This window comes from Hoeflea sp. AS16 (genome assembly GCF_038900095.1).
GTDB lineage: Bacteria > Pseudomonadota > Alphaproteobacteria > Rhizobiales > Rhizobiaceae > Hoeflea.
In genome coordinates, this window is record NZ_JBBMQQ010000001.1 from 1 (window position 1) to 115343 (window position 115343).

A 115343-nucleotide genomic window follows, 5' to 3' on the forward strand; every position below is an offset into this window, starting at 1 on the left:
CTTGCTCCGAACACGGAAATCGTCGTGTCGAGAGCGGAAGGCGGCAATCCTTCGGTTGTCATCTCCGAGCTCGACAATATCGACGATATCGACATCAACGGCATGGGCGGCACCGACAACATCATCATCTCGGGTGATTTTGCCGGAACCGATCTGGACCCGTCGACCATCACCATCGATGGTGGTGCGGCTGCGGATGTGGTTGATGCAACCGAACTGAGCAGCGACCACAAGGTCGTCTTCAATGGCGGCGCCGGCACCGACACGTTCATTGGTGCCAGGTCGGATGGCGCCGAGCTCATCCATGTCGAGACGGCGGCTGCCTACCAGGCACGTCTTGGCAGCTCGGCCGAAGCGCTCAACGCAGATACGGAATATGTTGTCTCCCGCTCGACGGATGGCGGAGCCACCTATTCGGTTGTCAGTGAACTGGACAATGTTGAAATCCTTGATATCGACGGCTCCGGTGGAGACGACGTCATCACGGTATCGAAGGCAACGGGCGGTCAGGACACCTATAGGGGCGGCAATGGTGCCGACACCCTGCGGATCGCGCTGACGCTTGATCAGGCGGCCAACGATGCATTGATCACAGCGATTGATGATTTGATTGCAGGCAGCACAACGACCGTGAACGCCGGTGGCTTCAACTTCACGGCCGAAGACTTCGAGACCATCGAGAAGGGTATTGCCGTCGGCGAGGTGTTCCTGCCGTTCGATACGGTCCTTGCTGCAAGTGCTGCAGCAAGCAACCACATCGATCTTGATGTCGAGTCTCATGCCGGCGGCGTGCCGACGGGCGACAATTACCTGGTGTTTGGCAAAGCCGGGCACAACACCCTTACCGGATCCGATGGAAATGACATTTTCGTCGGCAAGGGAGCCACGGATGACATGTTTGGCGGGGAAGGTGATGACACCTTCCTGGTTGGAACCGGAGGTGGCGTTGATATCTTCAATGGCGGCAACGGCACTGACCAGGTTCTGGCGGTAGAAGACAACGTCAATATCGGGATCGCAGGAACCTTCAACGGGGCCAATACGGTCGAGGAGATCAATGCCAACGGGTTCTCCGGCGTTGAAATTCATGGCAGCACTGGTGACGACGATCTTGATTTCACCAATACGACCCTGACCGGCATCGAGCGGATCTTTGGTGGTCACGGTGCTGATACCATCGTCGGGTCTGCCGGCGCCGACAATATCGACGGCAGCACCGGCAACGACATCCTTTCCGGTGGCCTTGGTGACGACATCATCACCGGTGGTTCCGGCGATGACACCATCATTTGGAATGCAGGCGATGGCCGTGACGTGGTGACCGGTGGTCTGGCATCAAACACCGACACGTTCGTCGCGAACGGTTCGGCTGCGGATGAAACCTTCTATGTCGAGACTGTGGCGGACTATAATGCCCGTCTCGGTGGAGCGGCTGAATCCCTTGCTCCGAACACGGAAATCGTCGTGTCGAGAGCGGAAGGCGGCAATCCTTCGGTTGTCATCTCCGAACTCGACAACATCGACGATATCGACATCAACGGGCTTGGCGGTACCGACAACTTCGTCATCTCCGGTGACTTTGCCGGAACCGACCTCGATCCGTCGACCATCACCATCAATGGCGGTGCGGATGCGGATGTGGTGGATGCGTCGGGCATCAGCAGCGGCCACCGTGTCGTGTTCAACGGCGGCGATGGCGATGATGTGTTCTATGCTGGATCCGGCAACGACACCTTCAACGGTGGCACGGGTAACGACCGGGTCGAACTCTCCGGCGACACCAATGACTATACGGTGACATACAATCCGGATGGGACCGTTACCTTCACGCACAAGACCACCGGAGCCGAAACGACGGTCACGGCAAGCGTGGAGAATGCCGGCTTCGAAACAGGCAGCGATGTCGCCATCGATCCGGTCCAGTTGATCAGTGGAGGTGTTGTTGTTGACAGCTATGCCACCATCGAGGCCGCGATTGCCGCTTCGGCAAGTGGCGACACGGTACGGATTGCGGCCGGCGAGTACACGCTTGCAGGACAGCTGAACATTGCACACTCGCTGACGATCATCGGTGCGGGTGAAGGCGATGTGACGATCAAGACTGCAAGCGCGAACTACGGCATTCACGTCACGGGTGACGATGTTCACATCAGCGACCTGACGCTGGACGCCTCGGCGACCACGTATTACGGCGTCAAGGTCGATCCGGGTTCGGGCGTTGAGGCGGACAATCTCACCGGCTTCCAGCTGGAAAATGTAACGGTTCAGGGTGCGGGGCGTTCGGAGATCGATCTGAACGGTGTCGACGATTCAAGCCTGACCAATGTGACGGCTGACGGCGTGGGTACCGCGGGCGTCGGTATCGCGCTGACGGACTCGACCGGCATCGAATTGACCGACATCACCACGACCGGAAACAACTGGGGTTCAATCGGCCTCTATTCGGCAGGCCGCGACTACGAGCCTGGCACCGGCGATGTGGCCTTCAAGGGCAGCTACACCCATGGTGAGGAAATCGGCGTCTATGCTGATGAAGAAGGTGTCACCTCGGTCGAGAACATCGACTTCAGCGCGATCTTCCCTGGCGGTGTCTATGCCGTCCAGAATGAAGCGCACCGGGATGGCAGCGATGGCCGTGGCGAGGACTTCACCTTCTTCTTCGGAAGCGAGGCGGATGCTGTTGCCTTCGCAATCACCCTTCAGGGTGGCGGTGCGAACACCGACTCGGTGATCACCGGTCCGCACGATCCGGTATCCGTTGATGCTGATCTGGGCACACCGCTCGCCAGCGGTTCAACCTTCATCGTGGCCGATGGCATGTCGATCCAGGAAGCGATCGAAAACGCATCGGACGGCGACACCATTCTTGTGAAGGCCGGCACCTACAATGAAAACCTGGTCATCGACAAGGCGGTGACGCTGATGTCAGCTGATGGTCCTGGTGCTGCCGTGATCGAGGGAACGCTTCTCGATGATCTGCACGTTCCGGCCGGAACGGGGCTCGACGAGTTCCTCGAGGCCAACCATCCTACAGGCTATTCGGCTGGCAACGGCATCGCAATCAACGCAAGCAATGTGACGCTGGACGGCTTCACGGTCACCGGCTACTCGGTCGGCGTTGCCCTTGGGTCTTCCACTGGCGTTTCGATCATCAACAACGTGTTCACCGACAATGTCGGCGGTATCCGCAAGGGAACGGGGTCGGATGTGACCAATGTCACCATCAACGGCAACACCTTCACCAACGGCCTTTACGGCATGAACATCTATGCCGCGTCGAACGAGAGCGGTGCGTTTGAGCGCGTGACGATGAACAACAATTCCTTCTCCGATCTTTCGGAAAAGGGAATGTACTTCGAGCAACTGTCGCATGCTGTCCTGACAGGCAATTCGTTCGACGGTGTCGGAAACTTTGGCCGGGTCTCGGATCCGTCGGCCAATAACCATGGCGAGTTCGGTCAGGCGATCGATATCAACCTGAAGTACGAAACCTACGAGGCTGTCAGCTTCGTCGATACGGTCATCACAAACTCGGGCCATTCCAACGGTGCGGGGGTGACCGGCGACTTCGGAGCAGCAATCGGCGTGAAAATCCGCGATGATGGTTCCTACAGTGGCAACCCGGGCTCGTTCAACGGCGCGATCGAGTTCCGCGGTGGCAGCATCGACGGCACCAGCACGGGCTTCCGTATCGGAGAACCCGGCAAGGACAACGACGGTCCGAATGTGCTGATCGACGGCGTGCTGATCGAGAATGCATCGGTAACCGATGTCGAGAATGCGACCGACCCGACAACCGGGGGCGTGACCACCATCAACATGGATCCGTTGCAAGGCACCTTCGACGGTTCAGCGTCCCAGGCGGAACTCGTCATCAATGGTTCGGACAATGATGACTTCATGTTCGGTGGCTCCGGCGACGACAGCCTGTTTGGCGGGCTCGGTGACGACATCCTCAATGGTGGCGCCGGTCACGATACCCTGACTGGCGGAGAGGGGGCGGATACCTTCGTCTTCGATGCAGACGCACTGAGCGGCGGCATTCAGGATCTGATCGCCGACTACGATATCGCCGAAGGCGATGTGGTGGATCTCTCGGCCCTGCTTGGCGACGAGACCGTCCCGAGCGACGGCGCCGGATATGTCCAGCTGAATGGGACCAGGACGATCCTGGGAGTGGACGCCGATGGCGGTGGAGCTTTTGTGGCAATTGCCGAATTCTCGACACCGCTGGGCACCGATGCGCTCAAGATCCTGGTTGATGATGACACGAACACGATCGTGACCATCTGATCCGGCATAAGCCGGCCCTGATCCGGAGCGGATCTGGGCCGGGCTTACGCAGCGGATTTCAAAATGCTACAGCGTCACGTCATGATTGATGTGGCGCTGTAGTGCTGTGGTACAGGTTGTTTCGGGGAAACGAGTGTTCGGGGTGTTGCTGTGACTAACGATGTGTCTGACAGGGCGGAAAATGCCGGACGGGGCTGGCTGAAGGGGGCGGTTCGCGCGCTGGCCCTGATGGCCTGTGCCGGTCTTGCCGGATGCCAGGCTTCAAGCCTGGGCGACGGCTTGCAGGCTTCGAAATCGAATGTTCCGGCGTTGAGCAGTTCGACCTATGGCAACGGGCAGGTGCTGGTCACCATGCTGCTGCCGACGGATGCGGCGCTGCGGAAGAAGGCCGCCGATATTGCCGACGGCGCCAAGCTGGCGCTGGACGACCTTGGCGCCGGGCAGCTCAGGATCGATTTCCAGGCGGGGAGCTCGACCTCCGGGCAGGCGGTGAGCAAGGTGAAGGCGGCAGCCGCTGCCGGAGCCAAGCTGATCATCGGGCCGGCGACGAACAAGGAAGTCACCCAGATCATTTCCGGCACCAGCCTTCCGCGGCCACCGATTCTGGCGCTGGTGCCGAACAACTCCGCCGGGGGCACGCATATCTGGCCGCTCTATGGCGATGCCATCGACAGCGCGCTCGAGGGCGTCGGCGTCGCGGTTGCGGCCAAGCAGAAGAACATCGTGGTGGTGCACGAGGCAGGCTTTCCCGCGGAAAACCTGTTGCGTCTGCGCGAAGGCATAAAGCTCAAGGGCGGCAACACCGTCGGCTTCGTGCCCTATCCGGCAAGCGGCATCAATCTGCGCGCCGCGTTTGCCAAGGGACAGGTGGTTTTCTCCAAGGCCAACACGATCGTGCTGCTGGGCGGCGGCAGGGCGATTGGCGAAGTGATCGACATCCTGGCGGCGGGCGAGTTCGGGCAGTCCATTGCCACGGCGATCGCTACCTCGCTGATACCCGAAGACATCTACAAGCGGCCATCGGCGCAGGGGCTGATGGTGGCGATTCCTTCAACCTCCGACGTTGACGTGATTGCCGAAAGGTTCAAGGCCAAATATGGCCGCAGCCCGAGCTACGATGCCGCGATCGGCTATGATTCGATTGCCATCGCCGCGGGGCTGGTGCGCTCGGGCGGGCCGGATGCGATCACGGTCGAAAACCTGACTTCGAGCCAGGGCTTCCGCGCCGCCACCGGACTGTTCCGGTTCCGGCCGGATGGCAGGATCGAGCGGCGGATGATCGTGCACCGCATCGAGAACGGCAGCCTGAAGGTGATCCAGGAAGAGGGCGAAGGGTTTTAAACCCCGCACCGGATCCTGCCGTTGCCGGCTTTCGGGCGGTCGGGGGCTTAGCGTCCGGGAGCTTGCCCTAAGGTTGCATCAGTCCGGCGATTGACCTTACTGCGTGATTGCGTCGAGTATCGCCGCAAACAGAATCAGGGCGGGACACAGAATGAGCATGGATCTGACCGACGGTGACGAAACGCGCGGACGCCGTGCGCTGACCTGGCTCTATCCGGTTCTGGTCGCCTTCGCGCTTGTGCTGGTCATCCTGCAGACGCTGCCGCTGGTGCTGCCGATCGGGCCGATGTACTGGGATGTTCTGGTTTATTACGATGCGATCGGCCGGATTGCACAAGGCCAATGGCCGGCGGTCGATTTCTTTGCGCCGGTCGGCCCGCTTGAGTATTTCCTGGCGGCTTTCTCCAACTTCTTGTTTCCGCAGGCGCAGCCGGTCTTGCTGACGCAGTGGATCTGGCTGCCGGTGACGGTGCCTGTGATGGCGCTGATCCTGTGGGATGTTGCCTCGCGCAGTGGCGGGCGTGCCGCTTTCTGGCTGCTGGTGCCGTGGATGCTGTTTACAGCGCTGCCCTACAATGTGGTGGATTTCTATCCCTATCCGGGGACCGATGCGTTCGGGATCTACAACAGGCACGGGGCGCAGCTGATGTATCTCGTCGCCGCAACCGTGCTGTTCGTGCGCGGGCCGGTGATACAGACGGTGCTGCTGAGTGTGCTGGTTCTGGCGCTGGCCTTCTGCAAGATCACTGCGTTCCTGGCCGCCGGCCCGGTCCTGCTGTTCGGTCTGGTGCTCGGGCGCATCCGGCTCGGGACCGCGATCACCACGGCACTGGTCTGTGTCGGTGTCACCGGTATCGCGGAGCTGACGACGGGGATGGTGGTGCCTTACGTGCAGGACATCATCGTGCTGGCGTCGCAGAACACCGGGGCACTGCTGCCGCGGTTCCTGACCGCGGCGTCGCTGCATTTCAACGTGTTCGGGGCCGGTGGCCTGCTGGCAATCGTTTTGCTTATTGCAACCCTTAGCGGCAACGCCGGTGCGAGGGCCCGGACCAGCGGAAGCGCAATCGCCCGGCTGATCGATGCAGACTGGTTCTGGGTCGGGCTGTTGCTGGTTTGCGGGCTGTTCTACGAGACGCAGAACACAGGTAGCCAAGCCTTCCTGCTTGTCTGGCCGGCGCTGCTGGCGATCTTGCTCAAACTGAAGACGGAGTATGGGCGCTACAAAACGGTGATCGTGGTGCTGATCGGCTTTACCGTGCTGCCCAATGTCAGCACGGTGCTGCACAAGGCGGCGCGGGCTATCGCCGTGGCGCCGGGATACATTCAGCTTGATGCGCCTGACCTGGGTCCGCTCGGGCGGGTGTCGGCCAAGGATGTTTTCGTCACGCGGGCAGAGCGCATCCGCCAGATCTACATCGATCGCCGCGAGACCTTCGAGGACATTGCCGCGCAAGGCATCCTGCCGTCTTTCCTGCTGTTCTCGGACCCGGACTACCAGTATCTGCTGCTGCAAGAGATGCAGGAGGCAGCGGAGGCGGTCAAGTCGCTGGAACTGAGAAGCAAGCGCCGGTTCGAGAGTGTCTTCAGTCTCGATTTCGCCAATCCGTTTCCGTATATTCTGAGAAGGAAGGGGGCCGAATTTGTATCCATCGGCGCCGATCCGAACAGGGCTGTTCCCGAGCTCGATCCGAAAACGCGCGATGCGGTGGCCCGGACCGATCTGGTGCTGGTGCCGACCTGTCCGGTGCACCATGCCAGGAACGTTCTGCTGGAGCATTATGCATCGGCTCTGACAGGGCATGAGCGGATCACGCTCACTCCCTGCTACGATGCCTTCATCCTTCCCCGCACCCAGTGAGCGGTGCGGGCTGCGGTTAAACCTGTGAAGAGGCAATTGCCATCTTGACGGTTACACACTGGCGCAGGACAGTGGGGGCCTGAAACCAATCCAAACGTCCGGAGTATGTGATGGTCATCGATCCGCCCTATCTGATTTTTCTTGGTGATGTGCCTGACGCGCTTGCGGCGAAGACCGGCCTGGGAATCGTCGACTGGCGTCCCGAGTGGTGCATCGGCCAGCTGCGCCTCGAAGGTTGCCAGGCGGATGCGAATATTCCCGATCTTTCGATCGAGGAGGCGGCAGCGCAGGGCGTGAAAACCATGGTGGTCGGCGCGGTCAATGCCGGCGGCGTGCTTCCCCAGCACTGGATCGCTTCGATTGTCGCAGCGCTTGATGCCGGTCTGAATGTGGCGACCGGGCTGCACACGCGGCTGGCCTCCATCCCCGAGATTGCACAAGCGGCAGCACGCAGCGGCGCAAAGCTGCATGACGTGCGGTTTTCGGACCAGCGGTTTGATACCGGCAAGGGGACGAAACGCCCCGGCCTGCGGTGCCTTACGGTCGGCACCGACTGTTCGGTGGGCAAGAAGTACACGGCGCTTGCCCTGGAACGCGAAATGCGGGAACGCGGAATGAAGGCGGATTTCCGCGCCACCGGGCAGACCGGTGTTTTCATTTCCGGCCGCGGTGCGGCGATTGATGCCGTGGCTGCGGATTTCATTTCCGGAGCGGTGGAATGGATCGCGCCGGCGGCAGAGCCTGATCATTGGGACCTGGTTGAAGGGCAGGGGTCTCTGTTTCATCCGAGCTTCGCCGGGGTGTCGCTCGGGCTGCTGCACGGGGCGCAAGCCGATGCCTTCGTGGTCTGCCACGAGCCGACCCGCACGACAATGCGCGGTGTCAAGCACGCCCTGCCGAGCATCCGCGAAGTGATCGACATGAACATTGCCTGCGGCCGGCTGACCAATCCGGACATCACATGCACGGGAATTGCGGTCAACACGCAGAAACTCGGAGAAGCCGAGGCCAAGTCGCTGCTTGCGGGGCTGGAGGCGGAATACGGCGTGCCTGCCACCGATCCTATCCGTTTCGGCGTGACCAGCCTGGTCGACCGGTTGGAAACGATCAGGGCAAAAGCATGAATACAGGCGAAAGTAGTACTTGCAACGGCGGCAAAGGCGAATAAGGTAAACGAGCGTTCATTTAATTGATGAGCGCTTCGGGATCAGGCGGCCAGAGGAGGGCGGCCGGTCCCCAAGCAAATACCACCGGCCTTGTCCGGTGCGAATGTGGCCACTGGGAACGGCCAATTGCATGGGGTGAGAGCCATGCGCCCGGACAAGGCGGCAAGCCGTCCGGACAGGGAGGAGAGTGGAGGAATGGAAGCCACAGGCGTGACCGCCGGCGGCAAGCCGGTTACGTTTCCGCAGTATTTGCTGCTGAACGCAAAGCGTTTTTCAGCGCGACCTGCGATGCGCATCAAGGACTACGGTATATGGCAGACTTGGACCTGGTCCGAGCAGCGTGACGAGATTCGCGATTTCGCACTTGGCCTGAAGGCCATGGGGCTGGTCGAGGGCGACCGCATCGCGATTGTCGGTTCCAACCGGCCGCGGCTTTACTGGGCGTTCTGCGCGGCGCAGTCGCTCAAGGCCATCCCGGTGCCTGTCTACGCGGACTCCGTTGCCGAAGAAATGGCCTATGTGCTGCATCACGCGGGTGTCCGGTTCGCCGTCGTCCAGGATCAGGAGCAGGTCGACAAGATCCAGTCGGTCAGTTCCGACATTCCGCAGTTGACCGACATCATCTTCGACGAGCCGCGGGGCCTGCGCGACTACGAGCGGGACCACCTGCATGACTTTGCCGATGTGCAGGAGAAGGGCCGCGAACTGGCAGCCGCCAATCCTTCGGCGATTTCCGACTGGGAGGCCGGGATCTGGGCATCCGATGGCAGCGAGATTTCGGCGATCCTGTACACGTCCGGCACCACCGGCCGTTCGAAGGGCGTGATGCTGACCGCCGCGGCGTCGGTGAAGGCTGCGGAAGACACCGCCAAGTTCGATAACATGACAGAGCAGGACGAGGTGCTTGCCTACCTGCCGCTGGCCTGGGTCGGCGATCATTATCTCAATTACGCACAAGGCTATGCGGTCGGGTTGTGCATGAGCTGTCCGGAAAGCCCGGACACGGTTGCGCAGAACCTGCGCGAGATCGGGCCAACCTTCTACTTTGCTCCGCCACGGGTGTTCGAGGGATTGCTGACCAGCGTGATGATCCGGATGGAAGACGCCAGCTCGTGGAAGAAATGGCTGTTCGATCACTATCTCAGTGTCGCCAAGGCCTATGGCGAGAAAATCCTGGAAGGCCGGCCGGTGCCGCTTTCGGGCCGGATTTCCTACTGGATCGGCGACAAGCTGATCTACGGGCCGCTGCGCAACGTGCTCGGCTTCACCCGGATCCGCACGGCCTATACCGCCGGTGAGGCGATCGGGCCGGACCTGTTCTCGTTCTTCCGTTCGCTGGGGATCAATCTCAAGCAACTCTACGGCCAGACCGAAGCTTTCCTCTATGTTACCGCCCAGAAGGATGGCGAAGTGCGCCCCGACACGGTGGGACCCGCGGCTCCGGACGTTGAGATCCGCATCGCTGAAAACGGCGAGGTCCAGTTCAAGTCTCCGGGCATGTTCGCCGGCTATTACGGCGACGAGGAGAAGACCAGGGAAGCGATGACACCGGATGGCTGGGTGATGACCGGTGACGCCGGCATCTTCGATGCCCAGGGGCACCTCAAGATCATCGACCGGGCCAAGGATGTCGGCAAGCTGACAACCGGTGCGCTCTATGCACCGAAATACATCGAGAACAAGCTCAAGTTTTTCCCCAACATCAAGGAGGCTGTGGCCTTCGGTGACGGACGGGATTTTGTCGCGGTGTTTCTCAACATCGACCTGACGGCGGTCGGCAACTGGGCCGAACGCAACAACATCTCCTACGGGTCCTACCAGGAACTGGCGGGGCTGCCTCAGGTCTACGAGATGATGACCAATCACATCAACCAGGTGAACCGCGATCTTGCTGCCGAGCCGATGATGGCAGGCGCGCAGATCAAGCGTTTCCTGGTGCTGCACAAGGAGCTCGATGCCGACGACGGAGAGCTGACCCGGACCCAGAAGGTGCGGCGCAGCTTCCTGGCGGAACGCTACGGCCCGCTGATCGAAGCGCTCTATAACGGGGCGGCAGAGCAGTACATTGAAACCGAAATGACATTCGAGGATGGCCGCAAGGGTGTGATCCGCGCCACGGTGAAGGTGGCGGACGCGGAAGTGCACCCGGTGTCGAACGCAATGCCGGAGGCAGCCGAATGAACGCACGGGTCCAACATGTCGAGCTTCACGCCGAGGATGACGGTCTCGATCCCGGCGACGTGATGCTGAAGGTGGAAAACGTGTCGCTGTCGTTTGGCGGCGTGAAGGCGATTTCCGACATTTCCTTCGATATCCGCAAGGGCGAAATCCGCGCCATCATCGGCCCGAACGGCGCCGGCAAGACTTCGATGCTGAATGTCATCAACGGCTTTTATCATCCGCAGGAAGGCGTGATCACGTTTCGCGGCCAGGCCCGGTCGCGGATGCAGCCCTATGAAGCTGCCGCCTCGGGCATTGCCCGGACGTTCCAGAACGTGGCGCTGTTCAAGGGCATGTCGACGCTCGACAACATCATGTCGGGGCGGACGCTGAAGATGCACAAGAACTTCTTCTGGCAGGTGCTCAATGTCGGGCCGGCGCGCAACGAGGAAATCGAGCACCGGCTCAAGGTCGAGGAGATCATCGATTTCCTCGAGATCCAGCATATCCGCAAGACCCCGGTGGGCAAGCTGCCCTACGGTCTGCAGAAGCGGGTCGAACTGGGCCGGGCGCTGGCCATGGAGCCGGACCTGTTGCTGCTCGATGAGCCGATGGCGGGCATGAACCTTGAGGAAAAAGAGGACATGAGCCGGTTCATTCTGGATGTGAACAACCAGATGGGCACGACCATCGCGCTGATCGAGCATGACATGGGCGTGGTGATGGATATTTCCGACCGGGTGGTGGTGCTTGATTACGGGCGCAAGATCGGCGACGGACCGCCGGAGGAAGTGAAGAACAACCAGGACGTCATCGACGCCTATCTGGGAGTGTCGCACTGATGGACTTTCTCTATTCAATTCTTGTCGACCCGTTCGTGCAGATGGTGGAGCTGCCCGACTTCTTCCTGCAGGTGCTGTGGGAAGGCTTTGTCGCGGGTGTTCTCTACGCCCTGATCGCACTTGGCTTCGTGCTGATCTTCAAGGCTTCGGGCGTGTTCAACTTCGCGCAGGGGATCATGGTGGTGTTTGCCGGGCTGACGCTGGTCGGCCTGCACGAGAAGGGTGTTCCGGCCTACCTGGCGCTGATCCTGACCATCGGCGTGATGGGAATCCTTGCACTGGCGGTGGAGCGGTTCGTGATGCGGCCGCTGGTCAACCAGCCGGATATCATCCTGCTGATGTCGACCATCGGCCTGACCTATTTCCTGGTCGGCTTCGGCGAGTTTGTCTTTGGCGGCGAACCCAAGCAGATGATTACCGAGGAACTGGGCCTTCCAACCGGATCGACAGCGTTCGAGATCGGCGATGGCGGGCTGCTGATCCTGCAGCATATCGATATCGCGGCGGCGGTGATTGCGCTGATCATGGTGGGCGCGCTGGCGCTGTTCTTCAACAAGACCCGGATCGGCCGGGCGCTGCGCGCGGTGGCCGACGACCACCAGGCGGCCTTGTCGGTGGGCATTTCGCTCAACCAGATCTGGGCCATCGTCTGGTTTGCCGCCGGTATCGTGGCGCTGACCACGGGGATCATGTGGGGCGCGCGCTCCGACGTGTCCTTCGCGCTCGAGATCATCGCCTTCAAGGCCCTGCCGGTGCTGATCCTTGGCGGCTTCACGTCGATCCCGGGCGCCATCGTTGGCGGGCTGATCATCGGTATCGGTGAAAAGGTAGGTGAAATCTACTGGGGCCCGCTGGTGGGCGGCGGTATCGAAAGCTGGCTTGCCTACATGATCGCGCTGATCTTCCTGCTGTTCAGGCCACAGGGCCTGTTTGGCGAACGAATTATCGAAAGGGTGTAAGCGATGCACAAGAGCAGACTTTCAGCCATCGTCGTCGACTGTCACACCGATCATATCGAGCAGGCGGCCGGGTTCTGGTCGCAACTGCTGGGACAGCCCTCGCATGTCGATGATGACGGCCACCGGGCCACCATCCTGGCCGCGGACAAGGGGGTGTCGCTGGTGATCGAGGCGGTTCACGATGAGGCGCGCATCCATTTCGACATCGAGACCGACGATCTTACCGCCGAAATACACCGCATCGAACAACTCGGTGGCCGCAAGGTCAGCGTGGTTGATCATTCGGTGATCATGGAAGCGCCGACCGGGCATCGGTTTCGTCTGACCGGCCCACACTCTCACGTGCTGCCGTCGAGCGGGAATGTCTGGGGAGACGAGTAATGCTGTACCGCGAATCTGGCCAGTACAAGACCAGTTACATTGCCGACCAGGCGATCTTTCCGATCAGGGAAGACCGGATCGGAATGGCCATCATCGGCTTGATCGCGCTGGTGATTCCGTTTGTGGCGAGCGACTTCTTTCTCAACGCCATCATGACGCCATTCCTGATCCTGGCGCTGGCCGCGATCGGTCTGAACATCCTGACCGGTTATGCCGGGCAGTTGTCGCTGGGTACAGGCGCCTTCATGGGTGTGGGCGCCTATAGCTGCTACAAGCTGACGTCGATCTTTCCAGAGACCAACATCATTATTCTGGTGCTGCTTTCGGGGCTGTTCTCCGCAGGCATCGGCGTGCTCTTCGGTCTGCCTTCGCTCAGGATCAAGGGGTTGTACCTCGCTGTGACGACGCTTGCGGCGCAGTTCTTTCTCGAATGGTGCTTCATCCGTATTCCGTGGCTCTACAACTACAACGCATCGGGCGCGATCGAAGTGCCGGAGCGGCGCGGCTTCGGAGATATCATCCTGACCGGCCCGTCGGCTTCACCGATGACCCAGTATTTCATCGTTCTGGGCATCGTCGTGGTGGTGACGCTTGCGGTGAAGAACATCGTGCGCGGCCGCATCGGCCGGCAGTGGATGATGATCCGCGACATGGACATCGCGGCCGAACTGATGGGCGTGCGGCCGTTGACGGCCAAGCTCTCGGCCTTTGCCGTGTCGTCCTATCTGTGCGGCGTCGCAGGGGCGATGTTCATCTTCTTCTATCTCGGTGCTGCCGAGCCGTCGGCGTTTTCCATCACCCTGTCATTCCAGATCCTGTTCATGGTCATTCTGGGCGGGCTTGGAAGTCTTGTCGGCTCGTTCTTCGGGGCTGCCTTCATCTGGGGCTTGCCGATCGTGTTGCGCGCCGGATTGCCCGCAATCGGCATCGGCATCGGCGCCGAGACCGTGTTTCACATCGCGACCATGATCGTGGGCGCTTTGATCATCTTTTTTCTCATTGTCGAACCGCACGGGCTGGCAAGGCTCTGGTCGCTCGGCAAGGAGAAACTGCGCGTCTGGCCGTTCCCTTACGGCTGACCAACTGGTGCTTCCCGGCGTGTCTGAGGAGACAGTCCGGGGAGGTTCCATAAACGACATTGTCCGGGCATGGGACCCGTCCGGACCAGACATGTCGGGAGGAATGGGGTCCCCGGACTGGCGCGGAAATCGCGCCTAATGGGAGGAATACAATGCGACTGAAATGTCTGATTGCCGGAACCGTTTTGGCCGGCACCATGGCGGGCGCAGCGCTGCCGGCCTTTGCCGCCGACGAGCTGCATGTGCCGCTGTTCAGCTACCGCACCGGCCCCTATGCCGGCTCGGGCATCCCGATTGCCAATGGCATGCACGACTACCTGACCATGCTCAACGAGCGTGACGGTGGCATCAACGGTGTCAAGATCCGGATTACCGAATGCGAAACAGGCTATGACACCCAGAAGGGTGTGGAATGCTACGAGCAGGTCAAGGGTGACGGCGCCCTGGTCATCAGCCCCTATTCGACCGGCATTACGCTGCAGGTGATCCCGAAGGCTTCGGTCGACAAGATCCCGGTTCTGTCAATGGCCTATGGTCTTTCGGCTGCGGCCGAAGGCAACACCTTCCCGTGGGTGTTCAACCCGCCGGACACATACTGGGACGGCGCATCTGCGATCGTCACCGATATCGCCCGTCGTGAAGGCGGTGCGGAAAACCTCAAGGGCAAGAAGATCGGTTACATCTTCCTTGATGCCGGTTATGGCCGCGAAGCCATTCCGTTGCTTGAGCAGATGTCCAGCGACATGGGCTTCGAGCTGTTGCAGTACCCGGTTGCCGGCAAGGAAATGCAGAACCAGTCGTCGCAGTGGCTCAATATCCGCCGCGACCGGCCCGACTACATGATCATGTGGGGCTGGGGCGCAATGAGCCCGACAGCCGTGAAGGAAGCCACCAAGATCCGCTATCCGATGGACAAGTTCTACGGTGTGTGGTGGTCCGGCGGCAATGACGATGCGGCTGCTGGCGGCGAAGCTGCCAAGGGTTACCGCACCCTCAACTTCCACGGTGTCGGATCCGACTATGGCGCGATCCAGGATATCAAGAAGTATGTTGTCGATGCGGGCAAGAGCGAAGTCGATCCGGCGAAATTTGCCGACAACCTCTACAACCGCGGTGTCTACAACTCGATGCTGATTGTCGAAGGTATCCGCAAGGCGCAGGAAATGACGGGCAAGACCGTGATTGATGCGGTCGACATGCGCGCCGGTCTTGAAAACCTCGACATCACCGAGGAACGCCTCAAGGAAATGGGCATGGAAGGCTTCGCACTGCCGATGAAGCTGTCTTGCGAAGACCATTCCGGTCACCACAAGGTCTATGTGGTCGAATGGGACGGCAAGGACTGGAAGAAGTCCGGCGAGTGGTTCTCCCCGGACGTCGAGATGGTCAAGCCACTGCTGAAGAAGGCCGCAGAAGAATATGCCGCGAGCAACGCGCCATGGCCTGAGCGGACTGAAGCTTGCGCTCAGTAATGCTCTGACGAACAACCGCCGCGCGGGACATGGTTGTCGCGCGCGGCGGGCAACCGCCTCTGCCACTAATTCCTGACCGGAGAGGGTCCATGACGATGTCCACTTCCGTATCAACCGATGCGACCGCACAGCCCAATATCCTGGCCGTGAACAATATCGAAGTGATCTATGATCACGTGATCCTTGTGCTCAAGGGTGTGTCGCTGGTGGTGCCGGAAGGCGGAATCGTGGCCCTGCTTGGTGCCAACGGCGCCGGCAAATCCACGACACTTAAGGCGATTTCCAACCTGCTGCGCTCCGAGCGCGGCGAGGTGACGAAGGGATCGATCGAGTTTGAAGGCCAGCGGGTCGAGGCGCAAACGGCCAATGAGCTTGTGCGCCGCGGCTGTATCCAGGTGATGGAAGGCCGGCATTGCTTCGGGCACCTGACGGTCGAGGAAAACCTGCTCACCGGTGCATTCACGCGGCGTGACGGAAACGCGGCGATCAAGCGCGACATCGAGATGGTCTATGACTATTTCCCGCGACTGAGGGAACGCCGGACCAGCCAGGCTGGCTACACATCCGGCGGCGAGCAGCAGATGACGGCGATCGGCCGGGCGCTGATGAGCCGTCCGAAGATGATCCTGCTCGACGAGCCGTCGATGGGGCTGGCGCCGCAGCTGCAGGAAGAAATCTTCGAGATCATCAAGAAGCTCAACGACCAGCAGGGCGTGTCCTTTCTGCTGGCCGAGCAGAACACCAATATCGCGCTGCGCTACGCGACCTATGGCTACATTCTCGAATCCGGACGCATCGTCATGGACGGGGTCGCCAAGGACCTGCGCGAGAACGAGGACGTCAAGGAATTCTATCTTGGCGTCGGCGGCGAGGGCCGCCGCTCGTTCAAGAACGTCAAGCACTACAAGCGGCGCAAGCGCTGGCTGGCCTGAGCGCGGACGACCACCCCTGGCCGCGGCGGCGGGGTGGCCGCTTTCGCAGAGGATGTCATCGGGGGCTTGCGGAAACATCCGGAAGACGATAAAATAAACGAACGTTCATTTAATTGTGTGAGCCATGGCGCGACGGGCGGGATCAAACGGGGCGGAAACAGCAGAGAAGCTGCGCAATGCGGCGCTCGAGCTGTTTGCGCGTTCCGGCTACGCCGCGGTTTCGATGCGGGCGATCGCGGCGGAAACCGGGGTGCAGGCCGGGGCCATCTACAATCATTTCCCGACCAAGCAGGATTTGCTCAACGACCTGCTCCATGTTCACATGGAAACGCTTCTGAAGTCGTGGGAAGAGGCGGAGCAGCCCGGGCTTGCCCCGCCTGAGGCGCTTGAGCTTTTTGTCCGGTTTCACATCCGCTACCACTTGGCCAAGTCGCGTGAGGTGTTCATCTCCTACATGGAGCTGCGCAGTCTCGAGGGCGAGAATTTCAGCGCCATCGAAGCGCTGCGGCGCAAATATGAAAGCTTCCCGCGCGCCATTCTGGAGCGTGGGGCAGGCGACGGTTCATTCGATATCATCGACCCGCAGGTCACCACCATGGCGATCATCGCCATGCTCAACGGCATGACCACCTGGTACCGCGACAACGGGCGCTTGTCGCTCGATGAAATCGAGGCGATCTATGTTCGTCTGGTGGCGCGGCTGGTGGGACAGAAGAAGGAAGACTGAAATGTTCACGGCAAGCATGAATTTCGGACTGGGCGAAGATATCGACGCGCTCAGGGACATGGTCTCCCGCTTTGCCAGCGAGCGTATCGCGCCGGTAGCCGACCAGACGGACAAAGAGAACCAGTTTCCCATGCATCTTTGGCAGGAGATGGGGGCGCTCGGCCTGCTCGGCATGACCGCCAATCCCGATTTTGGCGGCACCGGCATGAGCTATCTCGCCCATGTGGTGGCGATGGAAGAGATCAGCCGCGCCTCGGCCTCGATTGGCCTGTCCTACGGCGCGCATTCCAACCTTTGCGTCAACCAGATCAACCGCTGGGGCACGGACGCGCAAAAGCAGAAATACCTGCCCAAGCTGTGCTCGGGCGAGAATGTCGGCGCACTGGCGATGAGCGAACCGGGCTCCGGGTCTGACGTGGTGTCGATGAAGCTGCGGGCCGAAAAACGCAACGACCGCTATGTGCTCAACGGCAACAAGATGTGGATCACCAACGGGCCGGACGCCAACACGCTGGTGGTCTATGCCAAGACCGATCCGGAAGCCAAATCACGCGGCATCACCGCCTTCCTGATCGAAAAGGGCATGGCCGGTTTCTCGACCGCGCAGAAACTCGACAAGCTGGGCATGCGTGGCTCCAACACCTGCGAACTGGTGTTCGAGGATTGCGAAGTGCCGTTCGAAAATGTGCTCGGCGAGGAAGGCCAGGGCGTCAGGATCCTGATGTCGGGGCTGGACTACGAGCGGCTGGTGCTGGCCGGTGGTCCGCTCGGCATCATGGCGGCGGCGATGGATGTGGTGGTGCCCTATTGCCACGAGCGCAAGCAGTTCGGCGAGCCGATCGGCAATTTCCAGCTGATGCAGGGCAAGCTGGCGGACATGTACACGACGATGAACGCCTGCCGGGCCTATGTCTACGCGGTGGCGCAGGCTGCCGACCGCGGCGAAACCACCCGCAAGGACGCGGCCGGCTGCATTCTCTATGCGGCGGAGAAGGCGACGCAACTGGCGCTGGAATCCATCCAGACGCTGGGCGGCAATGGTTATATCAACGACTATCCGACAGGCCGGCTCTTACGCGACGCCAAGCTCTACGAGATCGGCGCAGGCACCTCCGAAGTGCGCCGCATGCTGATCGGGCGCGAAATGATGGCGGAGACGGCGTGAGTATCATCCAGTCCAAGATTTCCACCGGCTCGCAAGCCTTCAAGGACAACGCCGCGCGGATGCAGGCGCAGATCGCCGAGACGGCGGCGGTTGCGGAGCTGCACGGGCAGGGTGGACCGGAAGCCTCGCGCGAGCGCCATGTCGGTCGCGGCAAGCTGCTGCCGCGCGAGCGGGTGGCGACGTTGCTTGATGCGGATTCGCCGTTTCTCGAGGTCGGCCGGTTTGCCGCGCATGATCTTTACGGCGGCGACATCGCCAGCGCCGGGTTGATCGCGGGCGTTGGCCGGGTCAAGGGCCGCGACGTGATGGTGGTGTGCAACGACGCCACGGTGAAGGGCGGCACCTATTATCCGCTGACGGTGAAGAAGCATCTCAGAGCCCAGGAAATTGCGCTCGAGAACAATCTTCCTTGTGTCTATCTGGTGGATTCGGGCGGCGCCAACCTGCCCAACCAGGACGAGGTGTTTCCCGACCGGGATCATTTCGGCCGGATCTTCTTCAACCAGGCAAACATGAGCGCCAGGGGGATCTCGCAAATCGCCGTGGTGATGGGATCCTGCACGGCCGGCGGCGCCTATGTGCCGGCGATGAGCGACGAGACCATCATCGTGCGAGATCAGGGCACGATCTTTCTGGCTGGCCCCCCGCTGGTCAAGGCGGCGACCGGCGAGGTGGTCAGCGCCGAGGATCTTGGCGGTGGCGATGTGCACACGCGGCTTTCGGGCGTGGCTGATCACCTGGCCGACAACGACGCCCATGCGCTGGAACTGGCGCGGCAGGCGGTGGCCAACCTCAATGATCGCGGCGGGGCAGGGCTTGCCGGCATGGATGTTCTGACACCGGAAGATCCGCTTTACGATCCGGCGGAGATCGCCGGCATCATTCCGGCCGACACGCGCCAGCCCTATGACATCCGTGAAGTGATTGCGCGTGTTGTCGACGGCTCGCGGTTTGACGAGTTCAAGGCGCGCTACGGCACCACGATCGTCTGCGGTTTTGCCCATGTGATGGGAATGCCGGTCGGCATCGTCGCCAACAATGGCGTGCTGTTTTCCGAGAGTGCGGTGAAGGCCGCGCATTTCATCGAGCTGTGCTCGCAGCGCAAGATCCCGCTGGTGTTCTTGCAGAACATCACCGGCTTCATGGTCGGGCAGAAATACGAGGCCGGCGGTATCGCCAAGGACGGCGCCAAGATGGTCACCGCAGTGGCGACGACGCAGGTGCCGAAGATCACCATGATCGTCGGCGGCTCGTTCGGGGCGGGCAATTACGGCATGTGCGGCCGGGCCTATTCGCCACGGTTCCTGTGGACATGGCCGAACAGCCGGATCTCGGTGATGGGCGGCGAACAGGCCGCCGGTGTGCTGGCGACCGTCAAGCGCGATGCCATCGAGCGCAAGGGCGGTGCCTGGTCGGCGGAAGACGAGGCCGAGTTCAAGCGTCCGACCATCGAGATGTTCGAGCGCCAGTCACACCCGCTCTACGCCTCGGCGCGGCTGTGGGACGACGGCATCATCAATCCGCTCAAATCACGCGAGATTTTGGCGCTCAGCCTGTCGACGGCGCTCAATGCGCCGGTGGAGGACACGAAATTCGGCGTGTTCAGGATGTGATGGAAAAGACCATGATCACCAAAATCCTCATCGCCAACCGGGGCGAGATTGCCTGCCGGATCATCCGCACGGCGCGGAAAATGGGCATTGCCACGGTGGCTGTCTATTCCGAAGCTGACGCACATGCGCTGCATGTCGAGATGGCTGACGAGGCGGTTCTGATCGGCCCGGCGCAGGCGAGCGAGAGCTATCTCAAGGTCGATGCCATCCTCGAAGCGGCCAAGCGCACCGGCGCGGACGCGATCCATCCCGGCTACGGTTTCCTGTCGGAAAACCCGGAATTCGTCGAGCGCGTCGAGAAGGCGGGGCTGATCTTCATCGGGCCGTCGGCCAAGGCGATCCGGGCGATGGGGCTCAAGGACGCAGCGAAAGCGCTGATGGAAAAGGCCAATGTGCCGGTGGTGCCGGGTTATCACGGCGAGGCGCAGGAACTGGTGGTGCTGGCAGGCAAGGCCAACGAGATCGGTTTTCCGGTGCTGATCAAGGCGCGCGCCGGCGGCGGCGGCAAGGGCATGCGCAAGGTTGACCGGCAGGAGGATTTTCCCGCGGCGCTGTCTTCAGCACGGCGCGAGGCCAAGGCTTCGTTCGGCGATGACCGGGTGCTGGTGGAGAAATATGTCGCCACGCCACGGCATATCGAGATCCAGGTGTTCGGCGACAAGCACGGCAATGTGGTGCATCTGTTCGAGCGCGACTGCTCGGCGCAGCGACGGCACCAGAAGGTGATCGAGGAAGCGCCGGCACCGGATATGCCCGAAGACATGCGCGCGGCGATGGGCGAGGCTGCGGTGCAGGCCGCCAAGGCGATCGATTATGCCGGCGCGGGTACGGTGGAATTCATCGTCGATGCCAGCGAAGGGCTCAAGGCGGACCGGTTCTGGTTCATGGAAATGAACACGCGGCTGCAGGTCGAACATCCGGTCACCGAGCTGATCACCGGGCTTGACCTGGTCGAATGGCAGATCCGCGTGGCGGACGGCGAGGTCTTGCCGCTCAGGCAGGATCAACTGTCGATCAACGGCCATGCGGTGGAAGCGCGAGTATACGCCGAGGACGCGGAAAAGGGCTTCCTGCCTGCGGTCGGACGGTTGATGCATCTGGCGTTTCCCGGCGGCGACATCCGGATCGATGCCGGTGTTCGCGCGGGCGACGAAATCACGCCGTTCTATGATCCGATGATTGCCAAGGTGATCGCGCACGGCAAGACCCGGGCGGAGGCACTGGGCAAGCTGGCAGGTGCGCTGGGCCGTACCGAGATTGCCGGCACGGTGACCAACACGGCTTTCCTGGCGCGGTTGTGCCGGGATGCGGATTTTGCCGCCGCGCGGCTCGACACCGGGCTGATTGACCGCAACATTGACAGCCTGACCGAGCGGGCTGCAGCGCCCGATGCAATCCTGGCGTTGGCGGTGCTCGCCGGATCCGGCATGGTGCCGTCACGCAATGGACCTGCCGTGTCGGTGACGGAGATCGGGCCGTTTGAAATCTGGGGTGCTCCGAAACGCTCGGTACGGCTTGAGATCCACGGAACGGAAAAAACCTTCCAGGTGGAACGACAAGGCGCTGCCAGCTGGCGGATTTCCGGTGAAAGGCTGGCGCCCGGCGGTTTGCAGCTGGATGCGGTTGGCCGGACGGGGAATGACTGGAGCTTCAGCGCCGGTGGCGTGATGCAACGCTGCCGCCTGGTCAGCAGCAGCTCCGAAGTCGCGATATTCTTTGAAGGGCTGACCTATCGCTTCGGCAAACCGCAGGGCAAGCGGACCGATGATCTTGCCGCCGGTGGAGATCAGGTGATCTCGGCCATGCCCGGCATCATCAAGCAGGTGCTTGTGGCCAAGGGGCAGGACGTCAAGTCCGGTGAACCGCTGGTGATCATGGAAGCCATGAAAATGGAAATGACGCTGTCGGCGCCGCGGGACGGCGTGGTGGCCGAAGTGCTGGTGACCGTGGGCGCGCAGGTGACGGACGGCGTCAGCCTGGTGATGCTTGAGAGCGAAGCGGACGCTGCCTGAAAACTGCGATTTGTGGCCGTGGCAGCAGGCACCGGGGTGGAAATCAGTGGCGACCTGGTTGAAGCTGCGTCAGAAAACACCAGATTCAACCGACGGAAACACAGCCAGAAGCAGGACATCCTGATGACCGAAACACCTGAAAGCGTACTCGATTTCTGGTTTGGCGAACTGACCCCAAAGGACTGGTTCGTCAAGAACGAGGATCTCGACCGGCGCATCACCGAGCGGTTTTCCGGGCTGCATCTGGCGCTGTCGCGGGAGATTGGCGACGAATGGCGGGCAACGCCGGAAGCGCGGCTGGCGCTGGTCATCGTGTTCGATCAGTTCCCGCGCAACATCTACCGGGGCTCGCCGCTGGCTTTTGCCACCGATGGCCTGGCGCTGAAGGAAGCCAAGGCCGCCCTTGCTGTGGGTGCAGACAACTATGTCGACGAGAGCCGCAGGGCGTTTTTCTACATGCCGTTCGAGCATGCCGAGGACATTTCCGAACAGGAGCGCTGCGTGGCGCTGTTCGAGGCGCTCGGCAACGAGAACTATCTCGATTACGCCAACCAGCACCATGAAATCATCAAGCGCTATGGCCGGTTTCCGCACCGCAATCCCATTCTCGGCCGGTCGTCGACGCCGGACGAGAAGGCCTATCTTGCCCAACCCGGTGCCGGATTCTGAGATCTGACACCACAGACCATCCGTTTCCTGCAAGCATCTGGCAAAAGCAGTGCTGACGCCGATAGCGTTTGCGAAGCACCGGCAGCCTGCTAAGGATGATAAGGTGATGGCGGAAATGGGCAGGTTTTCATGCGATTTGACTGGTTGATTGCGGCATTCGTAGCGTGCCTCATGCTGGCTTTGCCGGCAGGGTTTGCCAATGCGCAAACCGCAGCACCTGCGGAAGTAACGCAGTCGGAAGCGCCGGCGACCGGCAATCAGGCCGCGCCCTCACAGACATCCGCAGCGCCTGTGGCAACGCCGAGCCAGGCGGCACCGGCGGAACCGGTTGTGTCTCCCGCGATTGTCGCGGCTGAAGAGGAACTGACAGCTGCCGAAGCCAGTATCAAGCGATTGACCTCGCAGGTTGAGGAAAACACCGGCAATGACAGCTCGCTGGTGGATCTCAAGCTGGAAGTGGAGGCGCTGGCGCGCAGCATGCTCGACATCGGTGTGTCGTTGCGGCCCAGGCTGACGGAAATCAGGGCGCGGATCGACCAGCTCGGTGCGCCGCCGGCGGAGGGGGAACCTGCCGAACCCGATACGGTGGTCGCCGAACGCGCCCGTCTGGCCGCAGAACGGGCGCAGATCAACGCCCTGACCGGGCGCGCCGAGGCCGTGTCGGTGAAGGCAAGCCAGCTCAGTGACCGGATTGCAGAAGCGCGGCGCGAACTTTTTTCCACGACCCTGTTCAAGAGGACCGAGATCGGTCCGGAGATGTTTGCGCAGGCCGTAAGTGAAATGGATGATGAATCGGATGATGCGGTTCGCACCTACGGGTCGTGGGTGAAATTCGTCTGGGCCTTCAAGTCGCAGGCACTGCTGGGCTGGGTGTTCTTCTCGCTGCTGGCGGCGCTGGTGTTCGTGCCGGGTGCCTACCGGCTGTTCGGCGGGCTGATCGACCGCGATCCGGAGGTCGAGGATCCGCCCTATACGAGCCGGTTGTCGGTGGCGTTCTGGTCAACCGTTATCCCGACCGTGGCGATGACCGCGCTGGCGGGAATTGTCTATGTGCTGGGGCAGAGTTTCTCGATCCTTCGTGCCGATGTCGCTCCGGTTATCGCCAGCGTGCTGATGACGCTTGTGGCGATCTTCTTTGTCGGCAAGCTGGCGCGCGGCGTGCTCTCGCCGAGCATGTCTGCCTGGCGCCTGGTCAACGTCTCCAACGGCGGTGCACGTATCCTCTATCTTCTCGTGGTGGCGATGGTGATCGTCAACGGTCTGGACTTTGTCGGGGACCAGATCAGCCAGTCGCTGGGATCTCCCGTGGTTCTGGCCGTTTTCAAGGGCATGATATCGGTGTTCCTGATCGCGCTTATCCTGATCGCGATGGCGCTTGGCAAACCCATGGTCGCGGTTTCCGGTGACCCCGCAGATCCGGGGCAGCCATGGCCACGCTTTATTTCGATTACGCTTTCGATGGCCGGTATCGGCCTCATGGCCGCCACTGCTCTCGGCTATGTCGGGTTTGCCCGTTTCGCCGCGACCCAGATCGTGGTCACCGGTGCGATCCTGACGACGATGTATATCGGCTATCTCTCAGGCAGGGCGATTTCCGAACCCGGCGCCTTTGCGCAAACCGCAATCGGGAGACGTGTCGAGGACCGTTTCAAGCTCGGGCATGTGGCTCTCGATCAAACCGGGCTGGGTGCCGGACTGCTGATCAGCCTGGCTGTGCTGCTCGTTGGAGTGCCGCTGATCCTGCTGCTGTGGGGCTTTCAGGTCCAGGATATCGAGCTGTGGTTCTACCAGTTCATGACCGAGATCCGCATTGGCGGCATCACCATTTCCATCGTCGGAATCCTGTTCGGTATCCTGCTGTTTCTTTTGGGGCTTTTGGTAACACGCTGGTTCCAGGGCTGGCTTGACGGCAGCGTGATGGCGCGTGGCCGGATGGATACGGGCGTCCGCAACTCGATCAAGACCGGGGTTGGCTACCTTGGGGTGGCAATCGCGGGCCTGATCGGTATTTCCGCCGCCGGCATAGACCTTTCGAGCCTGGCGCTGGTCGCAGGCGCGCTGTCGCTCGGTATCGGATTTGGTCTCCAGAACATCGTCAGCAATTTCGTCTCTGGCCTCATTCTTCTGGTCGAGCGACCGTTCAAGGTTGGCGACTGGGTTTCGACGAGCTCGACCGAGGGATTCGTGAAGAAGATCTCCGTGCGCGCCACCGAGATTGAAACCTTCAACCGCCAGTCGATCATTGTTCCCAATTCCGAACTGATCAATGCGCCGGTCGGCAACTGGACCCACCGCAACAAGCTTGGCCGCATGGATCTGCCCATAGGGGTGAGTTACGATGCCGATCCGCGCAGGCTTATCGAGATCCTGATCGAGGTGGCCCAGGGCCATGACATGGTGCTGGGCAATCCCGAACCGGTGGTTCACTTCTCTGGATTCGGCGATTCCTCGCTGGATTTCGTGCTGAAATGTCACGTTGCCGATGTGCTGACAGGGGTTGGCGTGCGGACGGAACTGAGCTTGCGCATTTTCGAACGGCTGAAAGCCGAGGGCATCGAAATTCCGTTCCCGCAGCGTGATCTCAACATCAAGCTTGGCGATGACGCAGAGGCCGTGACAGTGCTTGCGGAGAAACTTGCGAGCGGCAGCAGCGGATCATCGGGAACGCCAGTGACCGGCGAGGTCAGCGCAGGCAGCCCGCCCGCGCCCAAGCGCTCGCGGAAAAAGACCACTCCCAAGGAAAGGCCGGATTCGATGGAAGAAGGCTCCGATGCGGATGGGGGTGACCGCTGAAAATGAACCATTCAGGCTGCATTCATTCTCGCAATGCAATAAAGCGGTCACAACGGGCCAAACCGGCTCTACAGAGTTCCAACAGGGAGCGGCGGAAATTCCGCCGGACACCGATGAAAACAACCATTCTTGGTCTCGCCATGAGCCTGGCAATGATTGGCGGCGCGGCCGCTGCAAGCATCACCAACAAGGATGCGCAGCCGCAAGTACTGATCGTGACTGAATCCGGTGACAAGATCGAAATGGTGGTCGAAGCCGGCGCCACGGTCAATTTCTGTCCGGCTGGATGTTTCGTGACCATGCCTTCTGGCGACCGCGAAACCCTTGCCGGCAGCGAAACCATCGAGATCGTCAACGGCGCCGCTGTCATCAAGTAAGTCGAAACACCTCCTGAAACCGGGCGCGGACAGAGAACCGGTCCGCGAACAGCAAGCATGCCGGAGAGCTTTTACTGGTCCATGTTTGCGATGTTGCGCAGTCTGGACTGGCTCTTGGGCAGAACGCTCGCGTATTTGCTGATGGGCGTTTCCGCCGTCAATGCCTTGCCCAGAGCCGCAATCTTCTCGGCCTTTGCCTTGATCACTTCGCGTTGGGCGGGCTTCAGTTCTCCGAAGGATTTCGGCTGGTAGTTCACTGCAAGATCGGGGTAGGCGAGGCTGCCCGGTTGCGGCGTTGTGTCCGAGTAGGAATTTGCGAACTGCTCCAGCATTTCCTCGATCGCCTGGACTTCAACCAGATATCGTCTCCAGCGATGTTCATCGAGATCGAACTTGTCATTGATTTCCTGGCCGGCATCCTGGCCAAAGTCCGAAAGCAACTTGATTGTTGAGCTCTCCATCTGGAGATTCAGGCCGCCTTCGGATTCTTTCAGATTCACGGTCACAATGCGCTCGCGATAGCCCGGCAAGATGGACTGAAGCGAATCCTGCCAGTCCTTGGCGCTATCGAACATGGCCATGACAAAGCCCAGCAGGCCCTTGAAATCGTGGGTTGGCAGCAAGCGTCCTTTCGCCGCTTCGATTGGCAGGGTGATCCGTCCGGCTTTCGGTTTGTTGGCATCCTCTTTCCTGATGCGCATGGGGTGATATTCGGAGAGTGACACACCGAATGTCGGCGTCTGCGGCAGGAACTCATCAAAGAAGTGAACCGGAAAATTGCTCGACAGGCCGCCGTCGGAGAACAGGCAGCGCTTGATCGCCGGATAGACCGCCTCGTTCACCAGCGTGTAGTCAATCCGGTGCAGTGGCACAGCCGAAATCAGTCCGGGAAAACTAAGGCTCATGCGCGCCAGAACAACGACAGGCAATTGATCCGATTGAAAATAGCGCAGATCGCCGGCATCCTTTCCCCAGTTCGCGCTCACCTTCGAGGAGCACGAAACCATGTGGTCGACCACCTTCCGGGGAAACAGTTTGCGGAATTCGGCTTCCGAGAAAGCATGGTTGTTGTTTGCAATCGGCAGGATGTAGGGCCGGTGGGTGGTGATGTCCGTGGTGACGGTCTTTACGTTGATCCCCTTTTCCTTGAGGTGCGCAATGGTCAAGGGACCTTCGCTGTCGTCGAGACCTGCCACGGAGTCGATGGTCTCGCTTAGCCAATCGGTGAGGGCCGCTCCTTTGCTGCCGGCTTGGGTGAGGCCCGGGCAGATACCGTAATCATGTTTGGGCAAGGTCACCGTGACCTGCCGCAGCAAGGCTGCGCCGGCGCCTGCAAATGCACCCAGGACGGCAAGCAACAGGCCCAGCAGCGTGAAGCCGAGCGAATGGGAGACAATTCCCAGAGCAATTGCGATCACGATTCCGGGGAGGGCCCATATCAGGGCTCTCCTGCGATAATTTTCCAGAAGAGCTGCAACGATCTTGCCCACGCTTTTCGACATGGCCGCGAGCATGAGATTGAACAGCGGCCGCAATTCGGGAACCGGTTGAAACTTGCCGATCAGATCCGCCGAAAGTTCATTTGGCAGTTCGGCGATCTTCTCGAAACCACCCTTGTCACGGCCATATTCGGCAGCGGCCGTCACCACTGCCGCAATCGCGCCCGCCGAGGTGCCGCCGATGTTCTGGAACCGGTACTCCTTGGCGAGTTCGACCACGGCCATGGGGTAGACCACTCCGCTGGTGATCCCGCCTTTCATCACCAGGTCACATTTCCGTTGTGGCGATGTCATGGCATTCCTCCAGTTCAAATGGTTGCGGTCGAGGTTGCGAGTTCTTGTTTGAATGCGGTGATCCATTGTTGCGCCAGCGCGCTGTAGGGCTGCTCGGGCTCTGCCATCGCGGCCATTTCGGCGATGATCAGTTCGACAAGGTCGTCGAGCGCCTTGCATGCCCCGGTCGCACGTTCGTCCTCAAGCTCAGCCAGCCGGCTCGATGTTTGATCAATCTTGAGAACCAGTTGCCGCAAAAACTCCAGGCGCTGCAGTATCCGTGTGCGCTCCTGCACAAGACCCCAGCGGTTGAGGCCGTAAACCTGGATGGAAACCGCGCCTCGAACGGCATTCTTTCTGGCCCGGGCATTGCTGATGATCTGGTCCGTGTTGCCGGTGTCCGGCACGCTCCCCGACCCGCCTTTGCGGGTCTTGGGCAGCACAAGGCCGATGGGTCTTGCGTGATTGATGTAGAACTCGAGAAAGTCAGCGGGATCTTCGCGGCATGGATCGATGAGATAGGCATCCTCGCCGCCAATATTGTCGGTTTCCCCGATGGCCCTGGTACCGGCGACCGGAAAGGCATCCTTCTTGCCGGTGTTCATGGTCTCGGTGGCGGCTTCGTTCAATTCGGACAAGCTGATCTTGGGGGAGGGCGTTTTCTGCCGGCGGCGCCGGTTGCAGTCGATGCAACTGGGCAGAAGGTTGTCCCATGCCATCGCCAGCCACCAGTAACCGGGGTGGTCGTCCTCTCCCTCGACTGCGCCCTTGGGCCGGAAATGTTCAACATCAACGGGCGCCTGGGCCTGGTAGTAGCTTTCACAATAGGCGCACTTGCCGTGAAACAGGCCATGCAGCGCTGCCTTCACTCCATCGGCCTTGTAGGCCTTGAACGGGTAAGCCTTCTTGCTTTTTTCCGGATCGGCGATGTGCGCGCGGCTCTTTTCCAGCTCGATGAGGCCTTTTGATCCCGGCTCGACGAGATCGCCCGGTGGTGGAGCCGTTGCCCGGTCAACCCTACGCATATGGCCGCTCCAAGGCTTCAAGAATGGTTTTCTTGGTGTCCTCACGCAGCCCGACGCGGGCCGTGGCATTCATGTTGCCGCGCTTGATGATATAGGAACTTACCGCCTCGTGGACGATGCGCGACACCTCGGTGTTGCCAATGGGAAGCGCCTCCTCGATCTCGCGACGGAATTTCTGCAGCATCCGGGCTGCCGGGGAGTTTTCGTCGATCGGTTCGCTGCGCGACTTGACGAGGCTGTCGGCCAGTTCCGCCATGGCCTTTCCGCTGACCGGATCATCCGTGTCGAACAGGCTGAAGAGGTCGGAGGTCAGCAATTGCTCGATGGTCAGTTGCGACACATTGGGGAGTTTCGTCAGGGTCTCGATCGCCACCGGCAGGTTCGAGTCCAGCGCGGGCCCCGGAAGGCGTTGCAGCACCATGACTTCTTCGTCGAGCATGCCCCTGACGCAAAGCGGATCGTGGGTCGTGACGATGAAGGTCATCTTGGGAAGCGCCTTGCGCAATCCCTCCATGATGCGGACTTTCCAGCGGGGATGCAGATGCGCCTCCACCTCATCGATCATGACGATGCCGTGTGCATCATTGAGGGTCTGAAAATCCCAATCGAGCTTCTCGTCGAGAAGCCAGCGCATCATGTCGCATGTCAGCGCCAGGATGGTTCTGAAACCGGAAGACACGCTGGACAAAGGTGTCTTGGACAGTTTGCCATTGGCCCACTCGACCACGACCATGCATCGCTTGGCCTTCTGGTCGCGCTCGATCACATTGAAGTCTTCGCCGATTCCAAAAACGTGACGCAGTGACCTGACCACCATGTTGAATTTGGTCTGGCTGATCTCCAGGAGCCATTTTTCCGGATTGGACAGAAGGCTGTCGCTCTTGAACAGGCTGACGATATTGCGGTGCGGTTCCCATTCGAGAAAGTCGTTGAGATAGTGGCGATAGGCACCGTAGGCGAAAACCGGAATGCCGGGCGGGAACTTGCCATCGACGGTGAAGCCCCTGGACGTGAGCTTGAGGCCAACCTCAAGCGATTTGCCATTGCCGTCGGTAAAGCCGATGTGCACGCTTGCCGAACTGCGGCGCCGCTTTTTCTGATCACCCATGAATGTCGGGTTGAGGAGCAGGTTTTCGGGCTTGATGCCGAGGGCCTGGCGGGCATCTTTCGACGCCAGGGTCAACGTGATGGCTTCAAGGATCGAACTTTTGCCGGTGGCGTTCTCCCCGAGGATCATGAGTGCAGGGGTGAGGCTTTTGCCCTGCTCGTCATTGCGCGCGGGCATCTCGAACTCAACCTGCTCGAGAGACTTGAAGGACCTGATCTTGACCGTCGCCAACTGCCATCGCGAGAGAGCGTCCTTCTTCGGACCGCTTGCCTTTGCGGGCTTTCGCAAGCCCTTGACCGGCGCCGAGATTGCAGGCTGTCCGCTGGACTTCGACCTGGTCGACTTGATGTAACTTGCCATGAGGCCGGGGAATTCTGTCTCCGAAACCCATGCCTTGGATGCAAAATAGGAGTCCGGCCGGCTGGACAACAAGGAAACGTCGCGGGCCAGGCGTTCTCTTGCAATGCCGCGCCTGTTGACCAGGCTGAGCCGGTTGAGATTGAAATGCGCGATCGTCGCTTCGCCGCGGGCGGAAAGCTCGGTCAGGAACCCGTTGTCGGCAAGGATGAGATGGCGGGCGATATCGCGGTCGTTGCAGGGATCGAGCAGAAGGTTCTTTTCCGACACCGGAAGGTGCCAAAGGCCATCATTCTTGTCGGCATAGGCCTTGTATTCCGGTGCGCTGGGTACGCTGCTGCGACGCGTGGCGACCGGGAAGAAGTTGAGTTGCTTCGGTCTGCATTCCCTGCAAACCGGATAGAGGTTCTGCCAGGCGTCGGCCAGCCAGCCATAGGCCATGAACGCGAACTGGTCCTTGCCCACCGGCAACGCATCGCTGGTCGGGCGAAAGCGGTAGGCCGTGAGTTTCGTTCGGGATTCGCAAAAGGCGCACTGATCCGAAAACAGCTCGGAAAGGGCCCTGTCGAGATCGTCGTCGTAGGGCAGGTGCCTGTCGGGTGGTGTTGTCTGTGAGCGTTGTTTCTCGTCCAGCCTGAGATAGGCGAGATAACTTTCCCGCATCTTGTTGAAAGGTGAACTTGCAAGCGTTTTCGGCGCTGGCACGGCATTTCGGTTGACATAGCGCATTCTGCTGGTCCCCGTTCCGTATCTGGAACAAACATACCGCAGTCCGTGCGCTAGCCGAAGGCGAGGGGCGCCGTTTCACGTATTTTTCACATCCCGCACCGGCGCAGGCATGGTGCCGCGACCAGCGCCCGGCAATGCTCTTTGGTTTTGGCCATGTCCCGGTTTCCGGTCATTTCCAGGAAGGCGGTCGACGATTTTTCGATGTGCCGGATTTGCATGTCAGGCAATTCTTTCAAGATGTTACGCTTGGCACCGCAACGACCATGCGATTCCGGCCGGTTGCCTTGGGGCGTTGCGCTCTTGCAATTGCCGGCTTCCGAGATCGCTGGTCCACAGGTCACTGGTCGTCCTTGTATGGCGATAATGTCGTAGACAGGCTCTAGTTTCGATGTGGCAGATCATAAATTCTGCGTCAGGCGCAATCAGGGTAGAAGACAATGGCAGGGTTTCCGGAAAAGGCGAAGGTAGTCATCATTGGCGTGGGCGGCATCGTTGGTGCCTCCATCGCACATCACCTTATCGAGCGCGGATGGGACGACATTGTCGGCATCGACAAGTCCGGCGTGCCCACCGATATCGGCTCGACGGCGCATGCATCCGACTTTTGCTACACGACCAGCCATGATTATCTGTCTGTCTGGACGACGCAGTACTCGATCGATTTCTTCGAGAAGATGGGCCATTACGCCCGCATCGGCGGGCTGGAAATCGTGCGCGCCGGTGACGATGCATGGATGGAGGAAATCAAGCGCAAGATTTCTTCCGGCAAGGCCTTTGGTACCCGGGCCAGCTTTATCGGTCCCGCCGAGGTGAAGGCAAAATTCCCGTTGGTCGAAGAAGAAATGGTTGCCGGCGCCTTGTGGGATCCGGATGCCGGCCTGGTCATTCCACGCTCGCAGACGGTTGCCGGCAAGCTCGTCGATGCGGGCGAGCAGAGCGGCAAGCTGAAGGTTTTCGCCAATACGCCGGCGCAATCGTTGATTGTCGAGGGCGGCCGGATCAAGGGCGTCGTCACCCATCGCGGTACCATCATGGCCGATCATGTCGTCGTTTGTGCCGGCATCTGGGGACGCCTGATCGCGGAGATGGTGGGCGAGGACCTGCCGGTGATGCCGGTCGATCATCCGCTGACTTTTTTCGGCCCCTACACCGAGTTTGAAGGCACCGGCAAGGATATCGGCTGGCCACTGATGCGAGACCAGGGCAATTCGGCCTATATGCGCGATACCGGCGATCCGAAAACCGCCGAGGGCGGGCAGATCGAGTGGGGTTACTACGAGACAGACAAGCCGCGCCTGTGCCATCCGCGCGACATTCTGGAGAAGAACGAAGCGCGGCTGTCTCCCTCGCAGCGCGATCTCGACATGGAGCAGATCATCGAGCCGCTGGAGCGCGCGATGGAGCTGACGCCGATCCTTGGCGAGCTCGGCTACAATGAAAACCACTCCTTCAATGGCCTGCTTCAGGTGTCTGCCGCCGGCGGGCCATCCTGTGGCGAAAGCCAGAAGGTGCGCGGGCTCTGGTACTGCGTCGCCATCTGGGTCAAGGACGGACCCGGCTATGGCAAGCTGATCGCCGACTGGATGACCGACGGACGCACCGAGATCGATCACAACTCGATTGATTACGCGCGCTTCTATCCGCACCAGATGACCGAGGAATTCATCGAGAACCGCTGCTACGAAGCGGCGCAGAAGATCTATTTTCCGGCCATCCATCCGCGCGAGCCCTATGCATCGAGCCGCGGCGTCAAGCGCTCGCCATTTTATGAACGCGAAGTCGAGCTTGGCGGCCATTTCATGGAACTGGGCGGCTGGGAGCGGGCGCATGGCTATGCGGCGAACGAACATCTGCTCGAGAAGTTCGGCGAGCGTGTTCCGGTCCGCGAGAACGAATGGGACAACCGGCATTTCTGGCGCGTGTCCAATGCCGAGCATCTGCAGCTTTCCGAGGATTGCGGCATCATCAACCTGTCGCACTTCCACATGGTCGACATCGAGGGGCCGGATCATGTTGCGCTGATGGAGTGGCTGTGTGCTGCCAGGATCGGCGGCGACAACAATATCGGCAAGGGCATCTACACCCACTTCCTCGACGATGAGGGCATGGTACGGGCCGATTTCACGGTCATCCGCATGGCTGACCGCTGCCGCCTGATCAATGGAGCGGACGCCGGCCCGCGCGATTTCCACTACATGCGGCGCATGGCCGAGGACAAAGGCTATGACGTCACCATCACCGATGTCACCGAGGCCTACACCACAATCGGCATCTGGGGCCCGAATGCCCGTGACACGCTGAAAAAGGTCGTTGCCGACCCAACGGGTCTTGATGTTGAAAACTTCGCCTTTGCTGCGATCAAGCCGATCGAGATCGCCGGCAAGACGGTGTCGGCCTTCCGGCTCTCCTATGTCGGCGAGCAGGGGTGGGAGTTGCACATGAAGTACGAGGACGGTCTTGCCGTCTGGGATGCGCTCCGGTCGACCGGTGTCACGCCGGTCGGGGTGGAGACCTATGCAAACTCCCGCCGCATGGAAAAGAGCCTGCGGCTGCAGAATGCCGATCTGTTGACCCAGTACAATCTGATCGAAGCCGATCTGGCGCGCCCGAAGGTCAAGGAGGCCGATTTCCGCGGCAAGGCCAGGCACCTTGAATACAAGGCGCGGGAGCATCAGCCGGCCATGCTGTGCACGCTGGTGATGACCGACAATACCGACGCCAGGGGCGTAGCCCGCTATCCGGTCGGCATTCTGCCGGTGATGGATCCGGAAACCGGCGAGACCCTTGTCGACGAACTCGGCCGCCGCTCCTATACGACGTCGATCGCCTACGGTCCCACCATCGGAAAGAACATCGCACTTGCCTATCTGCCATGGGATTACTGCCAGGTAGGGCGCAAGCTCAACGTCGAGTATTTCAGCGAGACCTATCCGGTTGAAGTGGCGGCAGTCGGCTACAGGCCGCTTTACGACCCCGAGAACCTCAAGCCCAGGAGCTGATTTCCTGCATGCCGCCTGAAAAGGCGCCTGCTCCGTTGGAGCGGGCGATGGCAGTGGGCGGCAACCGGTTTGAACCGGATCTGGTGCGTGTCCCGGGCCCGAGTTTCCGGGCTGCAAATGTGTGCCGATTCCGGACCGTCTCAGCTCATGCGAGTGCTGATTTCGACCGGTTGTGTTAACCGAAATTCAATCCCGGCATGATTAGCCTGACCTATAAAACAGGGGGCATAAATGTTTATCGGGCTTTCAGGTATGCAATATTCAGGTGGATCACTTGGTGACCACCGCATCATCGTGGCTGAGGATTCGAATGTCTTCACCTCGATGATTGGTCAGAAGCTGAAAGAAAGCTTTGATATCGACATCGAGATCTGCCGCTCTTTCGAAGAGCTTCAGCTGGCATATGACTACAATGACCGGCCGATCACGCTGGCGATTTCGAATATCAATCTGCCCGGTGCAGAAAACGGCGAGGCGCTGGCCTACCTTGCCGGACTGTCGATCCCGATCATCGTTTTCACCGGAACCTTCCATGAGGAAACCCGGGAAGGCATTCTCGCTCGTGACATTGTCGACTACGTCATCAAGGACAGCATCCTGGCGATCGACATGCTCGAGGAATCGGTGTGCCGGTTCCTGACCAACCACCGCCACCATGTGCTCATCGTCGATGACAGCCCGACGGCGCGTGCGCTTCTGCGCAGCCGGCTTGAGCGTTTCAATTTCAAGGTCACTGCCGCCGAAAGCGGAGCCGAGGCCTTGAGCCTGCTGAAGGTGACGCCGGATATCGGCCTTGTGATCACCGACTACAACATGCCCGATATCGATGGTTTCGAGTTGACCCGGCGCCTGCGATCGGTTCGCGGCAGCCACGAGTTGCGCATTATCGGTGTCTCGTCGTCAGACAACCGGTTCCTGTCGGCGCGCTTCCTGAAGGCCGGCGGCAATGATTTCATGTTGCGGCCTTACGTCGACGAGGAATTCTACTGCCGTGTGAACCAGAACCTGGATACGCTTGACCAGATCAAATCCGCACGACGGTTGAAGGGAAACATGGCGGCGGCGAAAGTCGCATAACCCGACCTGCACCCGATCCGGCACCCGTGCGATCGGCCTGCGTAGCAATGGAGTAGCTGATGCCGAGAGCTTCAAACGAACTCGAAATGCAAGCCTATCCGTCTCTGACCGGGGAACGCCTTCGTGTCCTGCTGGTCGAAGATTCACGGATGTTTACTTCGGCGCTCAAATTCAGGTTCGAGACCGATCTCGGGGTCGATGTCGTTACCTGCAGCTCGCTGGCGGAAATGAAACAGGCTGCCAGCGATGCCGGGCACGGTTTTTTCGTGGCTGTCACGGATCTCAACCTGCCGGATTCGCCGCATTGCGAGGCGCTTGACTACGCGTTGGAAATCGATTTGCCGACGATCGTCTTTACGGGCAAGTTCGATTTCAACACGCGCGCCAGCATTCTGAAGAAGAATGTGCTCGACTACGTGATCAAGGATACGGACCGGGCGTTTGATGAAATCGTCACGGCGGTTCAGCGGATCATTTCCAACCGCAACTACCGGATACTGGTGGTGGATGACACCAAGACCCAGCGCAGCATCCTGTCGGCCATGCTGCGTGCGCAGAAATTCGAGGTTGTCGAAGCTGCTTCGGGGCAGCAGGCGCTGGAGATGATTGCGGAAAACCCCGACATCCAGCTGGTGCTGACCGATTATCACATGGGCGACATGGACGGCTATCAGCTGACCCGCAAACTGCGGCGGGACTATACCGACGACATGTTGCGCATCATCGGCATTTCCAACTCGGCAGACCCGGAACTTTCGGCAAGCTTTCTGAAGGCCGGAGCCAGCGATTTTCTCTACCGCCCGTTTGTCCAGGAAGAGTTTCAGTGCCGTATCGCGCAGAACATCGGGATTCTGAGGAAGATGGAAGCTCTTAAACGGGCTGCGGCACCTTACTCGGACGTCGCGGTGTCCGCCTGATCCATTGGTGCTTCGGCCGCGTGGCCGCGGCCGCCGATTCTCAGGCGGCCGTCAGGTACTGCTTGCGCTCGGCGCGTTCCTGCTGCGGTGAGCGGTTGTAGAGTTCGCGGTAGCATTTCGAGAAGTGCGAAGCGGAAACGAAGCCGCAGGCTACGGCCACTTCGACCACCGGCATCGGTGACTGGATGAGCAGGTGCCGCGCCCGGTCAAGACGGATTTCCAGATAATAGCGCGCCGGTGAACGGCCCATTTCCTGGCGGAACAGGCGTTCGATCTGCCGCCGCGACAGGCCGGCATCGTCGGCGATCTCGATCAGCGACAGTGGTTCGGAGAGGTTTGCTTCCATCAACTCGATGATCGACAGCACCTTGGCGTTCTGCACACCGAGACGGGCGCGCAACGGCAGGCGCTGGCGGTCATGGGCGTTGCGGACACGGTCCGTGAGCGCCATTTCACAGATCCGGTTGACCAGCGTGTCGTCATGATCCTGGCCGATCAGGCTCAGCATCATGTCGAGAGCCGCGGTCCCTCCGGCGCAGGTGTGGATGGAGCCGTCGATCTCGTAAAGGTCGGCAAAGACATTGGCCTTGGGGAAGGCTTCGGCGAAACCGGGCAGGTTTTCCCAGTGGATGGCGCAACGGCGTCCCGACAGCAGGCCCGCCTGCGCCAGGATATGGGCACCTGTGCACAAGCCTCCGACGGCAACGCCGCGATTGTGCTCCTCGCGCAACCAGGCCAGAACCGACTTGTTCTGGAACCGTTCGACATTGGTGCCGGAACAGACAAACACCATGGTCGGCCGGTTTTCACCCGACAGGCTGCGCCGCTCGTCGGCGAGCGACGTGTTGACGTTGACGACGACCTGGTTGGATGCCGGCACAGCCTCGCCATCATGCGAAGTCAGGCGCCACTGGTAGCATTCATAGCCCAGCATCCGGTTGGCCAGCCGGAGGGGTTCGATGGCCATCGAAAAGGCGATCATCGAGAAGTCCGGAACCATGAAAAAGACAATCGACCGCTTCGGTTTGTTCTGTGAGGCCATGCCCAAAATCCTGTGCGCGCCTCGCAGAGGCCCATGTCGTGATCAGGCCATAAAAATCCCGGTTTGTCACGGGGATGATTGCGGAATTTTTTCGGCTTGCGACATGGGCTGACAGGCGTCACAGGATCGGTCGGGCATGGATGTCGTTGTGCTTCCTGTTCTGTGTTGGCTGGTCCCGGGGAGCCTGCCAGCCGATGTCCTTCTGCAGTTCGATCGGAAGGTCCAGGATGGTCCGTTCCATGGCAGCACGCTTGTGGTTGGCATGCCACCGGCGGGCATGGCGCATAACCTGAGAAATACCGAACATAATGGTGTCTCCTGTGTCGGTGTTGACCAGCCTGGCTGGATTGACAACAGCATCCCCCCGATGCATTGTTCAATCAAACGAAATGAATTGACCGGAACGATCAACGGAATTGAATGATATGAACGCACCACTCAATCACCCTCTGTTGATGCTGGATCCGGATGTCCTGCGCAGCTTTGTCGCCATCGCCGAGACCGGCAGTTTCACGGCTGCGGCAGCGCGGATCTACCGGACGCCGTCGGCGGTCTCGATGCAGATCAAGCGGCTCGAAGAGCAGTTGGGGGTGTCAGTGTTTCTGCGCGACGCGCGGAATGTCTCGCTCACCCGCGACGGGGAGGTGCTGCTTGGCTATGCGCGGCGGCTGATCGCGCTGAACCGGGAAGCCATCTCCCGCTTTGTCACCTCCGAGGTGTCGGGCGTGGTGCGGATCGGATCTCCGTCTGATTATGGAGAGGCCGTGCTGCCGGGCGTGCTCAAGATGTTCGCCAAGTCGCACCCTTCGGTGGTCGTAGACGTGGTGATCGACCAGTCCTCCAGCCTGCTCAAGCGGTTTGCCTCGGGGCATATCGATATCGCCCTGGTCAGCTGCATGAAAAACCACACACCGGAGCCGGGCGAAGTGATGATGACCGATGACATCGTCTGGGCCGGTGCTAAGGGCGGTCAGGCGTGCCTGATGGACCCGCTGCCTGTCTCGATGTGGGACGAGGGCTGCGTGTGGCGCGAAAGTGCGCTGTCTGCGCTGGAGAGAATAGGGCGGGCCTACCGGGTGGCGTTCATGACGTCACACATGGCCGGTCAGCGGGCGGCAATCCTGGCGGACCTCGCCATCGCGCCGATGGGCCGGAGTTTCGTCGGGCCGGATGTGCAGATCCTGGAAGAGGAATGCGGATTGCCGGCACCGGGCCAGTACCAGCTGCTGCTCAAGGTGGCGGCAGATCCGTCGCCCCAGGTTTGCGCGCTCAGCGACCACTTCCGCTCCTGCTTCGAACGGTTCGGACAGACCGGAGAGTTCGACGTTTAGGCACTGCGTATGCGGTGAGGGGCTTTTGATGAATTCCGGCTGAACGGGATATTCAGGTCAGGGTTAGGTGCGCCTTTGTAGTTTGCTCATGCCGGCGCACTCAACCCCGCGCCGAAGGGGAGACAAGCTCATGAAATCATCCATCCGCATTATCCTTGCGCTTGCTGCAGCGACTGTCGCCATGACGGCTGCTCCGGCGCTTTCATCGGCCTTTACCGCGGGCACGATCACGGCAATCGCGCCGGACGACGCGCTCAACATCCGCAAGTGGCCGTCGGCTCAATCCAGGATCATAGATGCCTACGGGCTGAATGAGACCATCAGCATGACCGGGCGCTGCAAGAACATTGTCACCAATGTCTCGTTCCGGATCGATGGCTACGGCAGCGCCGCCTGGAAATACGCCCAGATGAAGAAAGCCTATGTCTGGTGCCAGGTGATGACCGATGATGCCGAGCTTGGCTGGGCGCGTGGCAAGTACATCTGGCCGGAATGAGGCCAGACAGCCTCAGTTACCTGAAACAGGCGTAGCCGGTGCCTTGGCCCGGCTGCGGGCCAGAGCCAGGTGGACAGCAATCGCAATGGCATAACAGCCGATCAGCAGCGCCGGCAGACCGGTGGCCGCGCCTGTGGCGGCAACCGCCAGCATTGCCGGGGTGCCGAGCGCGTTGCCAAGGTTTCCGGTCTGGGCAATGGCGCCATTGGCCAGTGCCCGGTCAGGCAGCGATGCGTTGAGCTGTGGCACAGCGGCAAAGCTTGCGCCCTGAACCAGCCCCAGTGCCGCGAAAATGGCAATGAAAAGCCACGCGTCGGGGCCTGTGAGCAGAAAGACCAGAACGAGGCCGATGGCGAGTGCAAATCCGATGATGATGACGGATACGGCAGTGAAGCGTCCAAGCAGCACGTTGCCTATGGTCATCGACGCCACGATGCTTGCCAGCGGCATGGCAGCGGCGACGAAGGCGCGCTGGGCGGGATCCACCATGGTCGGCAGGATGGTCAGCATCGAGACAAATGTCAGCGTGTAAAACAGCCATCCCAGTGCCGGTGCGGTGATGAAGGGTGATGTGTAGGCGGTGACGTGACGGCGCAGGATATCGCGGAACGACGGCCAGGGCGGCACTGCGCGGCGATCCTCGGCCGGCAGAACCACGGTCAGGAGAAGCGCGAAGATGGCCATATAGGCCGCATGAAGGGCGGACAGGCCGCCAAGCCCGGCGATTTCAAGGATCAACGGCGCAGACAAGGCGATGCCGGCAAAGGCGACGCCGAAATAGGTGCCCCACAGGGTGAGCGCCTTGGCCTGATGCCGCTGGGTGGTGAACTGGGCGATCAGGGTCGGGGCAGAGACAACGATTGCCAGGTGGGACATGCCTTCAAGCAGGCGGCTTGCCAGCATCCACTCGAAACCCGGCAAGGTTGTCTGCCAGGCCGAAACAGCTGCGCCGAGATAAAGCCCCGAGAGCAGCAGGCGCCGGACGCCGATCTGGATGGCCATGACACCGGCGACCAGACCAAACAGCATGCCCATGACGGAAATAAGCGAGACGAGGTACCCGGAGATTGCGCCGGTCTCACCATAATGGGCCTGCAGTTCGGGAAAGATCACCACGATCTTGGCAAATTGCGCCGCAGCCCCAAGGCCGGCGGCCCACAGGGTGATTACCAGAAACAGCGGTGAACGGATCAGGGAGGTCACGCCTATGCCGTAGCCGCAAGCCCGATTCGGGTAAAGCCGAATTTCAGCCGCGGTTGCGTCGCCCGCCGCGGCGGCGTGCGACACCGGGCTCGATGCCGGCGGCCGCGTCGGTGTCCATCGAGCGTTCGGGCAATTTGACCACTTCGGCGAGCCGCGGGAAGGCATCGACCTTGTTGGGGAACGCCATGGCGTTGACGAAATGCTCCTGGAATTTCGACTCCAGCGCGGTTTCGATCTTCTCGATGCGGGTGACCGTCTGCTCGATCTCGCGGCGGTGATCGCGGTTCAAGAGCGCCATGCGGGCTCCGGTGCCAGCTGCGTTGCCGACCGCCTTGACCTTTTCCAGATCGCAATCGGGCACAAGGCCGAGAACCAGCGCGTATTTGGGGTCGATGAAGGAGCCGAAGGCGCCGGCGAGGCCGATACGGTCAACGTGATCGATGCCCTGCTTGTCCATCAGCAGCTTGACGCCGGCGTAGAGCGCGGCCTTGGCCAGCTGGATGGCGCGGACATCGGTCTGGCTCACCATCAGGCGCTGTTCGCCATCGCGCAGCAGATAGGAGAAGGTACGGCCATTGCCGACGATGCGCGGGTTGGTCGCCGCGAGGTCGCCGTTGATGACGCCGTCTTCGGTGATGATGCCGGCGAGATACATCTCGGCGATGATCTCGATGATGCCGGAGCCGCAGACGCCGGTGACGCCGACTTTCTTCGCGGCTTCTTCAAATCCGGGTTCATCGGACCAGGGCTCGATGCCGATCACGCGGTAGCGCGGTTCGAGTGTGACGGGATCTATGCGGATGCGCTCGATGGCGCCGGGGGCGGCGCGCTGGCCACAGGAGATTTCAGCACCCTCGAATGCCGGGCCGGTGGGCGAGGAGGCGGCCACGGTGCGTTCCCGGTTGCCGAGCACGATCTCGGCGTTGGTGCCGACATCGACCAGCAGCATCATCTCGTCCTGACGGTGCGGACCTTCGGTCAGGGTCGCCGCGGCCGCGTCTGCGCCGACATGGCCTGCGATGCAGGGCAGCATGTAGACCCTTGCACCGGGGTTGAGCGGAAGGTCGATCTCGGAGGACTTGATGTTGACCGCGCCGGAAACCGCGAGCGCGAAGGGCGCGCCGCCAAGCTCGGTCGGGTCGATGCCCAGGAACAGGTGATGCATGATCGGGTTGCCGACGAAAACAGCGTCGAGAATGTCGGTGCGTTCGATCTCGCCCTGCTTGCAGACATTGTCGATCAGGCCATTGAGCGCCTCGCGCACGGCATTGGTCATGCCCTCGCGGCCCTCGGGGTTCATCATCACGTAGGAGACCCGGCTCATCAGGTCTTCGCCGAAGCGGATCTGCGGATTGGATGTGCCCGAAGAAGCGAGGGTGCGTCCGGACAGGAGCGACGAGAGATGCATGGCGATGGTGGTCGAACCGATGTCGCAGGCAATGCCGTAGGCTTCGTTCTTCAGCCCCGGATAGAGCGCGACCAGTGTCGCCGGTCCGCCGTGGACGGGTTCATGGATGGCGGCGGTTACCTTCCAGTCTCCCGCGCGCAGGATCTTCTGAACCTGGCCGAGCAGGTAGGTGTCGATTGCGAGGTTCTTGAAGCCCCAGTCGGCCTCGACCGCCTGCAGCAGCCGGTCGAGATCGCCGAGCGGCTTGTGCATGTCGGGCTCTTCGACTTCGACGTAACACATCTGGATCGCCGGGTTGCGTTCGATCAGGCGGCCATCGGAATCCTTGCGCACCACCTGCGCATTGACCACGGTATCCTGCGGGATGTCGATGACGAGGTCGCCGAGAATCCTGGCCGAGCAGGACAACCTGCGGCCTTCTTTCAGGTCACGCTTTTCGGCGTAACGCACCTCGTTGCCGCCAAAGGGCGAGATGTGCTCGTTGGAAGAGGTGATGCCATGTTTGGCAAACACGCCTTCCTGCACGTCGACCTGGCAGCGTCCGCAAATGCCGCGACCGCCACAGACGCTTTCGACATGCACGCCCAACTGCCGGGCGGCATCGAGTACGGGCGTGTCGGTGGGAAAGCGGCCCCGCTTTCCCGACGGCATGAACAGGACGAGGTGGTCGGTCATGGCTGGTTTATGCTCCACCACCTGAACGGGCGGCGCGTCCGCCACGACGGCGGCCGCCTTCACCGGATGAAGCCGCCTGCGGGGCAGGGGCGGAACCAGCCACATGCGGCTGGTAGTCCTTGTATGTCTTGATCCAGTTGGTGCAGTTGGGATCGGTGCCATTGAGCACGTTGGCAGCGCGGACCGCTTCCATTTCCTGCGGACGGCAGGGGTTCATGATGGCCGAGGTCATGCCTGCGCCGATCACCATGGGAATGAAGCCCGCGTTGATGCCGTGGCGATGCGGCAGGCCGAAAGAGACGTTGGACAGGCCGCAAGTGGTGTTGACCTTGAGCTCGTTACGCAGCCGGTGCAGCAGCGCGAAGACCTGGCGGCCGGCATCACCGAGGGCGCCGATCGGCATGACCAGCGGGTCGACGACGATGTCACAGGGCTTGATGCCGAAATCCATGGCGCGCTCGACAATCTTCTTGGCAACGGCGAAGCGCACATCGGGATCCATGGAAATGCCGGTCTCGTCGTTGGAGATCGCCACCACCGGCACGTCGTATTTCTTGATCAGCGGCAGGATTGCCTCAAGCTTTTCTTCCTCGCCGGTGACCGAATTGACCAGCGGGCGGCCCGTGGCGACCTTCAGGGCAGCTTCGATGGCCGCGGTCACCGAACTGTCGATTGACAGCGGAACATCGACCAGGCCCTGGACGATTTCCATGGTCTGCACCAGAAGGCCCGGCTCGGTCTCGTTCGGATTGACCGAGGTGACGCCGGCATTGACGTCGAGCATGGTTGCGCCCGCGGCGACCTGCTCGAGTGCATCCTTGATAACGGTCTCGAAGTTTCCTTCGATCATCTCGGCGGCGAGCTTCTTGCGTCCGGTCGGATTGATGCGTTCGCCGATCACGCAGAAAGGCTGATCAAAGCCGATGATCACTTCTCGGGTGGCGGAGGCGACGATAGTGCGGGTCATGTTCGATCCTTGCGGTGTAGACATAAAGATTTGTTTATATCGTTATAACGGTTCGACGGTGAGTGCAAGTCTCCGGGCTCATTCCTGAGAGTCGGCGTCACCTGCCGCTCCTGCCATTTCATGCAGCAAATGTTTCGGCTCTTCGAGGATTTCCTCCATGCGATCAGCCACCATCTGGTCCACGGGATTTGGTTCCTTGCGCCAGGGCCTGCGGCCCTTGAGGACCCCGGAATCGTGCACGATCTCGGCGACGAACTCTTCCTGGCGGTAGGCCATGACATGGATGCCGGAGACGCCTTCGATCTCCTTGACCTCGTTGATGATGTCGATGCAGAGCTGCTTGCCTTCCTTCTTCTGGTCTTCCGCGCCTTCCAGCCGCTTGATGATGTCGTCAGGGATATGGACGCCGGGAACGTTCGAGCGCATCCATCTGGCCGTGCGCGCCGAGGCCAGCGGGCCGACGCCGCACATGATGAAGCACTCCTTGTCGAGTCCCATGTCGCGCACTTGGCTCATATAGTTTTTGAACATCGGCACGTCGTAACAATACTGGCTCTGAACGAACTGGGCGCCGGCGGCGATCTTCTTGGCCAGGCGGTGCGGGCGGAAGTCATGCGGCGGGGCAAAGGGGTTGATGGCAGCGCCGAGAAAAACCGTCGGAGCGCTGGTCAGCTTGCGGCCCGAGAGGAATTTGGAGTTGTCGCGCATGATGCGGATGGTTTCGAGAAGCGACATGCAGTCGAGATCGAAGACCGGCTTTGCGCCGGGCTGATCGCCTGCCTGCACGCCGTCGCCGGTCAGGCAGAGGATGTTCTGCACGCCCATGGCAGAGGCGCCGAGTACATCGCCCTGGATGGCGATGCGGTTCTTGTCGCGGCAGGAGATCTGCATGATGGGTGCGTAGCCCATGCGGGTCAGCAGCGCGCAGATGCCGACCGAGGACATGTGCGCATTGGCGCCGGATGCATCGACAGCGTTGATGCCGTCGACCCAGCCGTCGAAGATGGCGGCGCGCTCGTAGACGTCATGCGGGTCGGCGCTGTCGGGCGGGTTGAGTTCGGCGGTGACGGCGAACTCGCCACGGCGCAGGATCCGCTCCAGTCTCCCAAGGGACGAATGGCCGGGCTGGGGCTCGAGCAGGGCGCTGGGATCAAGCGGATTGGAATCCTGTTGGCTCATTGTGGCGTTCCCGGGGTTTCTGCGGCTTCACGTTCGGCGGCGGCGAGGGCTGTGACGCGCAACCAGGACGAGGTCTCGCGCAGCGACTGGTCAACCGGCTTCTGAACATCGAAAATGTTGTCGCGGCCGTTCATCCGGTTGGCGCCGGACCATGCCTGAACCCAGACGCAGGGCATGTCGGGCTCGACCTCGCAATGGCCGTTGGCGCGGACCCCGCCGCAGGGTCCGTTGCGCAATTGCTTGGGGCAATTCATCGGGCATGACATGCCGGTCGATGACAGCACGCACTGGCCGCACATGCGGCAGTCGAACAGGAAGCCCTTGGTGTGTTTCTCGATGAACTTGATCGGCCCTTCGGCCCGCTCGTAACCGACCGCTTTCCAGAGCGGATGAAGCTTGAGAAACAAGTCCGCGAAATGGCCGTAGAACCATTCCAGCGTCCGGGAGTGACGTACCGACCACAGTCTGACGGCAAAGCTGCGGGCCTTGCGGCCGGTGGCGGACACGCCCGACGGTTTGTAGGACGTGGCTTGGGCCGACTTCTTGTTGAGGCTTGCCTGTGTCGGTTTCGTCGGTTGGTCAGCCATGGCTCTCCCTGCCTCCGCCCTTGACGAGGGCAACCAGGCGCTCCTTGTCATAGGCTGCTTCAAGCTCCGCCGTTGCCTTGTCGGCCTCGGCTTCCAGATCGTCGGAGACTTCAACCGGGTCTGCCCGGCGCCATTCGGCCAGGTAGTCATCGGTTTCGGCGGCACCCGTGCGCATGGCGCACATATCGATCGCTTCGGTGAACCGGAGCGACAGTTCCCGCTTGGCGGTGGTGCGACCCTTCTTGATGATCACCTGGGCAGGAATGTCACGCCAGTAGACGACGATGCGGTTGGCCATTTCGGTTCTCCTTGGAAGTTACAATGCGCATGGGGATTTCTGGCCGCTTCGCTGACGACGACGCGCGGCGCGTCAAAAACGACCTGCAAGATGCCGGAGGTATTTGGGAACATGCCCGGGGTCAAACCAGGCTGTTGAAAACTACCAGATGCGTTTGAATAGACCGGTGCCGAGATAGGTCCAGATCGGGGGATGAAAGCGTTGCACGGAAGGCAGATCGCTTGACTTCGGTTGCAGCCGTTTCTCCAGCGCGTCTTCCACGGCGCGGACCACGATCTCGCGGGATCCAGCAGCCATCGCCAATGAATCTGTAAGAAGGCTTTCGTGCGGGTGCGGGGTGAGGAAGGCCTGATAGAGCGTGTCGCCGGTATCGACACCGGCATCGACCAGGTGCACGGTGGTGCCGTAGTTTTCATGATCGCCGGTCGCGCGGGCCCACCAGCCGCCGGCCAGTCCCCGGTATTTCGGGTTGATGCCCGAGTGATAATTGATCACCGGACAGGGAATTGCGGCCAGCGTTGCCTTTGACAGCATCCTGCATCCAACGAGGACGACGACGTCCGGCTTGCGGGCAGATATCAGATCGAGACAGTCGCCGGCGTTGGCGGAAGAGACGCGTGTTACCGGAACCTCAGGCGACAATTCTGTCTGTGCACCGCTCGCAGCGATGATTTCCATCGTCCGTTTTTGGGCCAGGCGCTTGCCAAACCGGGAAATGACCATCGTGCCGAACTGGCCGGCAGTCTGGACCCAGCCCACCTTGCGGGCCCGGCGCCTGAGGAAAAGGCTCTTTGATTCCGGTTGTTCGAGCACCACCTCAAGGTTTTCAAACCGGGAGGCGAGGGCATTGATGATTACCCAGGCGTAGGCACCGCCTGCGGTGATTACGAGGATCGTGCTTTGTCTGGCCATGCCTAATCCATCAAGATGAAAACGCAAGGATAGCCAGGGCGAGGTTAAGATCCGGCTACAGCCTGTCGGAGGTCAGGGAAGAGGGGCGCCGAAAAGTCTTTTCAGAACAGATGCAGAAGCAATGCGCCGGTGGCCGTGACGACAAAAGCTGCGATGGCGACCGAAATCAAGCCGGCCAGAACACCCAGAGCCAGGCAATTGCCGTCGCGTTCGGTATGGGCGACGCCGAGAATGGCAACGGCAAAGGCAGGCAGCCAGTTGCCGAAGGGAATCGGCAAGACGCAGGTGATGGCCAGAATCAGGGCGAAAACGCCGAACAGCCGTTCGCGGATCGCGCCACCCAGAGGCCAGTTGCGCGGGCGCACCCAGTTTTCGGCACTGCGAAGCCAGGGCGAAACCTTGGTCACCATGCGCTGGAAGGTGACCCGGTCAATCGTATAGTTGGCAAGCGCCCGCGGCAGCCAGACCTTCTGATAGCCGATCACCATCTGCCAGGCGACAAACACCATCGGCAGGCCAAGAACCATGGTTGCGCCAGGCGGAAGCGGGATCAGGTTGGGAACCGCGAACACCAGCAGAAACGCACCAAAAGACCGGTCATCCAGCGCATTGGCGATCTCGCGCATGCTGACGCGTTCACCGGCGTCCCGCGCCAGACGCTCCAGCAGCTCGGAGAGCTTCTCTGGATGCTTGCGTGAGCCGGCGGCGATGGCGGGAACGGTTACTGTGGCGGAATGGTGGTTCACTGCGGATACCCTGAATGACGACTGCCTACCATCTAAGCATGGATTGCTTAAAAATTGTGGCAATAATCACATCATTTCCGGAGAGGAAAAATAATTCAGCGTTAATGCTTTGTATCGTCGCAGCTGCCGGAAATGGCTTGCAGCTCAAAGCGGCGCCAGCGCCTGCTCCAGGTCGCCATAACCGGTAAACCGCCGCTCGTAGGGCAAGCCCAGCCGTTCAGCCGCCGCGCGGGCCTTTTCTTCAAGTTCGGGGTCATCGGTCTGGGCGAGATAGAGCGCGCGCTCGTAGTGGCCGAAATAGGTGTCGCGAAGTTCGGGGAACCGGTCGAGCCCAAGCGGGCGAATCAAAAAGGTTTCGAAATGCCGGGCGAGAAAATCGGTGATGAAAAAGGTCGTCATCATATCGTCGCCGGCAGCTTCAAATGCCTGATTGCCGATATAGAACGAGAAACAGTGCGGCCCCTCGATCCGTTCGACACCGTGGGCGGCGCAGACCTTGTCGAGTTCACCGCCGGTGCCGCAATCGGCATAGCCAATGAAGATGTGCTCGAAGCCTTCATCACGCGCCTTGCGAATGGCCCGGTCGACGGCAGGAGCAATGCGGTCGGGATAATGATGGAAATTGGCGTCAATGCACTTGAGGTCGACATGGTCATGACCAAGCTGCTTGTTGACGGCCAAGACCTCGCGACCAATCATCCCGCAGGCGATCACCCGCACTTTCTTGCCGGTATGATTGTCCGGAGTTCCGGTCTGGCTGGCCGTTGTGGGCCGCTCCGTCATGATGTCGCCTTTCACCTGATCCAAATTTCGCGCCGCAGCAGCCCTGCGGAATTCGGCGAGTTGACGTCTTTGAAGAGTGCGCCTGCCGCTGATCCTGACCGGTCGCGAGCTCCCGCACAAACAGGATACGAAGCGCCGGTCGGGACGTAAAGCACCGGTCAGTGTCATTAGCGGCGCTGCCGCAGGCCGACCGGCCTGAACAAGGCAAGGTCAGCCCGCTGCTGTAATCAGGCTTGCGCCGATCAGGCGCCGGCGAGCCGGTTGTGGCGGCGTTTGATCAGTTCCTTGGCGGTCTCGACCGCAACCGCCGCGTCGCGGCAATAGGCATCGGCGCCGACGGCCTTGCCGAATTCCTCGTTGAGTGGTGCGCCACCGACGAGAACGATGAAGTCGTCGCGGATGCCCTTTTCCTTCATGGTGTCGATGACGACCTTCATGTAGGGCATGGTGGTGGTCAGCAGGGCTGACATGCCGAGAATGTCGGGCTGCTCGCGCTCGATGGCCTCGATATATTTTTCGACCGGGTTGTTGATGCCCAGGTCGATGACGTCAAAGCCCGCACCTTCCATCATCATGCCGACGAGATTCTTGCCGATGTCGTGAATGTCGCCCTTGACGGTGCCGATGACCATCTTGCCGAGCTTGGGGGCGCCGGTTTCGACCAGCAGCGGACGCAGGATGAACATCCCGGCCTTCATGGCGTTGGCGCTCATCAGCACTTCGGGAACGAACAGGATGCCGTCGCGGAAATCCTCGCCGACGATTCGCATGCCTTCGACCAGTGCTTCGGTGAGCACGTCGTAGGGGGTCCAGCCGCGACCGAGAAGGATGTTGGTGCCTTCCTCAATCTCTTCCTTGAGACCGTCATACAGATCGTCATGCATCTGCTGGACAAGTTCATCATCAGAGAGTTCGGACAGGATGATTTCTTCGTCAGACATCGGCTTCTCCCTTGAATGCACCTGTCAGGTGGTTCAACGCACCAGACCCATCGTGCATAGCGATATAGGCGATTGTTTGCAAAAAGTTCCTTGAAAACGACGCGCATATCGGAAAATGCGACGAGGGGCTGTTTCCGCAATATTCCTGCTGCGCCAAGGCTTGGCGCTTTGAGGAATGTGCGGGAGTTGGTTTTGGCTAGCATGGGATCACTGGCGTGATGGTGCGCCATTCCAAAACAAGCAGGCATTCAATGGCTCATCCAGATACGCTTCCTTCCACTGATATGGTTCAAGATGCAGCACCTGAGGCGAGTGCTGGGCGGCGCGGCAGAGGCGCTGCGGCGCGGCGGGCGCAACGCTCGGGCGGCGGGCCGGGCCAGTCGATGCCGTTTATCCTGCGCAAGCTCGGCAACTACGAGGTGCTCGACGAGGAAGGACTGAGCCTGATCGAACGCAACGCGGACAAGATCCTCGAGGAAATCGGGATCGAGTTTCGCGATGATGCGGAAGCACTGGCGCTGTGGCGCGAAGCCGGCGCCGATGTGAGGGGCGAGCGGGTCCGGTTTCCCAGGGGACTTTGCCGCGAACTGCTGAAGACCGCACCGGAAGTGTTTACCCAGCATGCCCGCAATCCTGCCCGCTCCGTGCAGATCGGTGGCAACGCGACCGTATTTGCACCGGTTTACGGACCGCCGTTTGTCCGCGATCTCGATGGCGAACGCCGCTATGCGACGATCGAGGATTTCCGCAATTTCGTGAAGCTTGCCTACATGGCGCCATCGCTGCACCATTCGGGTGGAACTGTCTGCGAGCCGGTCGACGTGCCGGTGAACAAGCGCCATTTCGACATGGTCTACAGCCACATGAAATACAGCGACAAGCCGTTCATGGGCTCGGTGACTGCGCCGGAACGGGCCGAAGACACCATCGAGATGTGCAAGATCCTGTTCGGCGCGGAGTTCGTTGACCAGAACTGTGTCACGCTCAACCTGATCAACGCCAACTCGCCGATGGTGTTTGACGAAACCATGCTTGGCGCTCTCAAGGTCTATGCCCGCAACAACCAGGCCTGCGTGGTTTCGCCGTTCATTCTCGCCGGCGCCATGAGCCCGGTGACGGTGATCGGCACGCTGACCCAGATCCTGGCCGAAGTGCTCGCGGGCGCTGCCTTCACCCAGCTGATCCGGCCAGGCGCGCCGGTGCTGTTCGGCACGTTTGCCGCGTCGATCTCGATGCAGTCGGGTGCGCCGACATTCGGAACGCCGGAGCCGGCGCTGGTCTCCTACGGTGCTGCGCAGCTGGCGCGGCGTCTGAAACTGCCGTTCCGCACCGGCGGATCGCTTTGCGGCTCGAAGGTGCCTGATGCGCAAGCCGCGCATGAAAGTGCATCGACGCTGAACATGACGCTGCTGGCGGGCACCAATTTCGCGCTGCATTCGGCCGGATGGCTCGAAGGCGGGCTGGTCAGCTCTTACGAGAAATTCATGATCGACGTCGATCAGCTTGGCATGCAGCAGCGTTTTGCCGAGGGCATTGATCTGTCGGAAACCGGTCAGGCGCTGGATGCCATTGCCGAAGTGGGGCCGGGCAATCACTATCTCGGTTGCGCCCATACCCAGGCCAATTTCCAGCAGGCGTTTTTCCGCTCTTCGCTGGCCGACAACAATTCCTACGAGCAATGGCTGGCGGAAGGCGAAAAGCGGATCGAGGAGCGGGCGCGCAACCTGTGCCGCTCGTGGCTCGACGGCTATGTCGCACCGGAACTGGACCCGGCAATCGACGAGGCGCTGCTTGCCTATATCGCCGAGCGGAAAGACTCGATGCCGGACGCCTTCACTTGAACACAGCCCGATAAAGCCAGGGAGACAGGCGGGCAGGACAAGGTGGCAGGCCTCATTCACAAGGAGGTCTGGCGCTCTGCGTTCCGTGACGGCGGCACGGGCGACCGGGAGCGATGACCGCTGCCGCCGGCATTGACGTGCTTGATGCCACGCTGGCTGGTCACGGGCTTTGCCTGAGGGGCTGGGTTTTTCCGGGCGGGCCAGATGTTGCGATGCCATCTGGTACAGGAACGGCATCGGCGATCTGCCTGGTCGGTCATGCCGGAGGGGCGTTCTGGCCGGTCTTCGAGGCCTGGCGGATAACGCATCGCGGGATTGATGATCCGCTCGACACCTGGTCAAAATCAGTGATCACCCCGATTGCGGAAACTGCGGGCGGAGAAGCGGTGTTTCCATCAGATCGGCCCTGGCAGCCGTTCCAGCAATGGGCGATGGCCGCCGAAGGGCTGAAACCTTCGCCGCTGGGGATGCTCATTCATCCGGATTACGGCTTATGGCATGGCTATCGCGGAGCGATCCTGTTCGAGAAAGCAGCGATGGCAAGATTGGTAACCGGCGAACCGTCGCCAGGGACGAGCCTGGCACCGCATCCCTGCGACACCTGCAGCGACAAGCCCTGCCTGTCGGCCTGCCCGGTCGAGGCGTTTACACCGGCGGGTTTTGCTGTCCCGGATTGCCGGTCCTATCTGAAGGGCGAAGCCGGACGGGACGGATGCATGCGTTCAGGTTGCCTGGCGCGCGATGCCTGTCCGGTCGGGCGCAGCTATCGCTACAGCGCCGGGCAAATTCGCTTCCACATGACGGCTTTCTGCTGAACCGCGAGCGGCGCAATCCTCATCCGTAATGGTGAGGATGCTCCTTCAGCCGAAAAAAATATTCCATTAAAACAATGCCTTGTCGCAAATTTTGGATCGTTTCATAACGATAGCTCTTGCAAAAGATATATCTTTACGCAGATAATACGGTATGAAATGCTATCGTAATTCAGGAAGGACATCGATCATGTTTGGAATGCACAGACACAAATGCCGTCACGAAAACCGCCATTGTGCCGGCCCCGAAGGCCGGGGAGGCGGCGGTGGCCACGGGCGGGGCGGCCCCTTCGGGCGTCACCGTGGCGGTCCGTTCGGCGGCGGCGGCAAACGCATGTTTGACTCCGGTGCGCTGCGGCTGGTGGTTTTGGGCCTGATCGCGGAGCAACCGCGCCATGGCTATGACATCATCAAGGCGCTGGAAGCCCGCTTCCAGGGGGCCTACAGCCCGAGCCCGGGCGCAATCTACCCAATGCTGCAGATGCTGGAGGAGGCCGATCTGGTGTCCTCCCAGATGCAGGGCGCCAAGAAGCTGTTCTCGATCACCGAAGAGGGGTTGGCCTATCTCGGGGAAAATCGCGTCGATCTTGACAGGATCAATGCGCAGATCGACGAGGCATCGGAAGAAATCCAGGGTGTCTCGCTGGGGGCCGAGTTCCGCGCCTTGCGCAAAGCGCTGTTCCGTCAGGTCCGAAGCGGCGGATTGTCTGCCGAAAAGGCGCAGCAGGCGCTGGAGATTCTGAAGAAGGCCCGCGGCGACATTGAAGCCCTGCAGGATCAGGACGGGCAGGACTGGACTGGTCAGCCCTGACACCTCCGGCAGCAAAACAGAGAGGCCGGCACTGATGTGCCGGCATCTTGAGTGTGTTCAACAGCAGTTTGCTTCAGCTGCGGCGGCCGCGGCGTTCACGCTTGGGAGCGGCGTTGTCGGTGGCGACCGTGTTGCGCATCGGGCCGATGCGATCGATAATGGTTTCCACTGTCGGGCGCTGCGCCTTGATGTGGCTGTCGACAGCCTCGCGCATGGCGCGCAAATGATCGCAGGAAGTGCCGCAGCAGCCGCCGATGATGCGCGCACCGGCATCGATGGCCAGCCTTGCGTAATCGGCCATCAGCGGCGGTGTGCCCGAGTAGTGGATTTCCGTACCCTTGAACTCGGGGATGCCGCAATTGCCCTTGACGACAACGATGGCCTCCGGATCTGCCGATGTCATGTCGAGCAGGGAAGACAGGATATCGGATGCGCCGACGCCGCAATTGGCGCCAACCGCAGCCGGGCCGTCGCCGATGTCGCTGGCGATCGAGTGGATGTCACGCGGGTGCACGCCCATCATGGTCTTGCCGGCGGTATCGAACGAGCCGGTGTAGACATAGGGCAGGCCACAGCGCACGGCTGCTTCAGCGGCTGCGCGGATTTCGTCGCGGGCGGACATGGTTTCGATCCAGGCGATATCGACGCCACCGGCCTTGAGGCCCTCGATCTGTTCGACGAAGGAGTTGACCGCATCGTCATAGGTCATGGCGCCGAGCGGCACCAGCAGGTCGCCGGTGGGACCGACGGAGCCTGCGACGATGACCTTGCGCGGCGCCTTGTCGGCAACGGCGCGGGCGATTTCGGCCGCCTTCTTGTTGAGCGCGAATACCCGGTCATCGGCCTGGTGCAGCTTGAGCCGGTTGCGGGTGCCGCCGAAACTGTTGGTCAGGATGATGTCGGACCCGGCATCGACAAAGTCCTGGTGCAGCTTGGTGATTTTCTCGGGGGCCGTTTCCAGCCACATTTCCGGTGCTTCGCCCGATTCCAGCCCCATGGCGAACAGGTTGGTCCCGGTTGCGCCGTCGGCGAGCAGAACGCCTTTTTCGGCAAGCAGATCGGCAAGCGGATTGGAAGCGGGCATGAAATTCTCCTGTTTAATTGATTGTCGTATAAAGATATCCTTATATCATTGCAAGCAAAGCTGTTGCCACGCATGAAAAAACCCGCAGGCGGGCGGGCCACCTGCGGGTCTTGAAGGCCGGCTGATCCGGTCTGGCCGGATCGGAGGCGTCTTGCGGATCAGGCCGCCGTTTCGTGATCGACCGGCGTCACCATGGCTGAAATCACGTCATGGATGTCCAGCGCGCCAATCGGCTTGCCGGAAGCGTCCGTCACGTGGGCAACAGAGGTGTTGCTGTCGGTCATCTTCTTGGCCGCGACTTCAAGCACTGTGCCGGTCTTGACCGGCATGCCCTGCGGCTCGCCTGACAAGGGGCTCAGCACCATGTCGACCGAAATCACCCGTCCGCGGTTGACCTCGCGCACGAAGCTGGAGATGTACTCATCGGCAGGATGCAGCACGATTTCCTGCTTGGTCCCCTGCTGGACCACTTCGCCATCACGCAGAATGGCGATGCGGTCACCCAGGCGCAGTGCCTCGTCGAGATCGTGGGTGATGAAGACCACGGTCTTCCGGATTTCCTTCTGCAGATCGAGCAGAACGGTCTGCATGTCCATGCGGATCAGCGGATCGAGTGCGGAGAAGGCCTCGTCCATCAGCAGGATCGGGGCATCATTGGTCAACGCCCGGGCAAGGCCCACGCGCTGCTGCATGCCGCCTGAAAGCTGGTTGGGGTAATTGTCCTCAAAGCCTTCGAGCCCGACGCGGGTAATCCAGCGTCGTGCCTGCTTTTCCTGCTCCTGGCGGGGAAGACCCTGGATCTCGAGCCCGTAGACCGCGTTCTCGAGAACGGTCCGGTGCGGCAGAAGCGCAAACTTCTGAAACACCATTGCGGTCTTGTGACGACGGAACTCGCGAAGCTCGTTCTCGTTCATCTGGACGACATCCTCGTCGCCGACGATGACTTCGCCCGCAGTCGGATCGATCAGCCGGTTGATGTGGCGGATCAGGGTAGACTTGCCCGAGCCGGACAGGCCCATGACCACCTGGATGCCGCCGCCGGGCATGTCGATGTTGATGTCCTTGAGCCCGAGCACGTGGTTGTGCTTGTCGTTGAGCTCGGCCTTGGTCATGCCAGCCTTGACGGCGTCGATATAGGCTTCCGGGTTGGCGCCGAAAATCTTGTAAAGATTGCGGACGCTGATCCCGATACCGGTTTCTTGCTCAGCCATGTACCACCTCCAGGTGCTTCTGCAGCCGCTTGCCATAGGCCTGGCTGGTGCGGTCAAAGATGATGGCGATGCCGACAATGGCGAGGCCGTTGAAGATACCCAGCGTGAAGTACTGGTTTGCGATGGCTTTCAGCACCGGAAGACCCAGCCCCTGAACACCGATCATCGATGCGACGACGACCATGGCGAGTGCCATCATGATGGTCTGGTTGACGCCGGCCATGATGGTCGGCAGCGCCAGCGGCATCTGCACGTTCTTGAGCCGCTGCCAGTTGGACGAACCGAAGGCATCGGCGGCTTCGAGCACATCCTTGTCAACCAGCCGGATACCGAGGTTGGTCAGGCGGATGATCGGCGGGATGGCGTAGACCATCACCGCGATCAGGCCTGGGACGCGGCCAATGCCCAGCAGCATGACCACGGGAATGAGATAGACGAAACTCGGCATGGTCTGCATCACGTCGAGAACCGGATTGAGCACCGCCTGGACCCGGTCCGAGCGGCCCATCAGGATGCCTATCGGTATGCCAACAATAATGGCCAGGATCGTCGCCACGACTGTCATGGCGATGGTCTTCATGGTGTCTTCCCACATGTCGAAGTAACCGATCAGCAGCAGGGTAACGATCACCCCGGCGGTTATCTTCCAGCTGCGGCTTGCCAGCCATGCGATCAATGCAAAACCGAGTATCACGAGTGGCCAGGGCGAGCTGGTGAGCAATTGCTCGACACGGTACATGAACCATTGCACCGGATAGAGTGCGGTTTCAAACATTTCGCCATTGGCGCGGGTGAAGTTGCGGAAGCCGAGGTCGATGGTCTTTTTCAAGGCCGTCAACCTGTCGGTATCCATGGCGGGAAATTCTATGAGCCAGTCCATATTGACGCTCCAAATACGGATAATTCTATTGGCTGATCGTCAGGCGACCAACGATTCATCGCTGCCTGTGGCCAGATGAATGCACCTTTTGGCGCGTGCCCCCGGTCCCAGCTCCAGACCATTGCGGCTTTGTGTTCCCCGACCGCGCCTGTCTGGATAAAAATGTGGCGGACCTAGGCCCGCCACATCATCAGCGATGGATTACATCACTGCTTTCTTGACTTTTTCAGCCGCTTCCGGCGAGACCCACTTGGTCCAGATGTCCTCGTTTTCCTTCAGGAAGTGACGAGCACCGGCTTCACCGGTTGCCTGGTTGTCGGCCATCCATGCAAGCAGGGCGTTCACAGTGGAGTTGGGCCAGCTGCGGTTTGCCAGGTAGTCGTAGGCAGGGCCGGCACGCTTCTTGAAGTCGTCGGTGACAACCGTGTAGACTTCAGACTTGGACCAGGCGTTCTTCTTGGGGTCCGGGCAATCGGTGATCGATGTGCAACGGTCCCACTCTTCCTTGTCGTGCTCGACGCCATGGTCAAGCTTGACCATTTCGTACTTGCCGAGAATTGCCGTCGGTGCCCAGTAGTAGCCGAGCCACGGGTTTTCTCTCTCGTATGCCTTGGCGATGGAGCCGTCGAGGCCAGCAGCCGAACCGGTTTCAACCGTCACCCAGCCTTTTTCTTCAGCGCCGTAGGCCTTGAAGAGGTTGGTGGTGATGATGCGGCAGCCCCAGCCTTCAGGACAGTTGTAGACGCCGCCCTTGCCTTCGTTTTCCATGCCGGGGGCAGGGAACAGCTCGGGATGTGCCAGCGCGTCATCAATGGTCTTGATTTCAGGATGGGCTTCGGCGGTGTACTTGGGAATCCACCAGCCTTCGACGCCGCCATCGCTGAGCGATTCGGATGCGTAGTGAAGCTTGCCTTCGGCAACAGCGGAGTCGAGCAGGGTGCGAAGCGAGTTGATCCAGGCTTCAGGAGCGACGTCCGGCTCCTGCTTTTCAACCATTGAGGTGAGGGTCGGGGTGGTGTCACCGGCCACAAGCTCGGCTTCGCAGCCATAGCCTTCGGAAAGGATGATTTCGTCGATGTTCGCCAGAACTTCAGCCGAAGCCCAGTTCATGTTGGCGATGGTCACGCGGCCACATTCGCTATGTGATGCAGCAGATGCGGCGCCGGCGAAGCCCATAAGGCCAACGGCGAGAACGGTGGAAGCGAGAAGCTTCTTCATATGTAAGACCTCCCAGTCTTATTGATGCAGTGGTTGTTCCATTTTTCGGCAAAACCCGGTCACTGCTGATTACCGGACACCGATGGAATTGAAGGCAAATCGCCTCATGGTCATTGAAAACCATTTCACACGTCAGTTACGACGCAAAGGCGACATCAAACGGCGCAAGTGGAACCCACGGAACTCTGTCGAAGGCGGTTGCCCAATTGAAATGCCGCCTTTCAGGGTAAGGACTTACGCCAAGAAATCAACCGTAGCTTCGAGAATTCGTAAATCAGGATGGCCACCGGTGGTGCATTGCATCATAAATTTTCGGGCCGTCGAAATAAATTGCAAGATTCATGAATGCTTAGGGTTTCAATAACTCTCCGGTAACGATGTCCGGGTTACACCTGTTTGCACGGCGGGGGACAACCGCCGACCATCCCGGATCAGGTATTGCGTACCGGGATGTCGCGAACCTCGCGCGTTTTTGTGAGGTCGTCAGTGTATTTTGGCAGGCCGTCGGGATCGAAAGATCCAGGCGGCCTTCGCATTTGTGGACCAGCCGGACAAAAAAAGACCGGATGATCGCTCATCCGGCCTTCTTGGAATTCATTGCTCCCGGAGCTTCCGGGTGGGCGCTTTTGACGCGATTCAGCCCGCGGAAAGCGTGCGGATGAAGCTGTTAAGCACGCTGGAGCGGGGCTTCTGGTTTGCCTTCTGGGCCGGAAGCACGTTGTTCCATGCGATCTGAACGCGATTGGCAGAATTGAATACATACAGCATGGCGATGTCCTTCCGTTTTGTGTTGACGACGATTTTCAAATGGCAAGCACCATCTAACGCTGCTCTATGCTCATCGGGTGGGTTGAGCTGCATTGAATCCGTCGCGGGATGTCGCAATTCAGATGTCGCAAAAAGAATTTGCCGTTCTTTTGAAATCACGGTGAAGCAATGGTTAACGTGGCGGCTTGAAAAGGCCTTTTGATCTGCCGTTGGCGGTGCTATCGACGGCCGATGACACGGGCATTGATGTTTCAGGGAACGGGTTCGGATGTCGGCAAGACCGTGCTGGTTGCGGGCTTTTGCCGGCTGGCGGCAAATCATGGCCTGAAGGTTCGCCCGTTCAAGCCGCAAAACATGTCCAACAATGCCGCTGTCGCCGATGACGGCGGCGAGATCGGGCGGGCACAATGGCTGCAGGCGCTGGCCTGCCGGGTGTCGGCAAGCGTGCACATGAACCCGGTGCTGCTCAAGCCACAGTCCGAAACCGGATCCCAGGTCGTGGTTCAGGGAAAAGTTACCGGTCATGCGCGCGGCCGCGACTACCAGAAACTCAAGCCGCAACTGATGGCGGCGGTGATGGACAGTTTTGCCCGTGTCGCGGATGGCGCTGACCTGGTGCTGGTCGAAGGGGCGGGATCTCCGGCGGAAATCAACCTGAGATCAGGCGATATTGCCAATATGGGATTTGCGACAGCGACCGGGGTGCCGGTGGTGCTGGTCGGCGACATCGACCGCGGCGGGGTCATCGCCTCGATCGTCGGCACGCATACCATCCTGCCCGTCGCGGACCGCGCAATGATCGCGGGCTACCTGATCAACAAGTTTCGCGGCGATGTCAGCCTGTTTGATGACGGCATCTCGGCGATTGACGGTTTTACCGGATGGCCGTGCCTCGGTGTCATTCCGTGGCTCAAGGCCGCGGCGCGATTGCCGGCGGAAGATTCCGTGGCTTTGGAGCGTCTGGTGCAGGGGCCGGCGCGGGCGCTCAAGATCGCGGTTCCGGTGTTGTCGCGGATCGCCAATTTCGATGATTTCGATCCGTTCAAGGCCGAGCCGGATGTGGATCTCGTGTTCGTGCGCCCCGGCGAGCGGTTGCCCGAGGATGCAGGCCTTGTGATCCTGCCGGGCTCGAAATCGACGATTTCCGATCTCGCCGATTTCCGGCGGCAGGGCTGGGACAGGGATATGCAGGCGCATTACCGGCGCGGCGGCAGGATTATCGGAATTTGCGGTGGCTACCAGATGCTGGGGCGGATAGTCAGCGATCCGCTGGGGCTCGAAGGGGAAGGCGAGGCAGCCGAGGGGCTCGGGCTGCTCGACATCGAAACAGAGATGGCGCCGGAAAAAACTGTCCGCAACATCAAGGCGCGTTCGGCGGAGCATGACGTGGCGTTGTCGGGGTACGAAATTCATCTCGGTGTCAGCCGCGGGCCGGACAGCGCCCGACCGATGACGCTTCTCGACGGGCGGCCTGATGGCGCGATTTCGCCCGACGGCAAGGTGTCGGGAACCTACCTGCACGGTCTGTTCGATTCGGACGCCTACCGTGCGAAGTTGCTGGCGGAGTTTGGCATTCGTGGCGGGGAGACCAATTTCCGCGCCGATGTTGACGCAGCCCTCGATGAAGTCGCTGCCGAGCTTGACCGTCTGGTGGGGTTCGACAGGCTGATGAGCACATCGGCACTGATTGGTCGTTGACAGGCCGTGCGATGGCGCAGTCTCGATTGACAGTCTGCGGCGTCAGCCCTATCACTTGAGGTTCGAATGGTTCCAGAAACCCAAGTTGGTTTTCCGGATCAAAAGGGAATGCGACGGGATGGACCCAACCAGGGCATCTTTATCGCAGCCGACCCCGCGACTGTAGAGCGGCTAGGCGAATGTCACCGGGCACGGGAGGCCAGAGTGACGGAAAGACAATGGTGTTTTTCCGTTATCCTGAAGCTCCGGGCCGGACAAGCCACTGACGTGGCGGCATGATCAATCGGCGCGGACGCCTCTTTGTCTACGAATCGTCCCGTTTTCATGACCGCGATCAGCGTTGGGAAGGCCGGCATTTGCTGATGATCGACGGCAACGTCGACGTGACCCGCGAGCCAGGAGACCTGCCATTCGCACCGGTTGAGAGCCGGACCTTCGGAAGAAACTTTCTTCCGAAGTCACTCACGGAGGTTGTCATGTCTGCCAAAACCCAAACGCTTTCCCTCACCGATCGCATCGGCGCACGCACTGTTGCCGGCCTGATGGCACTGGTCATCGGCTCGATCCTGGTGTTCGGAGTTGGTCTTGCCAATTCGCAGACGCTGCACGACGCAGCGCACGACACAAGGCATTCCTACGGCTTTCCCTGCCACTAAGGGATTGATCTCATGATTGTCAGGTTGCTCCTGGCGGCTCTCGCCGCCGGGCTCATTGCCGGTATGGTGATGACGCCCGCCCAATACGTCAAAACCATTCCGCTGATCATGCAGGCCGAGGCCTATGAAAATGGCGAGGTTGCTCACGATCATGGCGATGCCGGTGCGGAGGCCGAGCCCGGGCATCAGCATGCCGAGGAAGACTCCATGCTCGGCTTCGGCCGGTTCTGGGACACGGTTCTTGCCAATCTGGTTGCAGGAGCAGGTTTCGCGCTGATGCTTGCCGCCGTGGCGCTGCTGATGGGTGTGGAATTTCCCGCAGGACGCGAGGCGATCACCCGCGGCCTGCTTTTCGGGGCCGCGGCGTGGTTTTGCGTCCAGCTTGCGCCGTCGATGAGCTTGCCGCCTGCGGTTCCGGGGTTCCCCTATGCCGATCTTGGCGACAGGCAGAGCTGGTGGATGATCACCGTGGCGATGTCGGCTGCCGGGATCTGGTGCCTCGCGATGCGGCCGGAATGGCTGGTCAAGGCCGTCGGTGTCGCCATCATCATCGCCCCGCATGTGTGGGGCTCGCCGGTGCCTGAAGATCTTTCGAGCGAAGTGCCTGCCTATATCGCGTCGGCCTATGCCGCCGCATCGCTGGCGACCACGCTGTTCTTCTGGCTGCTGCTTGGCGGATTGCTTGGTTTTTTCCTGTCGCGTGTTCCAGAGGAGCAAACGGCGTGACGCCAGGCCTGCCACCGGTGACGCTGGTGCTGGGCGGCGCGCGCTCGGGCAAGTCCGCCTTCGCCGAAGGGCTTGTCGAACGTGCCTCGGACACAAGGCTCTATCTGGCGACCGGCCAGGCCTGGGACGAGGAGATGCGGGACCGGATTGCTTCGCATCAGCACCGGCGCGGGCAGGGATGGGAAACCATCGAGGCCCCGGTGGACCTGGTCCCGGCGCTCAAAACCCATGCCCGGACCGACCGTCCGATGCTGGTTGATTGCCTGACACTGTGGGTGACCAATCTGATGCTCGGCGAGCACGACCTCGGCACCGCTTTTGATGAAATTGCCGCCGCGATTCCGGGCCTGAAGGGGCCGGTGGTCTTTGTTTCCAATGAAGTCGGTCTCGGCATCGTGCCTGACAACGCCATGGCACGGGCGTTCCGTGATCATGCCGGCCGGCTTCACCAGTTAATTGCGGGCCTTGCCGACGAAGTTCATTTCGTCGCCGCCGGCCTGCCACTCAAGATGAAGGGGTAACCCATGATTGCTTCCAAGATTCCCGCCACCGTCATCACCGGCTTTCTCGGCGCGGGCAAAACCACGCTGATCCGGCACATGCTGTCCAACGCCAAGGGCAAGCGGATTGCGCTGATCATCAACGAATTCGGCGATCTTGGCGTCGACGGCGACGTCCTCAAGGGCTGCGGTGACGAGGTGTGCAGCGAGGATGACATCGTCGAGCTCAACAATGGCTGCATCTGCTGCACCGTGGCCGATGATTTCATCCCGACCATGGAAAAGCTGCTGGCGCGTACCGACCGGCCGGACCATATCGTCATTGAAACCTCTGGTCTGGCCTTGCCGCAGCCGCTGGTCGCCGCCTTCAACTGGCCCGGCATCAAGACGCAAGTCACCGTCGATGGCGTGGTCACCGTGGTCGACAGCGCCGCTGTTGCCGCCGGGCGCTTTGCGCATGACCATGACAAGCTCGACGCACAGCGGCTGGCTGACGAAGGGCTTGATCATGAAAGCCCGCTCGAGGAGTTGTTCGAGGATCAGCTGACTGCCGCCGACCTGATCATTCTCAACAAGACAGACCTGATCAGCGCATCGGATCTGGAAGGCGTTCGCGCCGGGATCGCCGGGCATCTCACCCGCAAGCCGATTTTCGTCGAGGCGCGGCAGGGCGAGGTGGCGCCGGAAGTGCTGTTGGGGCTGGGTGTCGGCAGCGAGGACGACATTGCCAACCGCAAGTCGCATCATGAAATGCATCATGCCGATGGCCATGAGCATGATCACGACGAGTTCGAAAGCATCGTGGTTTCGCTTGGTCCGGTGAGCGATGTTGCGGGCTTCACCGAAGGTCTCAAGTCATTGATCGTCAGCCACGACATCCTGCGTCTGAAGGGATTTGCCGATATGGCCGGCAAGCCGATGCGCATGGTTGTTCAGGCGGTCGGCAGCCGCATCGAAACGCATTTCGACCGTCCATGGGGCAGCGGCGAGGCACGGGAAACCCGACTTGTGGTGATCGGTCTGCATGATCTGGACGAGGCGGCAATCCGCGCAAGCCTTTCCGCGCTGGCTGGTTGATCCGATCGAGGAGACGGTGTCGCGATGCATTTGCTGGTCGCACAAAAAGGGACGTTGAGCGATGGCGATGAAGCCGTCGATCTGGGCCAAAGCCCGGGCGATATCCTGTTTCTCAGTGCCGCCGATACTGAGCTTGCCAGCATAGCAGCCGCGCGGCAGACGACAGGCCGGCTGACCTGGCGGCTGGCGAGTCTCAGCGACCTCAAGCATCCGATGTCGGTCGACACATTCGTGGCGAAGATGGCGCCGAAGGCGAAACTGGTGATCGTCCGCGCGCTCGGCGGGGCCAGCTATTTTGCCTATGCGCTGGAAAGCCTGCACGCAGCCTCGTTTGCCAATGGCTTCCAGATTGCAGCGTTGCCGGGCGATGACCGGCCTGATCCGGGGCTGGAGCCGCTATCGACGCTGGATCCGGCATCCCGCGACCAGCTTTGGACTTACCTGATAGAAGGTGGTGCGGAGAATGCCCGCGGGCTTATCCAGTATGCCGAAGCGCTGATTGAAGGCGGCGAGTTGCCTGCACCGGCTGCACCGCTGCTCAAGGCCGGGCTGTGGCACCCGCATGTGAGCAATCCCGCACTTGCCGATGTGAGCAAGGACTGGATTGAGGGCGCACCGGTGGTGGCGGTGTGTTTTTACCGGGCGCTGGTGCAGAGCGGCCAGACCGCGCCGGTTGCAGCCTTGTGCGACGGATTGAAAGCCGAGGGTGTCAATGCGTTGCCGGTGTTCGTCTCCAGTCTCAAAGACCCGGTTTCGGTGGGCACATTGCAGGCGATTTTCGCCGATGCTGCGCCTGACGTGGTGATCAATGCCACCGGCTTTGCAGTCTCCTCGCCGGGCGCACAGACCAAAGGAACGGTGCTTGAGTCAACCGGTGCGCCGGTGTTGCAGGCGGTGTTTGCAGGCGGTGGCCGCGAGGCCTGGGCCGCGTCACAGCAGGGTCTGACCTCGCGTGATCTGGCGATGCATGTGGCACTGCCGGAAGTGGATGGCCGGGTGCTCGCCCGCGCGGTGTCGTTCAAATCGGCGGCGCGGTTTGACGAGACGGTTGAGGCCAATATCGTCACCCATGCGCCGGAGCCGGACCGGGTGCAGTTTGTTGCAGAGTTGGCATCACGCTGGGCGCGGTTGCGGCGGACGCCAGCGCCGGAGCGCCGGGTGGCGATCGTGCTGGCCAATTATCCCAACCGGGATGGGCGCCTGGCCAACGGGGTGGGGCTTGATACGCCCGCAGGCACCGTCGAAGTGTTGAAGGCGATGGCTGGGGCGGGATACCAGACTGGCGAACTTCCCGCTGATGGCGATGCGCTGATTTCAGCGCTGAAGGCCGGGCCGACCAATGCGATCCGCGACGATCGCAGCGGCGGGGTGCCGCTATCGCTTCAGGACTACCAGGCGTTTTTCGAAGCGCTCGATCCGGCAATCCAGGCGGCAGTGAACGAGCGCTGGGGTGGACCTGAAGCCGATCCGTTCTATCGCGACGGGGCTTTCCATCTGGGTCTTTTGCGTTTCGGCAATGTCGCCGTCGGCATTCAGCCCGCGCGCGGTTACAATATCGATCCGAAAGCCAGCTATCATGCACCGGACCTGGTGCCGCCGCATGGCTATTTCGCCTTCTATGCCTGGCTGCGCACCGAGTTTGATGTTCATGCGGTCGTGCACATGGGCAAGCATGGCAATCTGGAATGGCTGCCGGGCAAGGCGCTGGCCTTGTCGCGGGCGTGTTATCCCGAAGCGGTGCTCGGTGCGATGCCGCATGTCTATCCGTTCATCGTCAACGATCCGGGTGAGGGGACACAGGCCAAGCGCCGCACATCGGCCGTGATCATCGACCATCTGACGCCGCCGCTGACCCGGGCCGAAAGCTACGGCCCGCTCAAGGACCTCGAAGCGCTCGTTGATGAATATTACGAAGCCTCGGGGCATGACCCGCGGCGGCTGAAACTGCTCAAGGGCCAGATCCTCGACCTGGTGCGCGACATCGGGCTGGATGCCGATGCCGGGATTGTGCCGGGCGATGATGATGATCTGGCGCTGGAAAAGCTCGATGCCTGGCTGTGTGATCTCAAGGAAATGCAGATCCGCGACGGGCTTCATATCTTTGGACTTTCGCCCGAGGGCGGATTGCTGACGGACCTCACGGTGGCGCTGGCGCGGATCAAGCGCGGTGTGACGCCCGGCGAAGACAGCCTGCACCGGGCTATGGCGCGGGACATGGGGTTTTCTGGTTTCGATCCACTCGATTGCGCCATGGGTGAACCGTGGACGGGGCCCAAGCCTGACGTTTTGCAGTCGGTTTCGGAGGATCTTTGGCGCACCAATGGCGACACGGTCGAGCGGATCGAACTGCTGGCGATCGAACTGGTGTCCGGGCGTACCCCGGTGCCGGGTGACTGGGCTGACACGAGTGCGGTGATGGAGAATATCCGGACCATGATCCGGCCTTCGGTCGAGGCCTGCGGCGAGGCCGAGATCAACGGTCTCATGACCGCGCTCGATGGACGTTTCGTGGCTCCCGGACCTTCGGGCGCACCGACGCGGGGACGCCCGGATGTGTTGCCGACCGGGCGGAATTTCTACTCGGTTGACAGCCGCGCGGTGCCGACGCCGGCGGCATGGGAGCTGGGGCAGAAATCGGCGGAACTTCTGGTCATGCGGCACGTGCAGGACCACGGCGAATGGCCGACCTCGATGGCGCTGACGGCATGGGGCACCTCGAACATGCGCACCGGCGGCGATGACATCGCCCAGGCGCTGGCGCTGATCGGGGCGAAGCCGGTCTGGGATCCGGCCTCCCGACGGGTGACCGGCTACGAGATCATTCCGATGGCGATGATGAAGCGGCCACGTGTCGACGTGACCTTGCGGATTTCCGGTTTCTTCCGTGACGCGTTTCCGGACCAGATCGCGCTGTTTGACCGGGCGGTGCGGGCGATTGCGGCACTGGAAGAGGACGAGGCTGACAATCCGCTGGCGGCACGGGCGCGGCAGGAGAGTGGGTTGCTGATCGAGGCGGGCGCGACTGAGGCCGAGGCTTTGCGGCAGTCTTCGTTCCGGGTCTTCGGATCCAAGCCCGGAGCCTATGGCGCCGGCCTGCAGGCGCTGATGGATGAGGGTGGCTGGGCTGACCGCGGAGACCTGGCCGAGGCCTTCGTCGTCTGGGGTGGCTATGCCTATGGTGCGGGCGAAGAAGGGCAGGCGGCGCATGAACTGTTCGAGCAGCGGCTGTCGACCGTCGAGGCGGTGGTGCAGAACCAGGACAACCGCGAGCATGATCTGCTCGATTCCGATGATTACTACCAGTTCGAAGGCGGCATGACCGCGGCTGTGGAAGCGGCGCGCGGCACGCGGCCGGCGATCTACCACAATGATCATTCGCGGCCCGAGCGTCCGGTGATCCGCTCGCTGGAAGAGGAGATCGCACGTGTGGTGCGCGGACGGGCGGTCAATCCGAAATGGATCGAGGGCGTCAAGCGGCACGGCTACAAGGGCGCCTTCGAGATGGCGGCGACGGTGGATTACCTGTTCGCCTTCGCCGCAACCACCGGTGCTGTGCGGGACGCGCATTTTGATGCGGTCTACCAGGCCTATCTGATGGATGAGGAGACGCTGGCGTTTCTGCGCGAGAAGAATCCCGATGCCCTCAAGGAGATGGCGGCAAAATTCGAAGAGGCCATCGAGCGTGGCTTGTGGACGCCGAAGAGCAATTCGGCCAAGTTTGCGCTTGCCGAAGTGTCCGGGGGAGACACCGGACATGGTTGAGCGGGAGGCGGAAAGTTCGGATGCCCGCTCCGGCTTCAGGGATTGCCTTGCCGTCACCGACATGATGCCGAACAACGGGGACTGCGCATGACAATCGAAATGACCGTGATCGAAGGTGGTGACGAGGATTTTGCCGACACGGTCGAGTTCATGATCGATTCGGTGGCTGAGGCACTCGGAAAGCCGTTCGATCCGGAGCCGTTTCACCTCAAGGCAACTGACGCTGACGGCGAGCTTGCCGGCGGCCTGGTGGCGCACAAGGTGCAGCAATGGCTGTTTATCAAGCTGCTCGGGATTGCAGAGGGACAGCGGGGCAAGGGCATCGGACGTTCGCTTCTGGCGCGGGCGGAAGATTTTGCCCGCCAGGAAGGGCTTGTCGGTGTATATCTTGATACATTCGAATTCCAGGCGCCGCGGTTTTATAAAGGTCTGGGCTACACCGAATGCGGCCGCCTGCCGGCCATAGCAGGCGCCCCGCAACGGATATGGTTTGCCAAGACATTTGAAGCGGTACCGGCCGACGGTGCCGCAGGATCATGACACGGCCCGGCCGGGCCAATGAGGATCAGCAGGAAGGCGGAATGACATGAGCGAGCGTGGAAAAATCACCGACGGCATGAGCGAGCAGGAGCTCAACGAACGCCATACCGAGAAGATGAAAAAGAAGAAGGCGGCGCGCGACAAGATCATTGCCACCAAGACCATCGAGAAAGGTCTGGTGATCGTCCATACCGGCAAGGGCAAGGGCAAGTCGACGGCCGCGTTCGGCATGATCTTCCGTGCCATCGGCAACGGCATGAAGGTCGGCGTGGTGCAGTTCGTCAAGGGCAAGTGGTCGACCGGCGAACGCAAGGTCCTGGAGGCGTTTCCAGACCAGGTGACGATGGCGACCATGGGCGAGGGCTTTACCTGGGAGACCCAGGATCGCAGCCGCGATATTGCCGCTGCCCGCGAGGCCTGGGACAAGGCGCGTGAAATGATCATGGATCCCGAGATCGACATGGTGCTGTGCGACGAACTCAATATCGTGCTGCGCTACGACTATCTTGATGTGAACGAGGTGATCGAGACGCTGAAGCAAAAACCGGAAATGAAGCACGTGATCATCACCGGCCGCAACGCCAAGGAAGAACTGATCGAATTTGCCGATCTGGTGACCGAGATGGAAATGATCAAGCATCCGTTCCGGTCCGGTGTGAAGGCGCAGGTTGGCGTGGAGTTCTAAACAGGAGCAAGGGTGATGAGCCTGACGGCAAGCTGGCAGTTCTGGGCCCTGGTGGCGGCGGTGTTCGCCGCACTCACCGCGATCTTTGCCAAGATCGGCATCAGCGATATCGACAGTGATCTCGCCACCTTCATCCGCACCTGCGTGATCATGCTGGTGCTCGCCGCCATGCTGACCGCAATGGGCAAGTGGCGGGCGCCGCAAACCATTTCACTCAAAACCTGGGTGTTTCTCGGCCTGTCGGGCCTTGCCACGGGTGCGTCCTGGCTTGCCTATTTCCGGGCTCTGAAAATGGGCGATGCCGCCCGCGTGGCGCCGCTCGACAAGTTGTCGATTGTGCTGGTGGCGATTTTCGGTGTGCTGTTTCTGGGCGAGCATCTCTCGGCGATGAACTGGGTCGGTGTGGCGCTGATCGGCACGGGCGCGATTTTCCTGGCGGTGTTCTAGGTCTTTCAGACCCCGAACCAGACGCGGACCGGGTTTGCCGGGTCGCTGGCCAGTTTGACGGCAAGCGCCACACAGGTGATCACCAGCAAGGGCTTGATGATTTTCGCGCCGTTTTTCATCGCCATGCGGGAGCCGACCTGCGCGCCAAGAAACTGCGCCGCGCCCATCATTAATCCGATCTTCCAGGAAATGACGCCGACAAAGGCGAACACGGCAAAGCCACCGAGGTTGGAGGCAAAGTTCAGCAGTTTGGTGTGGGCTGTGGCCTTGAGCAGGCCGTAGCCGGCAAGCGCAACGAATGCCAGCATGTAGAACGAGCCGGCGCCGGGGCCGAAGATGCCATCGTAAAAGCCGACCAGTGGAACGATCAGCAGCCCGAACAGGAAGGGCGAAAGCCGGCGGGCGCGGTCGATCTCGCCCATATCCGGCTTGAGGGCGAAATAGAGCGCAATCGCGACCAGCAGGAACGGCAGGATGGCGCGGAAAATGTCACCCGGGACGATGGTTGCAAGCATGGCCCCCAGTGCTGCCCCCACGGCAGCCAGAACAGCCGATGGGACCTGGGCCTTGAGGTCGACGTGGCCCTTGCGGGCATAGGCGACCGTTGCGGAACCAGATCCGAACAGCCCCTGCAGCTTGTTGGTGCCAAGCGCCTCGACCGGCGTGAAGCCCGCCAGCAGAAGTGCCGGCAGGACAATCAAGCCGCCGCCGCCGGCAATGGAATCGACAAATCCCGCCATGAAGGCGGCGGCGAGAAGCAGCAAGGTGAGGGTTATCGTCAGGTCTTCCATGGAGCAGCCTGCAGGACGGGGAGCAAGAGCCGAGACCTATGGCACGCGGCGATGCTCTGGACAATCGGCTGTCGCTCGCTAGTTTTTGGCAAGCGGGGAATCATCTCGGCCTGAGGGGGCTTTCGTGATGAAGGGACTTTTTGCTGCCATTGCGCAGATGGTTGAGCGCAAACCGCCTTTGCCCGGTGCGCTAGGCCAGTTGTCGGAGAACCCGGTGGCGATGGCCGAGATCCTGTTGCTGTTCCGGATGGTGCTTGCCGACGGAATCGTTCAGCCCTCGCAGCTCACCGCTTTCGAGCGCATCTGCGAACAGCATTTCGGCATCAGCCCGAGGGATATGCCGGAGCTGCATGGGCTTCTCGATTCGCCGAAGGCCCGTTCCTGCGAGGCTGAAGCCTTCACGCTGCTTGGCCAGCTTGACACGGGCGCGCGAACCACCCTTCTTGAGGCCATGGTGCGGATTGCCGATGCAAACGCGGTCAGGGATGAGCGCGACGACAAGTTGATCCGCAGGATAGCGCACCTGCTCGGGCTGGAGCCCGGGCTGGCCGCAGTTAAGGAACAGGAATAGGCGATGAATGATACGGCAGATAAAAGCCCAAGTCTTGGCGAACGGGTCCGGTCTTTTCTTGACCTGACGTCGTCGCTGAGCAAAGTGGCGCACGACCCCATGCTGACTGCCGAGTTGTTGCTGCTGGTCAGGATGTCGTTTGCAAACAAGGCGGTCGAGCCAGCCGAGGCGGATGCATTCGCCGCCATCTGCACCCGCTTGCTGGGCCTCAACGGTGACGAACTCACCGATGTTCTCAAATACCTCAATGATTTCGGCTACGAGACGACGGACGCGCAGGCGGCTGCCATGCTGGCCGGACTCGACGAAACACGCAAACGCCAGATCCTCGACCACATGGCTATCGTCGCCAAGGCTGACGGCGAGGTTGACGAGCGCGAACGGCGTCTGCTTGAGGCCACCGCCCGGCGGCTGGGGTTTGCCTGAAACAGATTTCCGGGGATCATTGAGCTCTGGCGCAGATCAACCCGCGGTTGGCGCAATCGGAGTTTGACCTGTAAATACCGAACGCCTATGACTCGGCTCATGTGCGACGGCGCCTGATGACAGGCTGCGAGATATTCCGGTGCGGCTGACTTAATCCAAGAGCCAAGTCCGGAGCTGTCCAGTTCGGTAAGACGAGAGGCTGCCCCAGGGGAGCGTCTTTTCATCCGGCGTATCGTGCTGTTGTTGTCACGTTGTCCGGAGGCCCCGATGCGCACGCTTGTTCTTTCCATGATCCTGTCCGTTTCAAGTGCATATTCAGCACTTGCCCATGGTGGCCATGTTGGTGACCTGGCAGGGCACTCCCATTGGGTTGGCTGGGCGGCTGCGGCTGCGGCCGGTGCGATCACGGCCTGGGCGATCAAGCGCGGTAACAAGAGCAAGAGCGTCGACCAGGACACGTCTGACGAAGCCGATGCTGACAAGCAGCCCGAAGCTGCGGAGGCCTGATCGATGAGCAATTCCGGAATTCCGGCCAAGACCGGCATCATGGTGTGTGGCCATGGCAGCCGCAACCAGAATGCCGCGAGGGAATTCGCCACCGTGGCCGAAGGGCTGAAGGCCCGCTATCCGGATGTGCCGGTGGAATATGGCTACCTGGAATTCTGCAACCCGGTGATCTCCGAAGGGCTCGACCGGCTTCGTGCCAAGGGCATTACCAGGGTTCTGGCGGTGCCGGGCATGCTGTTTGCCGCAGGCCACGCGAAGAACGACATTCCTTCCGTGCTCAACACCTACCAGGCTCAGAACCCCGGAATGGTGATCAATTACGGGCGCGAACTGGGCATCGATCTGAAAATGATCAGGGCCGCGGGCGAGCGGATTCAGCAATCGCTCGACAAGGCCAACAAGGAACTCGGCGAAGTGGCGTTGCACGACACGTTGCTGATGGTGGTTGGCCGCGGTTCGTCTGATCCGGATGCCAATTCCAACGCGTCGAAGGTGATGCGGATGCTGTGGGAAGGGTTTGGCTTCGGCTGGGCCGAGACCTGCTATTCGGGCGTCACATTCCCGTTGGTTGGCCCGGGGCTGAGCCATGCGGCCAAGCTTGGCTACAAGCGCATCATCGTGTTTCCCTACTTCTTGTTCACCGGTGTTCTGGTCAAGCGGATCTACTCGCAGACCGACGAAGTGGCGGCGAACCATCCCGATATCCAGTTCGTCAAGGCGTCCTATCTCAACGACCATCCGCTGGTGCTCGACACGTTCCAGGACCGGGTGCAGGAGATCGTCGACGGGCAGGCGCTGATGAACTGCCAGATGTGCAAGTACCGCGAGCAGGTGCTCGGCTTCGAGGCTGAAGTCGGACTGCCGCAAGAAAGCCATCACCACCATGTCGAGGGCATTGGCGGCGGTCTGGAAGATTGTCCCTGCAAGGGCGATTGCGATGCCTCCTGCCGCGAGGAAGAATTCTGCAAGGAACACGGGTTGCCGTGGACGCCGGTGCACAGCCACGCGAGCCCGGCACCGCTGGAGCCGGTGCATGATCATTCCCACGATCATGACCATGCGCACGGGCATGATCACCATCACCATGACGGGCACAGTCACGATCATGGCCACTCCCATGACCACAAGCATGGCGATGACCACGCCCACGATCATCACCATCACCCCTATCCGCATGCCGATCACCCGCATGGGCCACGCTCGATGGACAAGAAGAAGGTCTGAGCCTTGACCACTTCCGCCCCCATCCGTGACCCGGCGGAAATCTACCGGCGATCCTTTGCCATCATTCGCGCGGAAGCTGAGCTTGCGCGTTTTGATGCGGCCTCCCAGGACATCGTGGTTCGGATGATCCATGCCTGCGGCATGGTGGATCTGGCTGGCGATATCGTCGTGTCAGACGGCTTTGCCGCGTCCGCGAGGGCCGCGTTGCAGGCCGGTGCGCCTGTGCTGTGCGATGTGGAGATGGTGCGGCACGGCGTCATCACCCGGCTGATGCCTGCGGGCAACGAGGTGGTTTGCCTGCTCAACGATCCGCAAGTGCGCGGGATCGCGGCGCGTGATGCGACCACGCGCTCAGCGGCGCAGGTTGATCTGTGGGCCGAGCGGATGGGCGGTGCGGTGATTGCCATCGGCAACGCGCCAACAGCGCTGTTCCGGCTGCTCGAACTGATTGATGCGGGGGCGCCAAAGCCTGCGGCCATCATCGGCGTGCCGGTGGGGTTTGTCGGTGCTGTGGAGAGCAAGGATGCGCTGATTGCCGATCCGCGCGGTGTCGAATTTCTCGCGGTCAGAGGCCGTCGTGGCGGCAGTGCGCTTGCCAGTTCAGCCGTCAACGCGATTGCCGGAGGGCTTGAAGGTCATGGCTAGCGAAGTGGGAGCCAAGGCTCCGTGGCTGACCATCATCGGTATCGGCGACAACGGGCTCGACAGCCTGACGCCGCTAGCGCGCACGCTGTTTGATGCGGCTCAGACGATCATCGCACCGGAACGGGTGCTGGCGCGGATCGATTGCGGGACGCGGGAAACCATCCCCTGGACCTTCGGTATCAAGGAAACGATTGCCTTTGTGCTGGCGCGGCGTGGAACGCCGGTGACCATTCTCGCCACCGGTGATCCGATGTTTTACGGTGTTGGCGCCACCCTGATGCGCGACCTCGACAAGGCAGAGATGCGGGTGATCCCGTCGCCGTCGGCGTTTTCGCTTGCTGCCTCGCGGCTTGGATGGGCGCTGCAGGACGTGGCGATGATTTCGCTGCATGGCCGTTCGGTGCATGGTCTGGCCTCGCATGTGCAGCCGGGCAACCGGATCCTTGCACTGACATCGAGCGGGCGTACGGTGGTTGAGGCAGCGCAGATCTTGAGCGCGCGCGGCTTTGGCCGGTCCGAGATGCATGTGCTTGAACATATCGGCGGGCCGGACGAGCGCATCAAGATATTGCGTGCCGACCGGATTGCTGCCGACAAGCCGGACTTCGCTGATTTCAACACGCTGGCAATTGCCTGCGAGGCACAGCCTGGAGCAGTTCTGCTGCCGTCCGTTCCTGGACTTCCGGACGAGGCTTTCGAGCATGACGGGCAGCTGACCAAACGCGAGGTCAGGGCGGTGACGCTGGCCCGGCTTGGCCCGGTTCCGGGCGGGCTGATGTGGGATGTCGGCGCGGGCTGTGGCTCGATCGGGATCGAATGGATTCGTTCGGCGCGCGGAGCCAAGGCCATCGCCATTGAAGCCAGTGAAGCGCGCCGGACCATGATGGCGCACAACGCGCTAACACTGGGCGCGCCGGGGCTGGATATCATTGCCGGCACCGCGCCGGATGCGCTTGCTGATCTTGCGATGCCGGATGCTGTTTTCATCGGCGGCGGCATCTCGCATGACGGTGTGTTTGAAGTAGCATGGGACGCACTCAAGCCGTCCGGGCGGATGGTTGCCAATGCGGTGACGGTGGAGGGCGAGGCGCGTTTGTTTGCGCTGCAGGCGGTGCATGGCGGTGAGCTGATCCGCATGCAGGTGAGCCGCGCCGAACCGGTTGGCCGCTATCTTGGATGGAAGCCGATGATGCCGGTGACGCTCTGGTCGGTGACAAAGGGACTGGACGCATGAGCGGCAAACTGTATGGCCTCGGGCTTGGTCCGGGTGATCCGGACCTGATCACGTTGAAGGCACACAAGATCCTGCAGGGCGTTCCGGTGATCGCCTGGCCGGCGCCGGATACGGGGCCGAGTTTTGCCCGCTCGATTGCCGCGCCGCACTTGCCCGGCGGGCAGGTGGAGATCCCGATCGTGATGCCGATGCGGACCGAACGGTTTCCTGCACGCGAAGTTTACGACAAGGCATCCGCCGAAATTTCAGCGCATCTCGATGCGGGCCGTGACGTTGCGGTGCTGTGCGAGGGCGATCCGTTTTTCTATGGCTCGTTCATGTATCTCTATGAGCGGCTGGCTTCGGATTACGACACCGAAGTGGTTCCGGGCGTGTCCTCGATGATGGCTGCGGCGAGTGCCGCGGGGCGTCCGCTGGCTGCGCGCAACGATGTGCTCAGCGTTGTGCCGGGTCCACTTAGCGATGAAGAGCTCACAAATAGAATCAACGCCGCAGATGCATTAGCGGTCATTAAGATAGGTAGACATTTCAATCGCTTGAGAGCGCTGATTGAAAAGTTGAATCTGCTGCCTCATGCAATCTATGCAGAACGCGTTTCGCTTGATTCCGAACGGCTGATGCCGCTTGCCGAAGTCCCCGAGGACACGGCTCCGTATTTTTCGATGATCCTGATTTACAAGGGCGGCGAGGACTGGGTCCACGCCTTGCCCGGGGGCAAAACATGACTGCATCTCCCGCCATCATCATTCTTTCCGATGCAGCCTTACCGATGGCGCAGCGCATTGCCGCGGCTACCGGTGGCGAGGTGCATGGACTGGCGCGACGTATCACCCAAACAGTTGACGTAACCTTTACAGAGGTGGGCAGTCATCTGGAAAACCTGTTCCGGGATGGACGGCCGATCATCGCGGTGATGGCTGCCGGCGCGGTGATCCGCCTGCTGGCTCCACACCTCACGGACAAGACGACTGAGCCTGCGGTAATTGCGGTTGCGGAAGACGGCTCGGCTGTGGTGCCGCTTCTGGGCGGGCATCACGGAGCCAATGACCTGGCGCGCAAGATTGCGGATCTGGTTGAGGGCGTTGCCGCCATCACCACGGCAGGCGATGTGAAATTCGGCATCGCGCTGGATGCACCGCCGGAAGGCTGGGTGCTCGCCAATCCTGAAAACGCCAAGCAGGTGATGGCTGACCTGGTGGCTGGCCGTTCCGTTCGGCTTGAAGGTGAAGCCCGATGGCTGACGGAGAGTGGTCTGGATTTCTCAGCGGATGGCGAGGTTGTTGTGGCTGTCTCTGACAAGGCCGTCACGCCGCCTGCAAACGGGTTGCTGTATCTTCCCAAGACGCTCGTGATTGGCATCGGCTGCGAACGTGGTGCAAGTGGTGAGGAAGCGCTTTCGCTGGCGCTGGAAAGCCTCACCGAAGCTGGTCTCGCACCTGCGTCAGTCGGGCAGGTCGCGTCGATTGACGTGAAGGCCGATGAGGCAGCGGTGCACCATGTGGCGAGCCATTTCGGTTGCCCGGCGCGGTTCTTCGATGCGGCAACGCTGGAAGCTGAAACGCCGCGGCTGAAACATCCGTCTGATATCGTCTTTACCGAAGTCGGGTGCCATGGCGTGTCCGAAGGCGCTGCATTGGCTGCTGTTGGGCCGTCGGGTGAGCTGATCGCGGAGAAGCGTAAGAGCAAGCGCGCCACCTGTGCCATCGGCCGGGCGACGGGGCCTTTCACGCAAGCCAACCTGCCGGGCAGGGCGCGGGGCAAGCTGATGGTGGTTGGCATCGGGCCGGGGTCTGATGGCTGGCGCTCGCCGGAGGTTTCGCAGATGGTGGCGGCATCGACCGATCTGGTCGGCTATTCACTTTATCTCGATCTGCTCGGGCCGCTGACCAAGGGCAAGACGCGGCACGACTTCGACCTTGGCAAGGAAGAGGCGCGGGTGCGCCACGCCATGGAACTGGCAGGCGAAGGCAAGTCGGTGGCGCTGGTCTGTTCCGGCGACGCCGGGATCTATGCGATGGCGACGCTGGTGTTCGAACTGCTCGACAAGTCGGACGGGCCGGAGGGATTGACCGCAGAAGCTCGGCGGATAGAGATTGCGGTGTCACCGGGTATCTCGGCGCTGCAGGCAGCCGCCGCGCGCGCCGGTGCGCCGCTGGGGCATGATTTCTGCACCATCTCGCTGTCGGACCTGCTGACGCCCTGGGAGGACATCAAGCGCCGGGTGACGGCTGCGGGCGAGGGCGACTTCGTCATCGCGTTCTACAATCCGGTGTCGAAGAAGCGCCGGACGCAACTGGCCTGGGCGCGCGACAAGCTGCTCGAGCATCGCCCGGCGTCCACGCCAGTAATCCTTGCCACCAATCTGGGCCGCGAGGGCGAGCTGATCCGCATCGTGCCGCTGGGCTCGCTCAATGTCGATGATGTCGACATGCTGACGGTGGTGGTGGTCGGCTCGTCCAATTCCACAACCGTGGCCACCGGTGACGGCAAGGCTTGGGTCTATACTCCGCGCGGTTACGCGCGCAAGGAAGGCACAGCCATGACATCCAATGTTTCAGGAGACGCGGCATGACCGTCTATTTCATCGGCGCCGGTCCCGGCGCACCCGACCTCATCACCGTGCGCGGTCTCAAGCTGATCGAACGCTGCCCGGTGTGCCTCTATGCGGGCTCGCTGGTGCCGGAAGAAATTGTCCACGCCGCGCCGAAGGATGCGCTGGTCAAGGACACCGCGCCGATGCATCTCGACGAGATCATTGCCGACATGAAAACCGCCCATGAGGCAGGGCAGGATGTGGCGCGGGTGCATTCGGGCGATCCGGCGATCTATGGCGCGGTGGCCGAGCAGATGCGGCGGCTCGATGCGCTGGGGATCGATTACGAAGTGGTGCCTGGCGTGCCGGCATTCGCCGGGGTTGCCGCACGGCTCGCCACCGAGCTGACGCTGCCCGAGATCGCCCAGACGGTGATCATCACCCGCACCGGCATGAAGGCGTCGTCGATGCCTGAATTCGAGCAGCTGGAGATCCTCGGCCAGTCACGGGCGACGCTGGCGATCCATCTGTCTATCCGCAATCTCGATTATGTGCGCCGGTCGCTGGAACCGTTCTACGGCGCCGACTGTCCGGTGGTGATTGCCTACCGCGCCACCTGGCCGGACGAGCTGTTCATCCGCACCACGCTTGAAGGCATGAAGGAAGAGGTGCGCAAGCACAAGATCACCCGCACGGCGCTGATCATGGTCGGCAAGGTGTTCGGCGACGTCAACTTCCGCGACAGCGATCTCTACAATGCCGAGTACTCGCATGTGCTTCGGAATGTCGGGAAAAAGAAAAAGGCGAAGGTGGCGTAGCACTTACCATTCGGCGGAATCTCAACTGCTGCTTGGGCCACAATTTAAATCCCGTAATCCCGGACTTTAAGTCTCCGTCATCCCGGCCTTGAGCCGGGATCCAGCGACCCGGCGTCTGCCGGGTCAAGAGACTCTATCAGCCCAAGGACTTGGGCTTGCTGGATGCCGGATCGGGGTCCGGCATGACGGAGCGCGAGGCATGTCATGCGCGCCTCAATCTCACCGCCCGACCATGACCACCGGCAGGCCCAGATCCCGCGCAGCTTCGATCTTGGCGTAGGCGGACTTGCCGCCGGAATTGCGGCAGACGATGTGGGTGATGGAGTGGGCGATCAGCAGCATTGTTTCTACCGCTGCGGTATCGCCCGGACGTCCCAGGATCAGCGCGTGATCGGCTAGTTCAAGCGGCCGCTCCGGCGCGTCGATCATGCGGACGACGAAATGCACGTCGTCGCGGGTGGCGAACAGGCCGATGTGCTGAGAGCCGAGCGCCAGCAGCACCCGGGCGCGGGGCGGGATGGCATCGCGGGCCTGTTCCAGTGTTTCAACTTCTATCCAGGTGTCACCGGTCTGTTTTGCCCATGGGGTGCGGGTGCGGATGTCGAGCGGCACATCTGCAATCGCTGCGGCCTCGACGGCGTTGGCACTGATCTGGCGGGCGAAGGGATGGGTGGCGTCAATCAGGCGTGTCACGCCTGCCTCGCGAAGATAGCGGGCCAGCCCTTCAATGCCGCCGAAGCCGCCGGTGCGGACTTCGCCGTCAAGCGGCGCGGGCTCCCTGGTGCGGCCGGCAAGCGAGGTGATGATGCGGGCTTCGGGCTTTGCCGCGACCAGTTCCTTCGCCAGGTCCGCGGCTTCCCTTGTGCCGCCGAGGATCAGGATGGTTTCCGTTGGCTGCGGGTCATTCGGCATGGGCGAGCAATGCTCCGGCACGGTCGGTGACCATCAGGTCTACGGCAACGGGTGCGCCACGCAATGTTTCGAGTGCGGCAGCGCGGGCCCGGGCCGCGATGACGGTTGGGAGGTTGATGCCCTGATCGCGAGTCAATTCAAGGGCTTCCATCGCGGTGTTGGCAAGTTGAATCCGCTTCTGCAACGCCGCATCAGCCCCCAGTTCCGCTGCACGGGCTGCCAGCCATTCCATGTCGACCTGGCTGCGGCCCGAATGCAGATCCAGAGCCCCCTGGGCGAGCTTGCACATCTTGGCAAAGCCGCCAGCGATGGTCAGGCGCGGCACCGGGTGGACGCGGAGATACTTGAGCAAGCCGCCGGCGAAATCCCCCATGTCGAGACAGGCGAGATCGGACAGGCCATGAAATGCCTGCGCGGTCTTTTCCGAGCTCGAGCCGGTGGCGCCGAGCACATGCGGGAAGCCTTCGGCGCGAGCGACATCAATGCCGCGATGGATCGAGTGGATCCAGGCGGCGCAGGAATAGGGATGAACGATGCCGGTGGTGCCGAGTACGGACAGTCCGCCGATGATGCCGAGCCGCGGGTTCCAGGTTTGCAGGGCCAGTTCGGCGCCATTCTCGATAGCGATTTCGATCTCGATGTCTGGCGCAATGCCGTGCTTCGCACACAGGGCTGTGACGACCTCGGTCATCATCCGGCGCGGCACCGGATTGATGGCGGCTTCCCCCACCGGGATCGGCAGCCCGTTCTTGGTGACCGTGCCGACGCCAATGCCCGCCTTGAAGACGATGCCGGTGCCTTGGGGCAGGCGGTGTACACTTGCCATGACAAGCGCACCGTGGGTGACGTCCGGGTCGTCGCCGGCGTCCTTGATGATGCCTGCCATGGCGTGGTTGTCGGTGATGGTTTCGCGGGCGAGCGCGAAGCTCGGGGTCTCGCCCTTGGGCAGGGTGATTTCCACCGGATCGGGGAAGTCGCCGGTCAGCAATGCGGTCAGTGCGGCCTTGGTTCCAGCGGTGGCACAGGCGCCGGTTGTCCAGCCGCGGCGCAGTGCGGTGGCGGGTTTTTCCAGCCGGATTTCGTTTTCGCCAGCGTCCATGTCGCAGTTCCCGGTCGTGTCTTGCCTGTTGCCGTTATAGAGTGCGATTGATACGGGTGTAACCCATGGTGATTTGCAGCAGTTACCGCACGAGCGTGAACGGAAAAGCATGAGCGACTGGCAACAAAATCTGCCGCAGATGAAACCCGGCGAAGTGTGGCTGGTGGGCGCCGGTCCGGGTGATCCCGGCCTGCTTACGCTGCATGCAGCCAATGCGCTCGCACAGGCCGATGTGATTGTTCATGACGCGCTGGTCAATGCCGACTGCCTCAAGCTGGCACGCACCGGCGCTGCGCTTGAATATGCCGGAAAACGCGGTGGCAAGCCATCGGCCAGGCAGCGCGACATTTCGCTGCGGCTGGTCGAACTGGCGCGGGAGGGCAACCGGGTGTTGCGGCTCAAGGGCGGCGATCCGTTTGTCTTCGGCCGTGGCGGTGAGGAAGCGCTGACGCTGGTCGAACACCACGTTCCGTTCCGGGTGGTGCCCGGTATCACCGCCGGGATCGGCGGACTGGCCTATGCCGGTATTCCGGTAACGCACCGTGACACCAACCACACGGTGACCTTCCTGACCGGGCACGATTCGTCAGGCGTTGTGCCCGACCGGATCGACTGGGATGGTGTGGCGCGCGGCAGCCAGGTGATCGTCATGTACATGGCGATGAAACATATCTCGACGATTACCTCGCGGCTGATCGCGGCCGGACGGGATGCTGACGAGCCGGTGGCTTTTGTCACCGACGCTTCGATGGAAGCGCAGAATGTGCTCGAGACCACGCTTTCCCGCGCCGCTGACGATGTGGCCGCATCGGGATTGCAGCCGCCGGCCATCGTGGTTGTCGGTCAGGTGGTGCGGCTTCGCCCGGCACTTGACTGGATGGGGGCGGCCGCGGGCAGGGTGTTGACCACCGATCCTTTGGGAAATCGCGCTAGTACGCAGAAAGACAGTGCATGACAGGCCTTATGATTGCTGCACCCCGATCGGGCTCCGGCAAAACGACCGTAACACTTGGACTTCTGAGAGCGCTCAAGCGCCGTGGCGTGGCGCTGGCGCCGGGCAAGGCGGGGCCGGACTATATCGATCCGGCATTTCATGCCGCCGCAAGCGGTGAGGCCTGCCTCAACTATGATCCGTGGGCGATGCGCAGCGACCTTCTGCTTGCCAATGCCTCGCTGCAGTCGCAGGGCGGCCGGATGCTGATGATCGAGGCGATGATGGGGCTGTTTGACGGCGCCGCGGATGGTTCGGGCTCGGCCGGTGACCTGGCAGGCTTGCTGGGGCTGCCGGTCGTTCTGGTGATCGATTGCTCCGGCATGTCGCACTCGGTGGCGGCGCTGGCGCGCGGATTTGCCAATTTTCATCCCGATGTGCTGGTGCCCGGGGTCATTCTCAACCATGTCGCCAGTCCGCGGCATGACGGGATGTTGCGCCAGGCGCTGGAGAACGTTCGCGTCGAAGTGCTCGGCTCGTTGCCACAAAACGAAAAACTGGTGCTGCCGGAACGCCATCTCGGACTGGTGCAGGCCGGAGAGAACGAAAAGCTCGCCGAATTGATCGACGATGCCGCCGACGTCATGGAAAGCCGGATTGATCTCGACCAGCTGATCAAGCTTGCGCAACGTGCGCCCGCCAAGCCGGCGCCTGCCAACATTCTCCGGCTTCCGCCCCCCGGCCAGAAGATCGCCGTGGCGCAGGATGTCGCCTTTGCGTTCATTTACGAACACATGCTGCTTGGCTGGCGGCGGCGCGGGGCGGAATTGTCGTTCTTCTCGCCGCTTGCCGACGAGGCACCTGCCGCCGACTGCGATGCGGTGGTGCTGCCTGGCGGATATCCCGAACTTCACGCAGGCAGCCTGGCTGCGGCAAGCGGGTTCAAGGCAGGCATGCAGGCAGCGATTGACCGCGGCATTCCGGTCTATGGCGAGTGCGGCGGCTACATGGCACTGGGTGAGGGGCTGATCGACGCCGATGGCACGCGTCACGAGATGCTCGGCGCTTTGCCGCTGGTGACTAGCTTTGCCAGCCCGAAGCGGCACCTGGGATACCGGCGGCTCACGCCGACACCTGGTTTCTTCTGGAACATGGAGCTCTCCGCACACGAGTTCCATTATGCCTCGGTGATCTCGGAGGGCGAGGCGGACGGAAGGTTGTTCTCATCGCGTGATGCGCTGGGCGCCGATCTTGGTTCCGCCGGTCTTCGCCGCGGCAATGTTGCTGGATCATTCATGCATGTGATCGACCGGATAGATTAGAAAATGAACGAACAGACCGCTGCACCGATCGCCCATGGAGGGGCGTTGTCCGAGGCTATGGCCCGCCATGGCGGCACGGCTTCCGAATGGCTTGACCTGTCAACCGGGATCAGTCCCTTCAGTCTGCCGCTTCCCGAAATTCCAGCGGACGTTTGGCGGCGTCTTCCCGAGCAGAGTGAAGTGCAGCGGGTTTGCGAACTGGCGATGCAGCACTATGGCGCCTCGGTGGTGCCAATCGCGGTGCCGGGCACACAGGCCGCGATCCAGTTGCTGCCTTTCCTGACGCCGAATGCCTCCGAGGTTGCGATCGTGTCGCCGACATACGGCGAATACGAGCGGGCGTACCAGCGCATGGATATGGCGATCGATCCGATCGATGCGCTGCATGGCGCGACGGTGACGCGGGCAAGCGTGGCGATCCTGGCAAATCCGAACAATCCGGATGGGCGTGAAACGCCCCGCGACGACATCTTCGGTTTTGCCCGGGCGCAACGTCACCGGCTGGTTGTCGTGGACGAGGCTTTCGCAGATATGCGGCAGGACCTGGCGATGGTTGGGGCTGCCGGCATGGAGCCCAACCTGGTGGTGATGCGTTCGTTCGGCAAGTTCTTCGGTCTCGCCGGGCTGCGGCTGGGATTTGTCTTCGCTGAAGCGGAGCTGGCAAAAATCCTGCGCGAGCGGCTTGGGCCCTGGGCGGTATCCGGGCCGGCGCTGGCGATTGCCTCGCATGCCTTTTCCCGGCTTGACCTGGTCAACGAGCTTCGCACCAAGCTCGACAAGGCGCATGCGATGACGCGTTCGGCGCTCAGCATGGCAAGGGTGCGGATTGTCGGTGAAACAGCGCTGTTCTTCTATTGCGACGTCGGAGACGGCGCCGCGGTTCGCGAATTTCTTGCCAGTCACAAGGTGCTGGTGCGGGCCTTTGATCACAGCCCGTCTCGGATCCGCATCGGCCTGGTTCCCGACGAGTTGTCCGCGGTCCGGCTTCGCGAAACATTGCGGCTTGCGGGGCCGCTGACTTCGTAATGGATCATGCTGCGGTTCTGCTGATCGCCCTGATTGCGGACCGCGTGATCGGGGATCCGGACTGGCTGTGGCGGCGGATCAGCCATCCGGTGGTGGTTTTCGGCCATGCCATCGGCTGGGCTGACCGGCGTTTCAACCGGAGTTCCGACCCCGGATCCGCACGCCGCCGCAAAGGACTGCTCTCGATTGCCGGATTGTTGCTGGCAGCCGCTGTTTGCGGTTGGGCCCTTGGCCGTCTGTTTGACAGCCTCGGTGTCGCCGGCACGATGCTTGAAGTGCTGGTGGTTGCCGTGTTCCTGGCGCAAAAAAGCCTTGCCGATCATGTCGCGGCGGTGGCAGACGGACTTCGCGAAAACGGATTGACCGGCGGGCGCAAGGCCGTCTCGATGATAGTCGGGCGCGATCCGGAGGCGCTTGATCAGGCGGGCATCTCGCGCGCGGCGATAGAGAGCCTGGCCGAGAATTTTTCCGACGGGATTGTCGCGCCGGCCCTTTGGTATCTGGTTCTGGGCCTGCCCGGCCTGCTGGCTTACAAAATGCTCAATACCGCGGACTCGATGATCGGACATCTCAATGAGCGGCATCGCGATTTCGGGCGCGCGGCGGCAAAACTGGATGATGTGGCCAATTGGCCTGCAGCGCGGTTGGCGGCGTTGCTGATTGCAGCGGCAGCGGGCATGGTCAAAGGACGGCCCGCAATGCGCCGCGCCGCCGGCCTGGCGCTCACGGATTCCGGCCTGCACCGCTCGCCCAATGCCGGGTGGCCCGAGGCGGCAATGGCGGGGGCGCTGGGATTGGCGCTTGCCGGTCCGCGGCAGTATGGCGGTGAGCTGGTGATGGAGGCCAGCCTCAACGGTTCCGGCAGGAAACAGGCCGGAGCCGGAGACATTGTAGACGCGCTGATGATCTTCCGGCGTGCCTGCGATTGCCTTGCATTGACCACCGTTCTGGCGTTCCTTGTCGCGTTTTAAACGTTTGAATTCAATCACTTGGATTTGAATTGAGAATTTTATGATGTGTTTTAACTTTAACTTGCAAGATCCTGTGCCTAAACTATTGGCCGGCTAATACATTCAGCTGCAGGGTAACTGGGGAAACAATCATGCGAAATCTGTTTTTGGCTGGGCTTCTCGCCCTCTCACTTGTGCCTTTGTCTTCGGCTTCGGCGTTTGCCGCAAAACTTATCGCCAAAGTCGATATCTCGAGCCAGACGATGGTGGTTAGCCACAATGGCAAGGTGAAGTACAAATGGCCTGTTTCAACCGGCCGCAAGGGATATTCCACGCCGACCGGAAGTTATTCGGCCCAGTGGCTGTCGCGGCATCACCGTTCGCGCAAGTACAACAATGCGCCGATGCCGTATGCGGTGTTCTACCACCGCGGTTATGCGGTTCATGCAACCTACGACACCAAGCGCCTTGGCCGCCCGGCTTCACATGGTTGCGTCCGCCTGGCGCCGGAACACGCCGCCAAGTTCTTCTCGCTGGTCCAGAAGACCGGCAACAAGAACACCCGCATCGTGATCAAGCATTGAGATCCTGATGATGCATCCGGCCCGGCGTTGCCGGGCCGTTTCTGCTATTTCTTGAGCTGATGCTTGATGTTCCAGCGGTCATGGAACCATTGCCATTGACCCGGATATTCGCGCACCCAGCTTTCGACCTTGTCATTGAGCTTCTGTGCCGTTGCCTCGATATCGACGCTGCCGTCAGGACGACGGGGTATATCGAGCGCCGGTTCGACTTCCAACCGGTGCCTGCCGCCGGGCAGGCGGATTGAGCGAGCGGGATAAACCTCGCAATCATACTGACGCACCAGCTTGGCCAGCAGCGGATTAGTGTGGACTTCCAGTCCGAAAAAACTGGTTTTTGCTCCCTTGTGGAATTTCTGATCGACCAGCACACCAACGCCCCCGCCGGCTTCAAGCCGCCGTGCCAGGGCGAACGCCGCACCTGCCCGCGAAGGCACCAGGTGACCCATCTTGGTGCGCCGGGCAGATAGAACCTTTTCTGCGATATAGGGATTGTTGGGCGGACGGAACAGCGCCATCACCTCGAGATTGAATGTTGCCGCGGCGATGGGGAGCAATTCGAAATTTCCGGTATGAGCCGTAAAGACGATGAATGGCTTGTTCTCGTCACGTAGCTTGTGAAAGATTTCGTCACCGCCGACCTCAATGCGCCCGTGCTCGCTTGCCTCGGGATCATAATCAAACAGCTGGTCGAGAAACACGTATTCCGCAGCTAGCCGGGACATGTTGCCCCACATGTCGAGGGCAATCTTTTCGCGTTCGGCTTCCGACATTTCCGGAAAGGCCCTCGCGAGATTGGTCATTGCCAGCTTGTGGCGCGAGGTCAGGGGACCGATGCGGCGGGCCATCGCGTCGACGAAATTGATCGCCGCGTCGGGCGGAAACAGCGAAATCAGCCGCAACAGGCTGAAGATGGCGTTTGCGATCATCCAGTCCCTGGCGCGCCTGAGCGCAATGACAATGCGTGTGAGCGCCATGCGTAAGGTGTTCGACATATCGTGCGTTGGCCTCAATCCATCCGTAGGATGATCTTTCCGAAGACATCCCGGCCTTCCATGCGGGCCAGGGCTGTATCGATGTCCTCGAAACCGACCTCGGTATCGATGACGGGCTGGACGAGACCCGCTGCCATCTTCTGCATGGCGTCGGCCATGTTCTCCATCCGGCAGCCGAACGAGCCCAGCAGCTTGAGCTGCTGCTGGAACAGCATCATCAGGTTCATCTGTGTCGATACACCCGAGGTCGAGCCGCAGGTGACCAGCCGCCCGCCGCGCTTGAGCGACAGCATGGATCCGGCCCAGGTATCGGCGCCAACATGCTCGAACACCACATCAACGCCGCGTTTCTTGGTGAGCTTGCGCACCACGCCTTCGAAGCGATCCTCGCGATAGTTGATCACGTGGTCGGCGCCCAGTGCCCTGGCCGGCTCGATCTTGGCGTCGGAGCCGACGGTGGTGATGACGGTACAGCCGATTTTCTTGGCAAGCTGGATGGCGGCGGAACCGATGCCGGACCCGCCGGCGTGGATCAGGATGGTTTCGCCCGGTTCAAGCTTTGCATTGTCGAACAGCATGTGCTCGACGGTGCCGAAGGTGACCGGGGCCACCGCTGCGCCGATTGGGGTCACGCCGGGAGGTGCGGGCACCAGAAGCCGCGCCGGCAGGTTGACCTTTTCCTGGGCAAAGCCATCAAGATGAAAGCCATGAACGCCGCTGACATGTTCGCACAGATTGTCGCGGCCTTCGCGGCAGGGGCGGCAGAGGCCGCAGGTGCGGGCGCCATAGATCGACACGAGCTGTCCCGGCACAAGACCGGATACGCCATGCCCGATGGCGTCGACCATGCCCGATGCCTCGGCGCCGATGACCAGTGGCATCTTGCGCTTGGCAAAGGCCATGCCGCGCCATCCCCAGACATCGATGTGGTTGAGCGCGACAGCCTTGATCGAAATCGTCGCCTCGCCGATGCCAGGCGGTGGGGGAGGAGGCAGATCCACCGTCTCAAGCTTGCGATCTTCGATCAGTTGCAATGCCCGCATGAATATTGTCCTTCTCCGCTTGGCGAAGCCGAGCTGCCGCCAGTGTCTCTTACAGGATGCCCTGTATGTCGAGCATCCGAGATGAGCGCGATGCTGTTGCGCTCACGTTTTTTGCAGATGCATGATCCGTGTGGCTCCGGCCATTGCCGTTGCCTTAGCGGGAGATGACTTAAGCGGGTTCAGCCGACATGACAAGGCATGCGTTTTGTCCGCCAAATCCAAATGAATTGGACAGAACGCTGGTGACGCTGGCATCGCGCTTGACGTTGGGCACCACATCGAGCGGAATGGTGGGGTCCGGAGTGTCGTAATTGATGGTGGGCGGAAGGATGCCGGTCGAGATGGTCAGCAGCGAGAACACGGCCTCAACCGCACCCGCAGCAGTCAGCGTGTGGCCGATCATCGACTTGTTGGACGAGACTGGCACATCGGCCATCCGTTCGCCGAATACAGTGGACAGCGCCAGATATTCCATCTTGTCATTTTCCGGCGTCGAGGTGCCGTGGGCGTTGACGTAGCCGATTTCATCGGCGGAAAGTCCTGCGTCCTCAAGAGCGGCGTGGATGGTGGCAATTGCCGGGGCGCCGCCGGGTGAGGAGCGCGTGCGATGGAAATCGTCTGCTTTCTCGCCGCAGCCGCTGATGATGCCGAGAACCTTCGCGCCGCGGGCGACCGCAGCCTCGAGCGATTCCAGCACCAGCGTGGCAGCTCCCTCGGCGATAACGAAGCCGTCGCGATCCTTGGTGAAGGGGCGGGAGGCCTTTTCGGGCCGGTCGTTGTTTGTGGACAAGGCGGAAAGCAACGAGAACCGGATCAGGGCTTCGGCGCTGACGGAGCCATCGGTAGCAACGCTCAGGGCGCGCTGGGTGCGTCCCTGGCGGATTGCCTCGACGCCAAGCTGAATGGCGGTGGCACCCGATGCGCAGGCGGTCGAAAGCGTGACCGGCAGTCCGCGTGTTCCGAACCTGTCCGCAAGGCGTTCGGAAATGGAGCCGAACAGGATGGCTTCGTGATAGGCCGGATCGGCCTTGTCGCGCAGCACGGCGAGGAACTGCTCGTAGGCATTTCCGGTCATCTGTTCGGGGGTAACCCGGTCTCCCAGGTCGAACCGGGCACTCCACTCAGGCTCGATCGGCGGAGCGGCAAGAAACAGGGGGCCGTCGAAATCACCCGAAATGCCGGCCTGCGCCAGCGCCTCGATGGTGGTTTCGCGGGCAAATGCGAAAGACCGCTCGACGGTGTTGGCCACGGGCACGTCGATGAAATCGACAGTGCCGCAAATCCGGGTCGACAGGCCTTCCGACGGAAACCGTGTTATCGGATGAATGCCCGACTTGCCGGCGGTCAGTGCCTGCCAGTTGTCTTCCACTCCCTGGCCCAGGGAGGAGACGACGCCCATGCCGGTGACTGCGACCAGCGGACGGCCGAGGTGGTCCTTGTACGCGGCTTTGCTCATGACATCCTCGTCAGTCGGGCGATGCCTTCACCGCGGACATGACCAATGGTGGTCACGACCGCCGAGTTGGCAGCAGTTGTTGCAATGGCGTCTTCACCGGCCACAAACGGGCTGATCGGTGCGTCTTCATCCAGAGCCAGACAGGCGAGCGCGACGGCCGTGGGGAAGTGCGCTTCGACGGAATGGCCGAACAGGGCGCCGACGGTGCGCAAAGGTGTGGCCGGGAATCTTGACTGCAGAAAGGCACGCTCCCGGGCGCTGAGTTCGGGGTAGCCCGCGGCTCCCGAGAACACCACGGTATCCTCGCCGCCAGGTGAAGCGCCGGTCTCATCGGCGAGACGTGCGAGGCGTTTTTCCATGCGGTCATCGTCACGTGGGCCGCGATCTCCCAATACAGCGTCGAGGCGGGCGTAAATGTGCGCGCCACGTGCCTGGGCATGCTCAAGGGATTCGAGGACCAGAAACGCGCCGGAGGTGCCCAGGTTCATGCCATTTGCAGTGCCGTCGGCATTCCAGAACGGAGCCTGCCGGTCCTTGCCGAGCCCCTGGATGGCTTCCATCACCATCAGCATGTCGAGCCGTTCGGACACGAATGCGCCACCAACAAGGCAGTGGGTCGATTGTCCGGCGGCGATGCGGGCGTAGCCGGTTTCCACCGCCGAAATGCCTGCGCCTTCCTCGCCCATCAGGGTGCGCGAGGAGCCGGTCACCTTGTGAACGATGGAAATGTTGCCTGCCAGCAGGTTGGACAATTGCGCCAGAAACAGGGTCGGGCGCAGTTCGGTGGTCAGTTTTTCGTTGAGCAGCTGTTCGCGGTCGTTGCGCTTGCGGCTTTCCTCGACAATCAGGGTATCAACCGCGATGTCGCGCTCGCCGCCGCCGGCTGCAACGATCATGTCCATGGATGCGCAGGCCTCGAGATCGTCCTTCAAGCCTGCGTCATCAAGCGCCAGACCGGCTGAATAAACACCAAGACGCTGCCAGTTTTCCATCTGGCGCTGATCGCCGCGGCGCGGGATTTGTGCCGCCCAGTCGATCTCGGGAAGCGGGTAGACCGTGTAGGGGGCGAAGCGCTCGCTGTCGGTCACCTTGTCAGGCACGGTGCCCGCCATCAACAGGTCGCGATGAGCCTCACGTCCGACCCCGAGCGAGGTCACCAGACCTACGCCGGTGATGACAACCTGATGGCGTGTATCTGTCATTGGCGTTCTCCTGCAGCATTCGCCATTGCGGTCAAAAGCCCCACTTCGCCGGCCCGCTTTCGAACGATATCGGCAAGCGGCACCTGATCGAAAGCAACGGTTCTGAACTTGAGCTGGCTGTCAGCCACCTTCTTGCCGCCGCTTGTTATTCTAGCCTTGGTGACCGCGTAGCCCGAGCCTTCGTGCTCAAGAACGGCCGTGATCTCCAACGGGGTTCCCGGCTTGACGAAATCGCGCATCTTGGCGCCATCCACGGCCATCAGGAAGGGCATGGCCGCAAAATCGGTCTTGGCGAGAATCACGAAGCCGCTGGCCTGAGCCATGGTTTCGATCAGCAATACGCCAGGCACGAGCGGCATGCCGGGAAAATGGCCTTCAAATACGGGGCTGGTTTCGGGGACTGTCGAACTCGCGGTGAGCGTCGCGGCCTCGAGGTCAAGTGCCTCGATCCGGTCGATCATCTGGAAATACTCAAGTTGCATGACTTGCCCCGCCGCGCCGGGCGTCAGCCCTTTGCGGCCCTCAGCTCGTCGATTTTGGCGCAAAGATTGCCAAGCACGAAGTATTCTTCTGTCGAAGCCTTGCCGTCGTTGACTTCCTGGGTCCACTGCTCGAGCGGAATCTTGATGCCGAATTCCTTGTCGACCGCAAAAACGATGTCGAGGAAGTCGAGGCTGTCGATGCCCAGATCGTCGATTGTGTGGCTTTCGGGAGTGATGGAATCGCGGTCAATCTCGCTTGTCTCAGCGATGATGTCGGCGACCTTGTCAAATGTTGCGGTCACGCTCATTTCCTTGTTCGGTGGTAGCTTGGCCGAAGCTATAGAAAAATCCGGCGCAAAAGCCAATGGCTTCTTTGCCCGGCTGTTGGCGGCAAAGCCGGTTCGAAGCCTCAAATGTGAACGCCGGGGTCAGACTGCAAGTGAATGGCGTGCGGTGCCGGTCCCGAAGTAGCCGTCAAATGCAGAGGCAATCGAGCGGACAAATGGCTGTCCCTTCGGCGTAATCTGGAAAAGACCGCCGGAAAATCCGATCATGCCGTCGGTATCGCATCCCGCCAGATATTCGGCTTCATCAAGAATGTTCTCGGCTTCGCCGCCGAATTCATGCCGGATCGTGGCGAAAGAGAAAGCGAAATCACACATCAGAAGCTCGATGATGCGGGCGCGGATACGGTCTTCCGTCGACAGTTCGAAACCCCGCACCACCGGCAATTGGCCAAGATTGGCCTGCCGTTGGTATTCGCCTGTGGATGGCTGATTCTGGATGTAACCCTGGGGCAGCTGGCCGATTGAAGATGCGCCCATGCCAATCAGGGCGCCGGCTGTGTCGCTGGTATAGCCCTGGAAATTGCGGCGCATGGTGCCGGAGGCCGCCGCAATCGCAAGGCTGTCGCCAGGCAGGGCGAAATGATCGATGCCGATCGCGGTGTATCCCGCCGATGTGAGCGAGGAGGCGGCGCGGTTCATCTGGGCGAATCGCTCGGTCAGGTCCGGCAACACCGATTCATCGATCATTTTCTGATGGGTTTTCATCCATGGAACATGGGCGTAGCCGAAAAGTGCGATTCGGTCCGGCTCAAGCGTCAGGACCTGCTTGATGGTGCGGTCGACGGAGTTGCGGGTCTGATGCGGCAGGCCGTAGAGCACATCGCAATTGACGGATTTCACACCGCGGGCGCGCACCTGCTCGACGACTTCGCGGGTCTGCTCGAATGTCTGTTCGCGATTGATCGCCTTCTGCACCTGTTCGTCGAAGTCCTGGACCCCGATAGATGCTCGGGTCAGTCCGATTTCTGCCAGGGCATCATATTTTTCGGCGGTCAGGTCGTTGGGATCCATCTCGACGCTGATCTCGGCGTCCGGATCGAAATTGAAGCGGCTGCGCAGCATATTGTTCAGCGCAACCATGTCTTCGGGATGCAACATCGTAGGTGAGCCGCCGCCCAGGTGAAGTGCCGTGACCCTGCAGCCCGGATCAACCAGGCCGGAAATCGTTTCCATCTCGTTTTCGAGGGCTGTCAGATAGGTTTTCAGCGGTTCGTATTTGAGGGTCTGCTTGGTGTTGCAGCCACAGAACCAGCAAAGGCGGTCGCACCATGGAATGTGGATGTAGAGAGACAGCGTCTGGCCGGGCGTCAGCTGGCGCAGCCAGCGGGCGTAAACATCGCCATCTATACCGGTATGGAAATGCGGTGCGGTCGGGTAGCTGGTGTAGCGTGGTGCCGGGCCGCCGTGCTTGAGGATGAAGTCTTTTTGCATATTGCTGTCTCTCTCGTATCACGCCATACATTGCCTGCTGGCAGCTTTGCCGCCTTGACTTTGATCAAACCGCGCTGTTGTTTGAGCGCGAACCCAATGGTGCCTGACTGGCCTGTGCCGCGGTGTTGCAGAGCGCGAAGGGTAAGTGGTCTGAGCGCCAAAGAGGACCTGATGGACGCGAAGCGCAAAGACATCCACAATTCCGACATTCCTGCGCTTTGCCGGGCCTGCGAGGCGCGGCACAGAGGCGTGTGCGGGGCGTTGTCGACAGATCAGCTTGTCAATCTCAACAAGCACGCGACCCGCAAACGGGTCGATTCCGGGATAGAACTGATCGGCGAAACCGAGCAGGCAGACAGCTACGCCAACATCATCTCCGGGGTGGTGAAACTGACGAAGATGATGGCCGATGGCCGGCAGCAGATTGTCGGGCTGCAATTTGCACCGGATTTCCTCGGGCGGCCGTTCCGTTCGGACAGCGGGATCACGGCAGATGCCGCGACCGAAGTGAATGTCTGCAGTTTTCCCAGGACCATGATCGAACGCATGATACGGGAAACGCCCGAGCTCGAGCACAAATTGCTGGAGCAGACGCTCAAGGAACTCGACGAGGCGCGTGACTGGATGCTGACGCTGGGGCGCAAGACTGCTTCAGAGAAGGTCGCAAGTTTCCTGTATCTGATTGCCACCCATGTTGATCCGGAACTGGATTCAGATTCGGTCAGTTTCGAACTGCCGCTGACGCGCTCCGACATTGCCGACTTCCTCGGGCTGACGATCGAAACCGTGAGCCGGCAGTTGACGAAACTGCGCAAGGACGGGGTCATCGTGATCCAGAACAACCGGCAGGTTGATATCCCCGACATGAACAGGCTGGCTGAAAGAGCGTCGCAGTAGTCTCGCGCACATCTCCTTGTTGCTGTCTTCATACTGTTTGCCGGGCAAGTCCGGTCTCGGGGAGGCATGTGCTTCCACCGGCCTGATCGATGTTTTGTCGAAGAATCTTGCTGGCTTCGAGCCGATAATGGGCGATTTGCCAAAAAAATGCATTTTCTTTCGTCCTAGAACAGTCGGCGCGGTTGCTGGTTTGATGCCCGTTCCAGCGGCACGGAACATGGTGTCCTGCCGTCGTTGAGAAGACCAAAAAATGGGTGATAAACGAGCAAATAGAGTGTGTTAGCATTCTATCTCGTAAATATATTCGTTGTGGACATTCTGTGTTTCCGCAATATTTGCCTTCAGGCGAGTATTTGCGCCGTTTATTGGCCCGTTGCGGGCAAAAAATCCGGGGTTGTGTTGTCTTGCCGTAGGGGCGAAATTGCTACTATACAGGAGTTACTAAAGTAGCCGGGGAAGACCATTGAGGGCTTGATGCTATCCGCTCTGATCCAGAAGTTTGACAAGCTGGGCAATGAATTGCTCCTTGCCGTTCGTCGTGGTGATGAAGACGAGATCAATCGCGTTGACGCGCAGCTTCAGCCGCTAACACGCCGCATCTTTGAATTTGAAGCCTCCGATTACAACGAGATCATGGCGCAGATCGCCTTCTTCAATCGGCTTGCGATGAAGAACTGCGAGGATGACAGCAGTGTAAGGCGCTACACGGCGATGATGTCGACATTGTTTGTCCGCTACCTGGAGCCCAAAGACGGACCGAAGCCGGTGGCGGCGAAAAGGGAATTGCCCCCGTTGTTCAAAGGCTATGATCCGTCGCTGCAGGAACTCGTTCTGGATTCGCTGGAAGAGCGCGTTGCAGCGTTCGATCTCGATTATCGCTATATCTACTGTAACCAGCGCAATGCCGAGTTTCACAACAAGCGTCCCTCCGATTTCATCGGCAAGCACCTGCTCGACATGATCGACCAGAAACGTTTCCTGACCCGGGCGAAGCCGCGGATCGACCAGTGCTTTGGCGGGGCCCGCATTTCCTACACCTATGAAGCTGCCGATGCGCACGGGCGGTTGTTCGAGATCAATTGCCGGATGACACCGCTGACCGGGCCGGATCAGGCCATTGCCGGTGCTGTGCTGATCCTGAACATGCAGCCGATGTTTGCCCGTACCGCCTGAAGGCCAGTCGGGAAATTCTGTGACCGACCCCGATTTGAATGCCGCCCTGGGTTTCTTGGTGCAGCAGGTGGTCGGCTGAGCTTTTCCACATTGCTTGGGTCGCGCCCTTCGCGAGGCGTGCCCGTTGAAACCGAAACAGTGGACACAGATTGTTGACGTTTACGTGCACGTCAGTATTTGCTAGGAAACAATGCAAATCCTGTCGCATCCCGGCTCGACTTCATGCGCGTCATTTGCCAAACAGGATGTAACGGCCGCGAGGCCAGCCGGTGTGTCCGGAGAGCGGGCGGATCTGCCCGAGCTTCCAGCTCGAAACACCGGTCCTGATGTTGAATTGTATTTGTGCGTCTGCCTCGCCAGGGCGTCGCCGGATCAAAGAGGTGAGGACGTCCGATGACTGATGTGAATGAGCTTCCCGAGCGCGAGAGCATGGAATTCGATGTTGTGATCGTGGGGGCGGGGCCCGCTGGCCTTTCGGCCGCGATCCGGCTCAAGCAGGTCAATCCCGAGCTGACGGTTGTCGTGCTGGAAAAGGGCGGCGAAGTCGGCGCGCACATTCTCTCCGGTGCGGTGGTTGACCCGATCGGCATCGACAAGCTCATTCCCGATTGGCGCGACGATCCTGACCATCCGTTCAAGACACCGGTCAAGTCGGACCATTTCCTCGTGCTTGGGCCGGCCGGATCGATCAGGCTGCCCAACTTCCTGATGCCGCCGCTGATGAACAATCACGGCAACTACATCGTCTCGCTGTCCAATGTGACCAAGTGGCTTGGCGATCGCGCCGAGGCGCTGGGCGTGGAAATCTATCCGGGGTTCGCTGCCACTGAAGTCCTGACCGACGAAAACGGCGCCGTGATCGGTGTGGCGACTGGCGACATGGGCGTGGAGCGCAACGGCGAGCCCGGCCCGAACTATGCCCGCGGCATGGCGCTTCTGGGCAAATATGTGCTCATCGGCGAAGGTGTGCGCGGCTCGCTGGCCAAGCAGCTGATTTCGAAATTCAAGCTGGACGAGGATCGTGAGCCGCAGAAATACGGTATCGGCCTGAAGGAGCTCTGGCAGGTCAAGCCTGAGCACCACAAGCCGGGGCTGGTGCAGCATTCGTTCGGCTGGCCGCTGGATCTGAAAACCGGCGGCGGCTCGTTCCTCTACCACCTCGAGGACAACCAGGTGGCGGTCGGCTTTGTCGTTCACCTCAATTACAAGAACCCCTGGCTCTCACCGTTTGAAGAATTCCAGCGTTTCAAGACCCATTCGGCGATTGCTCCTGTGTTCGAGGGCGCCAAGCGGCTCGGTTACGGTGCGCGCGCCATTTCGGAAGGCGGCTGGCAGTCAGTGCCCAAGCTCGTTTTCCCGGGCGGCGCGCTGATCGGTTGCTCGGCCGGTTTCGTCAACGTCGCCCGCATCAAGGGATCTCACAATGCAGTGCTGTCGGGAATGATGGCGGCGGAACATGCCGCCGAAGCCATCGCCGCCGGCCGTGCCCAGGATACGCTGGATGGCTATGACGCGGAATGGCGCACATCGGAAATCGGCAAGGACCTAAAAAAGGTGCGCAACGTCAAGCCACTGTGGTCGAAGCTTGGAACCATCGGCGGCGTGGCCCTGGGCGGCCTCGACATGTGGCTCAATACGCTGTTCGGTATCTCGCCCTTTGGCACGATGAGCCACGGCAAGCCTGACTACGCAGCCCTTGAACCGGCTTCACAGCACAACAAGATCGACTACCCGAAGCCGGATGGTGTGCTGACCTTCGACCGGTTGTCCTCGGTGTTCTTGTCCAACACCAACCATGAGGAAGACCAGCCGGTACACCTCCAGCTCAAGGATCCTGCGCTGCAGAAGAGCTCGGAACTCGAAGTCTATGGCGGCCCATCCAACCGCTATTGCCCCGCGGGCGTCTATGAATGGGTGGAAACCGACGGTGAACCAACCTTCGTGATCAACGCGCAGAACTGCGTGCACTGCAAGACCTGCGACATCAAGGATCCGAACCAGAACATCAACTGGGTTCCGCCCCAGGGCGGCGAGGGACCGGTGTATACCAACATGTAAGGGGATTTGGCGCGGGGCGTGTATTCAGCAAGCCGCGCCGCCATCCTGACAAAACAGCAAAAAGGCGGGATTTGATCATCCCGCCTCTTTTTTGCGTGCGCTACTGAAACGCGGTTTCGAAGAAGCTTCTGAGCTTGCGTGAATGCAGCCGTTCGGGTGGCATGGCGGCGAGTTTCTGCATCGCCAGCAGCCCGATCTGAAGGTGCTGGTTGACTTGCGTCTTGTAGAAGGCTGACGCCATGCCGGGCAGCTTGAGTTCGCCGTGCAGCGGCTTGTCGGAGACGCAGAGCAGGGTGCCGTAGGGCACGCGGAAGCGGAAGCCGTTGGCCGCGATGGTGGCCGATTCCATGTCCAGTGCAATCGCGCGTGACTGCGACAGCCGCTGCACCGGGCCGCGCTGATCGCGCAGTTCCCAGTTGCGGTTGTCGATGGTGGCGACGGTGCCGGTGCGCATGATGCGCTTGAGATCGTAGCCATCGAGCCCGGTGACTTCGGCGACAGCCTCCTGGACGGCGACCTGCACCTCGGCCAGCGCCGGGATCGGCACCCAGGCAGGCAGGTCGTCATCAAGCACATGGTCCTCGCGCACATAGGCGTGGGCGAGCACGTAGTCGCCGAGGTTCTGGCTGTTGCGCAGGCCTGCGCAGTGTCCCAGCATCAGCCAGGCATGCGGGCGAAGAACGGCGATGTGGTCGGTGATGGTCTTGGCGTTGGACGGGCCGACGCCGATATTGACCATGGTTATGCCGCCATGGTTCTTGCGCTTGAGATGATAGGCGGGCATCTGCGGCAGCCGCGGCGGGGCAACCCCTTCGGTGGGGCTGCCCTCTCCAGCCGGCGTGATCAGATTGCCGGGCTCGACGAAGAACTCGTAATCATGATCGCCTTCGGCCATCAGTGAGCGGGCATGTTCGCAGAATTCGTCGATGTAGAACTGGTAGTTGGTAAACAGCACGAAATTCTGGAAATGGTCCGGCGCCGTCGCGGTGTAGTGCGACAGGCGCGCCAGCGAATAGTCGATGCGCTGGGCCTTGAACGGCGCCAGCGGCAGCAATTCCCCGGGACCGGGTTCATAGAGCCCGTTGACGATTTCATCGTCGGTGGTGGCAAGGTCCGGCGTGTCGAACAGGTCGCGCAACGGCATGTCGAGCTTTTCAGCCACTGCCGCCTCGACGTAAGCGCCTTCGCCAAAGGCAAAATGCAGCGGGATCGGCGTTTCGGATTCCGAGATCGTCAGCGAGCCGCCATGATTGCGCAGCAGCAATTCGAACTGCGTGGTCAGATAGCTGCGGAACAGCGCTGGCCGGGTGATGGTTGCAGCGTAGCGGCCCGGCGAGACAACGTGGCCGTAAGACAGCCGTGAATCGACCTTGCCGAAGGATGTCGTCTCGAGGCTGATCTGCGGATAGAAGGCGCGATAGCGGCCTGCAGGTTTCTCGGTGGCAAGGCCCTGGAAGGCCTCGCACAAAAAGCGAGTGTTGCGATCATAAATGGCTTCAAGAGCCGCAACCGCACTTGCCGCATCGGAATATTCCTGCGGTTCGACCGGATCGGGTGAAATGAAGCCGTTGGTGGTGTGTGAAGAGATTCGCTGGTTCATGCATCGTTATATACGAGAAAATATTGCAAGGAAAAGACGATCAGTGCCGAAAGGACTTTTAGCCGGATGGGTGGGTATCGCCACAGCCTGTGCTGTCCGCCTGATCCGGCCCCGCGCCGAGCTTAGTTGCTGTTCCGCTTCAGGCTGACATAGAGAACATATCCGGCCCCTGACAGGCCTGGACCCTTGTCGCCGGTCTGGGCGTAGGCAAAGGCGCCGACCGGGCCCACCAGAAAGCTGACGAGAGCGGTCATGCGCAGCAGGGTGGTGATGGAATGTTGGATACGGATACTCATGAAATCAATCCTTTGAAGCCGGTCTCAGCGCGAAGCGGTGCAGTTCAGGTCGGGGTGAAAAACGCAGGCGTCGATGACGCCGTTGTGCCAGCCATGCCGGCGACGCTCGTTATTGGCGACGGCGGCAGCCATCAGCAGCGCAAAGATCAGAAAGACCAGGCAGATGATGATGAAGCGTCGTGCAATGGTGCTCATGCGTCTTGTTCCCTTCTTGTGGGATCAACATTCGCATTTGCCGGCTGAACGGCACCTGAGGTGGGCGTTCATCTGGCGTTCAAAGAGATTAACCGCAGCACGGGGAAGGATGGCTGGCATGTCGCCGGCGAGGCGGGAATGGCGCATTTTCCGGATGAAAGCGGCGCGAATTCTTTACCAATTGGTCATTGTAACGGCCAAATAGGCGGCCGTGATGTCAGGTTTTATGACATTTTAAAGTCGCGCCATTCATATTCGGCCATGCTAATTTAAAGGCGCGGGAAATGCGACGGCATTCTGAGAGCAGCACAGGCGACCAACTTCACCGGCCGACACTTGATCGGCTGCTCAGGTTCGATCGCTACACCGAAGAGCGGTATGAGGCTGAGCACGGCATGGAACGGGTCGCGCAATTGCGTGATGCGGTCAATTTTGGCATTCTTCTCTATATCCTGCATGGAATATCGAAAATCATTCTGTATCCCGACAGTTACCTCATTGTGCTGCCGGTCTTGCTTTTCGTCATCGTTCCGTTCGCTGTCTATTTCCATAAGTATGTCTCTGTCTTGGATTACAAGACGCGCGAAATGCTCGTGTTCGGTGGGGTTGTTCTCGCTACAATCCTCCCGATTTACATGGTTTACGATTCTCAGTACGCGTACATCTCGTATATGAATATTGATGTGCTGATTTGCATCATCTTCGGGAATGTACTGATCGCGCTTCGATTCAAGCACGCGTTTTTCTATACGCTGGTTTCGCTTGTTTTCTCGGTCGTGGCCATTGTGACGAGTTCCGTGATTGAGCCGAACCTGAAGACGGCCTTCAGTTTCCAGTTCACGACCGTCGCCATTTTGTGCCTTTATTCAAACTATCTCTTCGAACGCCGGAGATGCCTGGATTACTGTGTCTCGCTTGAGGCTGTCCTGCGGGCAGAAGCTGCGGAAACCTCGGAGAAGCAATTCCAGGTGCTGTCGAAAACCGACGCGCTCACCGGGTTGCCGAACCGGAGGTTTCTGGACGAGCAACTTGACGAGTGGGTTGTCGATAGCCGTTCGGCAGTTGTGATGATGATCGACATCGATCATTTCAAACTGTTCAACGACACGCTGGGGCATCCCGCGGGTGACGAGTGCCTCAGGGTGATCGCCGATGCTTTCAGCAAGGCATTCTCGCAACCGGACCTGTTTTGTGCCCGCTTTGGCGGTGAGGAATTTACCCTCGCGGTCAGGGACGCCGAGGAAATGCAGGCCCGCCGGCTGGCGAGCAGCGTGGTCACGGCCATTCAGGCGCTGCAAATTCCCCATCCGGGCCGCAATGACGGCATGGATATCGTCACCATCAGTGTGGGTGTGGCGCTGAAGCCAAAGCATGTGACGACCACACGGGAAGCTGTCCTTTCTCAAGCCGATGAGGCGCTTTACCTGGCCAAGCGCAGGGGACGAAATTGCTTCGTCATCAATGACGAGGCCTGCGAAAGCCAGATCCAGGTGAATTCTTAAGCCGGTTCTGCGCTGGCCCTGCCGCAAATTTCTCAAAGCTGCCTATGGGGGCGTACCTGTCGAGACGCGCCGCGCCTGTCAGACCACGTTCACAGCGGTCCTTGCAGCGAATTCCGCTTGCCGTATTCCAATGGCCAAATTGGAACGATGCCGTAGATGTGCGGTTTGAGAATGCTAGAGTGTTGGCGGTGCGGGCGACCGGGCCGCAAGCAGGCAGGCAAGCGAGGGAATGACGATGACCAGCCAGACCAAACCAATCGAACTATACTACTGGCCGACACCCAATGGCTGGAAAATCACGATCATGCTTGAGGAACTGGGTGTTCCCTACGAGGTGAAATATATCAATATCGGCAAGGGCGAGCAGTTCGAGCCTGCCTTCCTGGCGATTGCTCCCAACAACCGGATGCCGGCGATCATCGATCCCGAAGGTCCGGGTGGAGAGCCGATTTCGGTATTTGAATCTGGCGCCATCCTGCAATATCTCGGTCGCAAGTTCGCCAGGTTCTATCCGTCGGACGAGCGGGCGCGCACCGAAGTTGAGCAATGGCTGTTCTGGCAGATGGGCGGGCTGGGGCCGATGGCCGGGCAGGCGCACCATTTCCGCCAGTATGCACCCGAACAGGTTCCCTATGCGATCGAGCGCTACACCAACGAGGTCAACCGGCTTTACGGTGTGATGGACAGGCGGCTTGCCGACCGGGCGTTCCTGGCCGGGGACTATTCGATTGCCGACATGGCGGCCATTGGCTGGGTCAGGCCTTACAAGAACCAGGGCCAGGAGCTTGCGGATTTTCCCAATCTCAAGCGCTGGTTCGACACGCTGATGGCAAGGCCGGCAGTGGAGAAGGGATGCAGCATCGGCATCGAGTACCGCAGGAACCTGGCGGACGACAAGGATGCGCAGAAAGTGCTGTTCGGCCAGAAAGCCCAATAGGCGCATTGCCGCAGAAAGACCCGGATAGAGAAAGACCCGCGCGGGGATGCCTGCGCGGGTCTCTTCAATGTCTGCGTGGCAGATACGCGGATTACATCTTGGTCCAGTTTTGCGACCGGCACAAAATGCCCAGCACGCAGCCTTTCATCTTCATGTTCTTGCCGGAAATGGTGGCCGAGCCGGAATAGGTCTTGTCGTTTGCCGGATCGGTGATCTTGCCGGAATAGCCACTGCCATCGGCTTTCAGCTTGCCGATGCGTTTGCCGGCATGCTTGCCGGTTTTCAACTGTACGCAGTAAGAGCCGCCGCACGACGAGATCGCCGCGGTTTCGCCACTCTGTGTTTTCCAGTTGCCTTCGATGGCATCTGCAAGCGCCGGAGCAGTCATGGCGGCGACAAGCGCGCCAGCTGCAATCAAATTGCGGATCATTGTGTTCCTCCCAAGGATAAACGCGCTTCCTCCAGCGCATTTCTTACTTAGCTCGCATTTACGTAAACGTAAACTGGCATTTCGAGGCGGCAGAGCGGCTTCCAAAGCGGTTGTTCTGGGGGCGGATTCTGCTCGTTCATTTCATGCATCGTTCGGATTTGCAGAAAATGCGATGCATGTTTGGTTAGCCGTCCGTAACTTTTTTGCCGCGGCGCAAAACGCCGAATCCGGTCACTCTGACCGGAACGCAACGGCTTCGATGTTTAACAAAATCGCAAATTTACCAAGCGTTTGGACTTTGTTCGTTTCCAGTTAAGCATGCAATTTAACTCGCTTTTTAGTCGATAACGGCACACTCCAATCCAACAAGACAGCGCCGGGCCAAACCGGACGCAAGCATCATTGAGACGGCTTCTCAGGAGCTGACAGGGACAACGAAACAAACGTAATTACAGGGACTGAAACAATGGCACGTTACGAAATTCACGATCAGGATCAGGCAATCATCGGCGGCGAAGCCAAGGCCGACGTTTTCTGCGAAATGGGTCTGATGTATGCGACCGGACGCGAATGCGAAGTCGATTACATCGCCGCGCACAAGTGGCTCAACATTGCAGCCATCAAGGGCTCGGACCGGGCCGCTACACTGCGCGCCGAACTGGCCGAAAGCATGAGCAAGGCCGAACTTGCAGCGGCGCTGCGTGCAGCACGCGAATGGATGACCATGCATTGATCGGGGCATTGATCGGGGTTTTGACCCCGGCATTGGGCCGAAAAGGCCATTGCGGGGCAGGGCGTCCGTTTGGATTGCCAGATGCCGCAATCCCGAAGACCTTACCTCGAGGGGAACGAGGCGGGGGCCATAACTCCGGACAAGACGGAGAGGCTTTCATATAGGCCGCGATTGACCATAACCGGTCGTTCGCGGCCTTTTGTTTTGCTTGCTGCCTGCGGGCTCAGTCGAGTTCTGCAACGACTTCCGCCAGCGCGGTCTCGAACAGGCTGATTTCCGCGTCTGGTCCGGTCGAGATGCGAATGCAGCGATTGAGCGGGGCTACGCCGGGCATGCGGATGAAGACACCGCGGCTGACCAGGCCGTCGAGAATGGCCTTGGCGTAACCCGCATCGCGACCGCAATCGATGGTGACGAAATTGGTGGCCGAGGGGATCGGGGTAAAACCGTGGGCTTGCGCGATTGCCGCGAGCCGCTCGCGCGATTTCTCAACCTCGGCAAGGATATGGGCCAGCCAGTGCCGGTCCTTCAGTGCGGCAAGTGCTGCCGCCTGGCCGAGACGGTTGACGCCGAAATGGTTTCGCACCCGGTGAAACATCGACACTGTTTGCTCCACACCAAAAACATAGCCAACGCGCTGGCCGGCCAGTCCGTAAGCTTTCGAAAAGGTGCGGAAGCGGAGCACGTTGGGCATGTCCGCCAGATCGGTGACAGGGGGGAGGGCTGCGGCGGGTGCGGTTTCGCCATAGGCCTCGTCGAGCACCAGCATAGTGGTTTCGGGCAGGGCCCGGGCGAATTCGGTCACCGCGTCAGCCGAATGCCAGGTGCCCATCGGGTTGTCGGGGTTGGAGAGGTAGACCAGGGACGCGTTCTCGCGGCGTACCGCGTCGAGCAACGCGTCGAGATCCTCATGGTCATCACGGTAAGGCACGGTTACCAGCCTGCCGCCAAAGCCCGCGACATGGAAATTGAAGGTCGGGTACGCGCCAAGCGAGGTAACGACCGCGGTGCCCGGTTCGACGATCAATCGGACGATCAGGCCCAACAGCCCGTCAATACCTTCGCCCACGACCACCCGTTCGGGCGCGAGTTCAAGATGCGCGCCAAGCGCCATGCGCAGATCATGGTTCTCCGGATCGGCGTATCGCCAGCTCAGCGGCGCTTCGCGGGCAATCGCCTCGATCACCGAGGGCGCCGGGCCGAAGCCGTTCTCGTTGGCGCCGATCCGGGCAACGAAGGCTGCGCCACGCGCACGCTCCTGGGTTTCCGGTCCGACAAACGGCACGGTGGGCGGCAGGGATTGGGCAAGAGCGGTGAAACGGGAAAAAGCAGGCATGGCGGGATTTGTCCTGTGTCGGTGGTGAAAAAGCCCTAGCGGCAACGCAAGGCCGCTTCAAGCTTTGGTGAAAGGTTTTGCAGTCCCGCGCCGTGGAGGTTAACACCTATGCGGTCCCGATCTTCAAGTGAGTCCGCCATCTTGCCTCCCTTTGCTGAAACCATTCTTGTCGTCTTCACGCTGATTGCCATCGGTTACGGGACGGCAGCGTTCCGGGTGCTCAAGCCCACTACGGGGGACGGGCTTTCGGATTTCGTGTTCACCATCGCCGTGCCGCTCTTGCTGTTTCGCACGATTGCCACGGCGAGTTTCGATCATGGTGCGCCGTGGGCGTTGTGGGCGACCTATTTTGCGTCGGTTTTCGTGACCTGGAGTTCGGCGCACGGGATCATCCGGTCGGGCTTCGGGCGTGATGCGCGGTCTGGCGTTGTCGCCGGGGTGACGGCGGGGTTTTCCAACCTGGTGCTTCTGGGCATTCCGTTCATCTCGGGCATCTATGGCGAGCCCGGTCTGGCGCTCTTGTCGCAGATCGTGTCGATCCACCTGCCGATCATGATGGGGGCCTCGATTATTCTGTTCGAATGGGCGCTGAAGCGGGACGGTGCCGGGGGCGCGCCGAAAACGGCTGTTGCGCTCGTGTCCGGTTTCTTGCGCCAGCTTGTCTCCAATCCGCTGATCATCGGTATTCTCTGTGGACTGGCGGTCCGGCTTTCCGGCCTCGATATTCCCGGTGTCGCGGACCGGGTGATTGCCACGCTGGCCGGTGTCGCGGGGCCGCTGGCACTGTTTGCCATGGGGGTCTCGCTGCGCGGTTATGGCATCCGCGGACAGGTGAGCCAGGCGTTGGCGCTGGTGTCTCTGAAGCTGTTTTTGATGCCTGCGGTGGCGCTCGGCATGGCGTTGCTGCTTGGTCTGCCGGAACTGCAGGCCAAGGTTGCGATCGCGGCGGCGTCCCTGCCGGCCGGGGTCAACTCCTGGCTGATCGCCAATCGGCTGGGAACGGGGCAACGGCTTGCCTCGACCTCGATGACCATTGGCACGGCGATGGCCGCGGCATCGACCGGCATCTGGCTGTTCATCGCGGAAGCGATGTTCTGAAGTATCCCAAATTTGGCCTGTGGCGCGTTGTTTCACTTTCGTTTGTTTTCTTTTGACATTCGCTATTGTTTCGAATTAGAAAATTCAGACAAGATGCGCGCGACAGGGGATGCCAATGACGGATGAAAAGCTCTACGACGTTTTCGTCATTGGCGGGGGTATCAACGGATGTGGTATCGCCCGCGACGCCATCGGGCGCGGCTATTCGGTGTTCCTGGCTGAAATGAACGATCTGGCTTCGGGAACCTCCTCATGGTCCTCAAAGCTCATCCATGGCGGCTTCCGCTATCTCGAATATTACGAGTTCCGGCTGGTGCGGGAAGCGCTGAGCGAACGTGAAGTGCTCCTGGCCAATGCGCCGCATATCATCTGGCCGCTCAGGTTCGTGCTGCCGCATCACACCGACATGCGGCCGGCATGGCTGCTCAGGCTCGGCCTGTTCCTCTACGACCATATCGGCACGCGCAAGCTGTTGCCGGGCACCAAGACAGTGGATCTGAAGACGTCGCCGGTGGGCAAGCCGCTCAAGCCGCTGTTCTCGAAAGGCTTCGAGTATTCCGACTGCTGGGTCAATGATGCGCGCCTTGTGGTTCTGAATGCGCGGGATGCGGCGGACCGGGGTGCAGTGATCCGGACCCGCACCGAAGTGATTTCGGCGCAGCGCAAGGACGGGATCTGGGAGGTGACGATTGCCGACCGGACAACCGGCACACAGGAAACGATCAAGGCCCGGCTGATCGTCAACGCGGGCGGACCGTGGGTGGACCGTATCCTGTCCGGCGTCGTCGGGCGCAAGGACGCGCACAATGTGCGGCTGGTGCAGGGCAGCCACATCGTGGTGCCGAAACTGCATGATCATGACCGGGCCTACATCTTCCAGAACGGCGACGGGCGGATCATCTTCGCGCTGCCTTACGAGGAGGATTTTACCCTGATCGGCACCACGGATCAGGATTACACCGGCGATCCGAAAGACGTTGCGATCACCGATGCCGAAATCGATTACCTGTGTGCCGCGGCAAGCGAGTATTTCGCCAAGCCGGTCGAGCGTTCCTCCATCGTCTGGAGCTATTCCGGTGTACGGCCGCTTTATGATGACGGCGCGTCGGCGGCGCAGGAGGCCACGCGCGACTATGTGCTCAAGCCGGATCCGGTTGAGGGGGCGCCGCTGCTCAACATTTTCGGCGGCAAGATAACCACCTACCGCAGGCTTGCGGAATCGATGCTGGAGCTGATCGAGGCCCGGATTGGCAGGAAGGCCGCGCCCTGGACGCACCGGGCGGCATTGCCGGGCGGTGATTTCCCTGCTGACGGGTTTGATGCCCTGGTTGCGAAATTGCTGGCAGACTATCCGCTGCTGGATCCGCAGCAGGGCCGACGGTATGTCCGCCAATATGGCACGAAGGCGTGGGTGCTGCTTGGCGATGCCAAAACACGCGAGGATCTCGGGCAGCATTTCGGCTATGGTCTTTATGCGCTGGAAGTGGATTACCTGATTGCGCATGAATGGGCGATGGAAGCGTCGGACGTGATCTGGCGGCGGACGAAGCGGGGAATTCGTCTCGACAAGGAGCAGGTGGCCGCGCTCGAGGACTATATGGCTCAAAAACGCGCGGCATAGGTTCTGCACCGCCAGCGGCAAGGGTTTGCGCAACGGGCGAATCCGGGTCAAATGCGGCCAATATGGGAGGACGTCATGAGCGGATATATTCTCGCGATCGATCAGGGCACGACATCGAGCCGCGCCATTGTGTTTGACGGTGACATGCGCATCGCCGGCGTGGGTCAGAAGGAATTCACGCAGATCTATCCGCAATCGGGCTGGGTTGAACACGATCCGGAGGAAATCTGGAAAACGGTTGTCTGGTCGGTCCGGCAGGCTTTGAAAAAGGCCGACGTCGAGGCCACTGACATCTCAGCGATCGGCATCACCAACCAGCGCGAGACCGTGGTGGTGTGGGACCGCGAAACCGGAAAGCCGATCCACAACGCGATCGTCTGGCAGGACCGCCGGACTGCGTCTTACTGCGAAAAGCTCAAGCGGCAGGATCTGGAAAAGACCTTTACCCGCAAGACCGGGCTGCTGCTTGATCCGTATTTCTCCGGCACGAAACTGTCGTGGATGCTGGCCAACGTGAAGGGGACGCGGGCGCGGGCAGCGCGTGGCGAACTGTGTTTCGGCACCATCGACACATTCCTGATCTGGCGACTGACCGGCGGCAAGTCTTTCGTCACCGACGCGACCAATGCGTCGCGCACGCTGATGTTCAATATCGGCACTCAGGAGTGGGACGAGGAGCTGCTGAAGATATTGCGGATCCCGGCCAGGATGCTGCCGGAAGTGAAGGATTGTGCTGCGGATTTCGGCGTTGCCGACAAGTCGCTGTTCGGGGCCGAAATTCCGATCCTCGGCGTGGCGGGAGACCAGCAGGCGGCAACCATCGGTCAGGCCTGTTTCGAGCCGGGCATGCTGAAATCGACCTATGGAACCGGATGTTTCGCGCTGCTCAACACCGGTGAGGACATGGTGCGGTCGAAGAACCGGCTGTTGACCACCGTCGCCTACCGGCTCGACGGCAAGGTCACCTATGCGCTGGAAGGCTCGATCTTCATTGCGGGAGCTGCGGTGCAGTGGTTGCGCGACGGCATCAAGGTGATCAAGAAGGCCGAGCACAGCGGCGATCTGGCGGCTGAAGCCGACCCCAACCAGGAGGTTTACCTGGTGCCTGCATTCACAGGGCTGGGCGCACCGCACTGGGATGCAGAGGCGCGTGGGGCTATCTATGGCATGACACGCAATACGGGCCCGGCGGAATTTGCCCGCGCGGCGCTGGAGGCGGTCTGCTACCAGACGCGCGACCTGCTCGATGCGATGCACAAGGACTGGAAGAGGTCGGAGGCCGATACCGTGCTGCGGGTTGACGGCGGCATGGTGGCATCGGACTGGACCATGCAGCGGCTGGCCGACATTCTCGACGCACCGGTCGACCGGCCGGTGATCCTCGAGACCACGGCGCTGGGTGCGGCCTGGCTCGCGGGCCAGAGGGCGGGCGTCTGGCCCAAGCAGAAGGCCTTCGCCAAGGCCTGGAAGCTCGACAAGCAGTTCAAGCCGGAGATGGACGACAAGACCCGCAACGCCAAGCTGAAAGGCTGGCGCGACGCGGTGCGGCGGACGCTGAGCTAGGGCGGCAGTCCGGGATCGCGTGCGGTAAGACAGGCGGTCTTTGCAGACTGTCTGCATGTCTGTAGCTTGTGCTTGCCCCGAGCAACGGTCAGGAGAAGTGATGTCGGTTGCATGCCCCCGTTTCGTCGATTTGAATGGGCACCCCTTTCACTATCTCGAGTGGGGCAAGGCGGATGCGCCGGTGCTGCTGTTTCTGCACGGATTTCCCGAGTACAGCGCGGCATGGAGCGAGGTCGCGGAGCGGCTTGCGGGAGACTATCAGTGCATTGCGCCCGATCAACGCGGGTTCGGCCAGAGCTGGGCTCCGCTCGAGGTTGAAGCCTACGAGATGCGCGAACTGGTCGGGGACATGGCGGCACTGGTCGGCGCGATGGGCCAAAAGGTCACGGTTGTCGGGCATGACTGGGGTGCGGCGGTTGCCTACGGGCTGGCGATGTTCCGTCCGGACATGGTGTCGCGGCTCATCATCATCAACGGTGTGCACCCTGTGCCGTTTCAGCGTGAGCTGGCAGCCGGCGGCGCGCAGACCAGCGCCTCTCAATACATACGCTTCCTTCGCGCCGAAGGCTCCGAAGACAAGCTCTCCGCGGGTGATTTCGAAGGGCTGATGAAACTGTTTTCCGCGAACATGGATCTGGGCTGGCTGACAGGGGAACGGCTCCGCCAGTACAAGGCCGAATGGTCCCGCCCCGGCCGGCTGCAGGCGATGATCAACTGGTACCGTGCCTCGCCGCTGCAGGTGGCCCTGCCGGGTGAGCCGCTAAATGATGTTCCGGTGTTTCAGAAAGCCAGGCTTCAGGTGCAGTGCCCGCATCTGTTGATCTGGGGCGATGACGACACCGCCCTGCTGCCAGAATGCATTGAGGGGCTGGGCGAGTATGCGGCCGATCTGACGGTCGAGCATGTGGCCGGCGCCGATCACTGGATTTGCCACCAGAAGCCGGATCTGGTCGCCGGGCTGATCAGGTCATGGCTCGAGACGCTGCCGGAATAGCTCGCCCGCTTTGAGAACCGCGTTGGCAGCCGTGTGAACCGGATCGATCAATCCTGTTTCCTGAAGCCCGTCATGCGTCTACAATTTGTCCAAGCAAATACCGATTGCAGATCTCGAGAAGGAACAATGCAATGGAGCTTGGTGCATTCTCACTCAGTCTTGCCGTCAAGAATCTGGCGGTATCGAGAGCGTTTTACGAAAAACTCGGATTTCAGGCCTTTGGCGGGGATGCGGCGCAGGGCTGGCTGATCCTGCACAATGGCGGCTGCGTGATCGGCCTGTTTGAAGGCATGTTTGAGAAGAACATGCTGACCTTCAATCCGGGCTGGCGGGAGAAGGCCGAGCCGCTCGAGGAATTTACCGATGTCCGGGAATTGCAGAAGCAGTTGAAAGCCAACGGTGTGGAGTTCAAGGCGGAGGCTGACGAGGGCGGCACCGGACCTGCGAGCTTCATGATCACGGATCCGGACGGCAATCCGATCCTTGTGGATCAGCACCGCTGAATGGCGCTTCGATCGGCTTGAGGTTGCAATATCCCAAATTGCCCGTTTCTTGCCATTCTGATTCCGGCGAGCGCTTGAGGTCTTTGGTTTTTAATGCATTCAAGTGAATGCGCATATTTTCTGTCGCAGCGGCAAAGCGCATTCAGGTGGTCGTGTTGCCTGTGTTCGTGACCAATGTCAGCTGAAACTCCTGCCATGCCTGACGTGGCCGTGACTGACAGAAGTCTTTCTGTCGCGGGGCATGGCGGGTTTCCTGAGATATAGATTCCGATATTTGCTGCACCGGCGTGATTTTTCTTGCATTCAAGAGGGTGCGAATATTCGGTTCTTGTGGATACTGAGCCTTACTCGATAAAGCTGACGGTAACGCCGGGCGTCACCATGCCGGCGAGTTCTTCCGCATCCCAGTTGGTCAGGCGCACACAGCCGTGGCTCTGGGTCTTGCCGATGGTCGAGGGTTCCGGTGTCCCGTGGATGCCGTAGGTCGGTTTGGACAGGGCGATCCAGATCGTGCCGACCGGGCCGTTTGGTCCAGGTGGAACCTGCAGGATCCTGTCGTTGTCGCCCTGCTTGAAATTGATCTTCGGATTATAGGTGTAGCCGGGATTGTGCGCCACCCGTTCGATGGTGACTTCACCGGAGGGCGAGGGGGTGTCGCTCGAACCGATGGTGGCGGGGTAGGCGGCGATCAGCTTGCCTGCCGCATCATAGGCGCGAACCTGCTTGCGGGCCTTGTCGGCGACGATGCTGGTGACCGAACCGGTCTTCTTCTCTCCGGTTGCCACCACCTTGATCTGTACTCCGGGCAGGGTGAAATCAACGCCGGGATTGAGCGCCTTGAGATAGGCTTCATCCATGTGGAAACGTTCGGCGAGCATCTCTGACGTCGATGTGTAGGCCAGACGTTCCAATAGCGCTTTCTCGGCGTAATCGGCGGGAACCGACGCGATAAAGGGGCCGGCGGCGTCTTCTGCAGTGATGGTATAGGTGGTGAAGGCCAATCCGCCTTCTGCCGCCAGCCGGCTGACGATCAGATCCGTGTCGGCGGGGTCGAGCCGCTCGCCGGTGGCTTCAAACCAGGCATCAAGCGCCTTGGCCACGTTGGAGCCCATGCGGCCATCAATAACGCCGGGTGAAATGCCGTTGCGGTCGAGATAGACCTGAAGTGCGGACACCTGGGCCTTGGAAAGGGACGAGGTCTTGGCAACCGCCGGGGCTTTCTTTTCGGTCTGTGCCGGGGTTTCGGCGCGCGGTTGAACGGGCTCTTCGAGGTCAGGCACCTCGATGATTTTCGGCCGGGTCGGCACGGTTCCGGTCGTCGGATTGAGATCGCGGCGCTCTATGCGGGCGCGCGGCGTATCGGGAAATGTGTCCCGGGAGACCTGTTCCCGTGGTGCCGGCGGTTCGGGGAAGCCTGACGGGTCGATGCGGCGCTCAATCCTGCGTCCGGCGCCGCGGGGTTCGCCGCCATTTTGTTCGTAGTACTGCCAGGCAGGGATCTCGAAGCCGATCACCTGGTTCCAGTTGTCGACCAGCAACCTGCGGCCCTGGTTGTCGAGGATGATGCGAACCGAACCGGCTTCGGGGATGTTGCGCATCAACTCGCCATCGACGGTTACCAGAACCGTGTGCTGTCCGCGATACTGGTCGGCAAGAACCGGCGACGCCGAGATCGGTGCGGCAGTCATCAATGCGGCGGCCAGGAATGCTGCTGCGGGGCGGAAGCGGGAGTTGGTCGTCATGTGGTCAACCTGCGGCTTGAGCGACAATAATGCGGGCATCATTGCCAGAGTCTGCTGAATGCAAGCTGAACAGACGTGTGAAAACCGGCGTCAGTAAGGCAGGCCGATATAGTTTTCGGCCAGGGCGGTTTTCATCGCTTCGGAGTCGAGCGTATAGGCGAGTTCGGTTTCCAGAATGCGGGCTTCGAACGGCGCCTGCTCGGGGAAACGGTGCAACATTGTGGTCATCCACCAGGAGAACCGAACCGCTCTCCAGACCCTTGTCAGCGCCCGAGACGAATAGGCATCGAGCAGGGCGGTGTCGCGTTCGAGGAAATGGCCGCGCAGCCCTTCGAACAAGTAATGCACATCGGAGGCCGCGAGATTGAGGCCCTTGGCACCCGTCGGCGGCACGATGTGTGCAGCGTCGCCAACGAGAAACAGGCTGCCGAAGCGCATCGGCTCGGCGACGAACGAGCGCAAAGGCGCGATCGATTTCTCGAAAGACGGCCCGGTGACCATGGCCTCGGCCGTTTCCGGTGGCAACCGGCGGCGCAATTCGGCCCAGAACTGGTCGTCCGACCAGGCCTCGATGCTGTCCCCGGCGTTGCACTGGATGTAATAGCGGCTGCGGGTATTCGAGCGCATCGAACACAGCGCGAAACCGCGCGAATGGCTGGCGTAGATCAGTTCGTGGCTGACGGGGGGAACATCGGCGAGGATGCCGAGCCAGCCGAACGGGTAGACCTTTTCGAAGGTCCGAATGGCCCCTTCGGGAACCGAGCGGCGGCTTGCGCCGTGAAAGCCGTCGCAGCCGGCAATGAAGCGGCAATTGATCCGGACATCCTCGCCCTCGATGCGGCAGGTGACGTATGGCGTGTCGCTGTCAAAATCATGCAGCTCGACGTCTTCGACCTCGTATTTGCTGACGCCGCCGGTTTCCCTGCGACGATCGACGAGATCCCGGGTCACCTCGGTCTGGCCGTAGACCATGACGTTCTTGCCGCCGGTCAATTTGGCGAGGTCGATGCGATGCGTGTCGTTTTCGCATGTAATGGAAAAGCCGTCGTGCGGCAGGCCTTCGGCGTGCATGCGCGCGCCGGCGCCGGCCGTCTCCAGCAAATGTACGGTGCCTTGCTCAAGCACCCCGGCGCGCACCCGCGAGAGCACATGATCAAGGCTGGACCGCTCAAGAATCAGGGTCTCGATCCCGGCGTCGTGCAACAGCTGGCCGAGCAGCAGGCCGGACGGACCTGCGCCGATGATGCAGATTTGAGTGGACAGCGTCTTCATGCGGATTTTCCCATGCTTTCAATCGACTGGATGAGCGCGTTGGCGGCTGACAGGCTGGTGCCGGCGGTCTCGCACATTTGCGGCAGGATCATCCATTCCAGCATCCAGGCAGCGCCCGAGCGTTCGAGTTCGTGGACCTGCGCCTGATGCATGCCGGAGACAAGCGTGGCGTTGAAGCGCGCCAGTGTGATCAGGCGTTCGGCGGTCACCGGATTTTGCTTGTGCGGCATGGCAGATGACGAGCCGCCGCCCGACATGCGGATATCCTCATTGCCGCGCAATGCCATCAGCGCCACATCCTGGCCGATCTTGCCGAGTGTCCCGGTGAGCTCCGACATCCAGTTGGCCTGGGCGAGCACGGGGCCGCGTGCGGAATGCCAGCTGTGGCCGGGCCAGCGCAGGCCCAGTTCCTGCGCGATGGAGCGGGCTACGATGTCCGCGTTTTCGCCCAGCGCCTGAAGATCGCCGACCGCACCGCCGAACTGAAGGATCTTTGTCTGTTCCTTGAGTGCGGGCAGACGGTCGCGCAAGGCTTGCACAGTGTGACGCCATGCGGCAATCCGGTCGGAAGCATGAAATCCGACAGCGGGTTGCATCCGGGTGATTGCCTGAAGCTGGTTCTCACCATCGCGCGCCGAAAGCCCGGACAGCAGGGCCAGCAGTGTTTCCAGCCGATCCGAGAGAATGGCATTGACCGAAGCCAACGCCTGGATGGTGGCCGTGTCGATCAGGTCCTGGCTGGTGGCGCCATGATGCAGCATCGGTTTTGCCGGACCGGTGACATGCGCTCGCAACTGACGGACATATTCCGGCACAGGTACGCCGTCGCGCATACTGGCCTCAGCGATTGCCGCGCCATCGGGCTTGAAAGCGGCGATCTGCCGGGCGAGATCCGCCGCATCTGCCGGTGCGACCAACCCCGTCTTGGCAAGGCCGTTGATGAGGGCCTGCTCGAAACATGAGAAGCTGGCGAACAGGGTGTCGTCACAGAAGAGCCCGGCGATCTGGTAATCCCTGTAGAGCCCCGCTGCCCATCTCTGTTCGCCAGTTGTCATCTCAGACCCGTTCGAGAGCGATGGCGATGCCCTGGCCAACGCCAATGCACATGGTGGCCAGCGCCAGCTTTTCGTTGCGGACTGCCAGTTCCAGCGCCGCCGTGCCGGTGATCCGGGCGCCGGACATGCCGAGCGGGTGGCCCAGCGCAATGGCGCCGCCATTGGGGTTGATGTGATCGGCATCTTCCTGAAGCCCGAGCTGGCGCAGGACGGCAATGCCCTGGCTGGCAAAGGCTTCATTGAGTTCGATGACACCGAAATCGGATGGCTTGAGGCCAAGACGGGCGCACAGTTTCTGGGTTGCCGGTGCAGGGCCGATGCCCATGATCCGCGGCTCGACACCGGCGGTGGCGCCGCCGAGAATGCGGGCGATGGGGGTGAGGCCATGCTTTTTGGCGGCAGCCTCGCTGGCAATGATCAGCGACGCAGCACCATCATTGACGCCTGATGCGTTGCCCGCGGTCACGCTGCCACCGGCGCGGAACGGGGCTTTGAGCTTCGCCAGCTGCTCGAGCGTCGTCTGCGGACGGGGATGTTCGTCGCTATCGACGACAACCGGATCGCCCTTGCGCTGCGGAATTTCCACAGCAACGATTTCCCTGGCGAAACGGCCCGAGGCTTGTGCCTTGCCGGCGCGGGCCTGGCTGCGCAGGGCAAAAGCATCCTGATCGGCGCGGCTGATGTTGTAATCCTCGGCGACGTTTTCGCCGGTTTCCGGCATGGAATCGACGCCGTACTGGGACTTGAGCAGCGGATTGACAAACCGCCAGCCGATGGTGGTGTCGTAGATTTCGGCGTTGCGCGAGAAGGCGGTGTCGGCCTTGGGCATGACGAAGGGGGCGCGGGACATGCTTTCCACGCCGCCGGCAATCACCAGCTCGGCTTCACCGGAGCGGATGATGCGGGAGGCTGCAAGCACGGCATCCATGCCCGAGCCGCAAAGGCGGTTGAGCGTGGTGCCGGGAACCGAGACCGGCAGGCCTGCGAGCAGCGTGGCCATGCGGGCGACGTTGCGGTTGTCTTCGCCTGCCTGGTTGGCGCAGCCGTAATAGACCTCGTCGACCGTTTCCCAGTCGACGTTCGGATTGCGCTCCCTGAGGGCCCGCATCGGGATCGCGCCCAGATCATCGGCGCGAACGCCGGACAGGGCGCCGCCGAAACGGCCAATCGGGGTGCGGACATAATCACAAATGAATGCTTCGGCCATCAGGCGGCTTCTCCAGTTTTTCCGCCCGAATGGGCGGCTTTGGTACGGGCATTGAGATCGCGCAGTGTCGACAGCTCGATCCCGGTCGGGGCCGGAGTCTCCTCGAGCTTGTCAGCGAACCGCACGGTCCAGCCGCATTCCGCCTGAACCATTTCGCGCGTTACGCCGGGGTGCAACGAGACCACGGTGAACTCACGTGTTACCGGATCAGGCTTCCAGACCGCAAGGTCCGTGACCATCAGCGTCGGACCCTTGGTGGTAATTCCCAGACGCTGACGATGGTCGCCGCCGTCGCCGTGTCCGAAGCTGGTGAAGAAATCGATCTTGTCGACCATGGCGCGTTTTGACTGCTTGAGCGTGATGAAGATCTCGCCGCAGGAAGACGCAATTTCCGGAGCGCCGCCGCCGCCGGGCAAGCGGGTCTTCGGGTGGTCGTAATCGCCGATCACGGTGGTGTTGATGTTGCCGAAGCGGTCGATCTGGGCAGCGCCGAGGAAGCCGACGGTTACGCGCCCGCCCTGAAGCCAGTAACGGAACATCTCCGGCACCGAAACGGTTGTGACCGCAGTGTCGCAGAGTTCGCCGTCGCCGATCGACAGGGGGAGTACCTGCGGGGCGGTTCCGATGGTGCCGCTTTCATAGATCAGGGTCACATCGGGGGCATGGGTGAGGCGGGCGATGTTGCAGGCGGCGGACGGTGCGCCGATGCCGACGAAGCAGACGTCGGTGTTCTTCAGGGCACGGGATGCCGCGATGGTCATCATTTCATTGGGGGTGAAATCAGTGTCGCTCATGCCGCGCTCCTAAGATGTTTGATCCGGTCGGCAAAATCCTCCGGCCTGGCATCAAGAACATTGTTCTTCATCCAGGCCAGGAAGGTGTCGCGGTCCGCGGCAATCTTGTCCCAGGCGATGTAGCTGGCGTTGTCGCGGGGATAGTAGCCATGGGCATAGGACGGGTGAGCACCGCCCGGCACCACGCAGATGGCAGTGACGGCCCAGCCGGGCAGGACGCAGGCGTTGGGATGAGCGGACAGATCGTCGACGATCTCCTCGACGGTAATCACCGAGCGCTTGGCAGCGAGCACGGCTTCCTTCTGCACGCCGACAATGCCTTCGATCAGCACGTTGCCCTTGCGGTCGGCCTTTTGCGCATGGATGAAGGTCGCGTCCGGACGGATTGCCGGAACCGCTGCCAGTTCCTCGCCGGTGAACGGGCAGGTGACGGACTTGATGTTCGGGTTGACCCTGGCCAGTTCCGCACCCTTGTAGCCGCGGAAGGTGGCAAACGGCAGGCCTGCGGCTCCGGCTTCATAGGCATTGGCCATGGCAGCGTGGGAGTGTTCCTCGATCTCGATGCGGTGCGGCCAGCCGTTTTCGACCGAGTCCCGCAGCCGCCTGAGAAGCCCGACACCAGGATTGCCGGCATAGGAGAAGATCAGCTTGCGCACCGCGCCCATGCCGATCATCTGGTCGTAGACGACGTCAGGGGTCATGCGCACCAGGGTAAGATCCTTGATGCCCTGGCGAAGCGCTTCGTGTGCGCTGGCATGCGGAATGAGGTGGGTAAACCCCTCGAACGCAGCCGTGTCACCGGAGTTGAGGTTTTGCGCCACCGCTTCGGGTAGCGTCATGAATTGTGCCATGACCAGCTTCTCTCTCAGATATCGAAAAATACGGTTTCCTGCGGACCTTGCAGGTGGATGTCATGGCTGTACTTGCCATTGCCGCCCTTGGCGAGCAGTGTTGCCACCCGGTCCTGATGCTCGAAGCGTTCAAGCACCGGGTCGGCAGCGTTGGCTTCAGCCTCGTCCTCGAAATAGATCCGGGTGTTGAGGCCCAGGTTTATGCCGCGGGCGACGATCCAGATGTTGATGTGCGGGGCCTGCAGGCGTCCGTCGGTAAACGGAACGCGGCCGGGCTTGATTGTCTCGAAGCGGAAATGCCCGGTTTGTGCATCCGCGGCGCAACGCCCCCAACCGGTGAAGGCAGGGTCTGCGGTTCCGCGCTGCTCGGCCGGAGAGTTGTACAGACCATCGGTATCAGCCTGCCAGATCTCGACCAGCATGTCCTTGAGCGGTGTGCCTGCGCCGTCGATGACCCGGCCTTCAACAGTGATGCGCTCGCCCCTTGTGTCGTCATTGACCATGGCGATGCCGAGGTCCTGATCATAGACGCCTTCGATGCCGCAGAAATTCGGCGTCAGGCCGATATGGACGTAAGGGCCTGCGGTTTGTGACGGCGATTCCTTGAAGGGGTAGAGCGGTGTCAGGGGAAGATTGGTCATGTCAGTTGCCCTCCAGACGGTTTTCGAACAGGGTCGAGCGGCAGCCGCGCAGGATGATATCGAAACGATAGGTCAGCGAGTCCATCGGCGCCGATGCGTCCATGTCGAGGCGGGCGACCAGCATGTCGATGGCAGCCGGATCATTGATGGTCCGGACAATCGGGCAACGCGGGATCAACGGGTCTCCCTCGAAATACATCTGGGTGATCAGGCGCTGGGCAAAGGCCTGGCCGAAGACGGAAATGTGGATGTGCGCCGGACGCCAGTCATTCGGGCCATTCGGCCAGGGGTAGGGGCCGGGGCGCACGGTGCGGAAAGCATAGGTGCCGTCATCGCCGGAGACTGTCCGTCCGCAACCGCCGAAATTGGGGTCGAGCGGCGCCAGATAGCTGTCCTTCTTGTGCCGGTAGCGGCCGCCGGCGTTGGCCTGCCAGAATTCGAGCAGAACGTTGGGGACAGGCTGCCCCCGTTCATCAAGCACCCGTCCCTGGACAACGATGCGCTCGCCGATGGCGCTCATGCCGGGCTGGGCGAAGTTGAGGGTCAGGTCGTTGTCGAGCGGCCCGATCATGTCGTGGCCAAAGACAGGGCCCGTGGTCTCGGAAAGGGTGTTTGCGAAGGCTATCAGAGGTCTCTGGGGCGCGCGCAGGACCGACGACTTGTAACCCGGCGCGTAGGGTTGCGGATGCCATGCCCTGTCCCGGGGGAAATAGTTCGCTGCTCGTGGCCTGCTGTTTCTCATGCCTTGGATCCTCCCGATGTGGATTTCATCTCAGCCAGTGTCCGCTTGGCGATGCGAAAGGCGGTGTTGGCCGCCGGTACGCCGGCATAGATCGCCACATGCATCAGTGCTTCGCAAATGTCTTCTTCGGTGGCGCCGGTGTTGGCCGTGGCGCGGACATGCATGGCGACTTCGTCCTCGTGGCCAAGCGCTGCCAGCAGCGCGATTGTCACGATCGAGCGGTCGCGCTTGCTCCAGTTGGGACGCGACCACAGGCCTTCCCACGCGCTTGCAGTGATCAGGTCCTGAAACGGTGCATCAAAGAGGGTCATTGCCGCGATCGACCTGTCGACATGGGCGTCGCCCAGTACCTCGCGGCGCGTGCGCTCACCCTTGGACATTGTTTCCGCCATCAGATCCTCCAAGCCAAAACCATGATCTACTTTACATATTGGAATGGAAATGAATAATGATTTTTTATTGCTTTA

The 115343-nt window shown here is 61.0% G+C and carries 104 protein-coding genes and 1 riboswitch; of the genes, 60 read left to right on the forward strand and 44 right to left on the reverse strand.

Going from position 1 to position 115343, the window contains the following annotated elements; all coding sequences use genetic code 11:
* The first annotated feature begins 24 nt into the window (after positions 1 to 24).
* From WNY80_RS00005 to WNY80_RS00090, 18 genes are all read left to right on the forward strand, one after another.
* Complete coding sequence (locus WNY80_RS00005; RefSeq protein ID WP_342885287.1) at positions 25 to 4293, forward strand: right-handed parallel beta-helix repeat-containing protein; 4269 nt, start codon at positions 25 to 27, stop codon at positions 4291 to 4293.
* A gap of 150 nt (positions 4294 to 4443) precedes the next feature.
* On the forward strand, positions 4444 to 5634 hold the full coding sequence (locus WNY80_RS00010) for a hypothetical protein (protein ID WP_342885288.1): 1191 nt from the start codon (positions 4444 to 4446) through the stop codon (positions 5632 to 5634).
* Positions 5635 to 5785: 151 nt separating this feature from the next.
* Positions 5786 to 7495 carry a hypothetical protein gene (locus WNY80_RS00015; RefSeq protein WP_342885289.1) on the forward strand — a complete coding sequence of 570 codons (1710 nt, stop codon included), beginning with the start codon at positions 5786 to 5788 and terminating at the stop codon, positions 7493 to 7495.
* A gap of 110 nt (positions 7496 to 7605) precedes the next feature.
* Positions 7606 to 8619 carry an N-acetyltransferase DgcN gene (dgcN, locus tag WNY80_RS00020; RefSeq protein ID WP_342885290.1) on the forward strand — a complete coding sequence of 338 codons (1014 nt, stop codon included), beginning with the start codon at positions 7606 to 7608 and terminating at the stop codon, positions 8617 to 8619.
* 237 nt (positions 8620 to 8856) lie between these two features.
* The gene (locus WNY80_RS00025) at positions 8857 to 10842 is read left to right on the forward strand and encodes an AMP-binding protein (RefSeq protein ID WP_342885291.1); all 1986 of its coding nucleotides are present in this window, start codon (positions 8857 to 8859) and stop codon (positions 10840 to 10842) included.
* Entirely contained in the window at positions 10839 to 11663 is an 825-nt protein-coding gene (locus tag WNY80_RS00030) for an ABC transporter ATP-binding protein (protein ID WP_342885292.1), read from the forward strand. Before WNY80_RS00025 ends, WNY80_RS00030 begins: the two co-directional genes overlap by 4 nt.
* Positions 11663 to 12622 (forward strand): branched-chain amino acid ABC transporter permease, encoded by a 960-nt coding sequence (locus WNY80_RS00035; protein WP_342885293.1) that lies wholly within the window; start codon positions 11663 to 11665, stop codon positions 12620 to 12622. Before WNY80_RS00030 ends, WNY80_RS00035 begins: the two co-directional genes overlap by 1 nt.
* A gap of 3 nt (positions 12623 to 12625) precedes the next feature.
* Positions 12626 to 13003 (forward strand): VOC family protein, encoded by a 378-nt coding sequence (locus WNY80_RS00040; RefSeq protein WP_342885294.1) that lies wholly within the window; start codon positions 12626 to 12628, stop codon positions 13001 to 13003.
* Positions 13003 to 14082, forward strand: coding sequence for a branched-chain amino acid ABC transporter permease (locus WNY80_RS00045; protein WP_342885295.1), 1080 nt, complete (start codon positions 13003 to 13005; stop codon positions 14080 to 14082). Before WNY80_RS00040 ends, WNY80_RS00045 begins: the two co-directional genes overlap by 1 nt.
* A 152-nt stretch (positions 14083 to 14234) precedes the next feature.
* Positions 14235 to 15554 (forward strand): ABC transporter substrate-binding protein, encoded by a 1320-nt coding sequence (locus WNY80_RS00050; RefSeq protein WP_342885296.1) that lies wholly within the window; start codon positions 14235 to 14237, stop codon positions 15552 to 15554.
* Positions 15555 to 15649: 95 nt separating this feature from the next.
* Positions 15650 to 16486, forward strand: coding sequence for an ABC transporter ATP-binding protein (locus WNY80_RS00055; RefSeq protein ID WP_342886270.1), 837 nt, complete (start codon positions 15650 to 15652; stop codon positions 16484 to 16486).
* Positions 16487 to 16610: 124 nt separating this feature from the next.
* Positions 16611 to 17213, forward strand: a complete 603-nt coding sequence (locus WNY80_RS00060) for a TetR/AcrR family transcriptional regulator (RefSeq protein ID WP_342885297.1) — start codon at positions 16611 to 16613, stop codon at positions 17211 to 17213.
* Position 17214: 1 nt separating this feature from the next.
* A complete protein-coding gene (locus WNY80_RS00065; protein WP_342885298.1) occupies positions 17215 to 18378 on the forward strand; it encodes an isovaleryl-CoA dehydrogenase in 1164 nt (387 codons plus the stop codon).
* Positions 18375 to 19991, forward strand: coding sequence for a carboxyl transferase domain-containing protein (locus WNY80_RS00070; protein ID WP_342885299.1), 1617 nt, complete (start codon positions 18375 to 18377; stop codon positions 19989 to 19991). Before WNY80_RS00065 ends, WNY80_RS00070 begins: the two co-directional genes overlap by 4 nt.
* A gap of 11 nt (positions 19992 to 20002) precedes the next feature.
* Complete coding sequence (locus tag WNY80_RS00075; protein WP_342885300.1) at positions 20003 to 22003, forward strand: acetyl/propionyl/methylcrotonyl-CoA carboxylase subunit alpha; 2001 nt, start codon at positions 20003 to 20005, stop codon at positions 22001 to 22003.
* A 123-nt stretch (positions 22004 to 22126) separates the two neighbouring features.
* The gene (locus tag WNY80_RS00080; protein WP_342885301.1) at positions 22127 to 22672 is read left to right on the forward strand and encodes a DUF924 family protein; all 546 of its coding nucleotides are present in this window, start codon (positions 22127 to 22129) and stop codon (positions 22670 to 22672) included.
* Positions 22673 to 22801: 129 nt separating this feature from the next.
* Positions 22802 to 25465, forward strand: coding sequence for a mechanosensitive ion channel family protein (locus WNY80_RS00085; RefSeq protein ID WP_342885302.1), 2664 nt, complete (start codon positions 22802 to 22804; stop codon positions 25463 to 25465).
* A 113-nt stretch (positions 25466 to 25578) separates the two neighbouring features.
* Positions 25579 to 25842: a hypothetical protein gene (locus WNY80_RS00090; protein WP_342885303.1), complete on the forward strand. Its 264-nt coding sequence runs from the start codon at positions 25579 to 25581 to the stop codon at positions 25840 to 25842.
* A 71-nt stretch (positions 25843 to 25913) separates the two neighbouring features.
* Here the strand turns inward: WNY80_RS00090 and WNY80_RS00095 are convergent, their stop codons facing one another.
* The 3 genes from WNY80_RS00095 to WNY80_RS00105 are packed head-to-tail and all read right to left on the reverse strand — an operon-like array spanning position 25914 to position 30833.
* Complete coding sequence (locus tag WNY80_RS00095; protein WP_342885304.1) at positions 25914 to 27635, reverse strand: patatin-like phospholipase family protein; 1722 nt, start codon at positions 27633 to 27635, stop codon at positions 25914 to 25916.
* A 14-nt stretch (positions 27636 to 27649) separates the two neighbouring features.
* Positions 27650 to 28639, reverse strand: a complete 990-nt coding sequence (locus WNY80_RS00100; RefSeq protein WP_342885305.1) for a hypothetical protein — start codon at positions 28637 to 28639, stop codon at positions 27650 to 27652.
* A complete protein-coding gene (locus tag WNY80_RS00105) occupies positions 28632 to 30833 on the reverse strand; it encodes an AAA family ATPase (protein ID WP_342885306.1) in 2202 nt (733 codons plus the stop codon). Before WNY80_RS00105 ends, WNY80_RS00100 begins: the two co-directional genes overlap by 8 nt.
* A 437-nt stretch (positions 30834 to 31270) precedes the next feature.
* On the opposite strand from WNY80_RS00105, the gene WNY80_RS00110 reads away from it, so the two are divergent.
* The 3 genes from WNY80_RS00110 to WNY80_RS00120 all read left to right on the forward strand — a co-directional run bounded on the left by WNY80_RS00110 (position 31271) and on the right by WNY80_RS00120 (position 35826).
* The gene (locus tag WNY80_RS00110; RefSeq protein ID WP_342885307.1) at positions 31271 to 33832 is read left to right on the forward strand and encodes an FAD-dependent oxidoreductase; all 2562 of its coding nucleotides are present in this window, start codon (positions 31271 to 31273) and stop codon (positions 33830 to 33832) included.
* A gap of 231 nt (positions 33833 to 34063) precedes the next feature.
* Positions 34064 to 34909, forward strand: a complete 846-nt coding sequence (locus WNY80_RS00115) for a response regulator (protein ID WP_342885308.1) — start codon at positions 34064 to 34066, stop codon at positions 34907 to 34909.
* Positions 34910 to 34968: 59 nt separating this feature from the next.
* A complete protein-coding gene (locus WNY80_RS00120; protein ID WP_342885309.1) occupies positions 34969 to 35826 on the forward strand; it encodes a response regulator in 858 nt (285 codons plus the stop codon).
* 40 nt (positions 35827 to 35866) lie between these two features.
* Here WNY80_RS00120 and WNY80_RS00125 read toward each other — a convergent pair whose 3' ends face one another.
* Together WNY80_RS00125 and WNY80_RS00130 are read right to left on the reverse strand one after the other, a co-directional pair.
* Positions 35867 to 36868 carry a GlxA family transcriptional regulator gene (locus WNY80_RS00125; RefSeq protein ID WP_342885310.1) on the reverse strand — a complete coding sequence of 334 codons (1002 nt, stop codon included), beginning with the start codon at positions 36866 to 36868 and terminating at the stop codon, positions 35867 to 35869.
* A 118-nt stretch (positions 36869 to 36986) separates the two neighbouring features.
* Positions 36987 to 37175 carry a hypothetical protein gene (locus WNY80_RS00130; RefSeq protein WP_342885311.1) on the reverse strand — a complete coding sequence of 63 codons (189 nt, stop codon included), beginning with the start codon at positions 37173 to 37175 and terminating at the stop codon, positions 36987 to 36989.
* A gap of 118 nt (positions 37176 to 37293) precedes the next feature.
* On the opposite strand from WNY80_RS00130, the gene WNY80_RS00135 reads away from it, so the two are divergent.
* Together WNY80_RS00135 and WNY80_RS00140 are read left to right on the forward strand one after the other, a co-directional pair.
* Entirely contained in the window at positions 37294 to 38199 is a 906-nt protein-coding gene (locus tag WNY80_RS00135) for a LysR family transcriptional regulator (RefSeq protein WP_342885312.1), read from the forward strand.
* Positions 38200 to 38329: 130 nt separating this feature from the next.
* Positions 38330 to 38695, forward strand: a complete 366-nt coding sequence (locus WNY80_RS00140) for a hypothetical protein (RefSeq protein WP_342885313.1) — start codon at positions 38330 to 38332, stop codon at positions 38693 to 38695.
* A gap of 12 nt (positions 38696 to 38707) precedes the next feature.
* Here the strand turns inward: WNY80_RS00140 and WNY80_RS00145 are convergent, their stop codons facing one another.
* From WNY80_RS00145 to WNY80_RS00190, 10 genes are all read right to left on the reverse strand, one after another.
* A complete protein-coding gene (locus WNY80_RS00145) occupies positions 38708 to 39898 on the reverse strand; it encodes an MFS transporter (RefSeq protein ID WP_342885314.1) in 1191 nt (396 codons plus the stop codon).
* 43 nt (positions 39899 to 39941) lie between these two features.
* Positions 39942 to 41981: an ASKHA domain-containing protein gene (locus tag WNY80_RS00150; RefSeq protein WP_342885315.1), complete on the reverse strand. Its 2040-nt coding sequence runs from the start codon at positions 41979 to 41981 to the stop codon at positions 39942 to 39944.
* Positions 41982 to 41988: 7 nt separating this feature from the next.
* A complete protein-coding gene (locus WNY80_RS00155; RefSeq protein WP_342885316.1) occupies positions 41989 to 42948 on the reverse strand; it encodes a methyltetrahydrofolate cobalamin methyltransferase in 960 nt (319 codons plus the stop codon).
* Between the two features lie 78 nt (positions 42949 to 43026).
* Complete coding sequence (locus WNY80_RS00160; protein ID WP_342885317.1) at positions 43027 to 44127, reverse strand: methylenetetrahydrofolate reductase; 1101 nt, start codon at positions 44125 to 44127, stop codon at positions 43027 to 43029.
* Positions 44124 to 44714 (reverse strand): methylenetetrahydrofolate reductase C-terminal domain-containing protein, encoded by a 591-nt coding sequence (locus tag WNY80_RS00165; protein WP_342885318.1) that lies wholly within the window; start codon positions 44712 to 44714, stop codon positions 44124 to 44126. Before WNY80_RS00165 ends, WNY80_RS00160 begins: the two co-directional genes overlap by 4 nt.
* Positions 44707 to 45012: a virulence factor gene (locus WNY80_RS00170; protein WP_342885319.1), complete on the reverse strand. Its 306-nt coding sequence runs from the start codon at positions 45010 to 45012 to the stop codon at positions 44707 to 44709. The genes WNY80_RS00165 and WNY80_RS00170 overlap by 8 nt, the downstream gene beginning before the upstream one ends.
* 141 nt (positions 45013 to 45153) lie before the next feature.
* A complete protein-coding gene (locus WNY80_RS00175; RefSeq protein ID WP_342885320.1) occupies positions 45154 to 45924 on the reverse strand; it encodes a formyl transferase in 771 nt (256 codons plus the stop codon).
* A gap of 101 nt (positions 45925 to 46025) precedes the next feature.
* Positions 46026 to 46670 carry an exopolysaccharide biosynthesis protein gene (locus WNY80_RS00180; RefSeq protein WP_342885321.1) on the reverse strand — a complete coding sequence of 215 codons (645 nt, stop codon included), beginning with the start codon at positions 46668 to 46670 and terminating at the stop codon, positions 46026 to 46028.
* 144 nt (positions 46671 to 46814) lie between these two features.
* Positions 46815 to 47453 (reverse strand): DUF1638 domain-containing protein, encoded by a 639-nt coding sequence (locus tag WNY80_RS00185; RefSeq protein WP_342885322.1) that lies wholly within the window; start codon positions 47451 to 47453, stop codon positions 46815 to 46817.
* Between the two features lie 242 nt (positions 47454 to 47695).
* Positions 47696 to 48394, reverse strand: a complete 699-nt coding sequence (locus WNY80_RS00190; protein ID WP_342885323.1) for a B12-binding domain-containing protein — start codon at positions 48392 to 48394, stop codon at positions 47696 to 47698.
* 284 nt (positions 48395 to 48678) lie between these two features.
* On the opposite strand from WNY80_RS00190, the gene WNY80_RS00195 reads away from it, so the two are divergent.
* From WNY80_RS00195 to WNY80_RS00205, 3 genes are all read left to right on the forward strand, one after another.
* The gene (locus WNY80_RS00195) at positions 48679 to 50235 is read left to right on the forward strand and encodes a trimethylamine methyltransferase family protein (protein WP_342886271.1); all 1557 of its coding nucleotides are present in this window, start codon (positions 48679 to 48681) and stop codon (positions 50233 to 50235) included.
* A gap of 113 nt (positions 50236 to 50348) precedes the next feature.
* Positions 50349 to 51050 carry a ferredoxin gene (locus tag WNY80_RS00200; protein ID WP_342885324.1) on the forward strand — a complete coding sequence of 234 codons (702 nt, stop codon included), beginning with the start codon at positions 50349 to 50351 and terminating at the stop codon, positions 51048 to 51050.
* Between the two features lie 187 nt (positions 51051 to 51237).
* Positions 51238 to 51858 carry a PadR family transcriptional regulator gene (locus WNY80_RS00205; protein ID WP_342885325.1) on the forward strand — a complete coding sequence of 207 codons (621 nt, stop codon included), beginning with the start codon at positions 51238 to 51240 and terminating at the stop codon, positions 51856 to 51858.
* 73 nt (positions 51859 to 51931) lie between these two features.
* On the opposite strand, the gene bmt is transcribed toward WNY80_RS00205, so the two are convergent.
* From bmt to WNY80_RS00230, 5 genes are all read right to left on the reverse strand, one after another.
* Positions 51932 to 52942, reverse strand: coding sequence for a betaine--homocysteine S-methyltransferase (bmt, locus tag WNY80_RS00210; RefSeq protein ID WP_342885326.1), 1011 nt, complete (start codon positions 52940 to 52942; stop codon positions 51932 to 51934).
* Positions 52943 to 53100: 158 nt separating this feature from the next.
* Positions 53101 to 54153: a glycine betaine/L-proline ABC transporter ATP-binding protein gene (locus WNY80_RS00215; protein WP_342885327.1), complete on the reverse strand. Its 1053-nt coding sequence runs from the start codon at positions 54151 to 54153 to the stop codon at positions 53101 to 53103.
* The gene (locus tag WNY80_RS00220) at positions 54146 to 55033 is read right to left on the reverse strand and encodes a proline/glycine betaine ABC transporter permease (RefSeq protein WP_342885328.1); all 888 of its coding nucleotides are present in this window, start codon (positions 55031 to 55033) and stop codon (positions 54146 to 54148) included. Before WNY80_RS00220 ends, WNY80_RS00215 begins: the two co-directional genes overlap by 8 nt.
* Before the next feature lie 201 nt (positions 55034 to 55234).
* A complete protein-coding gene (locus WNY80_RS00225; RefSeq protein ID WP_342885329.1) occupies positions 55235 to 56251 on the reverse strand; it encodes an ABC transporter substrate-binding protein in 1017 nt (338 codons plus the stop codon).
* A 636-nt stretch (positions 56252 to 56887) separates the two neighbouring features.
* Positions 56888 to 57112, reverse strand: a complete 225-nt coding sequence (locus tag WNY80_RS00230; protein ID WP_342885330.1) for a hypothetical protein — start codon at positions 57110 to 57112, stop codon at positions 56888 to 56890.
* Between the two features lie 138 nt (positions 57113 to 57250).
* Here WNY80_RS00230 and WNY80_RS00235 point away from each other — a divergent pair, with 138 nt between their 5' ends.
* The 9 genes from WNY80_RS00235 (at position 57251) to WNY80_RS00275 (ending at position 67110) form a co-directional block, all read left to right on the forward strand.
* A complete protein-coding gene (locus WNY80_RS00235; protein ID WP_342885331.1) occupies positions 57251 to 58717 on the forward strand; it encodes a cobyric acid synthase in 1467 nt (488 codons plus the stop codon).
* Positions 58718 to 58767: 50 nt separating this feature from the next.
* A riboswitch (cobalamin riboswitch) is annotated at positions 58768 to 59144 on the forward strand.
* A 49-nt stretch (positions 59145 to 59193) separates the two neighbouring features.
* Positions 59194 to 59373, forward strand: coding sequence for a CbtB-domain containing protein (locus WNY80_RS00240; RefSeq protein ID WP_342885332.1), 180 nt, complete (start codon positions 59194 to 59196; stop codon positions 59371 to 59373).
* 12 nt (positions 59374 to 59385) lie between these two features.
* Positions 59386 to 60099, forward strand: coding sequence for a CbtA family protein (locus tag WNY80_RS00245; protein WP_342885333.1), 714 nt, complete (start codon positions 59386 to 59388; stop codon positions 60097 to 60099).
* The gene (gene cobU / locus WNY80_RS00250; RefSeq protein ID WP_342885334.1) at positions 60096 to 60620 is read left to right on the forward strand and encodes a bifunctional adenosylcobinamide kinase/adenosylcobinamide-phosphate guanylyltransferase; all 525 of its coding nucleotides are present in this window, start codon (positions 60096 to 60098) and stop codon (positions 60618 to 60620) included. Before WNY80_RS00245 ends, cobU begins: the two co-directional genes overlap by 4 nt.
* Before the next feature lie 3 nt (positions 60621 to 60623).
* Positions 60624 to 61676: a cobalamin biosynthesis protein CobW gene (gene cobW, locus WNY80_RS00255; RefSeq protein WP_342885335.1), complete on the forward strand. Its 1053-nt coding sequence runs from the start codon at positions 60624 to 60626 to the stop codon at positions 61674 to 61676.
* Positions 61677 to 61700: 24 nt separating this feature from the next.
* Entirely contained in the window at positions 61701 to 65438 is a 3738-nt protein-coding gene (gene cobN, locus WNY80_RS00260) for a cobaltochelatase subunit CobN (RefSeq protein ID WP_342885336.1), read from the forward strand.
* A gap of 87 nt (positions 65439 to 65525) precedes the next feature.
* Positions 65526 to 65978, forward strand: coding sequence for a GNAT family N-acetyltransferase (locus WNY80_RS00265; RefSeq protein ID WP_342885337.1), 453 nt, complete (start codon positions 65526 to 65528; stop codon positions 65976 to 65978).
* 46 nt (positions 65979 to 66024) lie between these two features.
* Positions 66025 to 66663, forward strand: a complete 639-nt coding sequence (gene cobO, locus WNY80_RS00270; protein WP_342885338.1) for a cob(I)yrinic acid a,c-diamide adenosyltransferase — start codon at positions 66025 to 66027, stop codon at positions 66661 to 66663.
* A 15-nt stretch (positions 66664 to 66678) separates the two neighbouring features.
* Entirely contained in the window at positions 66679 to 67110 is a 432-nt protein-coding gene (locus tag WNY80_RS00275; RefSeq protein ID WP_342885339.1) for an EamA family transporter, read from the forward strand.
* A 5-nt stretch (positions 67111 to 67115) separates the two neighbouring features.
* On the opposite strand, the gene WNY80_RS00280 is transcribed toward WNY80_RS00275, so the two are convergent.
* On the reverse strand, positions 67116 to 67901 hold the full coding sequence (locus tag WNY80_RS00280; RefSeq protein ID WP_342885340.1) for a TSUP family transporter: 786 nt from the start codon (positions 67899 to 67901) through the stop codon (positions 67116 to 67118).
* A 127-nt stretch (positions 67902 to 68028) separates the two neighbouring features.
* Between WNY80_RS00280 and WNY80_RS00285 the strand changes: the two genes are divergently transcribed.
* The 9 genes from WNY80_RS00285 to cobM all read left to right on the forward strand — a co-directional run bounded on the left by WNY80_RS00285 (position 68029) and on the right by cobM (position 75859).
* Complete coding sequence (locus WNY80_RS00285) at positions 68029 to 68472, forward strand: TerB family tellurite resistance protein (RefSeq protein ID WP_342885341.1); 444 nt, start codon at positions 68029 to 68031, stop codon at positions 68470 to 68472.
* Between the two features lie 3 nt (positions 68473 to 68475).
* Positions 68476 to 68898, forward strand: a complete 423-nt coding sequence (locus WNY80_RS00290; RefSeq protein WP_342885342.1) for a TerB family tellurite resistance protein — start codon at positions 68476 to 68478, stop codon at positions 68896 to 68898.
* Positions 68899 to 69165: 267 nt separating this feature from the next.
* Positions 69166 to 69405, forward strand: a complete 240-nt coding sequence (locus WNY80_RS00295) for a DUF6732 family protein (RefSeq protein ID WP_342885343.1) — start codon at positions 69166 to 69168, stop codon at positions 69403 to 69405.
* A 3-nt stretch (positions 69406 to 69408) separates the two neighbouring features.
* Positions 69409 to 70629, forward strand: a complete 1221-nt coding sequence (locus tag WNY80_RS00300; RefSeq protein WP_342885344.1) for a sirohydrochlorin chelatase — start codon at positions 69409 to 69411, stop codon at positions 70627 to 70629.
* 3 nt (positions 70630 to 70632) lie between these two features.
* The gene (locus tag WNY80_RS00305) at positions 70633 to 71274 is read left to right on the forward strand and encodes a precorrin-8X methylmutase (RefSeq protein ID WP_342885345.1); all 642 of its coding nucleotides are present in this window, start codon (positions 70633 to 70635) and stop codon (positions 71272 to 71274) included.
* Positions 71267 to 72508: a precorrin-6y C5,15-methyltransferase (decarboxylating) subunit CbiE gene (gene cbiE / locus WNY80_RS00310; protein WP_342885346.1), complete on the forward strand. Its 1242-nt coding sequence runs from the start codon at positions 71267 to 71269 to the stop codon at positions 72506 to 72508. The genes WNY80_RS00305 and cbiE overlap by 8 nt, the downstream gene beginning before the upstream one ends.
* A complete protein-coding gene (gene cobI, locus WNY80_RS00315; protein WP_342885347.1) occupies positions 72505 to 73233 on the forward strand; it encodes a precorrin-2 C(20)-methyltransferase in 729 nt (242 codons plus the stop codon). The genes cbiE and cobI overlap by 4 nt, the downstream gene beginning before the upstream one ends.
* Positions 73230 to 75080, forward strand: coding sequence for a precorrin-3B C(17)-methyltransferase (gene cobJ / locus WNY80_RS00320; RefSeq protein ID WP_342885348.1), 1851 nt, complete (start codon positions 73230 to 73232; stop codon positions 75078 to 75080). Before cobI ends, cobJ begins: the two co-directional genes overlap by 4 nt.
* Complete coding sequence (cobM, locus tag WNY80_RS00325) at positions 75077 to 75859, forward strand: precorrin-4 C(11)-methyltransferase (RefSeq protein ID WP_342885349.1); 783 nt, start codon at positions 75077 to 75079, stop codon at positions 75857 to 75859. The genes cobJ and cobM overlap by 4 nt, the downstream gene beginning before the upstream one ends.
* 219 nt (positions 75860 to 76078) lie before the next feature.
* Here the strand turns inward: cobM and WNY80_RS00330 are convergent, their stop codons facing one another.
* Together WNY80_RS00330 and WNY80_RS00335 are read right to left on the reverse strand one after the other, a co-directional pair.
* Entirely contained in the window at positions 76079 to 76771 is a 693-nt protein-coding gene (locus WNY80_RS00330) for a cobalt-precorrin-6A reductase (protein WP_342885350.1), read from the reverse strand.
* A complete protein-coding gene (locus WNY80_RS00335; RefSeq protein ID WP_342885351.1) occupies positions 76761 to 77870 on the reverse strand; it encodes a cobalt-precorrin-5B (C(1))-methyltransferase in 1110 nt (369 codons plus the stop codon). Before WNY80_RS00335 ends, WNY80_RS00330 begins: the two co-directional genes overlap by 11 nt.
* A 109-nt stretch (positions 77871 to 77979) precedes the next feature.
* On the opposite strand from WNY80_RS00335, the gene cobA reads away from it, so the two are divergent.
* The 5 genes from cobA (at position 77980) to WNY80_RS00360 (ending at position 82683) form a co-directional block, all read left to right on the forward strand.
* Entirely contained in the window at positions 77980 to 78825 is an 846-nt protein-coding gene (gene cobA / locus WNY80_RS00340; RefSeq protein WP_342885352.1) for a uroporphyrinogen-III C-methyltransferase, read from the forward strand.
* Complete coding sequence (locus WNY80_RS00345) at positions 78822 to 80123, forward strand: cobyrinate a,c-diamide synthase (protein ID WP_342885353.1); 1302 nt, start codon at positions 78822 to 78824, stop codon at positions 80121 to 80123. Before cobA ends, WNY80_RS00345 begins: the two co-directional genes overlap by 4 nt.
* A gap of 3 nt (positions 80124 to 80126) precedes the next feature.
* Positions 80127 to 81149 (forward strand): threonine-phosphate decarboxylase CobD, encoded by a 1023-nt coding sequence (cobD, locus tag WNY80_RS00350; protein WP_342885354.1) that lies wholly within the window; start codon positions 80127 to 80129, stop codon positions 81147 to 81149.
* Positions 81149 to 82120 (forward strand): adenosylcobinamide-phosphate synthase CbiB, encoded by a 972-nt coding sequence (cbiB, locus tag WNY80_RS00355; RefSeq protein ID WP_342885355.1) that lies wholly within the window; start codon positions 81149 to 81151, stop codon positions 82118 to 82120. Before cobD ends, cbiB begins: the two co-directional genes overlap by 1 nt.
* Before the next feature lie 131 nt (positions 82121 to 82251).
* Entirely contained in the window at positions 82252 to 82683 is a 432-nt protein-coding gene (locus WNY80_RS00360) for a L,D-transpeptidase (RefSeq protein ID WP_342885356.1), read from the forward strand.
* Between the two features lie 44 nt (positions 82684 to 82727).
* Here WNY80_RS00360 and WNY80_RS00365 read toward each other — a convergent pair whose 3' ends face one another.
* The 7 genes from WNY80_RS00365 to hemN all read right to left on the reverse strand — a co-directional run bounded on the left by WNY80_RS00365 (position 82728) and on the right by hemN (position 89636).
* The gene (locus WNY80_RS00365; RefSeq protein ID WP_342886272.1) at positions 82728 to 83657 is read right to left on the reverse strand and encodes a lipid A biosynthesis lauroyl acyltransferase; all 930 of its coding nucleotides are present in this window, start codon (positions 83655 to 83657) and stop codon (positions 82728 to 82730) included.
* Between the two features lie 32 nt (positions 83658 to 83689).
* The gene (locus tag WNY80_RS00370) at positions 83690 to 84718 is read right to left on the reverse strand and encodes a zinc-binding dehydrogenase (RefSeq protein ID WP_342885357.1); all 1029 of its coding nucleotides are present in this window, start codon (positions 84716 to 84718) and stop codon (positions 83690 to 83692) included.
* Between the two features lie 169 nt (positions 84719 to 84887).
* Complete coding sequence (locus WNY80_RS00375) at positions 84888 to 86174, reverse strand: beta-ketoacyl-ACP synthase (protein WP_342885358.1); 1287 nt, start codon at positions 86172 to 86174, stop codon at positions 84888 to 84890.
* Positions 86171 to 87376 carry a beta-ketoacyl-ACP synthase gene (locus tag WNY80_RS00380; RefSeq protein ID WP_342885359.1) on the reverse strand — a complete coding sequence of 402 codons (1206 nt, stop codon included), beginning with the start codon at positions 87374 to 87376 and terminating at the stop codon, positions 86171 to 86173. Before WNY80_RS00380 ends, WNY80_RS00375 begins: the two co-directional genes overlap by 4 nt.
* Positions 87373 to 87858, reverse strand: a complete 486-nt coding sequence (locus WNY80_RS00385) for a 3-hydroxyacyl-ACP dehydratase FabZ family protein (protein ID WP_342885360.1) — start codon at positions 87856 to 87858, stop codon at positions 87373 to 87375. The genes WNY80_RS00380 and WNY80_RS00385 overlap by 4 nt, the downstream gene beginning before the upstream one ends.
* Positions 87859 to 87881: 23 nt before the next feature.
* Entirely contained in the window at positions 87882 to 88166 is a 285-nt protein-coding gene (locus WNY80_RS00390; protein WP_152599498.1) for an acyl carrier protein, read from the reverse strand.
* Between the two features lie 120 nt (positions 88167 to 88286).
* Positions 88287 to 89636 (reverse strand): oxygen-independent coproporphyrinogen III oxidase, encoded by a 1350-nt coding sequence (gene hemN / locus WNY80_RS00395; protein WP_342885361.1) that lies wholly within the window; start codon positions 89634 to 89636, stop codon positions 88287 to 88289.
* A gap of 171 nt (positions 89637 to 89807) precedes the next feature.
* Here hemN and WNY80_RS00400 point away from each other — a divergent pair, with 171 nt between their 5' ends.
* The 3 genes from WNY80_RS00400 (at position 89808) to WNY80_RS00410 (ending at position 93764) form a co-directional block, all read left to right on the forward strand.
* Positions 89808 to 90533, forward strand: coding sequence for a helix-turn-helix domain-containing protein (locus WNY80_RS00400; protein ID WP_342885362.1), 726 nt, complete (start codon positions 89808 to 89810; stop codon positions 90531 to 90533).
* Positions 90534 to 91007: 474 nt separating this feature from the next.
* Positions 91008 to 91706 carry a PAS domain-containing protein gene (locus WNY80_RS00405; protein WP_342885363.1) on the forward strand — a complete coding sequence of 233 codons (699 nt, stop codon included), beginning with the start codon at positions 91008 to 91010 and terminating at the stop codon, positions 91704 to 91706.
* Positions 91707 to 92099: 393 nt separating this feature from the next.
* Positions 92100 to 93764, forward strand: a complete 1665-nt coding sequence (locus tag WNY80_RS00410) for an electron transfer flavoprotein-ubiquinone oxidoreductase (RefSeq protein ID WP_342885364.1) — start codon at positions 92100 to 92102, stop codon at positions 93762 to 93764.
* A 100-nt stretch (positions 93765 to 93864) separates the two neighbouring features.
* On the opposite strand, the gene WNY80_RS00415 is transcribed toward WNY80_RS00410, so the two are convergent.
* The 3 genes from WNY80_RS00415 to WNY80_RS00425 all read right to left on the reverse strand — a co-directional run bounded on the left by WNY80_RS00415 (position 93865) and on the right by WNY80_RS00425 (position 95855).
* Positions 93865 to 95364, reverse strand: coding sequence for an AMP nucleosidase (locus tag WNY80_RS00415; RefSeq protein ID WP_342885365.1), 1500 nt, complete (start codon positions 95362 to 95364; stop codon positions 93865 to 93867).
* Between the two features lie 122 nt (positions 95365 to 95486).
* Positions 95487 to 95660, reverse strand: a complete 174-nt coding sequence (locus tag WNY80_RS00420; protein ID WP_342885366.1) for a hypothetical protein — start codon at positions 95658 to 95660, stop codon at positions 95487 to 95489.
* 24 nt (positions 95661 to 95684) lie between these two features.
* Complete coding sequence (locus tag WNY80_RS00425) at positions 95685 to 95855, reverse strand: hypothetical protein (RefSeq protein ID WP_342885367.1); 171 nt, start codon at positions 95853 to 95855, stop codon at positions 95685 to 95687.
* A 284-nt stretch (positions 95856 to 96139) separates the two neighbouring features.
* Here WNY80_RS00425 and WNY80_RS00430 point away from each other — a divergent pair, with 284 nt between their 5' ends.
* Positions 96140 to 97357 (forward strand): diguanylate cyclase, encoded by a 1218-nt coding sequence (locus WNY80_RS00430; RefSeq protein WP_342885368.1) that lies wholly within the window; start codon positions 96140 to 96142, stop codon positions 97355 to 97357.
* Between the two features lie 235 nt (positions 97358 to 97592).
* Positions 97593 to 98294, forward strand: coding sequence for a glutathione S-transferase family protein (locus tag WNY80_RS00435; RefSeq protein ID WP_342885369.1), 702 nt, complete (start codon positions 97593 to 97595; stop codon positions 98292 to 98294).
* A gap of 91 nt (positions 98295 to 98385) precedes the next feature.
* On the opposite strand, the gene WNY80_RS00440 is transcribed toward WNY80_RS00435, so the two are convergent.
* Complete coding sequence (locus WNY80_RS00440) at positions 98386 to 98724, reverse strand: DUF2147 domain-containing protein (protein ID WP_342885370.1); 339 nt, start codon at positions 98722 to 98724, stop codon at positions 98386 to 98388.
* Between the two features lie 466 nt (positions 98725 to 99190).
* On the opposite strand from WNY80_RS00440, the gene WNY80_RS00445 reads away from it, so the two are divergent.
* Positions 99191 to 99457 carry a sel1 repeat family protein gene (locus tag WNY80_RS00445; protein ID WP_342885371.1) on the forward strand — a complete coding sequence of 89 codons (267 nt, stop codon included), beginning with the start codon at positions 99191 to 99193 and terminating at the stop codon, positions 99455 to 99457.
* Positions 99458 to 99680: 223 nt separating this feature from the next.
* Here the strand turns inward: WNY80_RS00445 and WNY80_RS00450 are convergent, their stop codons facing one another.
* Positions 99681 to 100793 carry a pyridoxal phosphate-dependent aminotransferase gene (locus WNY80_RS00450; protein ID WP_342885372.1) on the reverse strand — a complete coding sequence of 371 codons (1113 nt, stop codon included), beginning with the start codon at positions 100791 to 100793 and terminating at the stop codon, positions 99681 to 99683.
* A 141-nt stretch (positions 100794 to 100934) separates the two neighbouring features.
* On the opposite strand from WNY80_RS00450, the gene WNY80_RS00455 reads away from it, so the two are divergent.
* The 5 genes from WNY80_RS00455 (at position 100935) to WNY80_RS00475 (ending at position 106572) form a co-directional block, all read left to right on the forward strand.
* Entirely contained in the window at positions 100935 to 101891 is a 957-nt protein-coding gene (locus WNY80_RS00455) for an AEC family transporter (RefSeq protein ID WP_342885373.1), read from the forward strand.
* A 115-nt stretch (positions 101892 to 102006) separates the two neighbouring features.
* Positions 102007 to 103512 carry a glycerol-3-phosphate dehydrogenase gene (gene glpD, locus WNY80_RS00460; RefSeq protein ID WP_342885374.1) on the forward strand — a complete coding sequence of 502 codons (1506 nt, stop codon included), beginning with the start codon at positions 102007 to 102009 and terminating at the stop codon, positions 103510 to 103512.
* 75 nt (positions 103513 to 103587) lie between these two features.
* Entirely contained in the window at positions 103588 to 105075 is a 1488-nt protein-coding gene (glpK, locus tag WNY80_RS00465; protein WP_342885375.1) for a glycerol kinase GlpK, read from the forward strand.
* A 100-nt stretch (positions 105076 to 105175) separates the two neighbouring features.
* The gene (locus tag WNY80_RS00470) at positions 105176 to 106069 is read left to right on the forward strand and encodes an alpha/beta hydrolase (RefSeq protein WP_342885376.1); all 894 of its coding nucleotides are present in this window, start codon (positions 105176 to 105178) and stop codon (positions 106067 to 106069) included.
* A gap of 131 nt (positions 106070 to 106200) precedes the next feature.
* Positions 106201 to 106572: a VOC family protein gene (locus WNY80_RS00475; RefSeq protein WP_342885377.1), complete on the forward strand. Its 372-nt coding sequence runs from the start codon at positions 106201 to 106203 to the stop codon at positions 106570 to 106572.
* Between the two features lie 344 nt (positions 106573 to 106916).
* On the opposite strand, the gene WNY80_RS00480 is transcribed toward WNY80_RS00475, so the two are convergent.
* From WNY80_RS00480 to pcaC, 9 genes are all read right to left on the reverse strand, one after another.
* Positions 106917 to 108314, reverse strand: coding sequence for a L,D-transpeptidase family protein (locus WNY80_RS00480; RefSeq protein ID WP_342885378.1), 1398 nt, complete (start codon positions 108312 to 108314; stop codon positions 106917 to 106919).
* Positions 108315 to 108404: 90 nt separating this feature from the next.
* Positions 108405 to 109577, reverse strand: coding sequence for a 4-hydroxybenzoate 3-monooxygenase (gene pobA, locus WNY80_RS00485; protein WP_342886273.1), 1173 nt, complete (start codon positions 109575 to 109577; stop codon positions 108405 to 108407).
* A gap of 5 nt (positions 109578 to 109582) precedes the next feature.
* Positions 109583 to 110641 (reverse strand): 3-carboxy-cis,cis-muconate cycloisomerase, encoded by a 1059-nt coding sequence (locus WNY80_RS00490; protein ID WP_342885379.1) that lies wholly within the window; start codon positions 110639 to 110641, stop codon positions 109583 to 109585.
* Position 110642: 1 nt separating this feature from the next.
* Positions 110643 to 111848 (reverse strand): 3-oxoadipyl-CoA thiolase, encoded by a 1206-nt coding sequence (pcaF, locus tag WNY80_RS00495; RefSeq protein WP_342885380.1) that lies wholly within the window; start codon positions 111846 to 111848, stop codon positions 110643 to 110645.
* Positions 111848 to 112642 (reverse strand): CoA-transferase subunit beta, encoded by a 795-nt coding sequence (locus WNY80_RS00500; protein WP_342885381.1) that lies wholly within the window; start codon positions 112640 to 112642, stop codon positions 111848 to 111850. Before WNY80_RS00500 ends, pcaF begins: the two co-directional genes overlap by 1 nt.
* On the reverse strand, positions 112639 to 113493 hold the full coding sequence (locus tag WNY80_RS00505) for a CoA transferase subunit A (RefSeq protein WP_342885382.1): 855 nt from the start codon (positions 113491 to 113493) through the stop codon (positions 112639 to 112641). The genes WNY80_RS00500 and WNY80_RS00505 overlap by 4 nt, the downstream gene beginning before the upstream one ends.
* A 14-nt stretch (positions 113494 to 113507) precedes the next feature.
* Positions 113508 to 114134, reverse strand: a complete 627-nt coding sequence (gene pcaG, locus WNY80_RS00510; RefSeq protein ID WP_342885383.1) for a protocatechuate 3,4-dioxygenase subunit alpha — start codon at positions 114132 to 114134, stop codon at positions 113508 to 113510.
* Position 114135: 1 nt separating this feature from the next.
* Positions 114136 to 114876 carry a protocatechuate 3,4-dioxygenase subunit beta gene (gene pcaH / locus WNY80_RS00515; RefSeq protein WP_342885384.1) on the reverse strand — a complete coding sequence of 247 codons (741 nt, stop codon included), beginning with the start codon at positions 114874 to 114876 and terminating at the stop codon, positions 114136 to 114138.
* Positions 114873 to 115268 (reverse strand): 4-carboxymuconolactone decarboxylase, encoded by a 396-nt coding sequence (pcaC, locus tag WNY80_RS00520; RefSeq protein WP_342885385.1) that lies wholly within the window; start codon positions 115266 to 115268, stop codon positions 114873 to 114875. Before pcaC ends, pcaH begins: the two co-directional genes overlap by 4 nt.
* Positions 115269 to 115343: the final 75 nt, after the last annotated feature.

Bases quoted from the DNA above. Each gene is read 5' to 3' on its own strand.
- WNY80_RS00425 (WP_342885367.1), bottom strand. From the start codon at position 95,855: ATGAGCACCATTGCACGACGCTTCATCATCATCTGCCTGGTCTTTCTG.
- WNY80_RS00375 (WP_342885358.1), bottom strand. From the start codon at position 86,174: ATGAGCAAAGCCGCGTACAAGGACCACCTCGGCCGTCCGCTGGTCGCA.
- WNY80_RS00385 (WP_342885360.1), bottom strand. From the start codon at position 87,858: ATGCAACTTGAGTATTTCCAGATGATCGACCGGATCGAGGCACTTGAC.
- WNY80_RS00095 (WP_342885304.1), bottom strand. From the start codon at position 27,635: ATGACATCGCCACAACGGAAATGTGACCTGGTGATGAAAGGCGGGATC.
- WNY80_RS00420 (WP_342885366.1), bottom strand. From the start codon at position 95,660: ATGAGTATCCGTATCCAACATTCCATCACCACCCTGCTGCGCATGACC.
- WNY80_RS00030 (WP_342885292.1), top strand. From the start codon at position 10,839: ATGAACGCACGGGTCCAACATGTCGAGCTTCACGCCGAGGATGACGGT.
- dgcN (WP_342885290.1), top strand. From the start codon at position 7,606: ATGGTCATCGATCCGCCCTATCTGATTTTTCTTGGTGATGTGCCTGAC.
- WNY80_RS00445 (WP_342885371.1), top strand. From the start codon at position 99,191: ATGGCACGTTACGAAATTCACGATCAGGATCAGGCAATCATCGGCGGC.
- WNY80_RS00285 (WP_342885341.1), top strand. From the start codon at position 68,029: ATGAAGGGACTTTTTGCTGCCATTGCGCAGATGGTTGAGCGCAAACCG.
- WNY80_RS00300 (WP_342885344.1), top strand. From the start codon at position 69,409: ATGAGCAATTCCGGAATTCCGGCCAAGACCGGCATCATGGTGTGTGGC.
- pcaC (WP_342885385.1), bottom strand. From the start codon at position 115,268: ATGGCGGAAACAATGTCCAAGGGTGAGCGCACGCGCCGCGAGGTACTG.
- WNY80_RS00190 (WP_342885323.1), bottom strand. From the start codon at position 48,394: ATGTCTGACGAAGAAATCATCCTGTCCGAACTCTCTGATGATGAACTT.
- WNY80_RS00050 (WP_342885296.1), top strand. From the start codon at position 14,235: ATGCGACTGAAATGTCTGATTGCCGGAACCGTTTTGGCCGGCACCATG.
- WNY80_RS00240 (WP_342885332.1), top strand. From the start codon at position 59,194: ATGTCTGCCAAAACCCAAACGCTTTCCCTCACCGATCGCATCGGCGCA.
- bmt (WP_342885326.1), bottom strand. From the start codon at position 52,942: ATGCCCGCTTCCAATCCGCTTGCCGATCTGCTTGCCGAAAAAGGCGTT.
- WNY80_RS00440 (WP_342885370.1), bottom strand. From the start codon at position 98,724: ATGATCCGCAATTTGATTGCAGCTGGCGCGCTTGTCGCCGCCATGACT.
- WNY80_RS00135 (WP_342885312.1), top strand. From the start codon at position 37,294: ATGAACGCACCACTCAATCACCCTCTGTTGATGCTGGATCCGGATGTC.
- WNY80_RS00055 (WP_342886270.1), top strand. From the start codon at position 15,650: ATGTCCACTTCCGTATCAACCGATGCGACCGCACAGCCCAATATCCTG.
- pcaH (WP_342885384.1), bottom strand. From the start codon at position 114,876: ATGAGAAACAGCAGGCCACGAGCAGCGAACTATTTCCCCCGGGACAGG.
- WNY80_RS00040 (WP_342885294.1), top strand. From the start codon at position 12,626: ATGCACAAGAGCAGACTTTCAGCCATCGTCGTCGACTGTCACACCGAT.
- WNY80_RS00290 (WP_342885342.1), top strand. From the start codon at position 68,476: ATGAATGATACGGCAGATAAAAGCCCAAGTCTTGGCGAACGGGTCCGG.
- WNY80_RS00025 (WP_342885291.1), top strand. From the start codon at position 8,857: ATGGAAGCCACAGGCGTGACCGCCGGCGGCAAGCCGGTTACGTTTCCG.
- WNY80_RS00480 (WP_342885378.1), bottom strand. From the start codon at position 108,314: ATGACGACCAACTCCCGCTTCCGCCCCGCAGCAGCATTCCTGGCCGCC.
- cobO (WP_342885338.1), top strand. From the start codon at position 66,025: ATGAGCGAGCGTGGAAAAATCACCGACGGCATGAGCGAGCAGGAGCTC.
- WNY80_RS00370 (WP_342885357.1), bottom strand. From the start codon at position 84,718: ATGCGGGCATTGCAACTGATCGAAGATCGCAAGCTTGAGACGGTGGAT.
- WNY80_RS00360 (WP_342885356.1), top strand. From the start codon at position 82,252: ATGCGAAATCTGTTTTTGGCTGGGCTTCTCGCCCTCTCACTTGTGCCT.
- WNY80_RS00105 (WP_342885306.1), bottom strand. From the start codon at position 30,833: ATGCGCTATGTCAACCGAAATGCCGTGCCAGCGCCGAAAACGCTTGCA.
- WNY80_RS00335 (WP_342885351.1), bottom strand. From the start codon at position 77,870: ATGGACGCTGGCGAAAACGAAATCCGGCTGGAAAAACCCGCCACCGCA.
- WNY80_RS00450 (WP_342885372.1), bottom strand. From the start codon at position 100,793: ATGCCTGCTTTTTCCCGTTTCACCGCTCTTGCCCAATCCCTGCCGCCC.
- WNY80_RS00390 (WP_152599498.1), bottom strand. From the start codon at position 88,166: ATGAGCGTGACCGCAACATTTGACAAGGTCGCCGACATCATCGCTGAG.
- WNY80_RS00400 (WP_342885362.1), top strand. From the start codon at position 89,808: ATGGACGCGAAGCGCAAAGACATCCACAATTCCGACATTCCTGCGCTT.
- WNY80_RS00415 (WP_342885365.1), bottom strand. From the start codon at position 95,364: ATGAACCAGCGAATCTCTTCACACACCACCAACGGCTTCATTTCACCC.
- WNY80_RS00405 (WP_342885363.1), top strand. From the start codon at position 91,008: ATGCTATCCGCTCTGATCCAGAAGTTTGACAAGCTGGGCAATGAATTG.
- WNY80_RS00035 (WP_342885293.1), top strand. From the start codon at position 11,663: ATGGACTTTCTCTATTCAATTCTTGTCGACCCGTTCGTGCAGATGGTG.
- WNY80_RS00165 (WP_342885318.1), bottom strand. From the start codon at position 44,714: ATGGCTGACCAACCGACGAAACCGACACAGGCAAGCCTCAACAAGAAG.
- WNY80_RS00185 (WP_342885322.1), bottom strand. From the start codon at position 47,453: ATGACGGAGCGGCCCACAACGGCCAGCCAGACCGGAACTCCGGACAAT.
- pcaG (WP_342885383.1), bottom strand. From the start codon at position 114,134: ATGACCAATCTTCCCCTGACACCGCTCTACCCCTTCAAGGAATCGCCG.
- glpK (WP_342885375.1), top strand. From the start codon at position 103,588: ATGAGCGGATATATTCTCGCGATCGATCAGGGCACGACATCGAGCCGC.
- WNY80_RS00125 (WP_342885310.1), bottom strand. From the start codon at position 36,868: ATGGCCTCACAGAACAAACCGAAGCGGTCGATTGTCTTTTTCATGGTT.
- pcaF (WP_342885380.1), bottom strand. From the start codon at position 111,848: ATGGCCGAAGCATTCATTTGTGATTATGTCCGCACCCCGATTGGCCGT.
- cobM (WP_342885349.1), top strand. From the start codon at position 75,077: ATGACCGTCTATTTCATCGGCGCCGGTCCCGGCGCACCCGACCTCATC.
- WNY80_RS00045 (WP_342885295.1), top strand. From the start codon at position 13,003: ATGCTGTACCGCGAATCTGGCCAGTACAAGACCAGTTACATTGCCGAC.
- WNY80_RS00215 (WP_342885327.1), bottom strand. From the start codon at position 54,153: ATGGCTGAGCAAGAAACCGGTATCGGGATCAGCGTCCGCAATCTTTAC.
- WNY80_RS00080 (WP_342885301.1), top strand. From the start codon at position 22,127: ATGACCGAAACACCTGAAAGCGTACTCGATTTCTGGTTTGGCGAACTG.
- WNY80_RS00265 (WP_342885337.1), top strand. From the start codon at position 65,526: ATGACAATCGAAATGACCGTGATCGAAGGTGGTGACGAGGATTTTGCC.
- WNY80_RS00075 (WP_342885300.1), top strand. From the start codon at position 20,003: ATGATCACCAAAATCCTCATCGCCAACCGGGGCGAGATTGCCTGCCGG.
- WNY80_RS00365 (WP_342886272.1), bottom strand. From the start codon at position 83,657: ATGGCGCTCACACGCATTGTCATTGCGCTCAGGCGCGCCAGGGACTGG.
- WNY80_RS00155 (WP_342885316.1), bottom strand. From the start codon at position 42,948: ATGACCCGCACTATCGTCGCCTCCGCCACCCGAGAAGTGATCATCGGC.
- WNY80_RS00090 (WP_342885303.1), top strand. From the start codon at position 25,579: ATGAAAACAACCATTCTTGGTCTCGCCATGAGCCTGGCAATGATTGGC.
- WNY80_RS00275 (WP_342885339.1), top strand. From the start codon at position 66,679: ATGAGCCTGACGGCAAGCTGGCAGTTCTGGGCCCTGGTGGCGGCGGTG.
- WNY80_RS00065 (WP_342885298.1), top strand. From the start codon at position 17,215: ATGTTCACGGCAAGCATGAATTTCGGACTGGGCGAAGATATCGACGCG.
- WNY80_RS00505 (WP_342885382.1), bottom strand. From the start codon at position 113,493: ATGGCACAATTCATGACGCTACCCGAAGCGGTGGCGCAAAACCTCAAC.
- WNY80_RS00170 (WP_342885319.1), bottom strand. From the start codon at position 45,012: ATGGCCAACCGCATCGTCGTCTACTGGCGTGACATTCCTGCCCAGGTG.
- cobD (WP_342885354.1), top strand. From the start codon at position 80,127: ATGAACGAACAGACCGCTGCACCGATCGCCCATGGAGGGGCGTTGTCC.
- glpD (WP_342885374.1), top strand. From the start codon at position 102,007: ATGACGGATGAAAAGCTCTACGACGTTTTCGTCATTGGCGGGGGTATC.
- WNY80_RS00160 (WP_342885317.1), bottom strand. From the start codon at position 44,127: ATGAGCCAACAGGATTCCAATCCGCTTGATCCCAGCGCCCTGCTCGAG.
- WNY80_RS00295 (WP_342885343.1), top strand. From the start codon at position 69,166: ATGCGCACGCTTGTTCTTTCCATGATCCTGTCCGTTTCAAGTGCATAT.
- WNY80_RS00225 (WP_342885329.1), bottom strand. From the start codon at position 56,251: ATGAAGAAGCTTCTCGCTTCCACCGTTCTCGCCGTTGGCCTTATGGGC.
- WNY80_RS00100 (WP_342885305.1), bottom strand. From the start codon at position 28,639: ATGCGTAGGGTTGACCGGGCAACGGCTCCACCACCGGGCGATCTCGTC.
- WNY80_RS00380 (WP_342885359.1), bottom strand. From the start codon at position 87,376: ATGACAGATACACGCCATCAGGTTGTCATCACCGGCGTAGGTCTGGTG.
- WNY80_RS00195 (WP_342886271.1), top strand. From the start codon at position 48,679: ATGGTTCAAGATGCAGCACCTGAGGCGAGTGCTGGGCGGCGCGGCAGA.
- WNY80_RS00120 (WP_342885309.1), top strand. From the start codon at position 34,969: ATGCCGAGAGCTTCAAACGAACTCGAAATGCAAGCCTATCCGTCTCTG.
- WNY80_RS00150 (WP_342885315.1), bottom strand. From the start codon at position 41,981: ATGACCGACCACCTCGTCCTGTTCATGCCGTCGGGAAAGCGGGGCCGC.
- WNY80_RS00330 (WP_342885350.1), bottom strand. From the start codon at position 76,771: ATGCCGAATGACCCGCAGCCAACGGAAACCATCCTGATCCTCGGCGGC.
- WNY80_RS00175 (WP_342885320.1), bottom strand. From the start codon at position 45,924: ATGGCCAGACAAAGCACGATCCTCGTAATCACCGCAGGCGGTGCCTAC.
- WNY80_RS00345 (WP_342885353.1), top strand. From the start codon at position 78,822: ATGACAGGCCTTATGATTGCTGCACCCCGATCGGGCTCCGGCAAAACG.
- WNY80_RS00140 (WP_342885313.1), top strand. From the start codon at position 38,330: ATGAAATCATCCATCCGCATTATCCTTGCGCTTGCTGCAGCGACTGTC.
- WNY80_RS00205 (WP_342885325.1), top strand. From the start codon at position 51,238: ATGTTTGGAATGCACAGACACAAATGCCGTCACGAAAACCGCCATTGT.
- WNY80_RS00490 (WP_342885379.1), bottom strand. From the start codon at position 110,641: ATGACAACTGGCGAACAGAGATGGGCAGCGGGGCTCTACAGGGATTAC.
- WNY80_RS00470 (WP_342885376.1), top strand. From the start codon at position 105,176: ATGTCGGTTGCATGCCCCCGTTTCGTCGATTTGAATGGGCACCCCTTT.
- WNY80_RS00060 (WP_342885297.1), top strand. From the start codon at position 16,611: ATGGCGCGACGGGCGGGATCAAACGGGGCGGAAACAGCAGAGAAGCTG.
- WNY80_RS00085 (WP_342885302.1), top strand. From the start codon at position 22,802: ATGCGATTTGACTGGTTGATTGCGGCATTCGTAGCGTGCCTCATGCTG.
- WNY80_RS00115 (WP_342885308.1), top strand. From the start codon at position 34,064: ATGTTTATCGGGCTTTCAGGTATGCAATATTCAGGTGGATCACTTGGT.
- WNY80_RS00110 (WP_342885307.1), top strand. From the start codon at position 31,271: ATGGCAGGGTTTCCGGAAAAGGCGAAGGTAGTCATCATTGGCGTGGGC.
- WNY80_RS00435 (WP_342885369.1), top strand. From the start codon at position 97,593: ATGACCAGCCAGACCAAACCAATCGAACTATACTACTGGCCGACACCC.
- WNY80_RS00475 (WP_342885377.1), top strand. From the start codon at position 106,201: ATGGAGCTTGGTGCATTCTCACTCAGTCTTGCCGTCAAGAATCTGGCG.
- WNY80_RS00235 (WP_342885331.1), top strand. From the start codon at position 57,251: ATGACACGGGCATTGATGTTTCAGGGAACGGGTTCGGATGTCGGCAAG.
- WNY80_RS00410 (WP_342885364.1), top strand. From the start codon at position 92,100: ATGACTGATGTGAATGAGCTTCCCGAGCGCGAGAGCATGGAATTCGAT.
- cobN (WP_342885336.1), top strand. From the start codon at position 61,701: ATGCATTTGCTGGTCGCACAAAAAGGGACGTTGAGCGATGGCGATGAA.
- WNY80_RS00130 (WP_342885311.1), bottom strand. From the start codon at position 37,175: ATGTTCGGTATTTCTCAGGTTATGCGCCATGCCCGCCGGTGGCATGCC.
- WNY80_RS00430 (WP_342885368.1), top strand. From the start codon at position 96,140: ATGCGACGGCATTCTGAGAGCAGCACAGGCGACCAACTTCACCGGCCG.
- WNY80_RS00220 (WP_342885328.1), bottom strand. From the start codon at position 55,033: ATGGACTGGCTCATAGAATTTCCCGCCATGGATACCGACAGGTTGACG.
- cobA (WP_342885352.1), top strand. From the start codon at position 77,980: ATGAGCGACTGGCAACAAAATCTGCCGCAGATGAAACCCGGCGAAGTG.
- WNY80_RS00500 (WP_342885381.1), bottom strand. From the start codon at position 112,642: ATGAGCGACACTGATTTCACCCCCAATGAAATGATGACCATCGCGGCA.
- WNY80_RS00200 (WP_342885324.1), top strand. From the start codon at position 50,349: ATGACCGCTGCCGCCGGCATTGACGTGCTTGATGCCACGCTGGCTGGT.
- cobJ (WP_342885348.1), top strand. From the start codon at position 73,230: ATGACTGCATCTCCCGCCATCATCATTCTTTCCGATGCAGCCTTACCG.
- WNY80_RS00230 (WP_342885330.1), bottom strand. From the start codon at position 57,112: ATGCAGCTCAACCCACCCGATGAGCATAGAGCAGCGTTAGATGGTGCT.
- cobI (WP_342885347.1), top strand. From the start codon at position 72,505: ATGAGCGGCAAACTGTATGGCCTCGGGCTTGGTCCGGGTGATCCGGAC.
- cbiE (WP_342885346.1), top strand. From the start codon at position 71,267: ATGGCTAGCGAAGTGGGAGCCAAGGCTCCGTGGCTGACCATCATCGGT.
- WNY80_RS00245 (WP_342885333.1), top strand. From the start codon at position 59,386: ATGATTGTCAGGTTGCTCCTGGCGGCTCTCGCCGCCGGGCTCATTGCC.
- cbiB (WP_342885355.1), top strand. From the start codon at position 81,149: ATGGATCATGCTGCGGTTCTGCTGATCGCCCTGATTGCGGACCGCGTG.
- WNY80_RS00015 (WP_342885289.1), top strand. From the start codon at position 5,786: ATGAGCATGGATCTGACCGACGGTGACGAAACGCGCGGACGCCGTGCG.
- WNY80_RS00280 (WP_342885340.1), bottom strand. From the start codon at position 67,901: ATGGAAGACCTGACGATAACCCTCACCTTGCTGCTTCTCGCCGCCGCC.
- cobW (WP_342885335.1), top strand. From the start codon at position 60,624: ATGATTGCTTCCAAGATTCCCGCCACCGTCATCACCGGCTTTCTCGGC.
- hemN (WP_342885361.1), bottom strand. From the start codon at position 89,636: ATGCAAAAAGACTTCATCCTCAAGCACGGCGGCCCGGCACCACGCTAC.